The organism is Streptomyces sp. NPDC126499 (assembly GCF_040302485.1).
Taxonomy (GTDB): Bacteria; Actinomycetota; Actinomycetes; order Streptomycetales; family Streptomycetaceae; genus Streptomyces.
On record NZ_JBEOUO010000008.1, the window covers coordinates 224,444 to 337,197 of the forward strand.

At 72.4% G+C, this 112,754-nt stretch carries 103 protein-coding genes and 1 tRNA gene (2 of these 104 running past the window's edge); 45 read left to right on the plus strand and 59 right to left on the minus strand.

The features are described 5' to 3' along the window. Window positions 1-749 carry the 3' portion of an amino acid deaminase/aldolase gene (locus ABTZ91_RS14560; protein WP_352077470.1) on the plus strand. It extends 454 nt beyond the left edge of the window, so 749 of the gene's 1,203 nt are visible here — the last part of the coding sequence; its start codon lies beyond the left edge, outside the window; its stop codon occupies window positions 747-749. A gap of 3 nt (window positions 750-752) precedes the next feature. On the opposite strand, the gene ABTZ91_RS14565 is transcribed toward ABTZ91_RS14560, so the two are convergent. The 4 genes from ABTZ91_RS14565 to ABTZ91_RS14580 form a co-directional block, all read right to left on the minus strand. After that, window positions 753-2,027: a haloacid dehalogenase-like hydrolase gene (locus ABTZ91_RS14565; protein ID WP_352077471.1), complete on the minus strand. Its 1,275-nt coding sequence runs from the start codon at window positions 2,025-2,027 to the stop codon at window positions 753-755. A gap of 153 nt (window positions 2,028-2,180) precedes the next feature. Further along, window positions 2,181-2,966, minus strand: coding sequence for a 3-oxoacyl-ACP reductase (locus tag ABTZ91_RS14570; protein WP_352077472.1), 786 nt, complete (start codon window positions 2,964-2,966; stop codon window positions 2,181-2,183). A 6-nt stretch (window positions 2,967-2,972) separates the two neighbouring features. Beyond that, the gene (locus ABTZ91_RS14575; RefSeq protein WP_352077473.1) at window positions 2,973-4,361 is read right to left on the minus strand and encodes an aldehyde dehydrogenase family protein; all 1,389 of its coding nucleotides are present in this window, start codon (window positions 4,359-4,361) and stop codon (window positions 2,973-2,975) included. A 10-nt stretch (window positions 4,362-4,371) separates the two neighbouring features. Continuing rightward, the gene (locus ABTZ91_RS14580) at window positions 4,372-5,736 is read right to left on the minus strand and encodes a glutamine synthetase family protein (RefSeq protein ID WP_352077474.1); all 1,365 of its coding nucleotides are present in this window, start codon (window positions 5,734-5,736) and stop codon (window positions 4,372-4,374) included. 78 nt (window positions 5,737-5,814) lie between these two features. On the opposite strand from ABTZ91_RS14580, the gene ABTZ91_RS14585 reads away from it, so the two are divergent. From ABTZ91_RS14585 to ABTZ91_RS14595, 3 genes are all read left to right on the plus strand, one after another. Continuing rightward, window positions 5,815-6,543 (plus strand): FCD domain-containing protein, encoded by a 729-nt coding sequence (locus ABTZ91_RS14585; RefSeq protein WP_352077475.1) that lies wholly within the window; start codon window positions 5,815-5,817, stop codon window positions 6,541-6,543. 116 nt (window positions 6,544-6,659) lie between these two features. Then, complete coding sequence (gene eat, locus ABTZ91_RS14590) at window positions 6,660-8,108, plus strand: ethanolamine permease (RefSeq protein WP_352077476.1); 1,449 nt, start codon at window positions 6,660-6,662, stop codon at window positions 8,106-8,108. 31 nt (window positions 8,109-8,139) lie between these two features. Next, window positions 8,140-8,820: a gamma-glutamyl-gamma-aminobutyrate hydrolase family protein gene (locus ABTZ91_RS14595; protein ID WP_352077477.1), complete on the plus strand. Its 681-nt coding sequence runs from the start codon at window positions 8,140-8,142 to the stop codon at window positions 8,818-8,820. Here the strand turns inward: ABTZ91_RS14595 and ABTZ91_RS14600 are convergent. Next, the gene (locus tag ABTZ91_RS14600) at window positions 8,810-10,231 is read right to left on the minus strand and encodes a cytosine permease (RefSeq protein WP_352077478.1); all 1,422 of its coding nucleotides are present in this window, start codon (window positions 10,229-10,231) and stop codon (window positions 8,810-8,812) included. The genes ABTZ91_RS14595 and ABTZ91_RS14600 overlap by 11 nt on opposite strands. Before the next feature lie 70 nt (window positions 10,232-10,301). Here ABTZ91_RS14600 and ABTZ91_RS14605 point away from each other — a divergent pair, with 70 nt between their 5' ends. Together ABTZ91_RS14605 and ABTZ91_RS14610 are read left to right on the plus strand one after the other, a co-directional pair. Further along, entirely contained in the window at window positions 10,302-10,961 is a 660-nt protein-coding gene (locus tag ABTZ91_RS14605) for a TetR family transcriptional regulator (protein WP_352077479.1), read from the plus strand. 314 nt (window positions 10,962-11,275) lie between these two features. Then, complete coding sequence (locus tag ABTZ91_RS14610) at window positions 11,276-12,910, plus strand: amidohydrolase (RefSeq protein ID WP_352077480.1); 1,635 nt, start codon at window positions 11,276-11,278, stop codon at window positions 12,908-12,910. Between the two features lie 150 nt (window positions 12,911-13,060). Here the strand turns inward: ABTZ91_RS14610 and ABTZ91_RS14615 are convergent, their stop codons facing one another. Beyond that, complete coding sequence (locus tag ABTZ91_RS14615; protein WP_352077578.1) at window positions 13,061-13,960, minus strand: LysR family transcriptional regulator; 900 nt, start codon at window positions 13,958-13,960, stop codon at window positions 13,061-13,063. A gap of 202 nt (window positions 13,961-14,162) precedes the next feature. On the opposite strand from ABTZ91_RS14615, the gene ABTZ91_RS14620 reads away from it, so the two are divergent. Continuing rightward, a complete protein-coding gene (locus tag ABTZ91_RS14620; protein WP_352077481.1) occupies window positions 14,163-15,299 on the plus strand; it encodes a TDT family transporter in 1,137 nt (378 codons plus the stop codon). Here ABTZ91_RS14620 and ABTZ91_RS14625 read toward each other — a convergent pair. The 4 genes from ABTZ91_RS14625 to ABTZ91_RS14640 form a co-directional block, all read right to left on the minus strand. Then, window positions 15,250-15,975 (minus strand): helical backbone metal receptor, encoded by a 726-nt coding sequence (locus ABTZ91_RS14625; RefSeq protein WP_352077482.1) that lies wholly within the window; start codon window positions 15,973-15,975, stop codon window positions 15,250-15,252. The two genes, ABTZ91_RS14620 and ABTZ91_RS14625, sit on opposite strands and share 50 nt — an antisense overlap. A 59-nt stretch (window positions 15,976-16,034) precedes the next feature. Next, the gene (locus ABTZ91_RS14630; RefSeq protein WP_352077483.1) at window positions 16,035-16,586 is read right to left on the minus strand and encodes an XRE family transcriptional regulator; all 552 of its coding nucleotides are present in this window, start codon (window positions 16,584-16,586) and stop codon (window positions 16,035-16,037) included. 142 nt (window positions 16,587-16,728) lie between these two features. Further along, the gene (locus tag ABTZ91_RS14635; protein WP_352077484.1) at window positions 16,729-18,531 is read right to left on the minus strand and encodes an ABC transporter permease/substrate binding protein; all 1,803 of its coding nucleotides are present in this window, start codon (window positions 18,529-18,531) and stop codon (window positions 16,729-16,731) included. Continuing rightward, entirely contained in the window at window positions 18,524-19,816 is a 1,293-nt protein-coding gene (locus ABTZ91_RS14640) for a glycine betaine/L-proline ABC transporter ATP-binding protein (RefSeq protein ID WP_352077485.1), read from the minus strand. Before ABTZ91_RS14640 ends, ABTZ91_RS14635 begins: the two co-directional genes overlap by 8 nt. A 414-nt stretch (window positions 19,817-20,230) precedes the next feature. Here ABTZ91_RS14640 and ABTZ91_RS14645 point away from each other — a divergent pair, with 414 nt between their 5' ends. Continuing rightward, window positions 20,231-21,136, plus strand: coding sequence for a 5'-3' exonuclease (locus tag ABTZ91_RS14645; RefSeq protein WP_352077579.1), 906 nt, complete (start codon window positions 20,231-20,233; stop codon window positions 21,134-21,136). Between the two features lie 90 nt (window positions 21,137-21,226). Continuing rightward, complete coding sequence (locus ABTZ91_RS14650; RefSeq protein WP_352077486.1) at window positions 21,227-22,063, plus strand: siderophore-interacting protein; 837 nt, start codon at window positions 21,227-21,229, stop codon at window positions 22,061-22,063. Window positions 22,064-22,747: 684 nt separating this feature from the next. On the opposite strand, the gene ABTZ91_RS14655 is transcribed toward ABTZ91_RS14650, so the two are convergent. Continuing rightward, a complete protein-coding gene (locus ABTZ91_RS14655) occupies window positions 22,748-23,389 on the minus strand; it encodes a MerR family transcriptional regulator (RefSeq protein ID WP_352077487.1) in 642 nt (213 codons plus the stop codon). Window positions 23,390-23,520: 131 nt separating this feature from the next. On the opposite strand from ABTZ91_RS14655, the gene ABTZ91_RS14660 reads away from it, so the two are divergent. Genes ABTZ91_RS14660 through ABTZ91_RS14670 form a run of 3 tightly spaced genes read left to right on the plus strand, consistent with a single transcriptional unit; the run spans window position 23,521 to window position 25,911 of the window. Beyond that, on the plus strand, window positions 23,521-24,528 hold the full coding sequence (locus tag ABTZ91_RS14660; RefSeq protein WP_352077488.1) for a hypothetical protein: 1,008 nt from the start codon (window positions 23,521-23,523) through the stop codon (window positions 24,526-24,528). Next, window positions 24,525-24,980 carry an ABA4-like family protein gene (locus ABTZ91_RS14665; RefSeq protein WP_352077489.1) on the plus strand — a complete coding sequence of 152 codons (456 nt, stop codon included), beginning with the start codon at window positions 24,525-24,527 and terminating at the stop codon, window positions 24,978-24,980. Before ABTZ91_RS14660 ends, ABTZ91_RS14665 begins: the two co-directional genes overlap by 4 nt. 4 nt (window positions 24,981-24,984) lie before the next feature. After that, window positions 24,985-25,911 carry an ADP-ribosylglycohydrolase family protein gene (locus ABTZ91_RS14670; RefSeq protein ID WP_352077490.1) on the plus strand — a complete coding sequence of 309 codons (927 nt, stop codon included), beginning with the start codon at window positions 24,985-24,987 and terminating at the stop codon, window positions 25,909-25,911. 133 nt (window positions 25,912-26,044) lie between these two features. Here ABTZ91_RS14670 and ABTZ91_RS14675 read toward each other — a convergent pair whose 3' ends face one another. The 13 genes from ABTZ91_RS14675 to ABTZ91_RS14735 form a co-directional block, all read right to left on the minus strand. After that, window positions 26,045-27,436 carry a cytochrome P450 gene (locus ABTZ91_RS14675; protein ID WP_352077491.1) on the minus strand — a complete coding sequence of 464 codons (1,392 nt, stop codon included), beginning with the start codon at window positions 27,434-27,436 and terminating at the stop codon, window positions 26,045-26,047. Between the two features lie 113 nt (window positions 27,437-27,549). Next, the gene (locus tag ABTZ91_RS14680; RefSeq protein WP_352077492.1) at window positions 27,550-30,378 is read right to left on the minus strand and encodes a DEAD/DEAH box helicase; all 2,829 of its coding nucleotides are present in this window, start codon (window positions 30,376-30,378) and stop codon (window positions 27,550-27,552) included. 44 nt (window positions 30,379-30,422) lie between these two features. Next, a complete protein-coding gene (locus ABTZ91_RS14685; RefSeq protein WP_352077493.1) occupies window positions 30,423-31,442 on the minus strand; it encodes a diacylglycerol kinase family protein in 1,020 nt (339 codons plus the stop codon). A 41-nt stretch (window positions 31,443-31,483) separates the two neighbouring features. Then, a complete protein-coding gene (gene tatC, locus ABTZ91_RS14690) occupies window positions 31,484-32,389 on the minus strand; it encodes a twin-arginine translocase subunit TatC (RefSeq protein ID WP_352077580.1) in 906 nt (301 codons plus the stop codon). Window positions 32,390-32,493: 104 nt separating this feature from the next. Beyond that, complete coding sequence (gene tatA, locus ABTZ91_RS14695) at window positions 32,494-32,778, minus strand: Sec-independent protein translocase subunit TatA (RefSeq protein ID WP_352077494.1); 285 nt, start codon at window positions 32,776-32,778, stop codon at window positions 32,494-32,496. A 187-nt stretch (window positions 32,779-32,965) separates the two neighbouring features. Then, window positions 32,966-33,163: a hypothetical protein gene (locus ABTZ91_RS14700; RefSeq protein WP_352077495.1), complete on the minus strand. Its 198-nt coding sequence runs from the start codon at window positions 33,161-33,163 to the stop codon at window positions 32,966-32,968. Between the two features lie 34 nt (window positions 33,164-33,197). After that, the gene (locus ABTZ91_RS14705; protein WP_352077581.1) at window positions 33,198-33,443 is read right to left on the minus strand and encodes a hypothetical protein; all 246 of its coding nucleotides are present in this window, start codon (window positions 33,441-33,443) and stop codon (window positions 33,198-33,200) included. A gap of 173 nt (window positions 33,444-33,616) precedes the next feature. Beyond that, window positions 33,617-34,567: a WYL domain-containing protein gene (locus ABTZ91_RS14710; protein ID WP_352077496.1), complete on the minus strand. Its 951-nt coding sequence runs from the start codon at window positions 34,565-34,567 to the stop codon at window positions 33,617-33,619. 15 nt (window positions 34,568-34,582) lie between these two features. After that, on the minus strand, window positions 34,583-35,539 hold the full coding sequence (locus tag ABTZ91_RS14715) for a WYL domain-containing protein (protein WP_352077497.1): 957 nt from the start codon (window positions 35,537-35,539) through the stop codon (window positions 34,583-34,585). Window positions 35,540-35,719: 180 nt separating this feature from the next. Next, window positions 35,720-36,100 (minus strand): FKBP-type peptidyl-prolyl cis-trans isomerase, encoded by a 381-nt coding sequence (locus tag ABTZ91_RS14720; RefSeq protein ID WP_352077498.1) that lies wholly within the window; start codon window positions 36,098-36,100, stop codon window positions 35,720-35,722. 64 nt (window positions 36,101-36,164) lie between these two features. After that, window positions 36,165-37,103 (minus strand): FKBP-type peptidyl-prolyl cis-trans isomerase, encoded by a 939-nt coding sequence (locus ABTZ91_RS14725; RefSeq protein WP_352077499.1) that lies wholly within the window; start codon window positions 37,101-37,103, stop codon window positions 36,165-36,167. Between the two features lie 138 nt (window positions 37,104-37,241). Beyond that, window positions 37,242-38,603, minus strand: coding sequence for a Pup--protein ligase (gene pafA, locus ABTZ91_RS14730; protein ID WP_352077500.1), 1,362 nt, complete (start codon window positions 38,601-38,603; stop codon window positions 37,242-37,244). Between the two features lie 9 nt (window positions 38,604-38,612). Beyond that, a complete protein-coding gene (locus ABTZ91_RS14735) occupies window positions 38,613-39,944 on the minus strand; it encodes an MFS transporter (RefSeq protein ID WP_352077501.1) in 1,332 nt (443 codons plus the stop codon). Window positions 39,945-40,077: 133 nt separating this feature from the next. Between ABTZ91_RS14735 and ABTZ91_RS14740 the strand changes: the two genes are divergently transcribed. After that, a complete protein-coding gene (locus ABTZ91_RS14740; RefSeq protein WP_352077502.1) occupies window positions 40,078-41,094 on the plus strand; it encodes a LacI family DNA-binding transcriptional regulator in 1,017 nt (338 codons plus the stop codon). A 111-nt stretch (window positions 41,095-41,205) separates the two neighbouring features. Here ABTZ91_RS14740 and prcA read toward each other — a convergent pair whose 3' ends face one another. From prcA to arc, 5 genes are all read right to left on the minus strand, one after another. Further along, window positions 41,206-41,958 carry a proteasome subunit alpha gene (prcA, locus tag ABTZ91_RS14745; RefSeq protein ID WP_352077503.1) on the minus strand — a complete coding sequence of 251 codons (753 nt, stop codon included), beginning with the start codon at window positions 41,956-41,958 and terminating at the stop codon, window positions 41,206-41,208. Between the two features lie 53 nt (window positions 41,959-42,011). After that, window positions 42,012-42,851 carry a proteasome subunit beta gene (prcB, locus tag ABTZ91_RS14750; RefSeq protein WP_352077504.1) on the minus strand — a complete coding sequence of 280 codons (840 nt, stop codon included), beginning with the start codon at window positions 42,849-42,851 and terminating at the stop codon, window positions 42,012-42,014. A gap of 160 nt (window positions 42,852-43,011) precedes the next feature. Continuing rightward, window positions 43,012-43,224 (minus strand): ubiquitin-like protein Pup, encoded by a 213-nt coding sequence (locus ABTZ91_RS14755; protein ID WP_015032443.1) that lies wholly within the window; start codon window positions 43,222-43,224, stop codon window positions 43,012-43,014. 135 nt (window positions 43,225-43,359) lie between these two features. After that, window positions 43,360-44,880: a depupylase/deamidase Dop gene (gene dop, locus ABTZ91_RS14760; protein ID WP_352077505.1), complete on the minus strand. Its 1,521-nt coding sequence runs from the start codon at window positions 44,878-44,880 to the stop codon at window positions 43,360-43,362. A 166-nt stretch (window positions 44,881-45,046) separates the two neighbouring features. After that, complete coding sequence (gene arc, locus ABTZ91_RS14765; RefSeq protein ID WP_352077506.1) at window positions 45,047-46,813, minus strand: proteasome ATPase; 1,767 nt, start codon at window positions 46,811-46,813, stop codon at window positions 45,047-45,049. 242 nt (window positions 46,814-47,055) lie between these two features. Here arc and ABTZ91_RS14770 point away from each other — a divergent pair, with 242 nt between their 5' ends. Beyond that, entirely contained in the window at window positions 47,056-47,367 is a 312-nt protein-coding gene (locus ABTZ91_RS14770; RefSeq protein WP_352077507.1) for a ferredoxin, read from the plus strand. A 33-nt stretch (window positions 47,368-47,400) separates the two neighbouring features. Here ABTZ91_RS14770 and ABTZ91_RS14775 read toward each other — a convergent pair whose 3' ends face one another. From ABTZ91_RS14775 to ABTZ91_RS14785, 3 genes are all read right to left on the minus strand, one after another. Beyond that, the gene (locus ABTZ91_RS14775; protein ID WP_352077508.1) at window positions 47,401-47,961 is read right to left on the minus strand and encodes a hypothetical protein; all 561 of its coding nucleotides are present in this window, start codon (window positions 47,959-47,961) and stop codon (window positions 47,401-47,403) included. A 239-nt stretch (window positions 47,962-48,200) separates the two neighbouring features. Next, on the minus strand, window positions 48,201-49,088 hold the full coding sequence (locus ABTZ91_RS14780; protein WP_352077509.1) for a tRNA (adenine-N1)-methyltransferase: 888 nt from the start codon (window positions 49,086-49,088) through the stop codon (window positions 48,201-48,203). An 18-nt stretch (window positions 49,089-49,106) separates the two neighbouring features. After that, complete coding sequence (locus tag ABTZ91_RS14785; RefSeq protein WP_352077582.1) at window positions 49,107-50,240, minus strand: site-2 protease family protein; 1,134 nt, start codon at window positions 50,238-50,240, stop codon at window positions 49,107-49,109. A 182-nt stretch (window positions 50,241-50,422) separates the two neighbouring features. Between ABTZ91_RS14785 and ABTZ91_RS14790 the strand changes: the two genes are divergently transcribed. Continuing rightward, complete coding sequence (locus ABTZ91_RS14790) at window positions 50,423-51,370, plus strand: RecB family exonuclease (protein ID WP_407077958.1); 948 nt, start codon at window positions 50,423-50,425, stop codon at window positions 51,368-51,370. A 105-nt stretch (window positions 51,371-51,475) separates the two neighbouring features. Next, a complete protein-coding gene (locus tag ABTZ91_RS14795) occupies window positions 51,476-52,147 on the plus strand; it encodes a response regulator transcription factor (RefSeq protein ID WP_352077511.1) in 672 nt (223 codons plus the stop codon). Window positions 52,148-52,321: 174 nt separating this feature from the next. On the opposite strand, the gene ABTZ91_RS14800 is transcribed toward ABTZ91_RS14795, so the two are convergent. The 4 genes from ABTZ91_RS14800 to metH all read right to left on the minus strand — a co-directional run bounded on the left by ABTZ91_RS14800 (window position 52,322) and on the right by metH (window position 60,381). Continuing rightward, window positions 52,322-53,905, minus strand: a complete 1,584-nt coding sequence (locus ABTZ91_RS14800) for an ABC transporter substrate-binding protein (RefSeq protein ID WP_352077512.1) — start codon at window positions 53,903-53,905, stop codon at window positions 52,322-52,324. Between the two features lie 69 nt (window positions 53,906-53,974). Then, window positions 53,975-55,564, minus strand: a complete 1,590-nt coding sequence (locus tag ABTZ91_RS14805; RefSeq protein WP_352077513.1) for an ABC transporter substrate-binding protein — start codon at window positions 55,562-55,564, stop codon at window positions 53,975-53,977. 458 nt (window positions 55,565-56,022) lie between these two features. Further along, the gene (locus ABTZ91_RS14810) at window positions 56,023-56,730 is read right to left on the minus strand and encodes an HAD family phosphatase (protein WP_352077514.1); all 708 of its coding nucleotides are present in this window, start codon (window positions 56,728-56,730) and stop codon (window positions 56,023-56,025) included. A gap of 132 nt (window positions 56,731-56,862) precedes the next feature. Then, entirely contained in the window at window positions 56,863-60,381 is a 3,519-nt protein-coding gene (metH, locus tag ABTZ91_RS14815) for a methionine synthase (RefSeq protein WP_352077515.1), read from the minus strand. Window positions 60,382-60,623: 242 nt separating this feature from the next. Here metH and ABTZ91_RS14820 point away from each other — a divergent pair, with 242 nt between their 5' ends. From ABTZ91_RS14820 to ABTZ91_RS14840, 5 genes are all read left to right on the plus strand, one after another. Further along, the gene (locus ABTZ91_RS14820; RefSeq protein WP_352077583.1) at window positions 60,624-61,388 is read left to right on the plus strand and encodes an IclR family transcriptional regulator; all 765 of its coding nucleotides are present in this window, start codon (window positions 60,624-60,626) and stop codon (window positions 61,386-61,388) included. Window positions 61,389-61,653: 265 nt separating this feature from the next. Beyond that, window positions 61,654-62,439: an MIP/aquaporin family protein gene (locus tag ABTZ91_RS14825; protein ID WP_352077516.1), complete on the plus strand. Its 786-nt coding sequence runs from the start codon at window positions 61,654-61,656 to the stop codon at window positions 62,437-62,439. A 35-nt stretch (window positions 62,440-62,474) separates the two neighbouring features. Further along, window positions 62,475-64,025 (plus strand): glycerol kinase GlpK, encoded by a 1,551-nt coding sequence (gene glpK, locus ABTZ91_RS14830; protein ID WP_352077517.1) that lies wholly within the window; start codon window positions 62,475-62,477, stop codon window positions 64,023-64,025. Between the two features lie 16 nt (window positions 64,026-64,041). After that, window positions 64,042-65,646 carry a glycerol-3-phosphate dehydrogenase/oxidase gene (locus ABTZ91_RS14835; RefSeq protein ID WP_352077518.1) on the plus strand — a complete coding sequence of 535 codons (1,605 nt, stop codon included), beginning with the start codon at window positions 64,042-64,044 and terminating at the stop codon, window positions 65,644-65,646. A gap of 308 nt (window positions 65,647-65,954) precedes the next feature. Beyond that, entirely contained in the window at window positions 65,955-67,250 is a 1,296-nt protein-coding gene (locus tag ABTZ91_RS14840; protein ID WP_352077519.1) for a PAC2 family protein, read from the plus strand. Window positions 67,251-67,375: 125 nt separating this feature from the next. Here the strand turns inward: ABTZ91_RS14840 and mshC are convergent, their stop codons facing one another. The 4 genes from mshC to ABTZ91_RS14860 all read right to left on the minus strand — a co-directional run bounded on the left by mshC (window position 67,376) and on the right by ABTZ91_RS14860 (window position 70,952). Further along, the gene (mshC, locus tag ABTZ91_RS14845) at window positions 67,376-68,605 is read right to left on the minus strand and encodes a cysteine--1-D-myo-inosityl 2-amino-2-deoxy-alpha-D-glucopyranoside ligase (RefSeq protein ID WP_352077520.1); all 1,230 of its coding nucleotides are present in this window, start codon (window positions 68,603-68,605) and stop codon (window positions 67,376-67,378) included. A 178-nt stretch (window positions 68,606-68,783) separates the two neighbouring features. Beyond that, window positions 68,784-69,584, minus strand: a complete 801-nt coding sequence (locus ABTZ91_RS14850) for an SCO1664 family protein (RefSeq protein ID WP_352077521.1) — start codon at window positions 69,582-69,584, stop codon at window positions 68,784-68,786. After that, window positions 69,581-70,171 (minus strand): DUF3090 domain-containing protein, encoded by a 591-nt coding sequence (locus ABTZ91_RS14855; RefSeq protein ID WP_352077522.1) that lies wholly within the window; start codon window positions 70,169-70,171, stop codon window positions 69,581-69,583. Before ABTZ91_RS14855 ends, ABTZ91_RS14850 begins: the two co-directional genes overlap by 4 nt. Window positions 70,172-70,262: 91 nt before the next feature. After that, the gene (locus tag ABTZ91_RS14860) at window positions 70,263-70,952 is read right to left on the minus strand and encodes a histidine phosphatase family protein (protein ID WP_352077523.1); all 690 of its coding nucleotides are present in this window, start codon (window positions 70,950-70,952) and stop codon (window positions 70,263-70,265) included. 63 nt (window positions 70,953-71,015) lie between these two features. Between ABTZ91_RS14860 and ABTZ91_RS14865 the strand changes: the two genes are divergently transcribed. Next, the gene (locus ABTZ91_RS14865) at window positions 71,016-72,014 is read left to right on the plus strand and encodes a magnesium and cobalt transport protein CorA (protein WP_352077584.1); all 999 of its coding nucleotides are present in this window, start codon (window positions 71,016-71,018) and stop codon (window positions 72,012-72,014) included. A 64-nt stretch (window positions 72,015-72,078) separates the two neighbouring features. On the opposite strand, the gene ABTZ91_RS14870 is transcribed toward ABTZ91_RS14865, so the two are convergent. Continuing rightward, window positions 72,079-72,864, minus strand: coding sequence for a ferritin-like domain-containing protein (locus ABTZ91_RS14870; RefSeq protein ID WP_352077524.1), 786 nt, complete (start codon window positions 72,862-72,864; stop codon window positions 72,079-72,081). A gap of 298 nt (window positions 72,865-73,162) precedes the next feature. Beyond that, window positions 73,163-74,212 carry an LLM class F420-dependent oxidoreductase gene (locus ABTZ91_RS14875; protein ID WP_352077525.1) on the minus strand — a complete coding sequence of 350 codons (1,050 nt, stop codon included), beginning with the start codon at window positions 74,210-74,212 and terminating at the stop codon, window positions 73,163-73,165. Window positions 74,213-74,357: 145 nt separating this feature from the next. Here ABTZ91_RS14875 and ABTZ91_RS14880 point away from each other — a divergent pair, with 145 nt between their 5' ends. Both ABTZ91_RS14880 and ABTZ91_RS14885 read left to right on the plus strand, forming a co-directional pair. After that, window positions 74,358-75,344, plus strand: coding sequence for an aldo/keto reductase (locus ABTZ91_RS14880; protein WP_352077526.1), 987 nt, complete (start codon window positions 74,358-74,360; stop codon window positions 75,342-75,344). A 251-nt stretch (window positions 75,345-75,595) separates the two neighbouring features. After that, window positions 75,596-77,803 (plus strand): helix-hairpin-helix domain-containing protein, encoded by a 2,208-nt coding sequence (locus ABTZ91_RS14885; RefSeq protein WP_407077960.1) that lies wholly within the window; start codon window positions 75,596-75,598, stop codon window positions 77,801-77,803. A 129-nt stretch (window positions 77,804-77,932) separates the two neighbouring features. On the opposite strand, the gene ABTZ91_RS14890 is transcribed toward ABTZ91_RS14885, so the two are convergent. Beyond that, window positions 77,933-78,562 carry a hypothetical protein gene (locus ABTZ91_RS14890; RefSeq protein ID WP_352077528.1) on the minus strand — a complete coding sequence of 210 codons (630 nt, stop codon included), beginning with the start codon at window positions 78,560-78,562 and terminating at the stop codon, window positions 77,933-77,935. Window positions 78,563-78,609: 47 nt separating this feature from the next. Between ABTZ91_RS14890 and ABTZ91_RS14895 the strand changes: the two genes are divergently transcribed. After that, the gene (locus ABTZ91_RS14895; RefSeq protein ID WP_125749393.1) at window positions 78,610-78,798 is read left to right on the plus strand and encodes a DUF5703 family protein; all 189 of its coding nucleotides are present in this window, start codon (window positions 78,610-78,612) and stop codon (window positions 78,796-78,798) included. Between the two features lie 60 nt (window positions 78,799-78,858). Here ABTZ91_RS14895 and ABTZ91_RS14900 read toward each other — a convergent pair whose 3' ends face one another. From ABTZ91_RS14900 to ABTZ91_RS14910, 3 genes are all read right to left on the minus strand, one after another. After that, complete coding sequence (locus ABTZ91_RS14900; RefSeq protein WP_352077529.1) at window positions 78,859-79,635, minus strand: chaplin; 777 nt, start codon at window positions 79,633-79,635, stop codon at window positions 78,859-78,861. 111 nt (window positions 79,636-79,746) lie between these two features. Next, a complete protein-coding gene (locus tag ABTZ91_RS14905) occupies window positions 79,747-79,980 on the minus strand; it encodes a chaplin (RefSeq protein ID WP_352077530.1) in 234 nt (77 codons plus the stop codon). A 149-nt stretch (window positions 79,981-80,129) separates the two neighbouring features. Further along, a complete protein-coding gene (locus tag ABTZ91_RS14910) occupies window positions 80,130-81,455 on the minus strand; it encodes a M20/M25/M40 family metallo-hydrolase (protein ID WP_352077531.1) in 1,326 nt (441 codons plus the stop codon). A 210-nt stretch (window positions 81,456-81,665) separates the two neighbouring features. On the opposite strand from ABTZ91_RS14910, the gene ABTZ91_RS14915 reads away from it, so the two are divergent. After that, window positions 81,666-81,753, plus strand: a tRNA-Leu gene (locus tag ABTZ91_RS14915). Window positions 81,754-81,857: 104 nt separating this feature from the next. Further along, entirely contained in the window at window positions 81,858-82,787 is a 930-nt protein-coding gene (locus tag ABTZ91_RS14920) for an RluA family pseudouridine synthase (RefSeq protein ID WP_352077532.1), read from the plus strand. On the opposite strand, the gene ABTZ91_RS14925 is transcribed toward ABTZ91_RS14920, so the two are convergent. The 4 genes from ABTZ91_RS14925 to ABTZ91_RS14940 all read right to left on the minus strand — a co-directional run bounded on the left by ABTZ91_RS14925 (window position 82,771) and on the right by ABTZ91_RS14940 (window position 87,090). Further along, entirely contained in the window at window positions 82,771-83,400 is a 630-nt protein-coding gene (locus ABTZ91_RS14925; RefSeq protein WP_352077533.1) for an MBL fold metallo-hydrolase, read from the minus strand. The two genes, ABTZ91_RS14920 and ABTZ91_RS14925, sit on opposite strands and share 17 nt — an antisense overlap. After that, the gene (locus tag ABTZ91_RS14930; RefSeq protein ID WP_352077534.1) at window positions 83,400-84,485 is read right to left on the minus strand and encodes an S-(hydroxymethyl)mycothiol dehydrogenase; all 1,086 of its coding nucleotides are present in this window, start codon (window positions 84,483-84,485) and stop codon (window positions 83,400-83,402) included. The genes ABTZ91_RS14925 and ABTZ91_RS14930 overlap by 1 nt, the downstream gene beginning before the upstream one ends. 152 nt (window positions 84,486-84,637) lie before the next feature. Beyond that, on the minus strand, window positions 84,638-86,107 hold the full coding sequence (locus tag ABTZ91_RS14935) for an amino acid permease (RefSeq protein ID WP_352077535.1): 1,470 nt from the start codon (window positions 86,105-86,107) through the stop codon (window positions 84,638-84,640). A gap of 281 nt (window positions 86,108-86,388) precedes the next feature. After that, window positions 86,389-87,090 (minus strand): FCD domain-containing protein, encoded by a 702-nt coding sequence (locus tag ABTZ91_RS14940; protein ID WP_352077536.1) that lies wholly within the window; start codon window positions 87,088-87,090, stop codon window positions 86,389-86,391. A 156-nt stretch (window positions 87,091-87,246) separates the two neighbouring features. On the opposite strand from ABTZ91_RS14940, the gene ABTZ91_RS14945 reads away from it, so the two are divergent. Both ABTZ91_RS14945 and ABTZ91_RS14950 read left to right on the plus strand, forming a co-directional pair. After that, window positions 87,247-87,783: a gluconokinase gene (locus ABTZ91_RS14945; RefSeq protein ID WP_352077537.1), complete on the plus strand. Its 537-nt coding sequence runs from the start codon at window positions 87,247-87,249 to the stop codon at window positions 87,781-87,783. 57 nt (window positions 87,784-87,840) lie between these two features. After that, window positions 87,841-89,238: a gluconate:H+ symporter gene (locus ABTZ91_RS14950; protein ID WP_352077538.1), complete on the plus strand. Its 1,398-nt coding sequence runs from the start codon at window positions 87,841-87,843 to the stop codon at window positions 89,236-89,238. Window positions 89,239-89,379: 141 nt separating this feature from the next. Here the strand turns inward: ABTZ91_RS14950 and ABTZ91_RS14955 are convergent, their stop codons facing one another. Beyond that, window positions 89,380-91,044 carry an FAD-binding dehydrogenase gene (locus tag ABTZ91_RS14955; RefSeq protein WP_352077539.1) on the minus strand — a complete coding sequence of 555 codons (1,665 nt, stop codon included), beginning with the start codon at window positions 91,042-91,044 and terminating at the stop codon, window positions 89,380-89,382. Window positions 91,045-91,150: 106 nt separating this feature from the next. Between ABTZ91_RS14955 and ABTZ91_RS14960 the strand changes: the two genes are divergently transcribed. From ABTZ91_RS14960 to ABTZ91_RS14990, 7 genes are all read left to right on the plus strand, one after another. Continuing rightward, window positions 91,151-91,780, plus strand: coding sequence for a TetR family transcriptional regulator (locus tag ABTZ91_RS14960; RefSeq protein WP_352077540.1), 630 nt, complete (start codon window positions 91,151-91,153; stop codon window positions 91,778-91,780). Window positions 91,781-91,879: 99 nt separating this feature from the next. After that, entirely contained in the window at window positions 91,880-92,644 is a 765-nt protein-coding gene (locus tag ABTZ91_RS14965; RefSeq protein ID WP_352077541.1) for a glucose 1-dehydrogenase, read from the plus strand. 30 nt (window positions 92,645-92,674) lie between these two features. Beyond that, window positions 92,675-93,190, plus strand: a complete 516-nt coding sequence (locus ABTZ91_RS14970) for an NUDIX domain-containing protein (protein ID WP_352077542.1) — start codon at window positions 92,675-92,677, stop codon at window positions 93,188-93,190. 30 nt (window positions 93,191-93,220) lie between these two features. Next, window positions 93,221-93,616 carry a DUF202 domain-containing protein gene (locus ABTZ91_RS14975; protein ID WP_345489961.1) on the plus strand — a complete coding sequence of 132 codons (396 nt, stop codon included), beginning with the start codon at window positions 93,221-93,223 and terminating at the stop codon, window positions 93,614-93,616. Continuing rightward, window positions 93,613-93,939: a DUF202 domain-containing protein gene (locus ABTZ91_RS14980; protein WP_352077543.1), complete on the plus strand. Its 327-nt coding sequence runs from the start codon at window positions 93,613-93,615 to the stop codon at window positions 93,937-93,939. The genes ABTZ91_RS14975 and ABTZ91_RS14980 overlap by 4 nt, the downstream gene beginning before the upstream one ends. A 131-nt stretch (window positions 93,940-94,070) precedes the next feature. Further along, complete coding sequence (locus ABTZ91_RS14985) at window positions 94,071-94,370, plus strand: hypothetical protein (RefSeq protein ID WP_352077544.1); 300 nt, start codon at window positions 94,071-94,073, stop codon at window positions 94,368-94,370. Window positions 94,371-94,451: 81 nt separating this feature from the next. Then, complete coding sequence (locus ABTZ91_RS14990) at window positions 94,452-95,363, plus strand: MBL fold metallo-hydrolase (RefSeq protein ID WP_352077545.1); 912 nt, start codon at window positions 94,452-94,454, stop codon at window positions 95,361-95,363. Between the two features lie 149 nt (window positions 95,364-95,512). On the opposite strand, the gene ABTZ91_RS14995 is transcribed toward ABTZ91_RS14990, so the two are convergent. Further along, on the minus strand, window positions 95,513-96,796 hold the full coding sequence (locus tag ABTZ91_RS14995; protein WP_352077546.1) for an enolase C-terminal domain-like protein: 1,284 nt from the start codon (window positions 96,794-96,796) through the stop codon (window positions 95,513-95,515). 129 nt (window positions 96,797-96,925) lie between these two features. Between ABTZ91_RS14995 and ABTZ91_RS15000 the strand changes: the two genes are divergently transcribed. Continuing rightward, window positions 96,926-97,978: a phosphotransferase family protein gene (locus tag ABTZ91_RS15000; protein ID WP_352077547.1), complete on the plus strand. Its 1,053-nt coding sequence runs from the start codon at window positions 96,926-96,928 to the stop codon at window positions 97,976-97,978. A gap of 6 nt (window positions 97,979-97,984) precedes the next feature. Beyond that, entirely contained in the window at window positions 97,985-99,208 is a 1,224-nt protein-coding gene (locus ABTZ91_RS15005) for an acyl-CoA dehydrogenase family protein (RefSeq protein WP_352077548.1), read from the plus strand. 63 nt (window positions 99,209-99,271) lie between these two features. Here the strand turns inward: ABTZ91_RS15005 and ABTZ91_RS15010 are convergent, their stop codons facing one another. The 3 genes from ABTZ91_RS15010 to ABTZ91_RS15020 form a co-directional block, all read right to left on the minus strand. Then, window positions 99,272-99,865, minus strand: a complete 594-nt coding sequence (locus tag ABTZ91_RS15010; RefSeq protein ID WP_352077549.1) for a TetR/AcrR family transcriptional regulator — start codon at window positions 99,863-99,865, stop codon at window positions 99,272-99,274. 29 nt (window positions 99,866-99,894) lie between these two features. Next, a complete protein-coding gene (locus ABTZ91_RS15015) occupies window positions 99,895-101,598 on the minus strand; it encodes an AMP-binding protein (protein WP_407077961.1) in 1,704 nt (567 codons plus the stop codon). Window positions 101,599-101,921: 323 nt separating this feature from the next. Beyond that, window positions 101,922-102,686, minus strand: a complete 765-nt coding sequence (locus tag ABTZ91_RS15020) for an SDR family oxidoreductase (RefSeq protein ID WP_352077550.1) — start codon at window positions 102,684-102,686, stop codon at window positions 101,922-101,924. A gap of 150 nt (window positions 102,687-102,836) precedes the next feature. Here ABTZ91_RS15020 and ABTZ91_RS15025 point away from each other — a divergent pair, with 150 nt between their 5' ends. From ABTZ91_RS15025 to ABTZ91_RS15050, 6 genes are all read left to right on the plus strand, one after another. Further along, window positions 102,837-104,105, plus strand: a complete 1,269-nt coding sequence (locus tag ABTZ91_RS15025) for a DUF1343 domain-containing protein (protein ID WP_352077551.1) — start codon at window positions 102,837-102,839, stop codon at window positions 104,103-104,105. A gap of 84 nt (window positions 104,106-104,189) precedes the next feature. Continuing rightward, window positions 104,190-105,548 carry an erythromycin esterase family protein gene (locus ABTZ91_RS15030; protein WP_352077552.1) on the plus strand — a complete coding sequence of 453 codons (1,359 nt, stop codon included), beginning with the start codon at window positions 104,190-104,192 and terminating at the stop codon, window positions 105,546-105,548. 78 nt (window positions 105,549-105,626) lie between these two features. Continuing rightward, a complete protein-coding gene (locus ABTZ91_RS15035) occupies window positions 105,627-106,880 on the plus strand; it encodes a serine-threonine protein kinase (RefSeq protein ID WP_352077553.1) in 1,254 nt (417 codons plus the stop codon). A gap of 140 nt (window positions 106,881-107,020) precedes the next feature. Then, window positions 107,021-107,632, plus strand: a complete 612-nt coding sequence (locus ABTZ91_RS15040) for a hypothetical protein (RefSeq protein WP_352077554.1) — start codon at window positions 107,021-107,023, stop codon at window positions 107,630-107,632. Then, window positions 107,632-108,345 carry a 3-keto-5-aminohexanoate cleavage protein gene (locus tag ABTZ91_RS15045; RefSeq protein WP_352077555.1) on the plus strand — a complete coding sequence of 238 codons (714 nt, stop codon included), beginning with the start codon at window positions 107,632-107,634 and terminating at the stop codon, window positions 108,343-108,345. Before ABTZ91_RS15040 ends, ABTZ91_RS15045 begins: the two co-directional genes overlap by 1 nt. 120 nt (window positions 108,346-108,465) lie before the next feature. Continuing rightward, a complete protein-coding gene (locus ABTZ91_RS15050; RefSeq protein WP_352077556.1) occupies window positions 108,466-109,539 on the plus strand; it encodes an RNA ligase (ATP) in 1,074 nt (357 codons plus the stop codon). A 65-nt stretch (window positions 109,540-109,604) separates the two neighbouring features. Here ABTZ91_RS15050 and soxR read toward each other — a convergent pair whose 3' ends face one another. Then, complete coding sequence (gene soxR, locus ABTZ91_RS15055; protein WP_352077557.1) at window positions 109,605-110,069, minus strand: redox-sensitive transcriptional activator SoxR; 465 nt, start codon at window positions 110,067-110,069, stop codon at window positions 109,605-109,607. Window positions 110,070-110,173: 104 nt separating this feature from the next. Between soxR and ABTZ91_RS15060 the strand changes: the two genes are divergently transcribed. After that, entirely contained in the window at window positions 110,174-110,635 is a 462-nt protein-coding gene (locus ABTZ91_RS15060) for a MaoC family dehydratase (RefSeq protein ID WP_352077558.1), read from the plus strand. Here ABTZ91_RS15060 and ABTZ91_RS15065 read toward each other — a convergent pair. The 3 genes from ABTZ91_RS15065 to ABTZ91_RS15075 all read right to left on the minus strand — a co-directional run. Next, on the minus strand, window positions 110,623-111,252 hold the full coding sequence (locus ABTZ91_RS15065) for a TetR/AcrR family transcriptional regulator (RefSeq protein ID WP_352077559.1): 630 nt from the start codon (window positions 111,250-111,252) through the stop codon (window positions 110,623-110,625). The two genes, ABTZ91_RS15060 and ABTZ91_RS15065, sit on opposite strands and share 13 nt — an antisense overlap. A 106-nt stretch (window positions 111,253-111,358) precedes the next feature. Further along, window positions 111,359-111,646, minus strand: coding sequence for a YiaA/YiaB family inner membrane protein (locus ABTZ91_RS15070; protein ID WP_345489924.1), 288 nt, complete (start codon window positions 111,644-111,646; stop codon window positions 111,359-111,361). A gap of 73 nt (window positions 111,647-111,719) precedes the next feature. Then, window positions 111,720-112,754, minus strand: partial view of an acyl-CoA dehydrogenase family protein gene (locus tag ABTZ91_RS15075; RefSeq protein ID WP_352077560.1) — the 3' portion only. It continues 117 nt past the right edge of the window; only the last 1,035 of its 1,152 coding nucleotides appear in the window; its start codon lies off the right edge, out of view; its stop codon occupies window positions 111,720-111,722.

A 112,754-nucleotide genomic window follows, 5' to 3' on the forward strand; every position in this document is an offset into this window, starting at 1 on the left:
TCGGCGGCCGGGTGCGGATCGGGGCCCGGCGCTCGCCGCTGCGGGAGCCCGCGCAGCTGGCCGAGCTGGCCCGGTCGGTCGCGCGCCGGCCCGGTTTCCGGCTGGTGGGGCTGATGGCGTACGAGGGTCATGTGGCGGGCGTCGGGGACGCGGTCGCGGGCCGGCCGCTGCGCTCGCGCGCGGTCCGGCTGATGCAGTCGGCGGCGCGCAGGGAGCTGGCGGCGCGCCGGGCGGCGGTGGTCAGGGCGGTGCGGGCGGTGGCGCCGGACCTGGAGTTCGTCAACGGCGGCGGGACCGGCAGCGTGCAGCACACGGCGGCCGAGGACGCGGTGACGGAGATCGCGGCGGGTTCGGGGCTGTTCGTGCCGCGGCTGTTCGACCACTACACGTCCTTCACGGGCCGCCCGGCGGCGCTGTTCGCGCAGCCGGTGGTGCGCCGCCCGGGCGTGGGCGTGGTGACGGTGCTGGGCGGCGGCTACCCCGCCTCGGGCGTCGCCGGCCGGGACCGGCTCCCGGTCCCGTATCTGCCGGAGGGTCTGCGCTACGACCCGCGGGAGGGCCCGGGCGAGGTCCAGACGCCGCTGCTCGGCTCCCCGGCCGACGACCTGCGCATCGGCGACAAGGTGTGGTTCCGGCACGCGAAGGCCGGGGAGCTGTGCGAGCGCTTCGACACCCTGCACCTGGTGGAGGGCGACCGGGTCACGGCCGCCGTGCCGACGTACCGGGGCGAGGGCCGGACGTTCCTCTAGGGGTCAGGGGGCTCCGTACACGGTGTCCGTCCGGTCCGGTACGACGCTGCCGTCGTCGCGCCGGACCGGCCCCGGGGTGCCGTCGGCGGCGGTGTAGCCGGTGGTGGCGCAGGGGTACGGGTCCGGCTTGCGCTTCTTCGGCTCGATGAACATGGGGTTGACGATCCAGCGGCCGTCGGCGTCGTCGTACGCCCGGCACATGAGCTCGTTCTTGTTGCGGTTGACGACGAGCCGCAGGCCGGTGGCGTCGCGGAGGAAGGAGACGTCCGTGTCGGAGTCGCCGGCGGCGAACACCTGGCGGCGGTGGGCGGGCTGGACGCGTTCGGCGGCGGGGCCGTGGACGCCGAGGATCTCCTGGTTGATCCAGCAGCGTTTGCCGTCGATGTAGGTGATCATCCGGTCCTCGCCGTCCGCCACCGTGCCGCAGCCCTTGAGGTGGGAGGTGAGGCGGCCGTGTTCGGTGGTGTTGCGGATGCCGATCGCGCGGGAGGCGGGGATGCCGATGCCCTCGGCCCACACGTCGACGACGGGCTCGGGTGAGGCGGAGACGATCCACACGTCGAAACCGGCGTCCTTCAGGGCCCGGATCAGGTCGCGCTGCTGGTCGTAGTGGCGGATCCAGCCGGTGACCCGGGAGCTGCCGGCCTGCTGGGTGGCGCCCTGCGGGGCAGCGAGGTTCTCGGCGCGGGCGGCGGCGGCGAAGGCCCGGACCTGGCCGGGGGTCCAGCCGTGCAGGAGCTGGGCGAGCCACGCGTACTGGGGTTCCATGCGGCGGTGGTCGTAGCCGGCGAAGGCCGCCGCGCCGCCGGTGGTGGCGCCCGTCCCGTACACGGCGAGGAGTTCGTCGGCGCAGCGCGTGTCGGTGGCGGTGGGCAGTGTGCGGACGCCCGTGGGGCAGGCGCCCCGCAGCGCCGTGGCCGCCTCGGGGGTGAGGTGGCGGCTGGTGGTGGTCCAGTCGCCGTCCTTCGGCGGTCGGACGCGGTCGTTGCGCAGCAGCCAGGAGAAGGTGGCGTCGCCGACGTCGTTCTTGATGACGGTGTTGTCCCAGTCGAAGACGGCGAGGGGCTTGGCGCCCTTCACCGTCTTCTTTCGGCAGTGGTCGGCGATCAGGCGGTCGAGGCGGGCCTTGTTGTCGCCGTACCAGCCCTGGGCGACGGTGAGGGTGGGGCAGGCGGCGGGCCGGTGGGGTGCGGCCTGTGTGCTCGCCGTGGGCAGGAGTGCGGTCGCGGCGAGGGCGAGGGCGGCCACGGCGGCCCCGGCCCGGAAGGTGTCGTGCACGGGCGTTCTCCTGTTCCGTACGCGGCGCAGCCGGGCGCCTTGCGACGCCCGGCTGCGCGGGTGGGGGTGGGAAGGGGGGGGGACGGGGATGGGGATGGGTGGCGGCGGTGGCGAGGCCCGGACCGGGGTCCGGAGGGAGGGCCTGGAGGAGGTCTAGAGGGGGGTCACGTACGCGCCGGAGATGCCGCCGTCGACGAGGAAGTCGGTGGCGTTGACGAACGAGGAGTCGTCGCTGGCGAGGAAGGCGACCGCGGCGGCGATCTCCTCGGCCTCGGCGAACCGGCCGACCGGGATGTGCACCAGGCGGCGCGCGGCCCGCTCGGGGTCCTTGGCGAACAGCTCCTGGAGCAGCGGGGTGTTGACCGGGCCCGGGCAGAGGGCGTTGACGCGGATGCCCTCGCGGGCGAACTGGACGCCGAGCTCGCGGGACATGGCGAGCACGCCGCCCTTGGAGGCGGTGTAGGAGATCTGGCTGGTGGCGGCGCCCATGACGGCGACGAAGGAGGCGGTGTTGATGATGGAGCCCCTGCCCTGGCGGCGCATGTACGGCAGGGCGGCCTTGCAGCACAGGTAGACGGAGGTCAGGTTGACGTCCTGGACGCGCTTCCAGGCCTCCAGGCCGGTCTCCAGGATGGAGTCGTCGTCGGGGGGCGAGATGCCGGCGTTGTTGAAGGCGATGTCGACGGAGCCGTAGGTGTCGAAGGCGACCTTGAAGAGGTTCTCGACCTCCTCGGGGTCGGTGACGTCGACCTTGACGAAGGTGCCGCCGACCTCTTCGGCGGCGGCCTTGCCGGCCTGCTCGTCGATGTCGCCGCAGACGACGTTCGCGCCTTCGGAGGCGAGGCGGCGGGCGGCGGCGAGGCCGATGCCGCTGCCGGCGCCGGTGATGACGGCGGTGCGGCCGACCAGCCGGCGGCAGACGATCTGGGTGTCGGTCATGGTTGCTCAGGCCTCCGTGCTGATGAAGACGTTCTTGGTTTCGGTGAAGGCGGTCAGGGCGTCGGGGCCCAGCTCGCGGCCGAGGCCGGACTGGCCGAAGCCGCCGAAGGGGGTCCAGTAGCGGACGCTGGAGTGGGAGTTGACGGAGAGGTTGCCGGCCCGGACGGCGCGGGAGGCGCGCAGGGCGCGGCCGACGTCCCGGGTCCAGAGGGAGCCGGACAGGCCGTACGGGGTGGCGTTGGCGAGGCGGACGGCGTCGGCCTCGTCCTCGAAGGTCAGGACGACGGCGACGGGGCCGAAGACCTCCTCGACGGCGCAGGGCGCGTCCTCGGGGAGGCCGGTGAGGAGGGTGGGCGGGAACCAGAAGCCGGGGCCTTCGGGTGCCTTGCCGCGGACGGCCTCGGCGCCCGGGGTGTCGGTGGCGCCCGTGACGTAGGAGCGGACGCGGTCGAGCTGGGCGCGGGAGATGAGGGGGCCCATCTGGGTGCGCTCGTCGAGGGGGTCGCCGACGACGATCTCCTCGATGGCGGGGACGAGGAGTTCCAGGAAGCGGTCGTAGACCTCGCGCTGGACGAGGATGCGGGTGCGGGCGCAGCAGTCCTGGCCGCTGTTGTCGAGGAAGGCCATGGGGGCGGCGGCCGCGGCGGCGGCCAGGTCGGCGTCGGCGAAGACGATGTTGGGGCTCTTGCCGCCGAGTTCGAGGGTGACGCGCTTCACCTGCCCGGCGGCCTTGGCCATGATCTGCTTGCCGACTTCGGTGGAGCCGGTGAAGACGATCTTGGCGATGCCGGGGTGTTCGACGAGGGCGTTCCCGGCGATCGGGCCCTCGCCGGGGAGGACCTGGAAGAGGTGCTCGGGCAGGCCCGCTTCCAGGGCGAGTTCGGCGAGGCGGAGCGCGGTGAGCGGGGTGGTCTCGGCGGGCTTGAGGAGGACGGCGTTGCCGGCGGCGAGGGCGGGGGCGGTGGCCCATGCGGCGATCGGCATGGGGAAGTTCCAGGGGGCGATGACGCCGACGACGCCGAGGGGTTCGAGGAGGGTGATGTCGAGGCCGCCGGGGACCGGGATCTGGCGGCCGTTGAGGCGCTCCACTCCCCCGGCCGCGTAGTCGAGCAGGTCGCGGACGTTGCCGGCTTCCCAGCGGGCGTTGCCGAGGGTGTGGCCGGCCTCGCGGACCTCCAGGAGGGCGAGCTCCTCGACGTGGGCGTCGACGACGGCGGCGAAGCGGCGCAGTGCGCGGGCGCGGTCGGCGGGTGCGGCGGCGGCCCAGGCGCGCTGGGCCTCGGTGGCCCGGGCGACGGCGGCGTCGACGTCGGCGGGGGTGGCGGCGGGGACGGTGGCGACGAGCTCCTCGGTCGCCGGGTTCAGGACGTGCAGTTCGTGCAGTTCGTGCGGCAAGGGTCGTTCCTCACATGCGTTCGAAGGAGCGGCGCAGTTCCCAGTCGGTGACGGCGGCGTCGTACGCGTCGAGTTCGACGCGGGCCATGTTGCGGTAGTGGGCGACGACCTCGGGGCCGAAGGCGGCCTTGGCGATCTCGCTGTTCTCCCAGAGTTCGGCGGCGTCGCGCAGGGTGGTGGGCACGTGCTCGTATTCGCCGGTGTACGCGTTGCCGGTGCAGGGGGGCGGGAGTTCGAGGCCCTGTTCGATGCCGTGGAGGCCGGCGGCGACGAGGGCGGCGACGGCGAGGTAGGGGTTGACGTCGCCGCCGGGGAGGCGGTTCTCGAAGCGGGTGGAGCGGCCGTGGCCGACGATCCGCAGGGCGCAGGTCCGGTTGTCGTGGCCCCAGGCGACGGCGGTCGGGGCGAAGGAGCCGGGCTGGAACCGCTTGTAGGAGTTGATGTTGGGGGCGTAGAGCAGGGAGAAGTCGCGCAGGGCGGCGAGCTGTCCGGCGAGGAAGTGCCGCATGACGTCGGACATGCCGTCGGGTCCGTCGCCGGCCATCACGTTCCTGCCGTCGGCGTCCTGCAGCGACAGGTGGATGTGGCAGGAGTTGCCCTCGCGCTCGTTGTACTTGGCCATGAAGGTGAGCGAGCAGCCCTCCTGGGCGGCGATCTCCTTGGCTCCGGTCTTGTAGACGGCGTGCTGGTCGCAGGTGACGAGGGCCTCGTCGTATTTGAAGGCGATCTCGTGCTGGCCCGGGTTGCACTCGCCCTTGGCGGACTCGACGGTGAGTCCGGCGCCGGTCATCTCGTTGCGGATGCGGCGCAGCAGCGGCTCGACGCGGCCGGTTCCGAGGACGGAGTAGTCGATGTTGTACTGGTTGGCGGGGGTCAGGCCGCGGTAGTTGGCGTCCCAGGCCGCCTCGTAGGTGTCCTTGAAGACGATGAACTCGAGCTCGGTGCCGACGTGGGCGGTGAAGCCGTGGGCGGCGAGCCGGTCGAGCTGGTGGCGGAGGATCTGGCGGGGGGCGGCGACGACGGGGCTGCCGTCGCTCCAGGCGAGGTCGGCCATGACCATGGCGGTGGCCTCGTTCCACGGGACGCGGCGCAGGGTGGAGAGGTCGGGGCGCATGGCGAAGTCGCCGTAGCCGCGGTCCCAGGAGGACATCTCGTAGCCGTCGACGGTGTTCATCTCGGCGTCGACGGCCAGAAGATAGTTGCAGCCCTCGGTGCCGTGGTCGAGTACGTCGCTCAGGAAGAACGGTGCGGCGAACCGCTTGCCCTGGAGCCGCCCCTGCATGTCGGGGAAGGCCAGGACGACGGTGTCGATCTCGCCGCTCGCGACGAGCGAGCGGAGCTCGTCGACGGCGAGCGGGGGTGTGCGGTCTGCCACGGGATGACTCCTCCTTCGGCCTGCCGGGAGCCATAAGGTATTGCTCAGAACCATTGCTTGGGAAGGGGAAACGGCGAGGTGGCCAGTACGAGTGAACCGGCGGACCGGCTGACGCCCGTGCTGCGGCCGGTGCGGGCGGGGAACGGTTTCGAGGAGGCCCTGGAGCAGATCCTGCAGGTCGTGCGCCTGGGGCTGGTGCCGGGCGGGGAGCGGCTGCCGGCCGAGCGGGAGCTCGCGGACCGGATGGGAATCAGCCGGGTCACCCTGCGCGAGGTCCTGAAAGTGCTCCAGGAGCAGGGCCTGGTGGAGAGCCGGCGCGGCCGGTACGGCGGAACGTTCGTGCTGCGGCGGGAGCGGACCGCCGACGAGGCGGAGCTGCGCCGCCGGATCGCCGCCGTCGACATGGAGGACACGCTGCGCTTCCGGGAGGTCCTGGAGGTGGGCGCGGCCGGCCTGTGCGCGGCGCACGGCCTGGACGAGGAGGGCGCCGAGCGGCTGCGCCGGGCCCTCGCGGCGACCCATGACGCGCCGCTCGGCGACTACCGACGGCAGGACACGCTGCTGCACCTCACCCTCGCCGAGCTGTCCGGTTCGCCGACGCTGACCGCGCAGTACGCGGCGGTCCGGGCGACCGTCAACGACCTGCTCGACTGCATCCCGCTGCTCGTGCGCAACCTGGAGCACTCGCAGCACCAGCACACGGCGCTGGTGGAGGCGGTGCTCGACGGGGACGCGGACGCGGCGCGCGAGGTGATGCGGGAGCACTGCGCGGGGACGGCGGCGCTGCTGCGCGGCTTCCTGACGTGAGGGGTGCCCCGTCCGCGTAACCGGAACGTAACGCACGGGTCTTGCGCCGCCCACCCTGACGACGCAAAGGTATGGCACCAATCCATTGGGCCCGTTCCGGGGAGCTGACCGCCGCCATGACGCTGGAAGACACCTCAGGCACCACAGGAAACAAGGCCGCGCCGGACGACTACCTGCAGCGCCGCACGCTGCGCCGCGGCAGCGCGGGCTGGCTGCTGCTGACCGGTCTCGGGGTGGCGTACGTCGTCTCGGGCGACTTCTCCGGGTGGAACATCGGACTGTCCAAGGGCGGCTTCGGCGGTCTCGCCGTCGCGACCGTCCTCATGGGCGTGATGTACGCGTGTCTCGTGTTCTCGCTCGCCGAGCTGTCCGCGATCCTGCCGACGGCGGGCGGCGGCTACGGCTTCGCCCGGCGGGCGCTCGGCACCTGGGGCGGCTTCCTCACCGGAACGGCGATCCTCATCGAGTACGTCCTCGCGCCCGCCGCCATCTCGATCTTCATCGGCGACTACGTCGAGTCCCTCGGGCTGTTCGGTCTGGAGTCCGGCTGGCCGGTCTACCTGGTCTGCTTCGCCCTCTTCATCGGCATCCACCTGTGGGGCGTGGGCGAGGCGCTGCGTTTCAGCCTGATCGTCACCGCCGTCGCGGTGGCCGCACTCCTCGTCTTCGCGCTCGGCGCGCTGAGCGACTTCCACGTGTCCGGCCTGAACGACATCCCGGCGGACCCGGAGGCGACCGGCTCCAGCTCCTGGCTGCCGTTCGGTCTGCTCGGCATCTGGGCCGCGTTCCCGTTCGGCATGTGGTTCTTCCTGGGGGTCGAGGGCGTGCCGCTGGCCGCCGAGGAGGCCAAGGACCCGGTGCGTTCGATGCCGAGGGCGCTCGCCCTGTCGATGGGCGTCCTGGTGGTCCTCGCGCTGGTCACCTTCCTCGCGGCGACCGGGGCCCGGGGCTCGGCCGCCATTCAGGAGGCGGGCAATCCGCTGGTGGTGGCGCTCCAGGGCGACGGCGAGCCGACCGCGCTCAGCCGTTTCGTCAACTACGCGGGGCTCGCGGGCCTGGTCGCGTCCTTCTTCTCCCTCATCTACGCGGGCTCCCGCCAGCTGTTCGCCCTGTCCCGGGCCGGCTATCTGCCCCGCTTCCTCTCCCTCACCAGCCGCCGCAAGGCGCCCTATCTGGGGCTGCTGATCCCCGGTGCGCTGGGCTTCGCGCTCGCCGCGGGGACCGGGGACGGCGCGCGGATGCTGAACATCGCGGTGTTCGGCGCCACCATCTCGTACGCCCTGATGGCGCTCTCCCACATCGTGCTGCGCCGTCGCGAGCCCGGCCTGCACCGCCCGTACCGCACCCCCGGGGGTGTGCTGACCTCCTCGGTGGCCTTCGTGCTCGCGCTGTCCGCCCTGGTGGCGACCTTCCTGGTCGACAAGGACGCGGCGTTCATCGCGCTCGCCGTGTACGTGATCGCCCTCGCCTACTTCGCGTTCTACAGTCGCCACCACCTGGTGGCGAAGGCGCCCGAGGAGGAGTTCGCGGCGCTCGCCGCGGCCGAGGCCGAACTCGAACGCTGACCGACGCACGATCCTTCGAAGGAGTCCTTTCGTGTCCAAGCCGCTCATCGGCGTGACCACCTATCTCGACCAGGCCCGCTGGGGCGTGTGGGACCTGCCGGCGGCGCTGCTCCCGGCCGCGTATCCCGGCCTGATCCAGCGGAGCGGCGGGCTCGCGGCGATGCTTCCGCCGGACGATCCGTCCGCGGCGGCGCAGACGGTGGCCCGCCTGGACGCGCTGGTGGTCGCGGGCGGCGCGGACGTGGAACCGGTGCGGTACGGTGCCGAGCCCGACCCCCGTACGGGTCCGCCCGCGCGGGCCCGGGACGGCTGGGAACTGGCCCTGATCGACGCGGCCCTGGCCGCCGGCACCCCGCTGCTCGGCATCTGCCGGGGCATGCAGCTGCTCAACGTGGCCCTCGGCGGCACCCTGGTGCAGCACCTGGACGGCCACACGGAGGCGGTCGGCGTGATCGGCCGCCACCCGGTCGCGCCGGTCCCGGGCACCCGCTACGCCGCCCTGGTGCCGGAACGGACCACCGTCCCGACCTACCACCACCAGTGCGTGGACGTCCTGGGGAAGAACCTGATCGCCTCGGCCCACGCCGAGGACGGCACGGTCGAGGCGATCGAGCTGCCCTGGCCCGCCTGGGCGCTCGGCGTCCAGTGGCATCCGGAGATGGGCGAGGACCTGCGGGTGATGCGGGGGCTCGTGGCGGCGGCTAGCGGCTGATCCGCCCGCGCATGAGGAGCGCGTACAGCAGTCCGGCGACTCCCATCCCGACCGGCAGGGCGAGGTCGACGCCGCCGAGGACGCGGGCGATCGGCCCGGTGTACGCGGTGTTCACGCACAACGCCGCGACCGCGGCCCCACCGAGCACCCCGGCCGCACCCGCCGGGTTGACACCGCCCGCGTACCAGAAGGCACCGGCCCGGCTCTCGTCCATCAGGGCGGGCCCGTCGTACCGGTTGCGGCGCAGCAGGATGTCGACCGCGTACACGGTCATGGCCGGGCCCAGCAGGACGACGGTCAGCTGCAGCACGTTGCTGACGGTGTCCAGGAAGTTGGAGACGAGCAGCGCGTACAGGGTGAGGGCGACCGCCACCGCGCCGTCGACCAGGACGCTGCGGGAGCGGCGGATGCGCAGGCCCACGGCCTGGAGGGCGAGCCCGGCGCTGTAGGCGGTCATGGCGTTGATGGCGATGGTGCCGAGCACGAGGGCGAGCAGGAAGACGGGAGCGAACCAGCCGGGCAGCAGGGATTCCAGGGCGGCCTGAGGGTCGGTCATGTCGACGACGGTGGCGGCGAGGGCGCCGAGCGCGCACACCGCGACACTCGGCAGGAAACCTCCGAGCGCGGTCCACCCCATGACCGCCTTCGCCGAGGAGTTCCTCGGCAGATAGCGGGAGAAGTCCGCGCTGGTGGTGTACGAGAGCGGGCCGGCGGCGATGAGGGTGACCCCGGCGATCAGCGTGGCCCACAGGTCGGCGCCGCTCAGCGGGGCGTCCGGCACGTAGCCGAAGTCGGCGTGCAGCAGGACCACGTAGGCGACGATCCCGAAGACGGTCGCGAGGGCGAGGGTGATCGGCAGGTAGAGCCGGACGATCAGCCCGTGCCCGTACACGCCGATGGTCAGCGTGACCCCGGCGATCAGGAGGACCACCACGATCTTGACGCCCGTGGAGGCACCGATCCCGGCCTTGCCCACCAGGGCGAACGCGGCACCGGCGGCCGCGGCCAGGTTGAGCGCGAAGTAGCAGACGGAGATGGCCCAGCCGGTCACGGCGTTGTTCACGCGGTTGCCGCGCACGCCGTACACGGCCCGGGTGATGACCTCGCTGGGCGCTCCGGCGGCGGGTCCCGAGATCGCGAGCACGCCGGTGAGCAGCCAGAACAGGTTGCCGACGACGATCACCACGAGCGCCTGGGCCAGGCTGAGGCCCATCAGGACGAGGGCGCCGCCGACCACGAGGCTCAGGTAGTTGACGTTGGCTGCGGCCCAGACGGCGAAGAGCTCGCCGGGCCGTCCGTGCCGCTCGCCGTCGGGGATGTGATCGATGCCGTGGGACTCGATCCGAGTGGCGCGATCGGTGGCGGGAGCCTCGGTGGACCGGGGGCTCGGATCGGGAAACGTGGCAGCCATACGGCCCTCCGGGGAGCGTGTCGTGCGCACCTGGTTGCTTATTGGTCGCACACTCAATAGCATCGCCGGTATGTCGTCAAGCGTCCAGCGCAAACGAGTTCGCAAGTCCCCCGAGGCCCGGCGCGCGGAGATCGTCGACGCGGCCGCGGCCGTCGCCCTCGCCGAGGGCCTGGAGTGCGTGACCCTGCGCCGGATCGCCGAGGAGCTCGATGTGCGCCCCGGCCTGATCAGCCACTACTTCCCCTCCGCGGAGGAGCTGGTGGCCGAGGCCTTCGCCGTCGCCGCCACGAGTGAGCTCGACTCACTGCTCCCCGCCGACCGGCCGGACGGCACGCCCACGCAGTACCTCGCCCGCTACTTCGCCCTCTCCTCCGGCGAGGCCTACGACGCCATCAGCCGCCTCTGGATCAACGCCCGCCACCTCAGCCGCTACCGGCCGGTCCTGCGCGACCGGGTCCGCGCGATGGAGCTCGCCTCGGACGACCGCCTCGAAGGCGTCATCCGCGACGGCGTCGCCCGCGGGGAGTTCCGCACGGAGGACCCCCATGCGACGGCGATCATGATCCTGGTCGTCCTGGACGGCCTCGCCGCCCACGCCAACACCGACCGGAGCTACCGCCCGGAGGCGGTGCTGCGGATGGCCGTCACCACCACGGAACGCGAACTCGGCCTGGCGCCGGGCACGCTGACCCGCGAGGCGGACGCGCTGCCCGCGGAGCTTCCCGGCTGAGCCCAGCCGCCGGCCTCCGCCACCGGCCGCGTCGCCTGCCGCCGCTGTCCTCAGCCGCCCGCCTCCGCCGCCGACCGCCCGTCGGCCACCACCTCACCGACCCCGCCGCCCGCCTCCGCGTTGCCCCCGCCGCCCGTCACCCTGCTGCCCGCCTCCGCGTGCCTCGCCGCCCGCCGCCCTGCTGCCCGCCTCCGCGTGCCTCGCCGCCCGTCACCCTGCTGCCCGCCTCCGCGTTGCCCCCGCCGCCCGCCGCCCGTCACCCTGCTGCCCGCCCTCTCCACTGGTCCCCGCCTCTCCCTCGTCCTGGAGCCCTTGTGCGCACCCGTCTCGTCCTGTCCTCCGCCCGGCTGCTCGACCCCGGCACCGGCTCCTTCCTGCCGCAGACCGCGCTCGCCGTGTCCGAGAGCGGACGGATCGCCGCGCTCGGCGACGACCGGGAGATGCGTGCCCTCGCGGACCCGGCCACGGAGGTCGTCGACCTGAAGGGAGCGGTGGTCACCGCGGGCCTGGTCGACGGCCACCTCCACCCCGTGACGGGCGCCGACCTCACCCACGGACTCGACCTGTCGCAGTGCGCCGACCTGGCGGACGTACGGGACGCGCTGTCCCGCGAAGTCGGCCGACTCCGCCGTGGGGACTGGCTCTTCGCCTGGGGTCTCGACCCGAACGTCTTCGGCGACGCACCCGTCGGCATCGCCCCCTTCGACACCGTCCTCGCCGGCGTGCCCGCCTTCCTCCTCCTCTTCGACGCCCACTCCGCCCTCGCCAGCCGCCGCGCCCTCGAACTCGCCGGCGTCGACGGGCCGCGCACCTTCGACCAGGCGTCCGCGGAGGTCGTCTGCGACGAGCACGGCCGGCCGACCGGACTGCTCCAGGAGGACGCGGCCTGCGAACTGGTCGAACGGGTCGCTCCCCGGCCCACCCACGCCGAGCGCCGCGACCGCCTCGCGGCCGCCCTCCGCTCGATGGCGGCGGCGGGCCTGACCGGCGGCCACGTCATGGACGCCAACGGCGACAGCCTGGCCCTCCTCGCCGAACTCGACGCGGCCGGTGAACTCCCCCTCCGCCTGCGGGTCGCCCCCTGGTGCCAGCCCGGCACCGATGCCGACGGCGTACGCGAACTGATCGCCCTGCAGGGCTCGGGCGGCGCGCTCTGGCGCGTGGACGGCGTGAAGCTCTTCATGGACGGCACGATCGACAACGGCACCGCGTGGCTGGAACGCCCCGACTGCCACGGCGAGTCGACACACGCCTTCTGGCCCGATCCGGCCGCCTACACCGCCATCATCGGCGAGCTGCACCGCGCCGGGATCCCCACCGCCACCCACGCCATCGGCGACGCCGCCGTACGCCACGCCCTCGACGCCGTACAGAAGGCGCAGGCCGACGGCAAGGGCAGCGCTGTCCGCCATCGCGTCGAACACATCGAGACCGTCCCGGACGACACCCTCCACCGCTTCGCCGAGCTGGGCGTCGTCGCCTCGATGCAGCCCACCCACTGCTGCGACTTCACCCGGGCCGACCACACCGACAACTGGTCCCGGCGGCTGGGCGAGGAGCGCGCGTCCCGGGCCTGGCGCTGCCGCGACCTGTGGGACTCGGGGGCGACGGTCGTGCTGGGCTCCGACTGGCCGATCGCTCCGTTCCCGCCGCTCACCGTCATGGCGGGCGCCCGCCACCGCCGCCCGACCCGTGACCTGAGCCTGCCCCCGCACGGTCCGGAGCAGGCGCTGACGGCGCTGGAGGCCCTGCGCGGCATGACGGTGAACGCCGCCTTCGCCGCCCACGAGGAGCACGAGGCGGGCCGCATCGCCCCGGGCCACCGCGCCGACCTGACGGTCCTGGCGGACGACCCGCTGACGACCCCGGCAGCCGACCTCCCCCACCTCAACGTCGTCCTGACCACCGTCGACGGCCAGGTGACCTTCCGCAGCCCGACCACCGGCTGAGCGGGCGGACCACGGACGGGAGCGGGGGTCGTGCACACCCACCACCCCACCGACCCACCCGTCCGGTCACCCCCCCCCGCCTGGTCAGCCACACGCCGGGTCAGCCCACCGACCGGGTCACCCCACCCGCCGGGTCAGCCCACCGCCGGGTCAGTCCACCCGCCGCGTCAGCGACAGCAGATCCCGCGCCGGCCCGGTCGGCCGGTGCCCCACGGGCCACACCGCCCGCAGGTCCCGCCGCAGCAGCACGCCGGCCACGGGGACGGCGACCAGCCGCCGTGAGCCGAGTTCCTCGGCGACGGCGAGTTCGCTCAGGACGGCGGGGCCGGCCCCGCTGACCGCCGCCGCCTTCACGGCCGTCGTGGAGGCGAGTTCGAGGAGCGGCTGCGCCAGCCCGCCGTACCCGGCGAGGGCCGCGTCGAGCACCTGGCGCGTCCCCGATCCCCGTTCGCGCAGGACGAGCGGTGTGGCGGCCAGCTCCGCCGGATCGAGCGCGGCGCGGCGCCGCGCCCACGGGTGCGAGGGCGCGGTGACGACGGCGAGCCGGTCGTGGGCGACGACCGCGCCGTCGAGCCCCTCCGGCACGGCGAGCCCCTCGACGAATCCCAGATCGGCCTCCCCGCCGAGCAGCCGTTCGGCGACGGCCGCGGAGTTGCCGGCCATGAGGGAGACGGCCGTGTCGGGCCGCTCGTTGCGCAGCGCGATGAGCCAGCCGGGCAGCAGGTACTCGGCGATGGTCATGGAGGCCGCGACCCGCAGCCGCGAGTCCCGCCGCCCGCGCAGCGCCTGCACCCCGGCGTCGAAGGCCTCGGCGGCCTCCACGATCCGCCGCGCCCAGTCGGTGACGAGCGCGCCGGCGTCGGTGAGCCGGGAGCCGCGCGGCGAGCGGTCGACGAGGGCGACGCCGAGCTGCCGCTCCATGGAGCGGATGCGGCTGCTGGCGGCGGGCTGGGTGATGCCGACCTCGCGGGCGGCACGGCCGAGGCTGCCGTGCCGGGCGACGGCGAGGAGCAGTTCGAGCGCGCCGAGGTCGGGGACGCGGTGGGACAGAAGGTGGACGACGTCCCTGGGCTCACTGAGGTCACTGCGGCCACTGCGATCACTGCGGTCACTGGGGTCACTGGGGCCATTGCGATCACTGGGGTCCCTGCGATCGCTCCCGGCACTACGCTCCCTGCTCATAAGATCAGCTTATGCCCTCATAGCCGGGAAGTCCCTGGTCGGGGCGGTGCCCGGCCGAAAAGATCGAGCCATGGCAACCCTCGTTCCTTCCCGTCCGGTCCCCGTCGCCACCACCCCCGGCGTGCGGTGGGCCGCGGTCCGTCACCTCGGCCCCAACTGGTACGCCTCCGTGATGGGCACCGCCATCGTCGCCAACGCGGGGGCGACACTGCCGGTCGACGTGCCCGGCCTGCGGACCGTCTGTACGGCGGTCTGGGCGCTGTCGCTGGCCATGCTGCTGACGCTGCTCACCGCCCGCGCCCTGCACTGGACGCATCACCGCGACCAGGCCCGCGCCCATCTCCTCGACCCGGCGATGGCTCCGTTCTACGGGTGTCTGGCCATGGCGCTGCTCGCGGTGGGCGGCGGCACGGTGATCGTCGGCAGGAACTGGATCGGCCTGCCCGCCGCCGTCGCCGTCGACGCCGTCCTCTTCACGACGGGCACGGTGATCGGCCTGGCGGCCGCGGTGGCCGTCCCGTATCTGATGGTGACGCGCCACCGGATCGAGGGGGCCTCTCCGGTGTGGCTGCTGCCGGTGGTCGCCCCGATGGTGTCGGCGGCCCTCGGCCCGCTGCTGCTCCCCCATCTGCCGGCCGGCCAGGCGCAGCAGACGTTTCTCCTCGCCTGTCACGCGATGTTCGGCATCAGTCTGCTGGCGACCCTGGTGATGCTGCCCCTGGTGTTCGGGCGGCTGGTGACCGCCGGGCCCCTGCCGCTCGCCCTGACCCCCACCCTGTTCCTGGTGCTCGGTCCGCTGGGCCAGTCGACGACCGCGGCGAACAAGTTCGCCGACGCCGCGGCCACCGGGGTGCTCCCGGCCCCGTACGCGCACGCCTTCTCCGCCTTCGCCGTGCTCTACGGCGTCCCGGTGACGGGCTTCGCGCTGCTGTGGCTGGTTCTGGCCGGGGCGCTGGTGCTGCGGGCCCGCCGCCGGGGCATGGGGTTCGCGATGACGTTCTGGGCGTTCACCTTCCCGGTGGGCACCTGTGTGACGGGCGCGGAGGGCCTGGCCGAGCACACCGGGCTCGTCGCGTTCCGGTGGCTGGCGATCGGGCTTTACGTGTGCCTCGTCGCGGCCTGGCTGATGGCGGGCACCCACACCGTACGCGGGCTGTTCAGCGGTGCGCTGCTCGCAGGGCCGCGGCCAGTGACCGCGGGGCGGTGACCAGCGAGGGCCCGTACCAGGTGAGATGGCGTCCGTCGACGAGCGCGGCGGCGGCCCCGGGGAACGCCTCGGGGCCGTCGTCGGCGGTGAAGCGGTAGGGCTCGTCGGGCAGCACGACCAGATCCGGCGCGGCGGCGTTGAGTTCCTCGAGCGGCACGCGCGGATAGCGTTCCGGGTGGTCGCCGTAGAGGTTGCGGACGCCGAGCCGGGCGAGCAGGTCGCCGGCGAAGGTGTCGCGCCCGAGGACCATCCAGGGCCGCCGCCAGATCGGTACGACGGCGGTGCGGGGCGGGTCGTACGGCTCCACGGCGGCGCCCACCGAGGCCCAGGCGGCCTCCGCCTCGTCCAGCCAGCGCGGCCGGGCGTGCACCCCACAGGCGTCGAGGACCCGGGCGAGCTCGGCGAAGGCCTGGTCGAGGGTGCGGATCTCGGTGACGAGGACGTTCAGCCCGGCGGCCCGCAGGGCGTCCAGGTCCGGCTGCCGGTTCTCCTCCTCGTTGGCGATCACCAGGTCGGGCCGGAGGGCGGTGACGGCGGCGAGGTCGGGGTTCTTGGTGCCGCCGACACGTGCCGCGCCGCCCAGGTCCGCGGGGTGGGTGCACCAGTCGGTGACGCCGACGAGGACTCCGGGCGCGGAGACGGCGACGGCCTCGGTGAGGGACGGGACGAGGGACACGACCCTGGGGCCCGGCCGGCTTGGGGGGCTGGTCCGACCGCGCTCGTGGCTCCGACGGCTCACGCCTCCGCTGCCTCGATGTGGTCGGCGACGGAGACGAAGACGAGCCGGGTGCCGGGCGCGGTGGCCCGCCAGCGGTGGCGCACCCCACCGGAGAGGTAGAGGGTGTCGCCGCGTTCCAGGCGGTAGGCGCGGCCCTCGGCCTCGACCTCGGCGGAGCCGTCGGCGACGTACAGCAACTCGTCGTTGCGGTGGAGGAATTCCCGGCCGGCGTCCTGTTCGCCGGTGCACTCCAGGGCCTGCAGCTGGTGCCGGCCGCGGACCAGGGGCCGTACGCCGGGAGGCATGTCCCACAGCTCCTCGTCGGACCGCACGACGTCGACGGTGCGGGCGGCCTCGGCGGCGGCGAGCAGTTCGGCGGCGGTGGTCTCCAGGGCTTGGGCGACGAGCTGGAGGGAGCGGTCGCTGGGGCGGGCCCGCTCGTTCTCGACCTGGCTGAGGAAGGGCACGGACAGCCCGCTGCGCTGGGCGACGACGGCCAGGGTGAGCTGGAGCGCCCGGCGGCGCCTCTTGACGGCCGCGCCCACGCGCAGCGACTCCTTGTCGTCCATGTCGGCCCCCTCCCTCGTGCGTCGGTGTACCGGTCGGTTACCTGCACCTTACGCAGCTTTGGGGCGGGGTTTCGCGTCGTGGCGAAAAGGGGTGGTCGCCGAACACGTTCGGCGACCACCCCTTTCCGCAGCGCGTCCGGATCTACTGCGGGGCGAGCCGCTCCGCGACGCCCGGATTCCGGTCGAGCCAGGTGCGGACGCCTTCCTGCTCCTTGCCCTTGCCGGTCTCCTGGATGACCGCTTCGAGGCCGGTGAGTTCCTTCTCGCTCAGCTTGAAGTTCTTCAGCCAGGCGCCGACCTCGGGGTTGTCCTCGGTGAAGCCCTTGCGGGCGAGGGTGTGGACGCCGTCGCCCTTGCCCCAGCTGCCGCGGGGGTCCCGGAGCTTCTTGAGGTCGTAGGTGGAGTAGGCCCAATGCGGCGACCAGAGGGTGACGACGACCGGTTCCTTCTTGTCGTACGCGCGCTTGAGCTCGGCCAGCATGCCGGGGGTGGAGCCGTCGACGACCTTGTACTCGCCCTCGAGGCCGTAGTCCTTCAGGACCTTGTCCTTGAGGATGCCCATCATTCCGGCGCTCGGCTCGATGCCGACGATGCGGCCCTTGAACGTCCCGGCCTTGCCCTTGAGGTCGGCGAGCGTGTTCACGTCCTTCATGTACGAGGGGACGGTGAGCTCCAGGGAGGTGGGGCCGTACCAGGAGCCGAGGTCTTCGAGCTTGTTGCGGTACTTCTCCCAGTACTGGGCGTGGGTGACGGGCAGCCAGGCGTCGGTCTGGAAGTCGATCTGGCCGCCGGCGAGGCCGGTGTAGAGGGCGCCTGCCTCCAGCTGCCTGGTGTCGACCTCGTAGCCACGGCGTTCGAGGAGTTCCTTCCAGAGGAAGGTGGAGGCGATGCCCTCGTCCCACGGGATGTAGCCGAGGCTGATCTTCTTGCCCTGGCCGGTGCCGCCGCCCGAGGCGGTGGTGGAGGCGCCGCCGCCGAGGAAACCCATGCCTCCGGCGACGAGCGCGAGGACGACGACGCCGACGAGGGCGGTGACGGGCTGCGGGCGGTGGCTCCAGATCTTCGCGCCGGCGCGGGCGGCGGTCGCGGCGCGGGCCTTGGCGGCGGCGCGGCGGCCGAGCGGGGAGACCTGGCGGCCGAGGGCTCCGGTCATCCGGTCGAGGTACATGGCGAGGATGACGATGGAGATGCCGGCCTCGAAACCGAGGCCGATGTCGACGTTGCCGATGGCGCGGTAGACGGCGCCGCCGAGTCCGCCGCCGCCGACCATGCCGGCGATGACGACCATGGACAGGCCGAGCATGATCACCTGGTTGACGCCGGCCATGATCGTGGGCAGGGCGAGCGGCAGCTGGACGCGCAGCAGGGTGTTGCGCGGGGTGGTGCCGAAGGCCTCGGCGGCCTCGACGAGTTCGCCGTCGACCTGGCGGATGCCGAGTTCGGTCATGCGCACGCCGGGCGGCAGGGCGAAGACGATGGTGGCGATGATGCCGGGGACCACGCCGACGCCGAAGAAGATGATGCCGGGGATGAGGTAGACCATCGCCGGCATGGTCTGCATGAAGTCCAGGACCGGGCGCAGCACGGCGCTGACGGTCTTGGAGCGGGCCGCCCAGATGCCGAGCGGTACGGCGATCACCAGGGTGACGAGGGTGGCGACGAGGACGAGCGAGAGGGTCGACATGGCGTCGTCCCACAACTCGATGGAGTCCACGAGGGCGAAGCCAGCGAAGGCGAGGACACCGGCGGTGAGGCCGCGCAGCCACCAGGCGACGATCGCGAGGATGCCGGCGAAGAGCAGCGGGTGGGGTGCGGACAGGACGGCGTCGATGCCGTCGTAGAGGCCGGTGACGACGGTGGTGACGGCGTCGAAGAGCCAGGACAGCTGCGCCTGGAGCCAGTCGACGGTGCTGTCGACCCACTGGCCGAGGGGGAGCCTAGGCATCGGCGGTCACCTCCTTCGTATCGGGGTCGGTATCGCCGCCGTCGGTGTCACGGCCATGGGTATCGGTGGGGGCGGGGGCCGTGGCCCGCGTGGTGCGGGCTGTGGCCTGGGCGGGGATGTGTGAGCCGTCGGGGCGGGCGGCGCGCGCGTCCTCGGCGGCGCGGGTGTCCCCGGCGGCGCTCGTGTCCCGGGCGGCGCTTGTGCCCCGGGGCGCGCTCGTGTCGCGCCCCGGGTGGACGTCGGTGTCGAGGCCGCCCATGACGCCGAGGAGACGGTCCTGGGCGACGACGCCGAGGAGCACGCCGTCGGCGTTCTCGACGGGCACGGGGTGCAGGGAGCGCGCGGAGACGGTGCACAGCTCGGCGAGGGGCGTCTCCGGGGCGACCGGCCGGCAGCCGCAGCCGGGCGGGCAGTCCTCCGGGGCGACGGTGCCGTCGGTCATGACGGAGGCCGCGGTGAGCACCCGGGTGCGGTCCACGTCCTGGATGAAGGAGGCGACGTAGTCGTCGGCGGGGCGGACCAGGATGTCCTCGGCGGTGCCGAGCTGGACGATCCGGCCGTCGCGCATGACGGCGACGCGGTCGCCGAGGCGCATGGCCTCGTTGAGGTCGTGGGTGATGAAGACGATGGTCTTCTTCAGCTTCCGCTGCAGCACGAGCAGCTGGTCCTGCATGTCGCGGCGGATCAGCGGGTCGAGGGCGCTGAAGGACTCGTCCATGAGGAGCAGGTCGGCGTCGGTGGCGAGGGCGCGGGCGAGGCCCACGCGCTGCTGCATGCCGCCGGACAGCTCGTCGGGCCAGGACTTCTCCCAGCCGGCGAGTCCGCACAGCTCCAGGGCCTCGGTGGCGCGCCGCCGGCGCTCGGCGCGCGGGACGCCCTGGACCTCCAGGCCGTAGGCGGCGTTCTCGAGGACGCTGCGGTGCGGGAAGAGCGCGAAGTGCTGGAAGACCATGCTGATCTTCTTCGACCGGACCTCGCGCAGCTCGCGGGGGGAGAGCGCGGTGAGGTCGCGGCCGTCGTGGAGGACGCGGCCCGCGGTGGGGGCGAGCAGGCCGTTGAGCATGCGCAGCAGGGTGGACTTGCCCGAGCCGGACAGACCCATGACGACGAAGATCTGGCCGGGTTCGACGACGAAGGAGGCGTCGATCACGGCCGCCGTGGTGCCGTCGGCGCGCAGGGCGTCGCGGTCGGCCGCGGTCGCGTCGGTGGCGGCGAGCTTACGGACGGCTTCGTCGGGTCGTCTGCCGAACACCTTGTACAGGTGGTCGGCCTGGAGCCTGGACACATACACCTCACGGGTAGCAACGAGAACGGCCCTTCCCCTTGAGGAGTTCGTCCTGCTCGAGGACTTCGTCCTGGCGGGACCCCCGTCCCCCACACAGCCGGGCCGTGGAGCGGGGCGGGATCTGCCCGCGCAACCCGTCGCGTACGGCGATTCTCGTTCGGCTCGAATCGTTGAATCCCGTACCGGGCCCACTCCGGGCGCGCGCCTGCCCCCGGTCTCCTGGGGGAAACGCAAAGGTGACCGGTGTCACCCGCGGCGCCGGAGGTGACGGGTGCGGTCGATGGGCAGGCGTTGGAGATGGGCGGGCGTCCGCGGTGGGTGGGCGTTGTCGGCGCCTTGTCGGTGGGCGGGCGCTGTCGGTGGGCAGGCGTTGTCGGTGGGGTGCGGCATGATCGGGGTGTGACGCGACGCCTGATGCTCCTCGACACCGCCAGCCTCTACTTCCGCGCGTATTTCGGCGTGCCGGACACGGTCCGGGCGCCTGACGGGACACCGGTGAACGCCGTGCGCGGCCTCCTCGACTTCATCGCCCGGCTGGTCCAGGACCACCGTCCGGACGATCTGGTGGCGTGCTGGGACGACGACTGGCGCCCGCAGTGGCGGGTGGACCTCATCCCCTCGTACAAGGCGCACCGCGTGGCCGAGGAGACGCCGACCGGCCCGGACATGGAGGAGGTGCCGGACACGCTGGCGCCGCAGGTGCCGGTGATCGTGGAGGTGCTCGACGCGCTCGGGATCGCCCGGGTCGGGGCGCCCGGTTTTGAAGCGGACGACGTGATCGGCACGCTGACGGAGCGGGCGGAGGGGCCGGTGGACATCGTCACCGGCGACCGGGACCTCTTCCAGCTCGTGGACGACGAGCGCGGGGTGCGGGTGCTGTACCCGCGCAAGGGCGTGGGCGACTGCGATCTGGTGGACGACGAGCTGATCCGTACGAAGTACGGGGTGCGGCCGGACCAGTACGCGGACATGGCGGCGCTGCGCGGGGACACCAGCGACGGGCTGCCGGGGGTCAAGGGCATCGGCGAGAAGACGGCGGCGCAGCTCATCACGGAGTACGGGGATCTGGCGGGGGTCCGGGCGGCGGCGCTCGACCGGACGTCGCGCCTGACCCCGGCGAAGCGGCGGGGCATCGTGGAGGCGGCGGCCTATCTGGACGTGGCGCCGGCGGTGGTCCGGGTGGCGCGCGACGTGCCTCTGCCGGAGTTCTCGGCCGCCCTGCCCAAGGCGCCCCGGGATCCGGCCGCTCTGGCGGGCCTGGTGGAGCGGTGGGGGCTCGGCGGGGCGGTCGGCCGACTGCTGCCGGTCCTGGAGCGCTGAGAAGCCAGGGACCGGCGCCGCGCTGGGCGCTCCTGCCCCGGGATGCTAACTTAGGCTCACCTAAGTACTCACCCGGAACGGGAGACCGTCGTGGCAGAAGCGCCCGCACGCAAGGCACCCAGGGCCCATGAGGCCCAGGTGGTGCGCACGGAGCGGATCACCCCGCACATGGTGCGCCTCGTGCTCGGCGGCCCGGGGCTGCACGCCTTCGAGGTCGGCGAGTTCACCGACCACTATGTGAAGCTGCTGTTCGCGCCGGAGGGCGTGAGCTATCCGGAACCGTTCGACATGGAGCGGATCCGTGCCGAGTTCCCGCGCGAGCAGTGGCCAACGACCCGGACGTACACGGTACGGGCCTGGGACCCGGTCCACCGCGAGCTGACGGTGGACTTCGTGGTCCACGGCGACGAGGGCCTGGCCGGCCCGTGGGCGGCGCGGGCCCAGCCGGGCGACACGGTGCGCCTCCTCGGCCCGGGCGGCGGCTACGCCCCGGACGAGGCCGCCGACTGGCACCTCCTGGTCGGCGACGAGAGCGCGCTTCCGGCCATCGCGGTCGCGCTGGAGCGACTGCCGGAGGGTGCGACCGTGCACGCCTTCGTGGAGGTCGCCGACGCCTCCGAGGAGCAGAAGTTCGCGACCGCGGCGGGCGTCGAGGTCACCTGGCTGCACCGCGGCTCCCGCCCCACGGGCGAGGCCCTGATCGAGGCCGTCCGCTCCCTGGACTTCCCGGCCGGCGACGTCCACGCCTTCGTCCACGGCGAGGCCGGCTTCGTGAAGGACCTCCGCCGCCACCTCCGCCTCGACCGCCAGATCCCCCGCGAGCGGCTCTCCATCTCGGGCTACTGGCGCCTCGGCAAGACCGACGAGGCGTGGCGCGCGATCAAGCGCGAATGGAACGAGCAGGTGGAACGCGAGCAGGAACACTGACCCGCACCGCACACCCGCACGCGTGACGCCCGAGGGGGCGGGAGCCAACAGCTCCCGCCCCCTCGGGCGTTGGGGTGGGCCGACAGGGGGCCTGGCTCCCGGGGCGGGGGCGCAGGGGCGGGACTACGGGGGCTCGGCGCCGGGGGCCCTGGTGCCACTGGCCCGGAGGCCGAACCAGTCACCCAGATGCCCTGAGCGAAACAGTCCAGACGGTGGCCTGCCGTACCTCCGCCCTTGCAAGGGTTACGCGGGGCGTCCGGGCCGCCGCAGGCAGGGCGGGTCCTCGAAGGGAGGGCCCGGCAGACCAGGGCGGGCCCTCGTAGGGAGGGCCCCTCAGAGCAAGGCGGTGGGCCCTCGTAGGACCCCGCAGACCAGTAGCAGGGCCCACGTACAGCCGTACTGCCGATCGCGCGGACACGTCGCCCGCGGCATCGGGCGACCATCGCCGGGGGATCGCTCTGGGGTATCGCCCGGGGGGAATGAGGACCACCCCTGGCCCAGGTCGAACACCGCCCGCACGAGACCACCGCGGCGGCCGCATGCGCAGCAGAGCCGAGCCCGGCCTCGCAGCGAAGGGCCTGGGAAGCGCCCGGGAAGGGCCTGGTTCGGCCCGGGGAGAGGCGGGGGCCGTCGGTCGCCGGTTCGCCGACCGTCCACGCGGGCCGCCACTCCCGGCTCATCCCCTCAGCGGTCCGCGCCGAAGACGCGGTCCGAGGCGTCGATGTGGGCGAGGCGGCGGAGGGCGGCGAGCATCGCATCGCCGAGGACCGTGCCGATGACGACGCTCTCGACGAGCTCGCCGCGGTCGACGTTGCGGGCCACGTAGTCGAGGTCCGCGCGGGCCACGCGCTCGGCGGCGTCGGCGTAGTCGTCCAGGACCTCGGCGAAGCCGCCGTGACCGGCGTCGTCGAGGGCGGCAAGGGCGACCGCGAGGGCCTCGGCCGCCGGAGCCCCGGGGTGGGCGCGCCAGCCGCGGCGGGCGATCAGGTCGGCGACCGCCGCGCGGGCGGCGGTGAGGGAGTCCTCCGAGTCGTCCCCGCGCTCCCCCAAGCGCGGCGTCACGAGGTTCGCCGCCGTACCGAGCATCTTGTGCACGGGGCGTTCCGGGTCGTCGACCGCCGCGATGACCTCGCGGACGCCGGCGACGGACAGGCCGCCCACGTCGAGAAGGGCGCGGATCAGGCGGAGCCGTCGTACGTGCGCCTCCTCGTACGAGGCCTGGTTCGGGCTCGTCAGGCGGCCGGCCGGCAGCAGTCCTTCCCGTACGTAGTACTTGATCGTCGGCACGGACACTCCGGTCCTGCGACTCAACTCTCCGATGCGCACCGCGCGTTCACCTTCCCGGTCGTGCTCCGGCCTTGCCGACCGGCACCCCCATCATAGATAGTGGCGCTATCAGATAGCGGTAAGCGCCGCTATCCATTCTGCGCTCATGCGCCTTCCACGGGGGGATAGCCATGTCCTCAGCACCACAGCTCCGCACACTCCACCGGCCCCTGGTCTGGTTCGCCGCCTCGATGGCCGTCCTCGCGGTCGTGTCCGTCGGCGGACTCGTCCTCGACGACCGTGTCCTGGTCGGCGCGCCGATCTGGGCCAAGCCCTTCAAGTTCTCGGTCTCGTTCCTCGCCTACGCGCTCACCCTGGCCTGGATGCTCTCCCTTCTCCCCGGCGCCCGCGCCCGGCGCGTCGGCTGGTGGGCGGGGACGGTCGTCAGCGCCACCAGCCTCGGGGAGATGGTGCTGATCACCACTCAGGTCGTCCGCGGCAAGCAGAGCCACTTCAACAACGCGACGCCCTTCGACGCCGCCCTCTTCCAGGCCATGGGCATCACCGTCGTCCTTTTGTGGCTGGCCGCCCTCGTCATCGCGGTCCTGCTGCTGCGCGCCCGCATCCTGGACCGCGCCACCGCCTGGGCCGTGCGGCTCTCCTCGTTCATCGCCCTGGCCGGCGCCGCCGTCGGCTTCCTCATGGTCCAGCCGACGCCGGAGCAGCTCGCGCAGGACGACCCGGCGATCGTCGGCGCACACAGCGTCGGCGTCCCGGACGGCGGGCCCGGCATGCCCCTCACCGGCTGGTCCACCACCGGCGGCGACCTGCGCATAGCCCACTTCTTCGGCATGCACGCGCTCCAGCTGGTTCCGCTGGTCCTGCTGGTGCTCTCCGCCCTCGCCCCGCGCTTCATCCGGCTCGCCGACGACCGGATCCGGCTGCGCATGGCCCTGATCGCGTCCGCCTCGTACGCCGCGACATTCGTGCTGCTCACCTGGCAGGCGCTGCGCGGCCTGCCGCTCCTCTCCCCCGACGGCCTCACCCTCGCCGCGGCCGTCGCGGTCGCCCTCCTCACCGCCGCGGCCGCCGCCCTGGCCCTCCGCTGGGGCCCCTCCCCCTCCCCCACCCCTCCCTCCCCGCCTTCCCTCGCCCCCGCCTCCCCCACCGCCGCCGTTCGTCAGGAGCTCGGGGCATGACCGGCCTTCTCTTCGAGCTCTCCTTCCTGCTGGCGGCGCCGGTTTGGCTGCTGATGATCCTCGCGCCGGGCCGCCGGCTCACGGACCGGATCGCGGCCTCGCCGCTCACCGTCCTGCCGGTCCTGGCCGTCTACCTGGTCCTCGCCCTGCCCGTACTCCCCGAGCTCTGGGCAGCGGTCAGCAGCCCCGACATCGACACCTTCCGGGAGCTGACCGCCCTCGCGAACGGCGCCGGCGCGATCTGGGCGCAGGTCATCGCCTGGGACCTCCTCCTCGGCCAGTGGATGTACCGCGAGGGCCGCCGCCTCGGCCTCTCCCCCTTTCTGATGGGCCCGCTACTTCTCCTCACCATCCTGCTCTCGCCGTTCGCGCTCCCCCTCTTCCTCCTGATCCGGGCCCTGCGCCGCACCGGAAAACCCGTGCCCGACCGGCCGGTCCGGCCCCTACCCTGACGCCATGCGATACGAGGACCGGGCCGTGGGGGCCATGCTGGGCTCCGCCGTGGGGGACGCCCTGGGCGCTCCTTTCGAGTTCGGGCTCCCCGGGGTGTTCCGGGAGCGGTTCGCGGGCGGGGCCGGTGAGATGTGCGGGGGCGGCGGCTGGGAGCCCGGGGAGGCCACCGACGACACGCAGATGGCCGTGCTCGTCGGGGAGTCGCTCCTCGAACGGGGCGGGCTGGATCCGGCGGACGTCTTCGACCGGTTCCGCCGCTGGGCCCTTTCCGAGCCGAAGGACATCGGGCTGCAGACCGAGGCCGTGCTGCTCGGCGGCGACCCCTGGGACACCGCCGCCGCCCTGCACTTCCAGCTGAACGGCCGGGGCGCGGGCAACGGTTCGCTGATGCGGGCCGCCACCTCCGCCGTGTACTTCGCCTCCGCCGGCCGCGCCGCCACCATGGCCGCGGCCCGGCGGATCGCGGCCCTCACCCACGGGGATACCTCCGCCTGGGAGGGCACCGCCGTGCTCCACGAGCTGGTGCGCGTGGCCCTGCTCGGCGAGGACCCCCTGGCGGTGGTGTCCGACGTCCTCGACGAGGTGGACGAACGCCACCGGGCGCGGTGGGCGGTCGTTCTCGGACCCGGCTGGCGGCCCGAGGACGCCACGGAGTTCAACGGAGCCGTCTGGCCCTGCCTCGGCTCCGCGCTCTGGGCGCTGCGCACCACCGCCTCGTACGCGTCCGCCGTCGCCGCGGCGATCGACCTGGGCGGCGACACCGACACCGTCGCCGCCGTGACCGGCATGCTCGCCGGTGCCGTTCACGGCCCGGAGGGCATCCCGGCCCGCTGGACGAATGCTCTGCACGTCCCCCTTCCGGGGTTCGGCGAGCGGGTCCTGCGCGCCGGTGACCTCCGCGAGCTGGCACTCGCCCTGGCCCTGACCTGACGGGCCGGGCCCGCCGCCCGCCGCCCGCCGGTGACCTGGCCGCCCGCCGAGACCCGCCACCCCCGAGCGGGGCGCGCCGCCGCCTCACCGCTGCCCGACCGGCGGGTCCGCGTCCACGTCCGGCAGGTACCCGCTACCGCGCCCGCACCGTCGCCCTCACCTCCCGGTCCGGCTGCAGCGTCAGCGACGGCACCGGGCGTATCTCCCCGCCGTCGACATCGAGGCGGAAGCGGCGGCCCAGTACGGCCAGGACGAGGACGGCCTCCACCATGGCGAAGCGGGTGCCGAGGCAGACCCGGGGTCCGCCGCCGAACGGGAACCAGGCGTACTCCGGTATCTCCTCCGCCTCCCCGTCCCCACCGTCGGCGGCGCTCACCCACCGCTCGGGCCGGAACTCCAGCGGGTCCCGGTACCACCGCCCGTCCCGGTGGGTGGCCCACTGGCTGCTCCAGACCCGGGTGCCGGGCGGGACCGGGGTGCCGCCCAGGGTGGCGCCCTCCTTGGCGAGGCCGGTGATCAGCCAGATCGTGGGGTAGAGCCGCAGGGTCTCCTTCACCACGGCCTGGGTGTAGGTGAGTTGCGCGTAGTCGTCGAAGCCGGGGTCGCGGTCGCCGAGCACCCGGTCGAGCTCGGCGCCGAGCGCCTCCTGGACGCGTGGGTTGCGGGAGAGGAGATACCAGGCCCAGACGAGGGTGGAGCTGGTGGTCTCGTGCCCGCCGATGTAGAGGGTGACGGTCTCGTCGCGGATCTCCCGGTCGGAGAGGTGGGCGCCGGTCTCGTCCTGGGCGGCGAGGAGCCGGCTGAGCAAGTCGGGCCGTTCGCCGTCGCCGTCGCGGTGGCGGGCGACGACCCGGGACACCTCGGCGTCGATGACGGCCGTGGCCCGTCGGACCCGGGCGCGGCCGGGGGTGGGGACCCAGTCGGGCAGGAGCGCCCCGATGCCGCTGAACTCGGCGCCGATCTCCTGCTGGGCGATGTCCATGGCGCGGCCGATGGATTCGGCGTCGGCGGCGGTGTCGACGCCGAAGATGGTGCGGACGGCGATGAGTTGGGTGAGGGCGGCCATCTCCCGCTTGATGTCGATCCGCTGTCCGTCGGTCCACCGTTCGGCGAGGTCGACGGCGCACTCGGCCATGGTGGCGGCGTAGGACTTGACCTGGCGGGGCCGGACGGAGGGCTGGACGAGGGAGCGTTTGCGCCGCCAGTCGGCGCCTTTGGAGACGACGACTCCGTCGCCGAGCAGGGTGCGGAAGGCGATGCCGAGGTCGGGCTGGTCGAAGGTCCGCTCCACCTCGGTGAGGAGCTCGCCGACGGTTTCGGGGTGGGCGATGAACAGCGCGGGGGTGCGGCCGAAGCGCCAGTGGACGAAGTCGCCGCGCTCACGCAGCCGTTCGAAGAAGGCGAGCGGGTCCTTGCCGAACTCCGGCAGGTTTCCCAGTACGGGGACGCCTCGGGGTCCTCGTACGGTCTTCCGCCCGTCCGCCGTCGTGGTGACGACGGCGGACGGACCGGCTTGCGTGGTCACGTGCGTGTCCTTCCGGAGAAGTTGCCCCAACTCTCGTTCCTGCGTACGAGTTCATGGAAGCGGAAGGAAGCAGCACCGCGCCACCCTTGTGGATAACTCCTGTCAGTTCACCGTCAGCCGACGGAGCTGTAGGCGACGACGCCCCTGAGCAGGCTGTCCACGGCCTTGCGCGCGTTCTTCGCCACCGTGCTGTTCTCGCGGGGCGCGGCGGCCGCGATCTGGCCGAGGACGTCGATGACCTGCTTGCACCAGCGGACGAAGTCGCCGGCGGGCATCTCGGCCTCGCGGAGCACTTCGTCGAGCCCCTTGTCGGAGGCCCACTGGTAGGCGGCCCAGGCGAAGCCGAGGTCGGGCTCGCGCTGTCCGACTCCCTCCGCCTGGTGGAGCTTGAACTCCTCCTCCAGGGCGTCGAGGCGGCCCCAGATCCGCACCATCTCGGCGAGTGCCGCCTTGGCCCTGCCGGTCGGCAGCTTGGGTGCGACGGCGTCGTCGGCCTGCCGGGCCTCGAAGACGAGGGCGGAGACGCAGGCGGCCAGCTCGGCCGGGTTCAGGCCCTCCCAGACGCCCTCGCGCAGGCATTCGCTGGCGAGCAGGTCGAGTTCGCCGTAGAGCCGGGCGAGCCGCTTGCCGTCGTCGGTGACCTGGTCGTCGCGCAGGTAGTCGAGCTCGGTGAGGAGCGCGACGATGCGGTCGAAGGTGCGGGCGATGGTGTTGGTGCGGCCCTCGATGCGCCGCTCCAGCTGCCGGGTGTCGCGCTGCAGCCGGTAGTAGCGCTCGGCCCAGCGGGCGTGGTCCTCGCGTTCGTCGCAGCCGTGGCAGGGGTGTGCGCGGATCTCGGTGCGCAGCCGGGCGATCTCGCGGTCGTCGGCGGCGGCCGCGCGCTGCTTGCGGTGCCGTTCGGGGTTGATGTGTCCGGCCTTGCTGCGCAGCGCGGAGGCGAGGTCGCGGCGGGACTGGGGCGACCGCGGGTTGAAGGACCGGGGGATGCGCATGCGCTCCAGCGGCTCGACGGGGACCGGGAAGTCGATCGAGGCGAGTCGCTTGACCTGCCGCTCGGCGGTGAGGACGAGCGGGCGGGGTCCGTCGTGGTGCTCGAAGCCGCGGTGCCCGTTGGTGCGGCCGGCGGGGACGCCCGGGTCGAGGACCAGGGCGAGGCCGGCGAACTTGCCGGTGGGGACGTGGATGACGTCGCCGGGCTTGAGCCGCTCCAGGGAGGCGGCGGCCTGGGCGCGGCGCTGGGCGGCGCCCTGCTTGGCCAGTTCGGTCTCGCGGTCCTTGAGCTCGCGGCGGAGCCGCGCGTATTCCTCGAAGTCGCCGAGGTGGCAGGTCATGCCCTCCCGGTAGCCCTGGAGGCCCTCCTCGTTCTTCTGGACCTGCCGGGAGATCCCGACGACGGAGCGGTCGGCCTGGAACTGGGCGAAGGAGGTCTCGAGCAGTTCGCGGGAGCGGTGCCGGCCGAACTGGTCGACCAGGTTGACCGCCATGTTGTAGGACGGCTTGAAGCTGGAGCGCAGCGGGTAGGTGCGGGTGCCGGCGAGGCCGGCGAGGTGGCCGGGGTCCATGCCGCGCTGCCAGAGGACCACGGCGTGGCCCTCGACGTCGATGCCGCGGCGGCCGGCCCGGCCGGTGAGCTGGGTGTACTCGCCGGGGGTGATGTCGGCGTGCTGTTCCCCGTTCCACTTGACGAGCTTTTCGAGGATGACCGTGCGGGCGGGCATGTTGATGCCGAGCGCCAGGGTCTCGGTGGCGAAGACGGCCTTGACGAAGCCGCGGACGAAGAGCTCCTCGACGACCTCCTTGAAGGTGGGGAGCATACCGGCGTGGTGGGCGGCGATGCCGCGCTCCAGTCCTTCGAGCCACTCGTAGTAGCCGAGGACGTGGAGGTCCTCGCGGGGGATGGAGGCGGTGCGCTCCTCGACGATCTCGCGGACGCGGCGGCGCGCCTCGTCGTCGTTGAGCCGGAGGCCGGCGTAGAGGCACTGCTGGACGGCGGACTCGCAGCCCGCGCGGCTGAAGATGAAGGTGATGGCGGGCAGCAGCCCCTCGGCGTCGAGCCGTTCGATGACCTCGGGCCGTCCGGGGGTCCAGATGCGGGAACGGGCGCGCCGTTCGCGCTCGCGGTCGGCCTCGCGGACCATCTTGCCGCGGCGCCGGTCGCGCGGGTTGTACGTGCGGGAGTTCTCGGTGCGGGCCAGGCGCAGCAGGTCGGGGTTGACCTCGCGGCGCGAGGCGCCGCGGCCGCCGTGGTCGGTCTCCTCCTCGAAGAGGTCGTACATCCGGCGGCCGGCCAGGACGTGCTGCCACAGCGGCACGGGGCGGCTCTCGGAGACGATGACCTCGGTGTCGCCGCGGACGGTGTCGAGCCAGTCGCCGAACTCCTCGGCGTTGGAGACGGTCGCGGAGAGCGACACCAGGGTCACGGACTCGGGGAGGTGGATGATCACTTCCTCCCAGACGGCGCCGCGGAAGCGGTCGGAGAGGTAGTGCACCTCGTCCATGACGACGTAGCCGAGGCCGGAGAGCGCCTGGGACCCCGCGTAGAGCATGTTGCGGAGGACCTCGGTGGTCATCACGATGATCGGCGCGTCGCCGTTGACGCTGTTGTCGCCGGTGAGCAGGCCGACCTTGGCGTGGCCGTACCGCTTGACGAGGTCGGCGTACTTCTGGTTGGAGAGCGCCTTGATGGGCGTGGTGTAGAAGCACTTGCGGCCCTGGCGCAGGGCGAGGTGGACGGCGAACTCGCCGACGATGGTCTTGCCGGAGCCCGTGGGGGCGGCGACGAGCACGCCCTTGCCCGCTTCGAGGGCCTGGCATGCCTCGATCTGGAAGGGGTCCAGACCGAAGTCGTACATCTCGCGGAAGGGGGCCAGCGCGGTGGCCTGCTCCGCGTTGCGGGCGCGGGCAGCCGCGTACGCCTCGGCTGGTGTGAGGTCCTCTGTCATCTTGTTGTCGAGCCTACCCGCCCCCTCTGACAGTGACGCGATCTTTATCGTGCGGCTTCGTCCCGGGCGGTCGGCGGGGTGAGGACACGCAGGGCGCCGGGGACGCAACGGGCGGTGAGGGGCAGTGGGCCGGCCGGCTCGCCGTCGGCGTAGCCGGTGGTGCCGGGGGCGTCGAGGGCGATCGAGCGGACCCGGTGGACGGTGACCTTGGGGTGGTCGAGGTGGGTTCCCCGGTAGACGCGCGGGAAGACCTTGATCAGTTCGGCGCGCCCGCAGTCCCCGACGACGGTGACGTCGAGCAGTCCGTCGTCCAGGGCGGCCCCGGCGCAGATGCGCATGCCGCCTCCGTAGGAGGTGCCGTTGCCGACGGCGACGAGGGTGGCCTCGATCTCGATCTCGGTGGTGTCGTCGAGGACGAGCCGGTACGGGACGGGGCGGAAGGCGGCGAGTTCGGCGAGGATCGCGAGGTCGTAGGTGAAGCGTCCGGCGCGCAGCCGCATCCGGTTGCCGCGGTCGTTGACGCGGGAGTCGAAGCCGGAGGCGAGGACGGTGCCGAACCAGCGCCCGCCGCGCTCCCCGGTGCCGGTGCCGGTGCCGGTGCCGAACCAGCGCCCGCCGCGCTCCCCGGTGCCGGTGGCGCTCAGCTCTTCCTCCCTGCCGGCACCCCGCTGGATCCGGCCGAGGTCGACGGTGCGTCCGCCGCCGCCCTTGAGGGCCTCGGCGGCGGCGCGGCCGGCCGCGGCGGGGTCGCGCAGGGGCAGTCCGAGGCAGCGGGCGAAGTCGTTTCCGGTGCCGACGGCGATCACGCCGAGGGGGGTGCTCGTGCCTGCGACGGCCTGGAGGGCGAGCGAGACGATGCCGTCGCCGCCGACCGCGACGAGGGCTCCGGTGCCGCTCTCGACGGCCTCGCGGGCGCGCCGCAGCGCGTCGTCGGCGTCGTGGCCGAGGACGGTGCGGACGGAGAATCCGGCGTCCCGGAGCGCGCGAGCGGCCGGCTGCGCGGCGTGCGCGCCGCGGCCGCGGCCGGCGGTGGGATTGACGAAGAGGGTGATCTCGCTGGTCATTGGGGGTCCCCCCGGGTGGAGTCTGGGGGGACCCTACAAGATCAGGTGATGTCGTCGTAACCGTTCAGCCGGTGCTGCCGACTGCCGTCCGGCTCCCCGGTGGCCTGCTCGGGAAGGGCCGCCCGGGCGGCGGACACGGGCTCGATCGCGCCGACCGCCTCGGGGGTCAGGTCGAGCACGGACGCCTCGTCGTCGTCGAGCTCGGCGTCGGGGTTGTTGCGGCGGCGGCGCCTGTCGTTGAGGAGCGAGAAGCCGACGGCCGCCCCGTACAGGACGGTGATGGGTCCGGCCAGGGCGAGCATGCCGACGGGGTCGGTGGTGGGGGTGATGATGGCGCCGAAGACGAAGACGCCCATGATCACGCCGCGCCACCAGCCGGCCATGCGCTTGCCGGTGAGGACGCCGGTGAGGTTCAGCATCACCAGGACGAGCGGGAGCTCGAAGGCGAGGCCGAAGACGAGCACCATGCGCAGGGTGAAGTCGAGGACGTCGCCGAGGGACAGGATGTTGGCGGAGCCGCCGGGCGTGAGGCTGATGAGCACCTTCACGCTGATGGGGAGGATGAGGTACGCGAGGTAGGCGCCGGCGGTGAAGAGCGGGACGGCGGCGCCGACGAAGGCGTACGTGTACTTCTTCTCGTGCTTGTGCAGTCCGGGCGCGACGAAGGCCCAGAGCTGGTACAGCCAGACGGGGCTCGCGACGACGAGGCCCGTCGTCAGGGACAGCTGGATCGTCGTGCTGAAGGGGGCCATCAGCGTGTTGAAGGAGACGATCGCGCAGTTGCCGCCGTCGCTGGTGACGCCGGGTCCGCACTTGGGCACCGACTTCGTCAGGAACTGCATCAGGTCCTCGCTGTACACGAGGGCCACGACGGTCACCGCGGCGATGGCCAGCAGGCCCTTCGCGAGGCGGTTGCGAAGTTCACGCAGGTGTTCCACGAGGGGCATGCGGCCCTCGGGATCCTTCTCCTGCTTGCGGGCAGACTTGAGCAACCCACGTCCTCATCTCGTGCGGCAGCCGCCGCCCTGAGCGGCGGCCGCGGCGGACCGGGTCAGCGCTTGGTGGTGTCGGTGGGCTCGCTCACGGGACGCGAGCTGGTCACGTCTCCGGGGGCGGCCTGGATGGTGCGCGGCGCGGGCTGGTCCGGGGAGCCGGCGTGGGGCGGGTCGGCGGGGGCGCTCTGCTGGTCGTCGGACTTCATCGCCTTGGCCTCGCTCTTCAGGATGCGGGCGGACTTGCCCAGCGAACGGGCCATGTCCGGCAGCTTCTTGGCACCGAACAGCAGGATGATCACGACGAGGATCAGAATGATCTCGGTGGGGCCGAGCCTACCCATAGCTGTTTACCTTCTTCACCGAGGCGACATTGGAGTGCGTGCCCGGCCGGTCGGACATGCGTCCGGCCACCCGCGCTGCAAGCGATCGTAACCCGCAGGAGTAAACGGGCGGCAATGCCTGTGCATACGTGCGATTGCGTCCCCCGCGCGCGTGCGGGGCGAAAACCGCCCGCTGTACTGCACGAATTCAGCGCAGTGTCTCGCCCGTTCGCGCCAGGTCGACGGCGGCTTGTTCGAGGTCTTCCGCGGCCTGGTTGATGCGCTGTGTGGTGCGGGCCACTTGACGGCCGAGGCGCTGGGCCTCCAGGAAGACCTTGATGCCGAGGACGCCGAGGACGGCGATGCCGAGGAAGCCGAGGGCGATGGCGAGCATGGGCCAGAACATGGGGCGAGCCTAGACGCTTCGGGCGGGGGCGGGCTCAGCCGGTGGTGTGCAGGCGCAGGGTGCGTACGCCGCCGCCGGTGAGCAGTTCCACGATCCGCTCCCCCGCGGGTTTGCGGACGGCGCTGCCGCATTCGGGGCAGGTGAAGGAGTAGAAGGTGGTGCGGCGGCTGGCGCCGATGGCGAGCCGCAGGGCGCCGGCGGAGAGTTCGAAGCGGGAGCGGCAGTCGGGGCAGGCGGCCTTGAAGTGGACCGGGGCGGTCGGCACCGACATGCCGGACATTGTTGACGTTGCGGACATTTCCCTCAACTCTCCCCACTGTGCTACGGCTACGCGTCTCACTGGGAACAGCGTCCGGTCCCCCCGGAACGTCACGTTCCCCCCTGCTGCCCCGGCGCTCACCGCCCCGGGCCGGCCTCCGCCCTCGTCGCCGGCCTCAGCCGTCGTCGGCGGCCTCAGCCCTCGTACGCGGCCAGCGCCGCCGCGGCGGCCTCGCGCGCGCTGTCCGCCAGCTCCTGCGGGGCGACGATCCGGCCGTCGCTGCCGAGCCGCAGCGCGAGCCGCCGCAGCGAGGCCGGCGCCGGGGTCCGCAGGGTGATCCGCAGCCCTCCGTCGGGCAGCTCCTCGGCGCGGTCGTGCGGGTAGTACTCGGCGACCCAGCGGCCCCCGGGCCCGACCTCCACCACGACCTCCGGGTCCTCGGCGGACGGCTGCACGAGCCCCTCCGACAGGTCCCTCAGTTCGAGCTCGGGCGGCGCGGCGGGCGCGTCAAGGATCCGGATCTCGGCGACCCGGTCCAGGCGGAAGGTGCGGCGCGCCTCCGACAGGCGGCACCACGCCTCCATGTACGTGTGGCCCACGGCGAAGAGCCGGATCGGGTCCACCTCGCGCTCGGTGAGCTCGTCGCGGGCCGGCGAGTAGTAGCGCAGCCACAGCCGCCGCCGCTCGGAGATCGCCCGGTCCACCTCGGCGAACACCCCGCCCTCGGACTCGAAGGTCACGGAGAGCCGGGAGCTGGCACCGGCCGCCTCGCCGGCCGCCGCCTCCAGCTTGGCGGTGGCGCGCAGCAGCGCCTCGCGGTCGCCCTCGCGCAGGCCGGGCAGGGTCGCGACCGCGCGCGCCGCCACCAGCAGGGCGGTCGCCTCGTCGGCGGCCAGCCGCAGCGGGGCAGCGACGTCGTCGGGGTTGTGCCACCAGATCCGGTCGCCGTCGGTGTCGATGTCGAGGAGGTCGCCGCCGCGGAAGCTGGTGCCGCACATCGGCAGGACGTCGAGGTCCGAGATCAGCTCGTCCTCGGTGATCCCGAAGGCGCGGGCGACGTCGGCGACGTGCGCTCCGGGGCGCTCGCGGAGGTAGGTGACGAGGGACAGCATCCGCCTCGTCTGGTCGATGGCGTTCGTGGCCATGGTCGTTCCTCTCCCTCAGCCCTTGGCCACGGCGCGCAGCCGGTCCACGACGTCGGCCCGCAGGTCCGCGGGCTCCAGCACGACCACGTCCGGGCCGAACTCCACGAGCCAGGCGTCCAGGCCGTGCCCGTAGGGGATCTCCAGCTCGTCCCAGCCGTCCGTGCCCTCGGTCACGGACTGGGCGCGGGCGCGCAGCGGATAGCCGCAGCCGGCCCGCAGCCGGATCCGGGCCGAGCGGGTGGCGGTCTCGCCCGCCCAGCTCTCGACGGTCTCGCGGACGGTGACGACGTCGGGCACCGGGGCGGTGAAGGCACCGGACCGGGAGCGCACCTTGCCGGTGATACGGGACAGCCGGAAGACCCGCTCGGCGCCGCGGTCGCGGTCCCAGCCCGCGAGGTACCAGTGGCCGCGCCAGCACTCCAGGGTCCACGGCTCGACGTGCCGGGTCTCGGGGCGGGCGGCGTTGGCCTTGCGGTAGTCGAAGACGACCGGGCGGCGGTCGCGGCAGGCCAGCATCAGCGGCTCGAAGGCGGCCTCGTGGACCGGGATGCGCGGCTCCAGGGCACTGGCCTGGGCGTCGTACGCGTCCTCCGCCTCCGGCATCCCGGCGGCCCGCAGCTTCTGCAGGGCGCCGCTCGCGGCGCCGGCGAGCCGGGCCTGCTGCCAGACCTTGGCGGCCAGGCCCAGGGCGGCGGCCTCCTCGGCGTCCAGGGTGATGGGCGGCAGGCGGTTGGAGTCGCGGCGGGCGAGATAGCCGGTCTCGCCGTCCAGGTTCTCGACGGTCTCGATGACCAGGCCGAGCTCGCGCAGGTCGTCCTTGTCCCGCTCGAACATCCGGTTGAAGGCGTCCTCGCCGGTCGCCTCCATGTAGGCCTCGATGGAGGCGCGGAGCTCCCTCTTGCTCAGCGGCCGGCGGGTCCCCAGCAGGCACAGCGCAAGATTCATCAGCCGCTCGGCCTTGGCAATCGCCATCGACGCCCCGCACCCTCTTCTGCCGGATTGACTTGGTGAGACGTCCGACGGTACCGCCCCGGGGTGTCCAGACAAAAGCCGGGACGGGAGCGCGGGCGGACGTGCGGACGGGAGCGCGGACACACGCCGAGGGCCCCCGCCGTTCAGGCGGGGGCCCTCGCCGGAGACCCGGTGGTCGGGTCAGCGCTTGGTGACGCCCACGAGGTCGCAGACGAAGATCAGCGTCTCGCCGGGGCCGATCTTGCCGCCGGCGCCGCGGTCGCCGTACGCCAGGTGCGGCGGGATGACCAGCTGGCGGCGGCCGCCGACCTTCATGCCCTGGACGCCCTGGTCCCAGCCGGCGATGACCATGCCGGCGCCGAGCGGGAAGTCCAGCGGGGTGCCGCGGTTCCAGGAGGCGTCGAACTCCTCGCCGGAGTCGAAGGACACACCCACGTAGTGGACCTTGACGAGGTCGCCGGCCTCGGCGACCTCTCCGTCGCCCTCCCAGATGTCCTTGATCTCCAGATCGGCCGGCGGCTCGCCGCCCGGGAAGTCGACCTCGGGCTTGTCGATGCTCACTGCAGTGTGCTCCTTCAAAAACCTGTGAACCGCGCAGACGACGATCTGCGCGACCGGGACAGTCTTACATCTTCGCCAGGATGTCGACGGCGAACACCAGCGTGGAGTTCTTCGGGATGCCCTGCTTCTCCTGGTCGCCGAAGGCCTCGGACGGCGGGGCGACGATGAGGACCCGGCTGCCGACCTTCTTGCCGGCGATGCCGTCCTTCAGACCCTTCAGGGTCAGCTGGTCCAGCGGGAAGTTGGCCGGCTTGCCGGTGGTGTAGGTCGAGTCGAAGACCTTGCCGTCCTTCCACAGGGCGGCGACGTAGTTCACGACGACCGTGTCGGTGGCCTTGACGACCTCGCCCTTGGACTCGATCACGTAGTTGGAGACCAGCTTGGTGGGCGCGGCCGACTTCGGGACGGTCAGCGAGGGCTGCTTGCCGTCGGTGTTGGTGCCGACCTTGGGCAGGTCCTTGTTCTCCTGGGCGACCTCGGTGCCGGAGGCGGCCTTCGGGATGGTCACCGCCTTGAGGATGTCGACCACGAACACCAGGGTCGCGTTGGGCTTGATGTCGCCCTGGCCGCTCGCGCCGTAACCGAGCTCCGGCGGGATGCCGATCTCGACGCGGCTGCCGACCTTCTGGCCTTCGAGGCCCTGGTCCCAGCCCTTGATGACCTGGCCGGCGCCCAGGGTCAGCTCGAAGGGCTGCTTCCGGTCGAAGCTGTTGTCGAAGGGGGTGGTGGAGTCCCAGGCCTGCCCCAGGTAGTTCACCTGGAGGGCGTCGCCCTTCTTGGTGACCGCGCCCTTGCCCTCGCTGATGACGTTGACCTTGAGGGATTTCACGGGGTCGCCCACGCCCTTGGCCAGGGTGGGCTTCTCCCCGAACTTCTCGCCCGCGGTGATGGCGGGAAGCCCGTTCTTCATCGAACCGGAATCGGAGCCCTTGTCGTCGCTGCCGCAGGCCGCTGTGGTGAGCAGCAGCAGGGGGACGACGAGCAGGCCGGCAAGTCGGCGCACTAGTTCCTCAGATCTCAGACGGCACAGTAGTTGTCCGGACACTCTAGGGGACCGCCCTGTGATGCCGTCGGCCCCGCACGTGAGACGTGCGGGGCCGAGGGTCCGTGCCGCTGGATCCGAACCGTTCCTTTACCGCGCCTACATTCCGGCGATCAGCTTTTCCACCCGGTCGTCGACCGAACGGAACGGGTCCTTGCACAGGACCGTGCGCTGTGCCTGGTCGTTGAGCTTGAGGTGCACCCAGTCGACGGTGAAGTCCCGGCGCTGCTCCTGGGCGCGGCGGATGAAGTCGCCGCGGAGCCGGGCGCGGGTGGTCTGCGGGGGCACCGACTTGCCCTCGAAGATCTTCAGGTCGTTGCACACCCGCGCCGCCTGGCCGTTCTTCTGGAGCAGGTAGTAGAGGCCGCGGCGGCGGTGGATGTCGTGGTACGCGAGGTCTATCTGGGCGACCCGGGGGTGCGACATGGTCATGTTGTGCTTGGCCCGGTACCGCTCGATGAGCTTGTACTTCATGACCCAGTCGATCTCGGTCTCGATGCGGTCGAGCTGCTCCTGCTCGATGGCGTCGAGCGTACGGCCCCACAGCTCCAGGACCTGGGCGACGGTGCCGCTGCGGATGCCGCGGCGGTCGACGAAGTCGGCCGCCTTCTCGTAGTACTCCCGCTGGACCTCCAGGGCGGAGGCCTCGCGGCCGCTGGCGAGCCGTACCTTGCGCTGGCCGGTGATGTCGTGGCTGACCTCGCGGATGGCCCGGATCGGGTTCTCCAGGGTCAGGTCGCGCATCACGGTGCCGGCCTCGATCATGCGCAGCACGAGGTCGGTGGCGCCGACCTTGAGGAGCATGGTCGTCTCGGACATGTTCGAGTCGCCGACGATGACGTGGAGCCGGCGGTAGCGCTCGGCGTCGGCGTGCGGCTCGTCGCGGGTGTTGATGATGGGGCGCGAGCGGGTGGTGGCGGAGCTGACGCCCTCCCAGATGTGCTCGGCGCGCTGGGAGACGCAGTAGACGGCGCCGCGCGGGGTCTGCAGCACCTTTCCCGCCCCGCAGATCAGCTGGCGGGTGACGAGGAACGGAATGAGGATGTCCGCGAGCCGGGAGAACTCCCCGTGCCGGGCCACCAGATAGTTCTCGTGGCAGCCGTAGGAGTTTCCGGCGGAGTCGGTGTTGTTCTTGAAGAGATAGACGTCGCCCGCGATTCCCTCCTCGTGCAGGCGGCGTTCCGCGTCGACGAGCAGCCCTTCGAGAATGCGCTCGCCCGCCTTGTCGTGGGTGACCAGTTCGACCACGTTGTCGCATTCGGGAGTTGCGTATTCCGGATGCGAACCCACGTCCAGGTACAGGCGGGCGCCGTTCCGCAGGAAGACATTGCTGCTGCGGCCCCATGACACGACACGGCGGAAGAGGTAGCGCGCCACTTCGTCAGGAGACAGTCGGCGCTGTCCCCTGAACGTGCACGTGACGCCGTACTCGTTCTCCAGCCCGAAAATGCGGCGGTCCATGTCTGAACATTACGCCTGAGAGCCTGCGCTGAAACCGGGTTCGACGGCCCCGTTTCGATCATTTTCCGATGAGTGCGTGTTCTTTTCGGTCCGCCCGGTGGCGGCGCCGCCGCTTCCCGTGCCCCCGCTGACGGCGTGTCGCGGGGCCACGGGCGGCCCGAGCACCCGGCCGGTGGCAAGGAGCACGAGGAAGGCGACGAAGCCCCCGGCGCCGGCCACGGCGAAACCGGCCGGGGTCCCGGCGAGTTCGACGGCGGGTCCGGAGACGGCCGAGCCGAGGGCCGCGCCCACGCCGAAGGTGGTGACGAGCCAGGAGAACGCCTCGGTCACGGTGCCGCGGGGGGCGTGGCGGTCGACGACGATGAAGGCGCAGGCGATGGCGGGGGCCAGGAACACGCCGGAGAGGGCGGCGAGCACGGTCATGGCGACCGGGCCGGGGACGAGCACCAGCGGCAGGTAGAAGACGGCGAGCAGCAGGACCAGGGCCCTCAGGCGCCGCTCGGGTGCCCCGGCCCACTGGCGGGCCCCGTAGGCGACGCCGCCGACGAGGGCGCCGAGCCCCAGGGCGGCCATCAGCCAGCCGTACACGGCCTCGTCGCCACGGTCGTCCGCGTAGGCGACCGCGGCGACGGTGATCGAGCCGAGGGCGAGCCCGACGAAGAAGAAGCAGGCCAGCAGGGCGAGCAGCCCGGGCGAGCGGAGGGCGCCCAGCCAGTGGGCCTCGCGGGGCGCGGACCGCCAGGCGCGCGAGGGCTTGGAGAGCACCACGGACAGGGCGCCGAGGACGCCGAGGAGGTTGATGACCAGGAGCGCGGAGGCGGGTGACCAGAGGGCCACCAGGAGGGTCAGCAGCAGGGGTCCGACGGTGAACATGACCTCCTGGGCGACGGCGTCCAGGGCATAGGCGCGGTGGACCCGGTCCTCGCGGCCGAGGACGCTCGGCCACAGGGCCCGCAGGCCGCCTTCGAGGGGCGGCGTGAAGAGGCCCGCGACGAGGACGGCGGCGTAGGCGAGGAACAGGTTGCCGATGCCGGCGACGGCCAGGGCGGTCATGCCGAGGGCCGAGATCACGGCGGCGGGCAGCTGGACGCGCGGCTGGCCCTTGAGGTCGACGGCGCGGCCGAGGAGCGGCTGGCCGACGGCGGTGGCGAGGCCGTACGCGGCGATGAGGCCGCCGGCCAGGCTGTAGCTGCCGCCCTCGGCGCGGGTGAAGACGGTGATGGCGATGGGCCCGGTGCCGTGGGGGAGCCGGCCGACGAGGGTGCCGGTCAGCAGGCGTGCCGCGTGGGGCGCGCGCAGGATGTCGAGATAGCCGCCGTTCGCCGTGGCCTCGGTGGCCATGTCGTCTCCCTCCCGGGGCATCCGCCCGAGGTTTTACGTATAACGTGACGGAGTCATACGTACCATGGCCGCAAGGCGCCGGTCCACCCCGCGCACGGGACGGGACCGGCGGAGAGCCGCCGCGGAGGTACGAGTGCACAGTCCGGAACCCACCGGCGCGGGCCGCCCCACCAGCCGGGACGTCGCCCGCGCCGCCGGGGTCTCCCAGGCCACCGTCTCCCTGGTGCTCGGCGACAAGTGGCGCGGACGCGTCTCCGAGCGCACCGCCGCCGCCGTACGCGCCGCCGCCGGCGAGCTCGGCTACCGGCCCAACCTCGCCGCCCGCAACCTGCGCCTCGGCCGCACCCGCACGGCCCTGCTGATCGTCCCGGCCCTCACCAACGAGTTCTTCGCGCACGTCTACACCGGCGCCGCCGCCGTGGCCGCCCGCCACGGCTTCGGCGTCGTGCTCTACCCCTCACCCGACGGCATCGGCCCGGCCAGGGATCCCTTCGCCTCCGCCTCGGCCGCCCTCGACGGCGTCCTCGCCTCCTCCATGGCCACGGACGCCCTGAAGGCCTTCCAGGGCACCGACCTGCCGCTCGTCATGCTCGACAGCGCCCCCGACGGCCCCGGCGCCGCCGCGCACGTCAACCTGGACGTCGCCGACGGCATGCGGCACGTCACCGGCCACCTGCTCGGCCTCGGCCACCGCCGCTTCCTCCACCTGGCCTCCGCCGTCCCCTCCTGGACCTTCGACGTCCGCGCCGCCGCGCTCGCCGACGCCCTCGGGGGCGCGGAGCTGCGCACCGAACGGGCCCCTCTGGACGTCGCCGGCGCCACCGAGGCCGCCGCGCGGGCGCTCGCCGCGCCCGGTCCCCGCCCCACGGCCGTGATCTGCGACGACGACATCATCGCGGCCGGCGTCTGCAAGGCCGCCCGGCGCCTCGGACTGCGCGTCCCGGAGGACCTGTCCGTCACCGGCTTCGACGACATGGCCCTCGCCACCGCCGTCGAGCCCGAACTCACCACCGTCCGGCTGCCCGCCGAGGACTTCGGCCGACGCGGCATGGAGGCGCTGCTCGCCGTCCTCGCCGGCGAACGGCCCGCCCCGGCCGAGCTGCCCGTCGAGCTGGTCATCCGGGGCTCCTCCGGCCCCGCCCCGGCCTGACCCGTCCCCTCCTCCGGGCACGCGGAAGGGCCCCGGAACCGCGCCTGCGGCTCCGGGGCCCTGCTCGTAGCGTGCGTCGGACGTCGGGGACGGACTTCCGTCCCCTACGGACTACTCGTCCGCGACCTCGTCGGACGGGTCGTCCGTCTTCGCGACCGCCGCGTCGTCCGCTTCCAGGAGCCGCTTCAGCTGCCGGCCGACGATCCGCTTGAACTTCCGCTGCTGCGGGCGGGTGCGGTCCAGGACCGCGACCTCCAGGCGCTCCGCGGGGATCTCCCGCTCGCTGCCGTTGGTGTCCCGCGACAGCGCCTGCACCGCCAGCTTCAGCGCCTCCGCCAGCGACATCCCGTCACGGTGCCGCTGGTCCAGGAAGGAGCTGATCTGCTCCGCGTTGCCGCCGACCGCGACCGAGCCGTGCTCGTCCACGATCGACCCGTCGTGCGGCAGCCGGTAGATCTGGTCGCCCTCCGGCTCGTCGCCGACCTCGGCGACGACCAGCTCCACCTCGTAGGGCTTCTCCCCCGCGCTGGAGAAGATCGTGCCGAGGGTCTGCGCGTACACGTTGGCCAGGCCACGGGCCGTGACGTCGTCACGGTCGTAGGTGTAGCCGCGCAGGTCGGCGTAGCGCACGCCGCCGATCCGCAGGTTCTCGTACTCGTTGTACTTGCCGGCGGCCGCGAAGCCGATCCGGTCGTAGATCTCGCTGAACTTGTGCAGTGCGCGGGACGGGTTCTCGCCGACGAAGACGATGCCGTCGGCGTACTGGAGGACCACCAGGCTGCGGCCGCGGGCGATGCCCTTGCGGGCGTACTCCGCCCGGTCGGCCATGGCCTGCTGCGGTGAGACATAGAACGGCGTAGACACCGGCTATCCGTCCCTTTCTTCCGGTCTGAAGGGCTTCTACGGGCGACGAGCGGTCAGAGCAGCGCGGCGCGCGGGCCGTCGGGCTGTTCGAGCCGCCGCTCGGTGACGGACCTCGCCAGCTCGGAGGACTCCGGCTCGCTGAGCCGGCGGAAGCCCTCCTCGGTGATGACGGTGACGATCGGGAAGATCCTGCGGGCCAGGTCGGGCCCGCCGGTCGCCGAGTCGTCGTCCGCCGCGTCGTACAGCGCCTGGACGACGAGCGTGGTGGCCTGCTGCTCGGTCAGGTCGTCCCGGTAGAGCTTCTTCATCGACCCGCGGGCGAAGATCGAACCCGAGCCCGTGGCCGCGTAACCGTGCTCCTCGGAGCGGCCGCCGGTCACGTCGTACGAGAAGATCCGGCCCTTCTCCTTGCCCTCGTCCCAGCCCGCGAAGAGCGGGACGACGGCCAGGCCCTGCATGGCCATGCCGAGGTTGCTGCGGATCATCGTGGACAGGCGGTTGGCCTTGCCCTCCAGGGAGAGCGTCGTGCCCTCCACCTTCTCGAAGTGCTCCAGCTCCAGCTGGAACAGCTTGACCATCTCCACGGCCAGGCCGGCCGTACCGGCGATGCCCACCGCGGAGTACTCGTCGGCCGGGAACACCTTCTCGATGTCCCGCTGCGCGATCATGTTCCCCATGGTGGCCCGCCGGTCGCCGGCGAGCACGACGCCGCCGGGGAAGGTCGCGGCGACGATGGTCGTCCCGTGCGGTGCCTCCACGATCCCCTCGGGGAGCTTCCGGTTCCCCGGGAGCATCTCGGGCGAGTGGTCGGCAAGGAAGTCCATGAACGAGGACGAGCCCGGCGTCAGGAAGGCCGCCGGCAGACGCCCGATGCTACGAGGGTTCGCTTCCACGCGATTCCTTCCGATGGGAACGACGGCCCGCCGTGGGACGCACGGGCCGATCTTGCGTACTGTGCACGGACCTTACCCGTGCCACCGCCTGTCATCCGTCCCCGGGCCCACGGCTTTTCCGGGGCTCCGGGGACGGAGGGCGACAGGCTCGCCGGGGCGGCTACTCGCCGCCCTTCTGCACGAAGGACCGCACGAAGTCCTCGGCGTTCTCCTCGAGCACGTCGTCGATCTCGTCCAGGACGGAGTCGACGTCGTCGCTCAGCTTCTCCTGGCGTTCCTTGAGGTCGGAGCTCGCCTCCGTGGTGGTCTCCTCGACCTCCTCCGTGGAACGCGTCGCCTTCTGCTGTCCGCCGCCGGTGTCCTTGGTCGCCATATCCTCACCCCGCTCGAATCGGCCCGCTCGGTTGGGTCTGTACAAGATCAGACCCTACAAGCCGGGACTGACATCGGCCCCGTAGTTTCGATAACGTCCGGGCACTGCTTCCATGATTCCCAGTGCCCGGCCATTTCAGCCGCTTCCGCCGCCGGAAAGGACACGGACCAGTTCTTCCGCGGTCCTGCACCGGTCGAGGAGCTCCTTGACGTGGTTCCGAGTACCCCGCAGGGGTTCCAGGGTCGGCACCCGCTGGAGCGAGTCCCGGCCGGGCAGGTCGAAGATGACCGAGTCCCAGGAGGCGGCGGCCACGTCGTCCGCGTACTGCTCCAGGCAGCGGCCGCGGAAATAGGCCCTGGTGTCCTCAGGAGGGCTCGTCTCGGCCCGTTCCACCGCGCTCTCGTCCAGGAGCCGCTTCATGCGCCCGCGGGCCGCCAGACGGTTGTACAGGCCCTTGTCGGGCCGCACGTCCGCGTACTGGAGGTCCACCAGGTGCAGCCGGGCGGCGTCCCAGTCCAGGTCGTCGCGGCGGCGGTAGCCCTCCATGAGCTCCCGCTTGGCGATCCAGTCGAGCTCGCCGGCCAGGCTCATCGGATCGTTCTCCAGCCGGTTCAGGGTGTCCTCCCAGCGGCTGAGGACGTCCTTGGTCTGCTCGTCGGCGTCCGTGCCGTAGCGCTCGTCCACGTACTTCCTGGCCAGCTCGAAGTACTCCATCTGGAGCTGCACCGCGGTCAGTGTCCGGCCGCTGCGGAGCGTGATCAGGTACTGGAGATCCGGGTCGTGGGAGACCTGGTGCAGAGTGCGTACGGGCTGGTCGACGGCGAGGTCGACGGTGATGAAGGCGTCCTCGATCATCGACAGGACGAGCGCGGTGGTGCCCAGCTTGAGGTAGGTGGAGATCTCGGAGAGGTTGGCGTCCCCGATGATCACGTGCAGCCGGCGGTACTTCTCGGCGTCGGCGTGCGGCTCGTCGCGGGTGTTGATGATGGGGCGCTTGAGGGTGGTCTCCAGGCCTACCTCGACCTCGAAGTAGTCGGCGCGCTGGCTGATCTGGAAGCCGTGCTCCCGGCCGTCCTGGCCGATGCCGACGCGGCCCGCACCCGTGACCACCTGGCGGGAGACGAAGAAGGGCGTGAGGTGGCGCACGATGTCCGAGAAGGGGGTCTCCCGCTTCATCAGGTAGTTCTCGTGGGTGCCGTAGGACGCGCCCTTGTTGTCGGTGTTGTTCTTGTACAGATGGATGGGCTGGGCGCCGGGGAGCTGGGCGGCCCGCTCGGCGGCCTCGGCCATGATCCGCTCGCCGGCCTTGTCCCACAGGACGGCGTCGCGGGGGTTGGTGACCTCGGGCGCGCTGTATTCGGGGTGGGCGTGGTCCACGTAGAGCCGCGCGCCGTTGGTGAGGATGACGTTGGCGAGGCCGATGTCCTCGTCGGTGAGCTGGCTGGAGTCGGCGGCCTCGCGGGCGAGGTCGAAGCCGCGGGCGTCCCGCAGCGGATTCTCCTCCTCGAAGTCCCAGCGGGCGCGGCGCGCCCGGTGCATCGCCGCCGCGTAGGCGTTGACGATCTGGGACGAGGTGAGCATGGCATTGGCGTTGGGGTGCCCCGGGACGGAGATCCCGTACTCCGTCTCGATGCCCATTACTCGCCGTACGGTCATGCGGCCCTCCTTGCCCGGCGCCGCTCCCCGCACAGTGCGTGGTGCGGCGGTACCCACGAGCCTAGAGCGGTCGCGGGGCGTACGGGGAGATCAGAAGCGGATCTTTGAGTGGAAAGCGACGGCTGCGGATGCCCGTTCTCCGGACATCCGCAGCCGGTCCGCGTCCCTACAGGTACTGACCGGTGTTGGCCACCGTGTCGATGGAGCGACCGGTGTCCGCGCCCTGCTTTCCGGTGACGAGGGTGCGGATGAAGACGATCCGCTCGCCCTTCTTTCCGGAGATGCGGGCCCAGTCGTCGGGGTTGGTGGTGTTGGGCAGGTCCTCGTTCTCCTTGAACTCGTCCACGCAGGCCTGGAGGAGGTGGGAGACGCGAATGCCCTTCTGGTCGTGGTCGAGGAATGCCTTGATGGCCATTTTCTTCGCCCGGTCCACGATGTTCTGGATCATGGCGCCGGAGTTGAAGTCCTTGAAGTAGAGGACTTCCTTGTCGCCGTTGGCGTACGTGACCTCGAGGAAGCGGTTCTCCTCGGATTCGGCGTACATCTGCTCGACCACGGACTGGATCATCGCGTGGGCGGCGGCTTCCTTCGATCCGCTGTGCTCGGCGAGGTCGTCGGCGTGCAGCGGGAGCGAGGGTGTCAGGTACTTGGCGAAGATGTCCTTGGCCGCCTCGGCGTCCGGACGCTCGATCTTGATCTTGACGTCGAGCCGGCCGGGCCGCAGGATCGCGGGGTCGATCATGTCCTCGCGGTTGGAGGCGCCGATGACGATGACGTTCTCCAGGCCCTCCACGCCGTCGATCTCGGCGAGCAGCTGCGGGACGATGGTGTTCTCCACGTCCGAGCTGACTCCGGATCCGCGGGTGCGGAAGAGGGATTCCATCTCGTCGAAGAAGACGATGACGGGGGTGCCCTCGCTCGCCTTCTCCCGGGCACGCTGGAAGACCAGGCGGATGTGCCGCTCGGTCTCGCCGACGTACTTGTTGAGGAGCTCGGGGCCCTTGATGTTCAGGAAGTAGGACTTCCCGGCGGGCTGGCCGGTCACCTCGGCGACCTTCTTGGCAAGGGAGTTGGCGACGGCCTTCGCGATCAGCGTCTTGCCGCAGCCGGGCGGGCCGTAGAGCAGGATGCCCTTCGGCGGTCGCAGTTCGTGCTCCTTGAAGAGGTCCGGGTAGAGGTAGGGGAGCTCGACCGCGTCGCGGATCAGCTCGATCTGGTTGCCCAGACCGCCGATCTTGTCGTAGTCGACGTCCGGGACCTCTTCGAGGACGAGCTCTTCGACCTCGCTCTTGGGGACCACTTCGTAGACGTAGCCGGACCTGGGCTCGAGGAGCAGGGCGTCGCCGGGACGGATGGTGATGTCCAGCAGGGGCTCGGCGAGCCGCACCACCCGTTCCTCGTCGGTGTGCCCGATCACCAGGGCGCGCTCGCCGTCCTCGAGGATCTCCTTGAGGGTGACGATGTCCCCGGCGCGCTCGAACTCCATGGCCTCGACCACGTTGAGCGCCTCGTTGAGCATGACTTCCTGGCCCCGCTTGAGCTCGTCGAGCTCGACGCTGGGGCTGACGTTCACCCGGAGCTTGCGGCCCCCGGTGAAGATGTCGCACGTGCCGTCCTCGTTGGCCTGCAGAAAGACACCGAAGCCGGCCGGCGGCTGGGCGAGCCGGTCGACCTCCTCCTTGAGGGCCACGATCTGGTCGCGGGCCTCACGGAGGGTATTGGCGAGCCGCTCGTTCTGTGCGGACACACCGGCCAGGTTCGTCTGCAGCTCGACGATCCGCTCCTCGAGAATCCTCGTGTGACGCGGAGAGTCGGCGAGCTTGCGGCGCAGGACGGCGATTTCCTGCTCGAGATAGGCAACCTGGCCGGCGGGGTCCTCAGACCCCCGCCCCGGCCGGATGCCGCGGTTGATGTCGTCGTCGTGGGCTGCCACGGTCCTCACCTCCTCCAAGGGGAGCTGGACGCTTCCTGACCCTACCTGGGTGGGTGGTGATTGAAACCCCTAGATCAAAAAGACTCCGAGGTGTGTCCGATCTTCACCCTTGCGCTTCCCCTCACGCCAGGGAAATACCCACCGGCGGTCATTGCAAAAGCGGCCGGCTGTATCGTCATGAGTGGTCAACACCCGTCAGGCTTGGCCCGACTTGTCCGCGCGACGCAGAAACGGCAGGAGATATGACCGTGCAGAACGAGGCCCCGGCAGCGGGCGCCGAGGAGGCGCTGGAGGTCTGGATCGACCAGGACCTGTGCACCGGGGACGGCATCTGCGTGCAGTACGCGCCGGAGGTCTTCGAGCTCGACATCGACGGGCTCGCTTATGTGAAGAGCGCGGACGACGAGCTGCTCCAGGAGCCGGGGGCGACGACGCCGGTGCCGCTGCCGCTGCTGCGTGACGTGGTGGATTCCGCGAAGGAGTGCCCGGGCGACTGCATCCACGTACGCCGGGTCGGTGACGGCGTCGAGGTGTACGGTCCCGACGCCGAGTGACGGCCCGGTGACGGGCGCCCGGGGCCCGGCGGGTCAGGCCGCGCGGGCCTCGGCCTGGGCGCTGCGGACGAAGGTTCCGCCCTTCCACTGCCACATGACCTGCTCTTTCCGGTCGGGGCAGCAGCTGGGGACGTCCGGGGAGGAGTAGCCGAGCAGCGTGGCGCGCACGGCTCCGTCACGTACGGCGAAGCCGCTGACGGTCATCAGCTGGGAGGGCTCCACGAGGGTGGCCACGACCCGTGCGGCGGGGGTGACGCCGCCCTTGCCGTGGGTGAGGACGTAGATGCCGCTGGGCGGTGTTCCCGAGCCGGCTTCGCAGTGTACGACTGCGACGGTCTCGGGGTTCCCGTCGCCGTCCAGGTCCCCTGTGGCGCGCTGGGCGATCGTGCTGGGCCCTCCCCCGCACTCCAGCGGATAGCGGACGGTGGCGGCGTCGGGCGCGGGCAGCGGGGCGGGGGCGGCGGTGGCGCCGGCGGGGCCCGGCTGCAGCAGGCCCGCGAGGGCGACGACTCCGGCCATCGCGGTGGCGGTGGCCAGCCAGTGCACCGGCCGGGCGCGGGTGTGCGCCAGGTCCGTGACGGCGGAGGTCTGCACGCGAGAAGTCTCCTGTGGGGTGGTGCGGAAGGAGTTGCGGGCATCGTGCCACACGTCACAGGACGGCGGAACAGGCGGGGGTGGGGTTCTCCCCGGGGTCTGTTGAACATGAGGGTGCCGCCGTCGACTTCCGCGCCATGGGCGGGAACTCGACGGCGGCACCGTTGCGTTGTCGGAGCGTCAGCCCCTGAGGCGGAGGCCCAGAGGCGGAGGCCACGAGGGCCGGCCCTGAGGGCGGCTCAGCCCTTGTTGGGACCCTCGTAGTCCTCGCCGTAGGCGCCCTTGGCGGGGCGGCGGCGGCGCATCGGGGGCTCCACGCCGTCGGCGAGGCGACGGGCGGTGACGAGGAAGCCGGTGTGGCCGATCATCCGGTGGTCCGGGCGCACGGCCAGGCCCTCGACGTGCCAGTTGCGGATCATGGACTCCCACGGCTGCGGCTCGGCGTAGCAGCCGAACTCGCGGATGGACTCCACGGTCCGCGCGAGCTGCGTGGTGGTGGCCACGTAGCAGCACAGGATGCCGCCGGGGACGAGCGCCTTGGAGACGGCCTCCAGGCACTCCCAGGGCGCGAGCATGTCGAGGATGACACGGTCGACGTCGGTGTCGGACAGATTGTCCTGGAGGTCGCCGACGGTCAGCTGCCACGCGGGGTGCGGGCCGCCGAAGTAGCGCTCGACGTTGCCCTTGGCGATCTCGGCGAAGTCCTCGCGGCGCTCGTAGGAGTGCAGCATGCCGTTGTCGCCGATGGCGCGCAGCAGGAAGGCGCTGAGCGAGCCGGAGCCGACGCCGGCCTCGACGACGCGGGCGCCGGGGAAGATGTCGGCGAAGGCCAGGATCTGCCCCGCGTCCTTGGGGTAGACCACGGCGGCACCGCGGGGCATGGACAGGACGTAGTCGGGGAGCAGGGGGCGCAGCGCGAGGTAGGCGACGTTTCCCGTGGTACGGACAACACTGCCCTCGGGAGCACCGATCAGCTCGTCGTGGGGGAAGGAACCCTTGTGGGTGTGGAAGTTCTTCCCGGCCTCGAGCGTGAACGTGTAGTGGCGTCCCTTGGGGTCGGTGAGCTGGACCTGGTCCCCGACCTTGAAGGGCCCGCGACGGCGGGCGGCACCGGTCGGTTCGGACATGTGAACAGGGTACCGGTGTTACGAGGAGGGTCGCGCCATGGCCTTCACGAAGGCCTTCTCCACGTCGGCGGTGGACAGCACGCCGTAGATCTCGCCGGTGTCCTCGACGACCAGGTACTCGGTGGCGGGGCTGGCCCTGAGGTGGTCGAGGAGGGGCTGGCCGGTGAGGTCGGCGGGGACCTTCATGCCGTCGACCAGGTCCTGGCTGAGGGCGCTGACCGCGACCCAGGGGCGGCGGTGCTGGGGGACGTGGGCGATGGCGGTCTCGCGGACGATGCCGGTGGGGACGCCGTGGCCGTCGACGACGACGAGGGCGCGGGCGCCGGCCTCGTTGGCGCGGCGCAGGGCCTCGGACAGGGGGGTGGCGGACTCGACGGGGATGGCGCGGCGGGTGAGGGTGCGGGCGCGGAGCTCGGGGAGGTGTTCGCGCAGCCGGGCCATGCGGAGGCTGTTGCCGGCGCCGGTCCAGATGATCGCGGCGAGGATGGCGGCGAGCAGGGCGTCGGTGACGGTGGTGAAGCCGTCGATGTCGTCGGTGGAGTTGCCGAGGAGTCCGGTGCGGGTGAGCAGCGGGAGTCCGATGAGGACGGCGACGGCGAGCGCGCGGCCGACCCAGGCGGCGGCGACGGTGCCGGTCATGGGGCTGCCGGTGATCTTCCACACGACGGCGCGGAGCATGCGGCCGCCGTCGAGGGGCAGGCCGGGCAGCAGGTTGAAGATCGCCACGATGAGGTTGGAGATCATCAGGCCGCCGAGCAGGACACCGGGCACGGTGCCGGGCTCGACGGCGTACAGGGTGAGGTAGAAGAGCCCGGCGAGGACCAGGGAGAGCAGGGGGCCGACGAAGGCGAGCACGAATTCGCGGCCGGGGGTCTCGGTCTCCTTGTCGATCTCGGAGACGCCGCCGAAGAACTGGAGCTGGATGCGGCGCACGGGGAGCTCGAAGCGGAGGGCCGCGAGGGTGTGGGCCAGTTCGTGGACGAGCACGGAGGCGTAGAAGGCGATCGCGAAGAAGAGCGAGACGAGGTAGCGGGCGGCGCCGAGCTCGGGCAGGACGCGTTCGATCTGGTCGCCGAAGACCCAGGTGATGAGGGCGGCGACGAGGAACCAGCTGGGTGCGACGTAGACGGGCACGCCGAAGGGCCGTCCCATGAGGATGCCACCGCCCGGCTCCTCGGTCCGCTGCGGCTTGGACTCGTCCTGGTTCACGGGTTCCTTTCGTCGCCGAGCTGCTCGGTCCGCGCACTCGGTCACGGTTCGATCATGCAGTGCGACGGGGTCCTGCGTCGATGGTATTCCGCTCGCTGTCGGTGGCGGGCCGTAGGGTCTGTGTCATGAGTACGAGTGAGCAGCCGCCGGCGGAGCCCGGGTCGCCCCTTGCGGACGCGCCGGCCGCCGACGCGTCCGTGCCGCGGACGCCCACGTCGTTGTCGCCGTCGCGGGCGAGCGACTTCATGCAGTGTCCGCTGCTGTACCGGTTCCGGGTGATCGACCGGCTGCCGGAGAAGCCGAGCGCGGCGGCGACGCGGGGGACGCTGGTGCACGCGGTGCTGGAGCGGCTGTTCGACGCGCCGGCGGTGGAGCGGACGGCGCCGCGGGCGAAGGCGCTGATCCCGGGCCAGTGGGACCGGTTGCTCGCCTCCCGTCCGGAGCTGGGGGAGCTCTTCCCCGAGGAGGCGGAGAGTGAGCGGGGCGAGCGGCTCGCGCAGTGGCTGGCGGAGGCGGAGGCGCTGGTCGAGCGGTGGTTCACGCTGGAGGATCCGACGCGTCTGGAGCCCGCGGAGCGGGAGCTGTTCGTGGAGACGGAGCTTCCGTCGGGGCTGCGGCTGCGGGGGGTGATCGACCGGGTCGACGTGGCGCCGACGGGCGAGGTGCGGATCGTCGACTACAAGACGGGCAAGGCGCCCCGGCCCGAGTACAGCGAGGGCGCGCTGTTCCAGATGAAGTTCTACGCGCTGGTGGTGTGGCGGCTGCGGAACGTGGTGCCGCGCCGGCTGCAGCTGGTGTATCTGGGCAGCGGTGACGTGCTGACGTACGACCCCGTGGAGGCGGATCTGCTGCGGGTGGAGCGCAAGCTGCACGCACTGTGGGAGGCGATCCGCCAGGCGACACAGACGGGTGACTGGCGGCCGCGGCCGACGAAGCTGTGCGGCTGGTGCGACCACCGGGCGGTGTGTCCGGAGTTCGGAGGCACTCCCCCGGTGTATCCGCTGCCGGTGGTGCCGGTGCGCCCGTCGGAGCCGGGCGGTGAGGGCGTGGCGATCGGGTCGGGTCCGGCCTGATCGGGAGGGCGCGGGCCGGCAGGGCAGAATGGGTCCGGCCCCGGCCGCCCGGTGGCACCCGCAGCACCCGTACCGCCCCGTAGCACGCCGTAGAAGGAGTCATCCGTGACTGTCCGCGTCCTCCTGGTCGACGACCAGCCCCTGCTGCGCACCGGTTTCCGGATGATCCTGGAGGCCGAGCAGGACATCGCGGTGGTGGGTGAGGCCGGGGACGGTCTCCAGGCGCTCGACCAGGTGCGGGCGCTGCAGCCCGACGTGGTGCTGATGGACATCCGGATGCCGCGGATGGACGGGGTGGAGGCCACCCGGCAGATCACCGGTCCGGGCCGGGACGGGCCGGCGAAGGTGCTGGTGCTGACCACATTCGACCTCGACGAGTACGTGGTGGAGGCGCTGCGGGCGGGGGCGAGCGGTTTCCTGCTGAAGGACGCGCCGGCCCACGAGCTGGTGCAGGCGATCCGTGTGGTGGCGGCGGGCGAGGCGATGCTGGCGCCGTCGATCACGCGCCGGCTGCTGGACAAGTACTCGGCGCATCTGCCCTCGGGCGAGGAGCAGGTGCCGGACACCCTGAACACGCTGACGGACCGCGAGGTCGAGGTGCTGAAGCTGGTGGCGCGGGGCCTGTCGAACGCGGAGATCGCGGCCGACCTGTTCGTGAGCGAGACGACGGTGAAGACCCATGTCGGCCACGTGCTGACGAAGCTGGGGCTGCGCGACCGGGTGCAGGCGGCGGTGTACGCGTACGAGAGCGGTCTGGTGCGTCCCGGCGCGCAGTGAGCCCGCGGGGCGCGGTGGGCCCGCGCGGTGAGTATGGACGCGGTGGGCCCGCGGGCGCGGTGAGCCCGCGCGGGCGGTGACCAGGCGAGCCATGGGCACGCGGGCTTTCGGGCCTCACGGGAAGGGCCCGGCACACGGCGCGTGTGCCGGGCCCTTGCCGTACCGGGGCCGGTGTCAGCCCTTCTTGATCTCCCAGAAGCGGAAGACGGTGGAGGCGTCGAGGGTCCACTCCAGGCCGGTGACGTTGTCACGGGCGACGGCGTACTGCTTGCCCTGCCACAGGGGCAGCAGCGGGAGCTCCTCGGCGACGAGGTCCTGGACCTTGTTGTACGTGGAGCCGGTCGAGGACCGGTCGGGGGACGCGGCGACGGCCGGCAGCAGCTCGCCGGTGATCAGCGCGTTCTCGTAGCGGTTGCCGAGGACGTTGTCGTCCCCGAAGAACGGGGTGGTGAAGTTGTCGGCGTCCGGGTAGTCGGGGACCCAGCCCTTGATGTAGACGCCGTACTTGCCGGCGGCGATGTCCTTCTCGTACTGCTCGTACTCGACGGACTTGACGTCGGCGTCGAACAGGCCGCTGGCGTTGAGCTGCGCGGCTATCGCCTTGACCTCCTGGTCGGTGGAGGGGCCGTAGCGGCTGGGCGTGGACCAGAGGGTGAGCTTGACCTTGCCGGTGATGCCGGCGGAGCGCAGGGCCTTCTTGGCCTTCTCCTTGTCCGGGCTGCCGTAGGTGTCGAAGAAGGCGGTGTTGTGTCCCGCGATCCCGGCCGGGACGATCGAGTAGAGCGGGGTGGCGGTCGACTTGTGGACGTTCTGGACGAGCGCCTCGCGGTCGACGAGGTGGGCGATGGCCTTGCGGACGCCGAGCTTGCCGACGACCGGGTCCTTGACGTTGAAGACGAGGTGCTGGACCTCGGCGCTGCTGCCCTGGACGACCTCGATGCCCTTGTCGTCGGTGCTCGTGGAGGCTTCGAGGGCGGCGATGTCGTCGGCGGACAGGCCACGGTAGGCGACGTCGACCTCGTTGGCGGACAGCGCCTTGGCGAGGGCCTCGCGGTCGCCGCGGTAGAGCTTGAGGGTGACGCGGTCGTTCTTGCGCTTGGCCGAGCCCTGGTACTCGGGGTTGGCGGAGAAGACGGCCTCGGTGTCGCTGATGGAGTCGAGCTTGTACGGGCCGGAGCCGACGGCCTTGCCGTCGGTGCGCAGCGCGTCGGCGGCGTACTCGCGGTGGTCGACGATGGAGCCGGCGCCGGAGGCGATCTTGCTCGGGAAGGTGGCGTCGGGGACCTTGAGCTTGAAGACGACGGTCTTGTCGTCGGGCGTCTCGATGGCGGCGATGTCGGACAGCAGCGGGGTCGGCCCGGAGGGGTCGGCGATCTTCAGCGCGCGCTCGAAGGAGAACTTGACGTCCTTGGAGGTGAGCGGGTTGCCGTTGGAGAACTTGAGGCCCTCGCGGAGGGTGCAGGTGTAGACCCGGCTGCCGGCCGAGAAGCCGCACGTGTCGGCGGCCTCGGGCTCAGGCTCGGAGCCGCCCTTGGGGAAGGCGAGCAGGGACTGGAAGACGTTGTTGAACAGCAGCCAGGAGCCGGGGTCGTAACCGGCGGCCGGGTCGGTCGCCATGATCTCGTCCGACATGCCGACGCGGACGGTCGCGCCGGCGTCGCCGGAGTCGCCGCCCTGCTCGGTGCCGCAGCCGCTGAGCATGGCGGCCGCCAGGCCCGCTGCGAGCGGGGCCGTCAGCCACTTGTTGTGTGCCTTCACAGAACTTGCCTCGTGATCTCGTGCCAGGCCGGCCGCGCAACGGCTGCGCGGCCGGTACGAACGAAGGGGTCAGGCGGTACCGCGTCCGAGCTCCCACAGCAGGAGGTCGGAGGAGGTGTTCAGCGCCCACTCGACGCCGGTGACGTCGTCGCGCGCGGCGACGTACTGCTTGCCCTGCCACAGCGGCAGGACCGGCACGTCCTTGGCGACGATCTTCTGGATCCGCTCGAAGACGGGAGCCGCGGCGGTGCGGTCGGCCTGGCGGCGCGACTGCGGGATCAGCTCGTCCCGGACGGACTGGTTGACGTAGGGGGTGTTGAGGAAGTTGTCCGCGTCGAGGAACGGGGCGACGTAGTTGTCCGGGTCCGGGTAGTCGGGGAACCAGCCGAGGCCGTAGACGGCGTAGTCGCCGCGCTTCTGCGCGGGGCGGAACTTGGACCACTCGGTGCCCTGGATCTGGACGTCGAAGAGCCGGGTGGCGTTGAGCTGGCCGCGCAGGGCCTGGAACTCCTTCGCCGTCTCGGCGCCGTAGTGGTCGGTGGTGTAGTGCAGGGTGATCTTGACGGGGGTCTTCACGCCGGCGTCGCGCAGGATCTTGGCGGCCTTGGGCGTGTTCGGCTCGCCGTAGGTGTCGATGAACGAGGTGGCGTGGCCTGCGACGCTGGCGGGGATCAGCGAGTAGAGCGGCTGGGCGGTGGGGCCGTAGACCTCGTCGACGAGCGCGCCGCGGTCGACGACGGCGGCCATGGCCTGCCGGACGGCCTTGTCCTGGACGGCGGGGGCCTTGGTGTTGAAGCCGAGGTAGCGGATCTCCAGGCCGGGGACCTCGGTGAGCTCGATGCCCTCCTGGGGCTTGTCGGTGAGCTCCCGGATCTGCTTCTGGGACATGGCGCGCGCCGCCATGTCGATGTCGTCGCCGCGCAGCGCCTTGTCCATGCCGTCGGCGTCGTCGAAGGTGCGCAGTTCGACCCGGTCGTTGCGCAGGGTGATGTCGCCCTTGTACTTCGGGTTCTTGGTGAAGACGAACTTCGTCACCTTGTCGCCGGCGGTCTCGGCCTTCATCGTGTACGGGCCGGAGCCGTCGACCGCGAAGCCCTCGCGCAGCGCCTTGGCGTCGTAGGTGTCCTTGCTGAGGATGCCGGCGACGGGGGTGGAGAGCTTGTACGGGAAGGTGGCGTCGGGCGTCTTCAGGTGGAAGACGATCTCGCGCTCGCCCTTGGTCTCGACGGTGTCGATGTTGGACAGGAGCGCGGCGGTGCCGTTGTCCGACTTGATGGCGAGGACCCGCTCGACGGAGAACTTGACGTCCTCGGCGGTGATCGGCGTGCCGTCGGCGAAGGTGAGGCCCGCGCGGAGTTCGCAGCGGTAGCTCTCGCTCTCCTTGTCGGAGAAGGCGCAGCTCTCGGCGGCCTCGGGGACGGGCCGGCCGCCGCCGCGCGGAACGTGCATGAGGGTCTGGACGGTCTGCCGCAGGATGTTCCAGGCGCCGGTGTCGTAGGCGAAGGCCGGGTCGAGCGGGGCGGGGGCGTCCTCGGTGGCGACGAACTGGTCCGTGGTGCCGACGACGATCGCTCTGCCCTCGTCCCCTCCACCGCAGGCGGCGAGCAGGGGGGTGAGCAGCGCGGCCACAGCCGGCAGCACCAGGGTCTTGCGGTTCATCAGGGACGTTCTCCTCATCCGGCGCGGGGTGACGGCCGGCAGTGGTACAGCGGCTTCGGTCACTCCGCCGGCCGCCCGGTCGGGGCGGCGGGCGATCGGGCCGTGAAGGGGTGCGATCGGTCCTGTGTACACGGCGACTTGGGTGGGCGCCGGGGCACGCGGGGGTGCGGCGGAGTACTCGGATGAGATTAGTGGGCTACACCAGTGCCGCCGTACGGCAAAGGCCGCCACGACGGTCCCTGGGCGATCATGAATACAGCGCGTTCGATAGTCATGCGCGGGAATGATTCGTACGGGCGGGAGCGAATCGGGACACATGGGCGGGTCGTAAACGTCATGTTCCGGACACCGCACGCAGACAGGCCACCCATCGGCCGGTACTCTGCGTGAGCAAGCTCACTCAGGGTTCTTCGGCGACGGATGGCCCGATCGTTTCCGGCTGCGAAGCCGGGGTGGCTTCAGTCGTGGTGCGGGGTGGAGATGAGGGTGCGCAGGAAGGGGACGTCGACCTCTTCGAGGGAGCGCACGACGACCCGGCCGGCCGAGGGCGCGATGGGCGCGACGGAGGGGACGGCGACCACCCGGCAGCCCGCCGCCTCGGCGGCCGCGACCCCGGTCGCGGTGTCCTCGATGACGGCGCACAGGGCCGGGTCGGCGCCCACCCCGCGCGCGGCGGTCAGATACGGCTCGGGGTGCGGCTTGGTCCGGACGACCTCGTCGCCCGCCACGGTCAGGGTGAAGCGGTCGCGGCCGAGCGAGGCCAGCACCCGGTCGATGATCCTGCGGTGCGAGGCGGAGACCAGGGCGGTCGGGATGTCGTGCCGGGCCAGCTCGGCGAGCAGCCGCTCGGCGCCCGGCATCATGGGCACGCCCCGGTCGATGCGCTGCTCGAACTTCTCGTTGAGCAGCACGGTGAGCTCGTCGAGGGTGATGTCGGCGCCGGTCGCCTCGATGAGGTAGCCGGCGCTGCGGGTCATGGGGCCGCCCACGACGACGTCCCGCCACGCCTCGTCGAGCCGGTGTCCGAGGTCCGCGAAGGCCTCCACCTCCGCGTCCCACCAGAAGCCCTCGGTGTCGACCAGGGTGCCGTCCATGTCGAGGAAGACCGCCTGCAGGGCGGAGCTCCCGTTGGCACGGGACAAGGACGCGGGGACCGTACTGGTCATCCGGCACACCTCCATCGAGGGACGAGAAGGCCGGTCACCCTCCCCGGTACGGGGTGGGGGCGACCGGCCTGCACTGGACCGACCAGTGTACGTCCCGATCACTCGATGCGCAGGTATTTAGCCCTGTAGTGATTACCGAGCGTTGAAGTACTTCGCCTCGGGGTGGTGGATGACGATGGCGTCGGTGGACTGCTCGGGGTGGAGCTGGAACTCCTCCGAGAGGTGGACGCCGATCCGCTCCGGCTGGAGCAGCTCGGCGATCTTCGCGCGGTCCTCCAGGTCGGGGCAGGCGCCGTAGCCGAGGGAGAAGCGCGCGCCGCGGTACTTGAGCGCGAACATGTCCTCGACGTTCTCCGGGTCCTCGCCGCCGAAGCCGAGTTCGGCGCGCACTCGGGCGTGCCAGTACTCGGCGAGGGCTTCGGCGAGCTGCACGGACAGGCCGTGGAGCTCCAGGTAGTCGCGGTAGGAGTCGGACTCGAAGAGCTTGGCGGTGGCCTCGCCGATCCGGGAGCCGACGGTGACGACCTGGAGGCCGACGACGTCGGTCTCGCCGGACTCCTCCGGGCGGAAGAAGTCCGCGAGGCACAGGCGCCGGCCACGCCGCTGGCGCGGGAAGGTGAAGCGGGTGCGCTCGTTGCCGGCGTCGTCGAGGATGATCAGGTCGTCGCCCTTGGAGACGCAGGGGAAGTAGCCGTGGACGACGGCCGCCTCCAGGAGGTTCTCCGTGTGCAGGCGCTCCAGCCAGCCGCGCAGGCGCGGCCGGCCCTCGCTCTCCACCAGCTCCTCGTACGAGGGTCCGTCGCCGGCCCGGTTCTGCTTGAGGCCCCACTGGCCCTTGAACAGGGCGCCCTCGTCCAGCCAGGACGCGTACTCCTTGAGCTGGATGCCCTTGACGACCCGGGTGCCCCAGAACGGCGGGGTGGGGATCGGGTTGTCGGTGGCGACGTCCGAGCGGCCGCCGGGCTCCGGCTCGTCGATCTGGAGGGCGGCGGTGCCCTTGGCGACCCGGCGCTGCTTCAGCTCGGGCAGGGTGGCGCCGGGGACGCCGCGCTTGACGGCGATCAGCGCGTCCATCAGGCGCAGGCCCTCGAAGGCGTCGCGGGCGTAGCGGACCTCGCCCTGGTAGATCTCGTGGAGGTCCTGTTCGACGTAGGCGCGGGTGAGGGCGGCGCCGCCGAGGATCACGGGGTACTTGGCGGCAAGGCCCCGGCCGTTGAGCTCCTCCAGGTTCTCCTTCATGATCACGGTCGACTTCACCAGGAGACCGGACATGCCGATCACATCGGCCTGGTGCTCCTCGGCTGCTTCCAGGATCGCGGAGACGGGCTGCTTGATCCCGATGTTGACCACGTTGTAGCCGTTGTTGGAGAGGATGATGTCGACGAGGTTCTTGCCAATGTCGTGGACGTCGCCTCGGACGGTCGCGAGCACGATGGTGCCCTTACCCTCGGCGTCCGATTTCTCCATGTGGGGTTCGAGGTAGGCCACCGCCGTCTTCATGACCTCCGCGGACTGGAGGACGAAGGGCAGCTGCATCTGGCCCGAGCCGAACAGCTCACCGACGACCTTCATGCCGTCCAGCAGCGTGTTGTTGACGATGTCGAGGGCCGGCGTGGTCGTCAGGGCCTCGTCGAGATCGGCCTCCAGGCCGTTCTTCTCGCCGTCGATGATCCGCCGCTTCAGCCGCTCCTCCAGCGGCAGCGCGGCCAGCTCCTCCGCCTTGCCCGCCTTCAGCGACTTCGTCGTCGCGCCCTCGAACAGGGCCATCAGCTTCTGCAACGGGTCGTAACCCTCCCGCCGCCGGTCATAGATCAGGTCCAGCGCCGTCTGCACCTGCTCCTCGTCGAACCGCGCGATCGGCAGGATCTTCGACGCGTGCACGATCGCCGAATCCAGACCCGCCTTCACGCACTCGTCGAGGAAGACCGAGTTCAGCAGGATGCGGGCGGCCGGGTTCAGCCCGAAGGAGATGTTCGACAACCCCAGGGTCGTCTGCACGTCGGGGTGGCGGCGCTTCAGCTCACGGATCGCCTCGATCGTCGCGATACCGTCCTTGCGCGACTCCTCCTGACCCGTACAGATCGTGAAGGTGAGGGTGTCGATGAGGATGTCGGACTCGCGGATGCCCCAGTTGCCGGTCAGATCGGCGATCAGCCGCTCGGCGATCGCGACCTTCGTCTCGACCGTGCGGGCCTGGCCCTCCTCGTCGATCGTCAGGGCGATCAGCGCGGCGCCGTGCTCTTTCGCCAGCGCTGTGACCTTCGCGAACCGCGACTCCGGCCCGTCACCGTCCTCGTAGTTGACCGAGTTGATGACCGCCCGGCCCCCCAGCTTCTCCAGACCGGCCCGGATGACCTCGACCTCGGTCGAGTCCAGCACGATCGGCAGCGTCGAGGCGGTGGCGAACCGGCCGGCGAGCTCCGCCATGTCCGCGACACCGTCACGGCCGACGTAGTCGACGCACAGGTCCAGCATGTGCGCGCCCTCGCGGATCTGGTCGCGGGCCATCTCCACGCAGTCGTCCCAGCGGCCCTCCAGCATCGCCTCACGGAACTTCTTCGACCCGTTCGCGTTCGTCCGCTCACCGATCGCCATGTACGAGGTGTCCTGCCGGAACGGGACCGTCTGGTACAGCGACGCCGCACCCGGCTCCGGACGCGGATCCCGCACCGGCGGCACCAGCCCCCGCACCCGCTCCACCACCTGCCGCAGATGCTCCGGCGTCGTACCACAACAGCCACCGACGAGGCTGAGGCCGTAGTCGGCGACGAAGCTCTGGTGGGCGTCGGCGAGCTCCTCGGCCGACAGCGGGTAGTGGGCGCCGTCCTTGGTGAGGACGGGCAGGCCGGCGTTGGGCATGCAGGACAGCGCGACGCCGGCGTGGCGGGCAAGGTAGCGCAGGTGCTCGCTCATCTCGGCCGGGCCGGTGGCGCAGTTCATGCCGATCATGTCGATGCCCAGCGGCTCAAGCGCCGTCAGCGCCGCACCGATCTCCGAGCCGAGCAGCATCGTGCCGGTCGTCTCCACCGTCACCGAGGTGATCAGGGGGACGGTGTAGCCGGCGACCTCCATGGCGCGGTGGGCCGCGATGATCGCGGCCTTCGTCTGGAGGAGGTCCTGGGTGGTCTCGACGAGCAGGGCGTCGGCGCCGCCGGCCAGGAGGCCCTCGGCGTTCTGCTGGTAGGCGTCGCGGAGGGTGACGTAGTCGACGTGGCCGAGGGTGGGCAGCTTGGTGCCGGGGCCCATGGAGCCGAGCACCCAGCGTTGCTGCCCGGTCGTGCGCGTGAACTCGTCGGCGGCCTCGCGGGCGATGCGGGCACCGGCCTCGGAGAGCTCGTGGATGCGGTGGGCGATGTCGTACTCGCCGAGCGCGGAGAAGTTGCAGTTGAAGGTGTTGGTGCCGACGCAGTCGGTGCCGACCGAGAGATAGGCGTCGTGGACCGAGCGGACGATGTCCGGGCGGGAGACGTTCAGGATCTCGTTGCAGCCTTCGAGCTGCTGGAAGTCGTCCAGGGAGGGGTCCTGCGCCTGGAGCATGGTGCCCATGGCGCCGTCGGAGACGACGACCCGGGAGGCGAAGGCCTCGCGGAGGGCGTCGGCCCGCTGGGCGGGGGTCGCGGGGGCGGCGGAAGGGGTCGGCGACGAGGCCATGGATTGAGCTCCCTGGGATGCGACGGCTGTCGGCTTTGCACGCTCGGAAGAGGGTGCACGGGCCCAGACTAGCCGTGCGGGTGCGGGGCTGGACATGGGGTTCCAGCTGGTGGACGGCATCCTGTGTGCGGGGACTCCCGGTCCGACCCGTTCGTGGACGACACTGTCAGGTGTGACACAAGGTCGGCATCGACCGATAGTGTTCAGCATTGTCGAACAGCGTGAAGGAGAAGGGCCGGGCGATGGCGAAGAACATCCAGTCGCTTGAACGAGCGGCGGCGATGCTGCGACTGCTCGCGGGCGGCGAGCGCCGGCTCGGCCTGTCCGACATCGCCTCTTCCCTGGGCCTCGCCAAGGGAACGGCGCACGGCATCCTGCGCACGCTCCAGGCCGAGGGCTTCGTGGAGCAGGACGCCGCCTCCGGCCGCTACCAGCTGGGCGCGGAGCTGCTGCGGCTCGGCAACAGCTACCTGGACGTGCACGAACTGCGCGCGCGGGCGCTGGTGTGGACGGACGACCTGGCCCGCTCCAGCGGGGAGAGCGTCCACCTCGGCGTGCTGCACCAGCAGGGCGTGCTGATCGTCCACCACGTCTTCCGGCCCGACGACAGCCGGCAGGTCCTGGAGGTGGGGGCCATGCAGCCGCTGCACTCCACGGCCCTGGGCAAGGTGCTCTCGGCGTACGACCCGGTGGCGCACAGCGAGGCGGTCGAGGTCGAGCGGGAGCCGTTCACGCCCCGTACGGTCACGGGGCTCGCGGACTTCGAGGCGCTGCTGGACATGACCCGGGCGCGCGGCTGGGCCGCGGACGTGGAGGAGACCTGGGAGGGCGTGGCCTCGGTGGCCGCGCCCATCCACGACCGGCGCAGGATGCCGGTGGGGGCCGTGGCCATCACGGGCGCGGTGGAGCGGGTCTGCTCCGGGGGCGAGCTGCGCTCGGAGCTCGTGGCGGCGGTGCGCGACTGCGCCCGCGCGGTCTCGCGGGACCTGGGGGCGGGCCGCTTCTGAAGCGTTTTCCGGCTACCCCTGAGCAGGTCCCAACCCGTCGGTAACGATCGCGTTATCGGCGGGTTTTTCGCGCCCGCGACCCTTGACGCGCTGTTCACCGTGGCGCAAAACTTCCGTTCATCGGTCGGCATTGTCGAACAGCTACCGGCAATACACGCTAAGGTGTGACAGTGCCAAGGGCCGTACCGCCCTCACCCCGAGGGCGCGGACCACCGGAGGGACCCGGGGTTCGCCTTCCCCTGGACGAAGGACAAAGGAGTCGCGGGTGTCCAGCTCCGACATCTTCCTCGGCGAGACCATCGGTACCGCCGTACTCATCCTGCTCGGCGGTGGTGTCTGCGCCGCCGTCACGCTCAAGAGCTCCAAGGCCCGCGGCGCGGGCTGGCTCGCGATCACCTTCGGGTGGGGCTTCGCCGTCATGACGGCGGTCTACATGACCGCTTCCCTCTCCGGCGCCCATCTGAACCCCGCCGTGACGATCGGTATAGCGATCAAGGACGGGGCGTGGGGCGACGTACCGGTCTACGTCGCCGGTCAGATGCTGGGCGCGATGATCGGCGCGGCGCTGGTCTGGGTGGCCTACTACGGGCAGTTCCGGGCGCACCTCACGGACGAGTCGATCATCTCGGTGGCGCGCGAGGAGGGCATGGTCGACCAGAAGGCCGCCCCCGCGGCCGGTCCGGTGCTCGGCGTCTTCTCCACCGGCCCCGAGATCCGCAACACCTGGCAGAACCTGGCCACCGAGATCATCGGCACCGTGGTGCTGGTGCTCGCCGTGCTCACGCAGGGCCTCAACGACAGCGGCAAGGGACTCGGCGTCATCGGCGCCCTGATCACCGCCTTCGTCGTCGTCTCCATCGGCCTCTCGCTCGGCGGTCCGACCGGCTACGCGATCAACCCCGCCCGCGACCTGGGCCCGCGCATCGTGCACGCCCTCCTCCCGCTGCCGAACAAGGGCGGCTCCGACTGGAGCTACGCCTGGATCCCGGTCGCCGGTCCGCTGATCGGCGGAGCCATCGCCGCGGGTATCTACAACATCGCGTTCGCCTGAGCCGTCCTTCTCCCAGACCTCCCTTGGAGCACACCGTGACCGACGCACACACCCCCGGCACCGCCTCGCACGGCGCCGGCCCCTTCATCGCGGCCATCGACCAGGGCACCACCTCGTCCCGCTGCATCGTCTTCGACAAGGACGGCCGGATCGTCTCCGTCGACCAGAAGGAGCACGAGCAGATCTTCCCGAAGCCGGGCTGGGTCGAGCACGACGCCACCGAGATCTGGACCAACGTCCAGGAGGTCGTCGCCGGAGCCATCGCCAAGGCCGGGATCACCGCCGCCGACGTCAAGGCGATCGGCATCACCAACCAGCGCGAGACGACGCTGCTGTGGGACAAGAACACCGGTGAACCCGTCCACAACGCGCTCGTGTGGCAGGACACCCGCACCGACGCCCTGTGCAAGGAGCTCGGCCGCAACGTCGGCCAGGACCGCTTCCGCCGCGAGACCGGTCTCCCCCTCGCCTCGTACTTCGCCGGCCCGAAGGTCCGCTGGCTGCTCGACAACGTCGAGGGCCTGCGCGAGCGCGCCGAGCGCGGCGACATCCTCTTCGGCACCATGGACTCCTGGGTCATCTGGAACCTGACGGGCGGTGTGGACGGCGGTCACCACGTCACCGACGTCACCAACGCCTCCCGCACCATGCTGATGAACCTCCACACCATGCAGTGGGACCAGCGGATCCTGGACTCCATGGAGGTCCCGGCGGCCGTGCTGCCGGAGATCCGCTCCTCCGCCGAGGTGTACGGCACGGTCAAGGGCGGCGTCCTCGACGGCGTCCCGGTCGCCTCCGCGCTCGGCGACCAGCAGGCCGCCCTGTTCGGCCAGACGTGTTTCGCCGAGGGCGAGGCCAAGTCCACGTACGGCACCGGAACGTTCATGCTGATGAACACCGGCGACAAGATCATCAACTCCTACAGCGGCCTGCTGACCACGGTCGGCTACCAGATCGGCGACCAGAAGCCGGTCTACGCCCTGGAGGGCTCCATCGCCGTCACCGGCTCGCTCGTCCAGTGGATGCGCGACCAGATGGGCCTGATCAAGTCCGCCGCCGAGATCGAGACCCTCGCCTCCTCCGTCGAGGACAACGGCGGCGCCTACTTCGTGCCGGCCTTCTCCGGCCTGTTCGCCCCGTACTGGCGCTCCGACGCCCGCGGCGTGATCGCCGGCCTCACCCGCTACGTCACCAAGGCGCACATCGCCCGCGCCGTCCTCGAGGCCACCGCCTGGCAGACCCGCGAGATCACCGACGCCATGACCAAGGACTCGGGCGTCGAGCTGACGGCCCTCAAGGTCGACGGCGGCATGACCTCCAACAACCTGCTGATGCAGACCCTCTCGGACTTCCTGGACGCCCCCGTCGTGCGCCCGATGGTCGCCGAGACCACCTGCCTCGGCGCCGCCTACGCCGCCGGCCTGGCCGTCGGCTTCTGGCCCGACACCGACGCCCTGCGCGCCAACTGGCGCCGGGCCGCCGAATGGACCCCTCGCATGGACGCCGACAAGCGCGACAGCGAGTACAAGAACTGGCTCAAGGCCGTAGAGCGCTCCATGGGCTGGCTCGAAGCAGAAGAGAACTGACGAGGAGTAATTCGCGATGACCACCCTGCAGAGCCTCCCCTCCCTGGGGATGCACCCGGCCGCCGGTTCCCTGCCGACCCGCGCCGAGACCAGAGAGCAGCTGTCCAAGGCGACGTACGACCTCCTGGTGATCGGCGGCGGCATCCTGGGCATCTCCACCGCCTGGCACGCCGCGCAGTCCGGACTGCGGGTGGCCCTGGTGGACGCCGGCGACTTCGCCGGCGCCACCTCCTCCGCCTCCTCCAAGCTGCTCCACGGCGGCCTGCGCTACCTGCAGACCGGCGCGGTCAAGCTGGTCGCGGAGAACCACTTCGAGCGGCGCGCGGTCTCCCGCCAGGTCGCCCCCCACCTGTCCAACCCGCTCACCTTCTACCTGCCCGTCTACAAGGGCGGCCCGCACGGCGCGGCCAAGCTGGGCGCCGGTGTCTTCGCGTACAGCGCGCTGTCCGCCTTCGGCGACGGCGTCGGCCACCTGCTGAGCCCCGCCAAGGCCGCCCAGGACGTGCCGGAGCTGCGCACGGACAACCTGAAGGCCGTCGCCGTCTACGGCGACGACCAGATGAACGACGCCCGGATGGCGCTGATGACGGTCCGCGCCGCCGTCGACGCCGGCGCCGTCGTCCTCAACCACGCCGAGGTCACGGGCCTGCGCTTCACCAACGGCCGCGTCACCGGCGCCGAGCTGAAGGACCGTCTCGACGGCGCGGAGTTCGGCGTCGGCGCCCGCCTGGTCCTCAACGCCACCGGACCGTGGGTCGACCACCTGCGCCGGATGGAGGACCCCAACGCGGCCCCCTCGATCCGCCTGTCCAAGGGCGCGCACCTGGTCCTCAAGCGCACCTCCCCCTGGAAGGCCGCGCTCGCCACCCCGATCGACAAGTACCGGATCACCTTCGCCCTCCCCTGGGAGGACATGCTGCTGCTCGGCACCACCGACGAGGAGTACGAGGGCGACCCGGGCGAGGTCGCGGTCAACGACAAGGACATCGCCCAGATCCTGGACGAGGCCGCCTTCTCCATCCGCGACCAGCAGCTCGACCGCTCCCTGATCACCTACGCCTTCGCGGGTCTGCGGGTGCTGCCCGGCGGTCCCGGCGACACCTCCAAGGCCAAGCGCGAGACGGTCGTCACCGAGGGCCGCGGCGGCATGCTGTCGGTGGCCGGCGGCAAGTGGACCACCTTCCGCCACATCGGCCGCACCATCATGAAGAAGCTGGAGTCGCTGCCGGGCCACCCCCTCGGCGAGGACTACGAGCCGGTCGCCACGCTGCCGAAGCGGCTGCCGCTGCCCGGCATAGCCAACCCCAACGCGGTCGCCCACCGGCTGCTCGTGGACGGCCCGGCGCCCGGCCCGCGGATGGCCGCCGACACCGCCAAGCACCTGGCGACGCACTACGGTTCGCTCTCCTTCGACATCGCCCGCATGGCGAACGAGAACCCCGAGCTCGCCGAGCGCATCCACCCCGACGCGCCGGAGATCTGGGCCCAGGTCGCCTACGCCCGCGACCACGAGTGGGCCGAGACGGCGGACGACGTGCTGCGCCGCCGCACCACGCTGACCATCCGCGGACTCGCCACGGACGAGATCCGCGGCAAGGTCGAGGACATGCTGCGCAAGTAGCCGCCGAGCGGCGGGGATTGGTATGGGGCGGTCTCAAGAGAGACCGCCCCTTACGCGTTCCCGCCGAGGACGACGCCACGCTCGCCGTGGACCGAGGAAGGCGTCGACGGGAGGGCGCGTTCCGTCCCGCGCCGCGGAACGTGACCGCCCCGCGGCGGGAGTGACGCCGCTACGCGTGCGGACGGGAGTTCCTGGGTAGTCGATCAAGGCCGCGTCGGCTCTCGGGCGACTCCGAGGGCGGCGGGCGGGCCGCCGGAAAGGCATAAGGTTGGTCCGTACGACTGGAACTTCGACGAAGGAGGCGCTGGGTGATCGAGCTCGAGGGGGTGCCCGAGCTGATCGACCCGGTCATGGTGGCCGCGTTCGAGGGGTGGAACGACGCCGGTGACGCCGCCTCCGCGGCGGTCGCCCATCTGGACCGGGAGTGGAAGGGCGAGGTGTTCGCGGCGCTCGACGCCGAGGACTACTACGACTTCCAGGTCAACCGGCCCACCGTGTGGCTGGACGGCGGCGTCCGGAAGATCACCTGGCCGACGACCCGGCTCTCGGTGGTACGGATCGGCGGCGAGAAGCCCCGGGACCTGGTCCTGGTGCGCGGGATCGAACCGTCGATGCGCTGGCGCTCATTCTGCAACGAACTGCTCGGCTTCGCGCACGAACTGGGTGTGGAGATGGTCGTGATCCTGGGCGCGCTGCTCGGTGACACCCCGCACACCCGTCCGGTACCGGTCAGCGGGGTCACCTCCGACCCCGACCTGGCGCGGACGATGGAGCTGGAGGAGACGCGCTACGAGGGGCCCACCGGCATCGTCGGCATCCTCCAGGAGGCGTGCACGCACGCGGGGGTCCCCGCGGTGAGCCTGTGGGCGGCCGTCCCGCACTACGTGTCGCAGCCGCCGAACCCGAAGGCGACGCTGGCGCTGCTCAACCGCCTCGAGGACCTGATCGGTCTGCACATCCCGCTGGGCGAGCTGCCCGAGGACGCGCGGGCGTGGCAGCTGGGCGTGGACCAGCTGGCCGCCGAGGACAGCGAGGTGGCCGAGTACGTGCAGACGCTGGAGGAGGCGCGGGACACCGCTGAGCTTCCGGAGGCCTCCGGCGAGGCCATCGCCCGCGAGTTCGAGCGCTATCTGCGGCGCCGCGACCCGGGTTCGGGCCCGGGCTCCGGTCCGGGCGCGGGCCCGGGAGTGGCGACGGAGGGCGGCGACACCTCGTACCTGCGGGACGGCACGAGCGAGCGCACCCGGCCGCCGAAGCCGCAGCAGCCCGGCCCCGAGGCGGTACCGGGAGCGGAGCCGGAGCAGCCGGAGCAGCGCACCGCCGAAGAGGGTCCGGAGCAGCACACCGCCGAAGAGGGTCCGGAGCAGCACACCGCCGAAGAGGGTCCGGAGCGGCACACCGCGGACGAGAGCCCGGAGCAGGGCCCCGAGCGGGGCTCGGCCGAGCCGGGTCCAGCCGAGGGCGAGCGCCGCGGGAAGGGCCCGGAGCGGCGCGCGGCCGAGCCGGGTCCAGCCGAGGCCGAGGGCGAGGGCCGCGGGAAGGGCCCGGAGCGGCGCGCGGCCGAGGGCGAGCGGAGACAGGACGGCGAGGACGCCGGCGAGTGACCGATACGGGAGGGGTGGCGCGGCCGCCCCTCCCGTAGCCGTTTCCGCCGGGCACACAGCACGCGGGCCGCTCCCGGGACCCGAGGTCCAGGCGAGCGGCCCGCCGGTGCAAAGGCGCGGGTGCGCTACAGGGCGACGCCGAGCAGTGCGTCGACCGCGCGGGAGACGAGGCCGGGGGCGGACTCGTCGGTGCCGCCCTCGGCGGTCTGGCGCGCGACCCAGCGGTCGACCGCGGCGAGCGCGGCCGGGGCGTCCAGGTCGTCGGCGAGCGCCTCGCGGATCTCCTCGACGAGGGCGTCGGCGGAGGGGCCGTCGGGGCGGGAGACGGCGGCGCGCCAGCGGCCGAGGCGGTCGACCGCGTCCTTCAGGACCTGGTCGGTCCACTCCCAGTCGTCCCGGTAGTGGTGCGAGAGCAGGGCGAGCCGGATGGCGACCGGGTCGACGCCGTCCCGGCGCAGCTTGGAGACGAAGACCAGGTTGCCCTTGGACTTGGACATCTTCTCGCCGTTGAGGGCGACCATGCCGGCGTGGACGTACGCCTTGGCCATGGGGAACTCGCCGGTCAGGGCCTGGGCGTGGGAGGCGCCCATCTCGTGGTGCGGGAAGATCAGGTCGGAGCCGCCGCCCTGGACGTCGAAGCCCATGCCGAGGTGGTCGAGGGCGATGGCGACGCACTCGATGTGCCAGCCGGGGCGGCCGGGACCGAGGCTGGCGCCGTCCCAGCGGGGCTCGCCCTCGCGGGCGGCCATCCACAGCATCGGGTCGAGGGGGTTCTTCTTGCCCGGGCGGTCCGGGTCGCCGCCGCGCTCGGCGGACAGGTGGCGCATCAGTTCGGTGTCGTAGTTCGACACCTGGCCGAAGTGCGGGTCGGCCTCGACGGAGAAGTAGATGTCGCCGTCGAGCTCGTAGGCGGCGCCGGAGTCCCGCAGCCGCTCGACGAGGGGGACGATGCCCGGTATGGCCTCGACCGCGCCGATGTACTGCTGCGGGGGCAGCATGCGCAGGGCGGTCATGTCCTCGCGGAAGAGTGCGGTCTCGCGCTCGGCGAGGCCGACCCAGTCGATGCCGTCGCGGTGGGCCCGCTCGAGGAGCGGATCGTCCACGTCGGTGACGTTCTGGACGTAGTGAACCTGCCGCTTGGTGTCGAGCCACACGCGCTGAACGAGGTCGAACGCGTTGTAGGTCGCCGCGTGTCCCATGTGGGTCGCGTCGTACGGCGTGATGCCGCAGACGTAGATGCGGGCGACGGGGCCGGGGGCGAGGGTCACTCGTCCACCGGTCGCGGTGTCGTGAATCCGGAGGTCGCGGCCCTTGCCGGGCAGGGCGGGGACCTCAGAAGCGGGCCAGGCATGCATGTCCTGAGCGTAACCGGACAGCTGTTCCGGATACGAACCGCGTGCGGGATCTTGTCCGATCTCACGGTCTTGCGGGACGGCGCCGTCCATGCATACCCCCGGGGGGTCTTGCTAGTCCGCCATGAATTGGCCGAAAAGCATCGGTCGAGGCGACGGGCCGCAGCTCAGGCGCCGGTGCTCACACGGGCGGCCAGGGGATCGCCGGCCACTCACCGGACGGTACGGGGTGGCGCCCGGTCCTGCGCAGCAGGGCCACCCGCGCCCGCAGGGCGTCCACCTCGGCGGCCGTCAGGAGCCCGGCGAGCCGTTCGGCCAGTGGAGTGCCCGGCGCGAGCCGCGCGTCGAGCGTCGCCAGCACGGCTACGGCCTCCTCGGTCATCTCCTCCCCCGCCCAGCCCCACAGCAGGGTGCGCAGCTTGTCGTCCACGTGGAAGGAGACCCCGTGGTCGATCCCGTAGAGCCGCCCGTCCGGCGCCGGCAGCAGGTGACCGCCCTTGCGGTCGCCGTTGTTGATCACGGCGTCGAGGACGGCGAGCCGGCGCAGCTCCGGCAGGTCGGCGTGGACGAGGAGAGCCGTGCGGTCCTCCGCGATCCGGGCGGGCCCGACGGCCTTCCACCCTTCGCCCGGCTCCTCGTCCTCGACGAGGGCGAGCAGGGTCGCCTCCGGGTCGGCCTCCACCCACAGCTGGACCATGCCCTCGCCGTACGGCCCGTCGCGCAGCACGGTCGGCGGGACCAGGCCCCAGCCGGTCGCCTCGGACAGCTCGTAGGCGGCGACCTCGCGCTGGGCGGCGCCGTCGGGGAAGTCCCACAGCGGGCGCTCCCCGGCGACCGGCTTGTAGACGCAGGCCGCCTCCTCGCCCTCGTACGCGACGGAGCAGAACAGCACGGCGTTGGAGGCCTCACGGACCTGGCCGCGGACGGTCAGCTCCCCCCGGGCGAGCAGGTCGACCGCCGCGAGGGCCTGGTGACTGCTCATGCGCCGCGACGGTATCCGTTCTGGCGCGGGCAGACGTGGCCCTCCGGGTCGAGCGGCAGGCTGCACAGCGGGCACGGCGGGCGGCCGGCGTTGACCACCTCCAGGGCCCGCTTGGCGAAGGCCCTGGCCTGGGCGCCGGTCAGCCGGACCCGCAGCATCGGCGGGCCGTTCTCCTCGTCCTGGAGGAGCCGCTCCTCGGCCTCGGCGAGGTCCTCCTCGGAGTCCGCGTCGAGCTCGACGAGCGCCTGCGCCTCGACGATCATGCGCTGCTCCTCGCCGTCCCAGGCGAGGGCCATGGTGCCGACCCGGAACTCCTCCTCGATGGGAGTGTCCAGCGGGGCGGTGTCGGTGGTGTCCGGCGGGGCGACCGCGGGCACGGGGGCGTTGCCGCCGGTGCGGCGCACGACCTCGTCGAGGAGTTCGTCGATCCGCTCGGCGAGGGCCGCGACCTGGGTCTTCTCCAGGGCGACGCTGGTGACCCGGCCGCCCGCGGACGCCTGCAGGAAGAACGTACGACGGCCAGGCAGCCCGACCGTGCCGGCCACGAAACGCTCCGGTGGGTCGTAGAGGAACACCTGACGGGACACGTTCCCGACTCCCTTGGGTCTCGACTGTGGTGCTGGGGACTGGTCTTGCGACGGCTTTACAGCGGCGCGTCCACCCTACTGCGCGGATGGATCACGGTGCGCCCGCACCGCCTCCGACCTCCGCTGCACCGCCGTCGGCGGGGGTCTCGCGGGGGGCGAGCGCGGCGAGGTCGCCGGTGTCGCCGAGGCGGACGAGGAAGGGCCGCAGGCGGGTGTAGCGGATGACGGTGAGCGAGCAGGGGTCGACGTGGACGCGCTGGAAGAGGTCGAGGTGGAGGCCGAGGGCGTCGGCGACGAGGGACTTGATGATGTCGCCGTGCGAGCACATCACGTAGACGGCGTCCTCGCCGTGCTCGGCCTCGATGCGCTCGTTCCAGTCCCGCACCGCGTCCACGGCCCGCGCCTGCATGGCGCGCAGGGACTCGCCTCCGGGGAAGACGGCGGCGGAGGGGTGGGACTGGACGACCTGCATCAGCGGCTCGTCCATGAGCTCGGCGAGCTTGCGGCCGGACCAGTCCCCGTAGTCGCACTCGTTGATCCGCTCCTCGGTGTGCAGCGGAAGTCCGGGGCGGGCGTCGAGCAGCGGCCGCACGGTCTCGCGGCAGCGCTGGAGCGGGCTGGAGACGACGGCTGCGAGCGGCACCCCGGCGAGGCGGCCGGGCAGTGCGGCGGCCTGCGCGGCACCGCGTTCGTCGAGCGCCACGCCGGGCGTCCGCCCGGCGAGCACTCCGGAGGTGTTGGCGGTGGAGCGTCCGTGCCGGACGAGGAGGAGCGTGGCCATGTCCGTCAGCCTAGGGGGTAGGCGGGGGGCGTGCGGGTGCGTGACGGGAGAGGGAAGGGGAGAATACGGGCCGTGATCGTGGACTCAGCCCTGTACCGGGACGGGCGCAGGACGGACGACCCCGGGGATCTGTCGGACGCGCTGGCGCAGGCGCGGGCGTCCGGCGACGCGTTTCTGTGGGTGGGTCTGCACGAGCCGACGGCGGCCGAGTTCGACCACGTCACGGCGGAGTTCTCGCTGCACCCGCTGGCCGTCGAGGACGCCCTGAAGGCGCATCAGCGGCCGAAGCTGGAGGTGTACGACGACTCGCTGTTCGCGGTGCTGAAGCCGGTGGTGTACGAGCCGGAGAGCGACCGGGTCTCGTCGGGCGAGCTGATGGTCTTCATCGGCGACTCGTTCGTGGTGACGGTGCGGCACGGCGAGGGGGCTCCGCTGGCGGCGGTGCGCAGGCGCCTGGAGGCCGACCCGGAGGTGCTGAAGCACGGGCCGACGTCGGTGCTGTACGCGATCAGCGACGCGGTGGTGGACCACTACCTGGAGGTGGCGGCCGAGCTCCAGGTCGACCTGGAGGAGCTGGAGGCGGACGTCTTCGCGCCGTCGTCGTCCGGCACCGGGCCGGGGCGGACGGCGGAGCGGATCTACACGGCGAAGCGGCAGGTCCTGGAGTTCCGCCGGGCGAGCAGCCCGCTGGCCGGGCCGATGGCCCGGCTGGCGTCGGGGGCCGTGCCCTTCGTGCGCGAGCGGTCGAAGCCGTTCTTCCGGGACGTGCAGGACCATCTGCTGCGGGCGACGGAGCAGGTCGAGGGCCTGGACCGGCTGCTGTCGGACGTGCTGTCGGCGCATCTGGCGCAGATGGGCGTGCGGCAGAACGACGACATGCGCAAGATCTCGGCGTGGGCGGCGATGGCCGCGGTTCCCACGATGGTCGCGGGGATCTACGGCATGAACTTCGACCACATGCCGGAACTGCGCTGGACGTGGTCGTATCCGGCGGTGGTGCTGCTGATGGCCGGGGCGGTCGCGGGCCTGTACCGGCTGTTCAAGCGGCGCGGCTGGATGTGAGCCGCGCCGGGGGAGCCAGGAGCCGGAGCCCGGATGTGCGAGCCGGGTCCGGACGGAGACGGGCTCAGAAGGCGGGGGCGGGGGTCATGGGCCCTCCCAGCGCGTTGCGGCGCTCGGGCATCCGCAGGTCCACCATCCGGTGCCAGCCGGCGGCCCGCTCGTACGCGTACAGGGCGTGGATGCCGGTGACGAGGGCGGCGGACTTGGCGCGGGGCCAACGCAGGATGCGGCCCATGTGGCGCATCACGGCGAGGCTGACGTCGCGGTAGACCTGGATCTCGGTGAGCGCGGACTCGCGCAGGGTGCGCTGGATGAGCCGGCCGTGCCCCTCGTAGTTGAGGCGCAGCAGTTCCTCGTGGCAGTAGGCGAGGTGGTTGGACTCGTCGTCGTCGATCATGTGGATGGCCTTGCCCAGCTCGGGGTGCTGCCCGAAGTGCTTGACGAGCATGTCCATCTGGTCGGCGGCGCGCTGCTCGGTGACCCGGCTGTGGCTGAGGTAGACGACGATGTCCCGCTCCGTGAGGGGCTCGTCCCGGCGGAGCTTGTCGTGGGCCAGGCCGATCCCGCGCCGTTCGAGCAGCATCGTGTAGTCCGTCTCGGGCGGTACGGGGACGGGTTCGAGGCCCCGCTTCCTCAGCAGCGCGTTGAAGATCCGGCCGTGCTTGTCCTCGTCGGCGCCGTGCCGGGCGATCTTCGGGGCCATGTCCCGCATGCCGGACGGGACGAGGGCGGCGATCCGGCCGTTCTCCCAGCCTCCCTGCGCCTCGCCGCTGGCGGCGATGGAGCAGAAGAGCTGGAAGGACTCGTCGTCGTCGATGATTTCCTGGAACAGGCTCTTGGCCGAAAGCATGGGTGCCACCTCCATGCGGACGTCCGTACGCCGCACGCCCGCGGAGTACGAGTCAAATGCGGCCCTGGCCAGCGGGCAACAGGAGGGCTGCGGGGGCTGAGCCGAACGGGGTACGGGCACGGCCGCGGAGGAGACGCCGAGGAGTCGCGAAGGAGCCGCGGAGGAAGTGCCGCGGGGCGCGTAACCCCGGGCTCGCTCGCGCGTTGAGCTGCGTGACGGCCGTGGCGGGGAAGACCCCCGAGCCCCCACCACGGCCGCAGGCTTCCTCCTCGGCTCCTGACCCCCGTACGTCCGGCGGTCAGGCGAGTCCGGCCCGCTCCAGGGCCTCCACGCCCGCGCGGAGGGCGGCGATCCGCTCGTCCAGCGTGAAGCCGGCCGGGGCGAGGGTCAGGGTGGTGACCCCGGCCGCCGCGTAGGCCTTCATGCGGTCGGCGATCCGGTCGACGGAGCCGAGCAGGGTGGTCTGGTCGATCAGCTGCCTCGGTACGGCCGCGGCGGCGCCCTCCTTGTCCCCCGCCAGGTACTTGTCCTGGATCTCGGCGGCGGCCTGCTCGTAGCCCATGCGCCGGGCGAGCTGGTTGTAGAAGTTCTGCTTGCGGCTGCCCATGCCGCCGACGTAGAGCGCCGTGTACGGCCGGAAGACGTCGGCCAGGGCGTCGATGTCGTCCCCGAGGGCGAGCGGCAGGGTCGGGTGGACGTCGAAGCCCTCCATCGTCAGCCCGGCCTTCTCGCGGCCCGCGCGGAGGTGGCGCAGGGCGGTCTCCTCCAGGTGCTCGGCGGACGGGAAGATCAGCAGCGCGCCGTCGGCGATCTCCCCGGTCTGCTCCAGGTTCTTGGGACCGATGGCGGCGATGTAGAGCGGGATGTGCGGGCGGGTCGGGTGGACCGTGAGCTTGATCGGCTTGCCGGGGCCGTCCGGCAGCGGCAGCGTCCAGTGCTCGCCCTGGTAGGTGAGGCGCTCGCGGGACATGGCCTTGCGGACGATCTCGACGTACTCGCGGGTGCGGGCCAGCGGCTTGTCGAACGTGACGCCGTACCAGCCCTCGGAGACCTGGGGGCCGGAGACGCCGAGGCCGAGGCGGAAGCGGCCTCCGGAGAGCGAGTCGAGGGTGGCGGCGGTCATCGCCGTCATCGCGGGCTGCCGGGCCGGGATCTGCATGATCGCCGAACCGACGTCGATCCGCTCGGTCTTGGCGGCGACCCAGGAGAGCACCGTGGGGGCGTCGGAGCCGTACGCCTCCGCCGCCCAGCACACGTCGTAGCCGAGGCGGTCCGCCTCCTGCGCCACGGCGAGGTTGTCGCCGTCCATGCCCGCGCCCCAGTAGCCGAGGTTGATGCCGAGCCGCATGCCACGTACCCCTTACCCATCGGTAACGTCCTGTGGGCGGGACTCTAGCGTGCGGGCCGCGCGTCGGACAGGAGCCGGACGGGCCTGTGGACAGGTTGTCCACAGGCTCTCTCCGCGTGGTGCCGTGGCCAGTAATCTCGCGGCCATGGAGCAGAGGCATCTCGGACGTACCGGCCTGCGCGTGTCCCGGCTCGGGCTCGGCACCCTCACGTGGGGCCGGGACACCGACGAGCACGACGCCGCCGAGCAGTTGAAGGCGTTCTGGGACGCGGGCGGCACGCTCGTGGACACGGCCGACGTGTACGGCGGTGGCGAGGCGGAGTATCTGCTCGGGCGGCTCATGGACGACCGGTCGGGTCTCGTGCCGCGCCGGGACCTGGTGATCTCGACCAAGGCGGGCAGTGTCCCCGACCCCGACCGGCGCACCGACGGCTCGCGCGGTCATCTGCTGGCCGCGCTCGACGCCTCGCTCGCCCGGCTCGGCACGGACTACGTGGACCTGTGGCTGCTGCACGCCTACGACCCGCACACTCCGCTGGAGGAGTCGCTGCAGGCCCTCGACATCGCCGTGCGCAGCGGCCGGGCCCGCTACGCCGGTGTGTCGAACTTCTGCGGCTGGCAGCTGGCCAAGGCCGGGACGTGGCAGCTCGGCGGCGACCGGACCCGGCTCGCCGGGACGCAGATGGAGTACTCGCTGCTCCAGCGCGGTGTCGAGCGGGAGGTGCTGCCGGCCGCGATGGACCTCGGCATAGGGCTGTTGCCCTCCTCCCCGCTCGGGCGCGGGGTGCTCACGGGGAAGTACCGGCACGGCACGCCGACGGACTCGCGCGGCGGCTCGGAGGCCCTGGCCCCCTTCGTCGAGCCGTACTTGGACGAGGCGGCCGCCCGGATCGTGGACGCGGTCAGCACGGCCGCCGACGGACTCGCCACCACCCCGCTGCAGGTCGCCCTCGCCTGGGTCCGCGACCGCCCCGGCGTGACCGCCCCGATCATCGGCGCGCGCAACGCGCAGCAGCTCAGAGCCGCGCTGTCAGTGGAGAGCCTTAGTCTTCCTGACGAGATCTGCCGGGCCCTCGACGATGTGTCGGCGCCCGTGCACCGCTATCCGGATCACGACTGGAGCACCTTGTGACCGAGCCTTCCGGGGAGAACACGCCCGAGGCCGCCGACGCCCTGACGGACCGGCCCGCCACCGGGCCGGCCGACGAGGCCACCGCCGACACGCAGGCCACGGGCCCGGCCGGCCCGGCCAGCAACCCGGCCGCCGAGGAAGGCCCGGGGGGCGGCGACGGACTGAGGGACGGAGACGGGTCGGCGGACGCGGACGGACCGGCGGACACGGACGGACCGGCGGACGCGGACGGACCGGCGGACGGCGACGGACTGAGAGACACGGACGGACCGGCGGACGCGGACGGTGCCGCGCGCTCGGAGGACGGCGCGGAAACCCGAGAGGACGCGCCGGAGGCTGGGGGCGCCGTTCAGGAGAACCGCGATGCGCCCGGGCCCGCCCCGGCCGCGCACGCGGACGCAGCCGGTGACGCCGAGACCGGCGCCGGGGCCGGGGCCGGGGCCGCAGTCGGCGCCGAGACCGGCACCGAGACCGCGGTCGGTGCCGACGCCCCGGGGAGCGACGCCGCGGCCCGCGAGCTGTCCGAGGCGGAGGCGGAGCTCGCCGCGCAGCGGGAGCTGCGGGCCAGGATCGAGCAGCGGAAGGCGGAGCGGGGCGGGCCCGTCGAGGCGGGCGCGAAGTTGAGCGGGACGGCCGCCGATCTCCTCGCGGCGGTACGGGCCGTGGAGAGCGGCGCCAGGCCGGTCGCGGTCCCCCGGCTTGAGACGCCCGCGCCGGCGCGGCCCGTGGCGGCCGCGGCACCGGAGACGACCGTGCGTCCGCCGGCGCCCGAGGCACCGGTGGTGACCGAGGAGACGACGGCAGCCGTGCGGCAGGTCCTCGGGCGCGGCGGGGCCCCCGAGGCGCTCGCCGGGCAGGTGGCCGCCGTGCTCGGCGAAGGCGCGGCGCGGGCCCTGGAGGAGGATCCGTGGCAGCTGCTCGCCGTGCCCGGCGTGCGGCCGGAGCAGGCGGACGGCTTCGCGCGGGCGCTCCTCGGCCCCGAGTGCGGTCCCGCCGATCCGCGTCGGGCCGTGGCGCTCGCGGCCTGGCTCCTGGAGCGGGCAGCGCTGAAGGGGCACACGGCCCTGGAGATCGGAGCCGTACGGGACGGCCTTGCCAGGCTGGCGGTGCCCGAGCCCGACAAGGCCGTCGACCTGGCGGTGTCGGAGGCCGCGGTCCTCGTCTTCCAGGAGGAGGACGAGGAGGAGCCGGATGGGCAGGAGGAGCCGGCGGAGGGCGGTGCGGGCGAGCCGCGCCGCGAGGTGCCGGTGCTGCTCGGCCTTGAGCGGTACGCGCTCGCGGAGGAGAGCCTCGCCGACGGCGTCGCCCGCCTGATCCGTACGGTCCGGGCCGAGCAGTGGGACGGCTCCGAGCTGGCCCGCGCCGCCGGGGAGCACGGTCTCGTGCTGCACACCGGGGGCGAGGCCGCCCGCGCCGAGCCGGTCGCGCTGGCCGAGGAGGCCCGTGGGCGCGGGCTGCGGGTGGCCGTGGCGGCCCACACCGCCCGCGACGGCGCCCTGACCGTGGCGGGACTGCTGTCCGGCGCGGCGGGGCCCGGCCGGGACGCGGAGGGCGCCCTCGCGCTCGACCTGCTGGTGGTGCTCGACGCGCCGCAGCTCGACGTGGAGAGCGCCGCCGCGCTGGTGGAGGCGCTGCCCGACGGCTGCCGCCTGGTGCTCAGCGGCGACCCGCACGTGCTGGGGTCGGCGGGGCCGGGCCGGGTGTTCGCCGACCTGCTCGCGGCCCGCGTCGCCCCCCAGATCGCCTCCCGCACCCCTGATCCGGGTCCGATCGGCGAGCTGGTGTCGGGCATCGGCATCGGCGAGCTGACCCAGGTGGACGCCCCCGGCAAGGAGGTCGTGATCGTCCCGGTCCGGGACGCCGGAGAGGCGGTGCACCGCACGGTGCAGCTGGTCGCCGACTCCATCCCGCGGGCGCTCGGGGTGCCGGCCGGGCAGACCCAGGTGATCACGGTCGGGCACGGCGGCTCGGCCGGCACCCGCGCGCTCAACGCGGCCCTCAAGCAGCGGCTCAACCCCGGCCCCGGCCGCTTCGGAGGCTATGACCCGGGCGACCGGGTGGCCCATTCCCCCGCTCCGGGCCGCACGGTCACCGGCACGGTCGTCTCGGCCGACGCCGAGGGCCTGCACCTGGACTGCGGGGGCGAGCGGGTCGTCGTACCGAAGGAGCGCGTCGAGTCGTCGCTGCGGCACGGCTGGGCGCTGACCGCGCACCAGGCGGTCGGGGCGCGCTGGCCGGCGGCGGTCGTGGTGCTGCCCGGCGACGCGGCCGCGGGCCTCAGCAGGGCCTGGGTGTACACGGCGTTCGGGCGGGCCGAACGCCATCTCTCGGTCGTCCACGGCGTCGACCAGGCGCTGCCGCGCGCGGTGGCGGAGGGCCGGACCCCGGAGCGCACGACCCGGCTGCGCCCGCTCCTGGAGACGCTGCTCCACGAGGAGGAGGCACAGGGCGCTCCATGAGAAGGAGGCGTAGGGCGCCACGGACGCGTGAAGCGCGACGGGCGCCCTCCCCGCTCTCGCGGTGAGGGCGCCCGTGGTCCGGTGGTTCCGGGGATGTCCGGGTGCCGTGGTGACGTGGTCGCGGACGGCTCAGGCCGGGCGGACCCGGTCCTCCAGGTCCTCGTCCGGCTCGTCGTCGAAGACGGCGCTGATGTCGAAGCGGCAGACGATCCGCTCGGGGTCGGCCTGCTCGAAGGGGGCGTGCAGCCACTCCCCCGGTTCGGGCAGTTCCTCGGCGGCCTCGACCCAGAGCGTGGAGTCGCCCTCCTCCAGGCCGAACTCCTTGTGGCGGGAGGCGATTTCGTCAGGTTCGTATTCGCCGAAGAGGACGCCGAGCGCCGCGTGGGTCGTCGCCGCGACCTCGTCCCGGTCGGGGTCGATCACCCGGCGGGCCTGGGCGATGAGCCGTTGCGGCTCCACCACGGCGTAGTCGCGGCGGATCAGCACGCTGAGGGCGTGCGGCTCCTCCGGCCCCGCGTAGGGCGGCAGGGAGTCGTCGGCGCCGGGGATCTCGAAGGGGGTGACCTCGTCGTACCGGTCGTAGAGGGCCTCGTCGTACGCCTCCGCCGCCGCCGCGAGCGCGTTGAAGGCCTCGTAGACGGCCGGGTCGTCGTCCCCGGTGCGGCCCTCGACCGCCGCGAGGTGACGGTCCAGTGCGGCTTTGACCGCCTCGGCGGCGGCGCGTACCTCGGCAGCGGTGGGCTGCGCAGCATCAGACATAGGACAGACGCTATCCGTACCGGGCCCTTGGCCGCACAATAGATGCGATGCCGGAATACGAATTTGTCGACGTGTACGTGCCGCGCGGCGTCTCCCGCAAGGAGGCGACGCGGCTTTTGACCGACCATGCCGAGTACGGACACTGGGAGTTGGACCGACTGAGCCTGCACCGCGACGGCAGCCGCCGGGTGCGGCTGCGGCGGCGCATCATCCGTCAGATCCGCGCCACCTGGTGAGACGAGCAGGGCCCCGCGAGATCGCGGGGCCCTCTCCGTTCGCCGTGCCGTCCGGCGGGACTACGCGCTGCGGCGGGCCCGGCGGTAGATCACGGAGCCGGCGGCCAGCAGGCCCGCGCCGACCGGTGCGGCGATCCCGAGCATCCCCGCGCCGGTGTGCGCGAGCTCCTCGGTGGGCCGGTCCTGCCCCTGCGCGCCGGGGTTGTTCGGCCCCTGCTCCCCGCCCGGAGTGCCGGGGGTGCCGGGCGTGCCCGGGTTCTCCGGGTGCTCACCCCCGTCGTCACCGGGCCCGCCGGGGTTCTGGGGGTTGCCGGGGTTCTGCGGGTTTCCGGGGTTCTGCGGGTTTCCGGGATTGCCCGGCTGCCCCGGCTCTCCGGGGTGTCCGGGAGGCGTGGGCTCGATGCCGTAGCCGCAGTCGTTGCCGCCGACGGCGTTGCCGAGGCCGACGCCCGTGACGTTGTTGCCGCAGACGTTCACCGGGGCCTCGACCGGCACCTGGACGTTGTTGCCGGAGCCGACGCCCGGCGAGTCGGAGGTGTGACCGCCGGCGGAGGAACCGCCGTCGTCGCCGTAGCCGCCCGGCCCGCTCTGGTTGGCGCAGGAGTTGCCGTACGCCGGGTTCAGCAGCCCGACGACGTTGACGGTGTTGCCGCAGACGTTGACGGGAGCGTGGATCGGGGCCTGGACGTTGTTGCCGGACGCGATGCCCGGCGAGTCGGACGCCGTGCCGCTCGCGCCGGAGCCGGCCTGCGCGTGGCCGCCGCCGAGGGCGATCATGCCGCCCGCCGCCGCGACGACCAGGATGCTCTTGCGGGTGATGCGTGTGACCTGTCGCATTGCTGGTTACCTGCTTCTCTGCTCGTGACGGAACAACCACCGGCCCCGGAGTGCATGGCACGCACTCCGGGGCCGGCCTTGGCTCAGACCCTCAGGGGTCGAGACACGCCGTCAGGCGTTGATGCAGGTGTTGCCGAAGGTGGGGTTCAGCAGCCCGATGATGGTGACCGTGTTCCCGCACACGTTGATCGGAACGTGGATCGGCACCTGGACGTTGTTGCCCGAGATGACACCGGGGGAACCGACGGCCGCACCCTGGGCACCCGCGTCGGCAACGGCCATGCCCGCACCCGCGAGAACCAGACCGCCGGTGGCAGCCGCAGCAGCGACGACCTTCTTGATCATTATTCCTCCTTGTAGGCAATGCGGTCCCAGCCGCGGACCGCAACACCTGTAACGAGGGGGAACCAGGGTGGCTACGAGGCTCCTCGGGCATTCACTCTTTCCGGGCACCCCTGCACGCGCGAGCGATTTCCCGCGCGCAGGGGCGGTCGTCAGGAGGCGTCGATGAACCGGTCGAGGACCCGCACGCCGAACTTCAGCCCGTCCACCGGGACCCGCTCGTCGACCCCGTGGAACATGCCGGCGAAGTCGAGCTCCGGCGGCAGCTGGAGCGGGGCGAAGCCGAAGCAGCGGATGCCGAGGTCGTCGAAGGACTTGGCGTCGGTGCCGCCGGAGAGCATGTACGGCACGGCGCGGGCGATCGGGTCCTCGGCGCGCAGGGCCAGCTGCATGGCGTCGACCAGGTCGCCGTCGAAGCTGGTCTCCAGGGCCTTGTCGCCGTGCACGTCCTCGCGCTTCACGCGCGGGCCGAGGATGCGGTCGAGGTCGGCCAGGAACTCCTCCTCGTAACCGGGCAGGAAGCGGCCGTCGACGTGCGCGGTGGCCTGGCCGGGGATGACGTTCACCTTGTAGCCGGCGCCGAGCATGGTCGGGGCGGCGGAGTTGCGCAGGGTGGCGCCGATCATCTTGGCGATGCCGCCGAGCTTGGCGAGCGTGGCGTCCATGTCCTCGGGGTCGAGGGGGGTGCCGAGGGCGTCGGAGAGCTCGTCGAGGAAGGACCGTACGGTCTTGGTGACGCGCACCGGCCACTGGTGGCGGCCGAGCCGGCCCACCGCCTCGCACAGCTCGGTGATGGCGTTGTCGTTGTTCGTCATGGACCCGTGGCCTGCGGTGCCCTCGACGGTCAGCCGCATCCAGTGCATGCCCTTCTGGGCGGTCTCGACGAGGTAGAGGCGGAGGTTCTCGTTCACGGTGAAGGAGAAGCCGCCCACCTCGCCGATCGCCTCGGTGACCCCGTCGAAGAGGTCGCGGTGCTTGTCGACCAGGTGGCGGGCGCCGTAGGTGCCGCCGGCCTCCTCGTCGGCGAGGAAGGCGAGCACGATGTCGCGCGGCGGCTTGCGGCCGCTGCGCAGCCGGTCGCGGACGACCGCCAGGGTCATCGCGTCCATGTCCTTCATGTCGACGGCGCCGCGGCCCCAGACGCAGCCGTCGGCGACCTCGCCGGAGAAGGGGTGGTGGGTCCAGTCCTCGGCGTTGGCCGGGACGACGTCGGTGTGCCCGTGGATGAGGAGGGCCGGCCGCGACGGGTCCTCGCCCTCGATCCGGGCGACGGTGGAGGCCCGTCCCTTGTGGGACTCGATGATCTTCGGCTCGAGACCGACCTCGGCGAGCTTCTCGGCGACGTACTCGGCCGCGGCCCGCTCCCCCGGCCCTGAGTGGTCGCCGTAGTTGCTGGTGTCGATGCGGATCAGGTCACGGCACAGGTCGACGACCTCGTCCTCGCCCGTGACGCCCCTGCCGGTGTTCGACTCGCTCACGCTGCTTCCTCCCACTACGTGCCCCACGTGATGACTGGTGGTCGCCCCCATCCTCCCGTGCGGGACCCGCGGGCCCCAAGGCCGTCCACCCGCCGACATGCTCGCGTCACATGCCGAGACCGCCGAGGGGGTGGTGATCGGCCACCTCGAATGTTTGCTATGGTTTTCCTCGTCGGAACGGCCCAGCGGGGCCGGGAGGACGAGACACCTGTCCGGGTGGCGGAATGGCAGACGCGCTAGCTTGAGGTGCTAGTGCCCTTTATCGGGCGTGGGGGTTCAAGTCCCCCCTCGGACACCAGCGAAGGACCCCACAGCTTGTGGGGTCCTTCTCGTTGTGGCCCGATGACGGCCCGCAGGGCCGGTCATGGCCTGATCGCGGCCTTGTGGACGACGGGAGGACCGGTGCGACGCAGGACAAAGGCCCCCGCCTCCCCGCTCCCCCAGCGGGACGGGATCGACGCGGTGCGGGTGCGGCTGCCCGAGGATCCCGGCGGGGTGTGGGCGACCGTCGGGGAGCATCTGCGGGACCGGTACGCGGGGGCGGTCGGGGCCGGGCGGGTCGAGCGGATGCTGCGGGACGGGTGTTTCGTCGGGGCGGACGGGCGGCCGGCCGGGGGTGACGATCCGTACACGCCGGGGCGCTTTCTGTGGTTCCACCGGGAGTTCCCGGTGGAGGAGCGGGTGCCGTTCGAGGTCGGGGTGGTGTACCGGGACGAGCGGATCGTGGTCGCGGACAAGCCGCACTTCCTGGCGACGATGCCGCGCGGCCGGCATGTGACCCAGACGGCGCTCGCGCGCCTGCGGCGGGAGCTCGGGCTGCCCGCGTTGCAGCCGGCGCACCGGCTCGACCGGCTGACGGCGGGGCTCGTGCTGTTCGTCGTACGGCCGGAGGACCGGGGCGCGTACCAGACCCTGTTCCGGGACCGGAGGGTGCGCAAGGAGTACGAGGCGGTGGCACCGTACGACCCCGGGGTGGCGCTGCCGGTGACGGTGCGCAGCCGGATCGAGAAGGAGCGTGGTGTCCAGGCCGCCCGGGAGGTGCCGGGCGAGCCGAACGCCGAGAGCCGGGTGGAGCTCCTCGCGCGGGCGGGCGGTCTGGCCCGCTACCGGCTGGTGCCGGTGACCGGGCGGACCCATCAGCTGCGGGTGCACATGAATGCGCTGGGGCTGCCGATCCTGAACGATCCGCTGTACCCGGTGGTGCGGGAGGACGGGCCGGAGGACTTCGGGCGGCCGCTGGCGTTGCTGGCGCGGACGCTGGAGTTCACCGACCCGTTCTCGGGCGTGGAGAGGCGTTTCGAGAGCCGGCTGCGGCTCAGTGGCCCCGAGTGATCCATTCTTCGAGGTGCGGGGCCTCGGCGCCGATCGTGGTGGGGTCGCCGTGGCCGGTGCGGACCACGGTCCGCGGGGGCAGGGTGAGGAGTCTGTCCCTGATCGAGTCGATGATGGTCGGGAAGTCGGAGTAGGACCGGCCGGTGGCGCCGGGGCCGCCCTGGAAGAGGGTGTCGCCGGTGAAGACGGTGCCGAGGTCGGGGGCGTGGAGGCAGACGGCTCCGGGTGCGTGGCCGGGGGTGTGCAGGACGTGGAGGTCGGTCCCGGCGATGGTGAGGACCTGGCCGTCGGCGAGGTCGCCGTCGGGGGTGTGGTCGGGGTGGGTCAGCTTCCACAGCGGCTGGTCGGCGGGGTGGAGCAGGATCCGGGCGCCGGTGGCGGCGGCGAGGGCGGGGGCCGCGCCGATGTGGTCGTCGTGGGCGTGGGTGCAGACGATGGCGCGCAGGGTGCGGCCGTCGAGGGCGGCGAGGATCGCGCCGGCGTCGTGGGCGGCGTCGATGACGATCGCCTCGGTGTCGTCGCCGACGATCCAGACGTTGTTGTCGACCTCCCAGGTGCCGCCGTCGAGGCTGAAGGTGCCGGAGGTGACGAGGTGGTCGATGCGGGCGGCCATCAGAGGACCACCACCGAGCGCAGGACGTCGCCCTCGTGCATGCGGGCGAAGGCCTTCTCGACGTCGCCGAGCCCGATGGTCTCGGTGACGAAGGCGCCGAGGTCGATGCGGCCCTGCTGGTGCAGGTCGATGAGCATGGGGAAGTCGCGGGAGGGCAGGCAGTCGCCGTACCAGGAGGACTTGAGCGCGCCGCCGCGGCCGAAGACGTCGAGGAGCGGCAGTTCGAGCTTCATCTCGGGGGTGGGGACGCCGACGAGGACGACGGTGCCGGCGAGGTCGCGGGCGTAGAAGGCCTGCTCGTAGGTTTCCGGGCGGCCGACGGCCTCGATGACGACGTCGGCGCCGAAGCCGCCGGTGAGTTCTCTGACGGCTTCGACGGGGTCGGTGGTGCGGGAGTTCACGGTGTGGGTGGCGCCCATCCGGCGGGCCACGTCCAGCTTGCGGTCGTCGATGTCGACGGCGATGATCCTGGCGGCTCCGGCGAGGCGGGAGCCGACGATCGCCGCGTCGCCGACGCCGCCGCAGCCGATGACGGCGACGCTGTCGCCGCGGCCGACGCCGCCGGTGTTGATCGCGGCGCCGATGCCGGCCATGACGCCGCAGCCGAGGAGTCCCGCGACCTCGGGGGCGACGGCGGGGTCGACCTTGGTGCACTGGCCGGCGGCGACGAGGGTCTTCTCGGCGAAGGCGCCGATGCCGAGGGCCGGGGAGAGTTCCCGGCCGTCCGTCAGGGTCATCTTCTGCCGCGCGTTGTGGGTGGCGAAGCAGTACCAGGGGCGGCCGCGCAGACAGGCCCGGCACCGGCCGCAGACGGCGCGCCAGTTGAGGACGACGAAGTCGCCGGGGGCGACGTCGGTGACGCCGGCGCCGACGGACTCGACGACTCCGGCGGCCTCGTGGCCGAGGAGGAAGGGGAAGTCGTCGTTGATGCCGCCCTGCTTGTAGTGGAGGTCGGTGTGGCAGACCCCGCAGGCCTGGATCCGCACCACGGCCTCGCCGGGTCCGGGGTCGGGGATGACGATCGTCTCGACCCGTACGGGTTGGTTCCTGCCGGGGGCGATGACCCCTCGGACCTGCTGCGGCATGGCGAGCTTCCCTTCTCCGACGGTGTCTGGGCGGTCAGGCTCTGTAAGGATCTTGCGTACCACCGTCTCCTGGACAAACGCGAGACCCCCGCGGTTCGTGCCTGCGGGGGCCTGCGGGGGTCTCGCTCTTCCCGTGGGGGGAAGCGGAGGGGTCAGTTCTTGCGGGCGTCCTCGGTGGCGCGTACCCGGCCGCGGACCAGGAACCATCCGCCGACGAGGGCGGCGGCGATCAGCGGGAGGCAGTTGACGGTGGTGCGGCCGACCCCGCCGTCCAGCCACATGAGGACGACGACGGAGGCGAGGAAGACCAGCGTCACGATCTGGGTGTACGGGGCCCAGGGCAGCCGGTAGGCGGGCCGGCTGAGCCTGCCCTCCTTGGAGCGGCGGACGAAGAGCAGCGAGCACACCATGATCATGGCCCAGGTGCCGATGATGCCGATGGAGGCGAAGTTGAGGACCAGCTCGAAGGCGTCCTCGGGCATCACGTAGTTGAGGAAGACGCCGGCGACGCCGAAGCCCGCGGTGAGCAGGATGCCGCCGTAGGGGACGCCGCCCTTGTTCATGACGCCGGTGAACTTGGGCGCGGAGCCGGACAGCGACATGGAGCGCAGGATGCGGCCGGTGGAGTAGAGGCCGGAGTTGAGGCTGGAGAGGGCGGCGGTGAGGACGACGAGGTTCATCACGCCGGCGGCGCCGGGGACGCCGAGCTTGTCGAAGACGGTGACGAAGGGGCTCTGGTCGCCGGAGTAGGCGGTGTACGGGAGGATCAGGGCGAGCAGGACGACGGAGCCGACGTAGAACAGGCCGACGCGCCACATGATCGAGTTGATCGCCTTGGGCATGATCTTCTCGGGGTTCTCGGTCTCGCCGGCGGCGACGCCGCAGAGCTCGACGGAGGCGTAGGCGAAGACGACGCCCTGGATCAGCAGCAGCATCGGCATGACGCCGTTGGGGAAGATGCCGCCGTTGTCGGTGATGTTGGCGAGGCCCGGGGTGTGGCCGCCGACGTCGTGGGAGGTCACGACGAGGAAGATGCCGACGATCATGAAGGCGACGAGCGCGGCGACCTTGATGATCGCGAACCAGAACTCCATCTCGCCGAAGTACTTCACGGAGATGAGGTTGGCGGCGAGGACGACCGCGAGGGCGATCAGGGCGAGGATCCACTGCGGGACGTCGCTGAACATCGCCCAGAAGTGGGCGTAGGTGGCGGCCGCGGTGATGTCGGCGACGGCGGTGGTCGACCAGTTGAGGAAGTACAGCCAGCCGGCCGTGTAGGCGCCCTTCTCGCCCATGAACTCACGGGCGTAGGAGACGAAGGCGCCGGAGGAGGGGCGGTAGAGCACGAGCTCGCCGAGGGCCCGGACGACGAAGAAGGCGAAGACGCCGCAGACCGCGTACGCGATGAAGAGCGAGGGTCCGGCGTTGGCCATGCGACCGCCGGCACCGAGGAAGAGGCCGGTGCCGATGGCGCCGCCGATGGCGATCATGTTGATGTGCCGGGACTTGAGGTCCTTGCGGTATCCGGCGTCACCGGCGTCGACGTGGGCGGAAGCCTGCGACGCCGCGGGCGCCGCCTGCGTGGCGGACAGCGGGTCGGCCGCAGTGATGCGGTCACTCATGGAGTTGTTCGCCTTCGTGAGGGGGGAGGGTCTGTGCGGTACCCGGCCGTGCCCTTGTGGGGCTCCCGGCACGGCCAGCGGACATCCTCACGGCAAGACCCGGTCGCTGACTGTGGCCGATGTCACTGAACGCCCGGATTTGAGCTAGTTCAGAGGTTACGCAGCGGTATCCCGCGCGTGTACGGGCGGCCTACCGGGCGTCCGGCCGCCCCGCGGACCGGGCGGGCGGTGCCCCGCGGGCCGGGCGGGCGGCCGCTTCAGGGCGCAGGCGCGCGGCCGCTTCAGGGCGCGAGGACGTCGAGCTCCTTGAGGGCGCCGACGGCGATCTCGCGGGTCAGCGCCTCCGCTCGGGCCGCGTCCTTCTCCCGTACGGCCTCGGCGACCTGGACGTGGAGGGTGACGGCGGCCGGGTCGGGGTCCTCGAACATCACCTGGTGGCGCGTGCGTCCGGTGAGGACCTCGGCGACCACGTCCCCGAGGCGGGCGAACATCTCGTTGCCGGAGGCGTTGAGGACGACCCGGTGGAAGGCGATGTCGTGCACCAGGTACTCCTCCAGGCGGCGGCCGCGCGAGGTGGCGACCATGCCGAGGGCCTGTTCGGTGAGCTCGCGGCACTGCTCGGGGGTGGCGTGCAGGGCGGCGAGGCCGGCGGCGACCGGTTCGACGGCGGAGCGCAGCACGGTGAGCGAGCGGAGCTGACGGGGGCGGTCGGTGCCGGCCAGGCGCCAGCGGATGACCTGGGGGTCGTAGACGTTCCAGCGCTCGGTCGGCAGCACGATGACGCCGACGCGGCGGCGGGACTCGACGAGGTGCATGGACTCCAGGACGCGGACGACCTCGCGGACCACGGTGCGGGAGACGTCGAAGCGTTCGGCGAGCTCGTCGGTGCGCAGCACGCTGCCGGGCGGGTACTCCCCCGCGGTGATCGCGAGGCCCAGGGTGGTCAGGACGTGCGGATGGAGCCCCTGGGCCGGTGTCGTCATGGTGGCCAGCCTATGCGTGATCACACAGGTGATCACATCGGGAAGAAAAAGTACGACTTATTTGTCACAGGCTCTTGAATACGTCGTACCCAATAGGTTTCATGAGCGCGACGGATCGATGTCGGAGATGTCGAAGAAGACAGCGAGGCACCCCCCATGAGCACCACCCGCAAGCCCGGCACGGCGGACCGCCCCCAGGTCGTCGTCGTGATGGGCGTCGCCGGCACCGGCAAGACCACGATCGGCCCGCTGGTGGCCGAGGCGCTCGGCGTCCCCTATGCGGAGGGCGACGACTTCCACCCGCCGGCCAACGTGGCCAAGATGTCCGCCGGTGTCCCGCTCGACGACGCGGACCGCGCGCCCTGGCTCGACGCCATCGGGCGCTGGGCGCACGACCGGGCCGGCCTCGGCGGCGTGGTGAGCAGCTCCGCGCTGAAGCGCGGCTACCGGGACCGGCTGCGTGCGGCCGCCCCCGGCGTGGTCTTCCTCCATCTCACCGGCGACCGCGCGCTCATCGAGCGGCGGATGGCCGCCCGCAAGGGCCACTTCATGCCGACCGCGCTCCTCGACTCCCAGTTCGCCACCCTGCAGCCGCTGCAGGAGGACGAGGCCGGCGTCGCCGTCGACGTCTCCGGCACCCCCGAGGAGATCACCGCCCGGGCCGTCGCCGCGCTGCGCCGGCTCGCCGTCTGACCCCGCACCCACCCCCTGCCCCTCTCCCCCGCCCTCCTCACTTCCAAGGGACCCACCGTGACCAGTCTCAGCGTCGAGATCCTGGCAGCGGACGCCGCCGAACCGATCACCTCGGCGGGCAACGCCCAGCTCGGCATAGCCGTCCTCGCCGGCATCGCCGTCATCGTCCTGCTCATCACCCGGTTCAAGCTGCACGCGTTCCTCGCGCTGACCATCGGCTCGCTGGCGCTCGGCGCCTTCGCCGGTGCGCCGCTCGCGGACGCCATCAAGTCCTTCACCACCGGCCTCGGCAGCACCGTGGCGGGCGTCGGCGTGCTCATCGCGCTCGGCGCGATCCTGGGCAAGCTGCTCGCCGACTCGGGCGGCGCCGACCAGATCGTCGACACGATCCTCGCGAAGGCGAGCGGCCGGGCCATGCCGTGGGCGATGGTCCTGATCGCCTCCGTGATCGGTCTGCCGCTGTTCTTCGAGGTCGGCATCGTGCTGCTGATCCCGGTGGTGCTGATGGTCGCCAAGCGCGGCAACTACTCGCTGATGCGGATCGGCGTCCCGGCCCTCGCCGGACTGTCCGTGATGCACGGCCTGATCCCGCCGCACCCGGGACCGCTCGTGGCGATCGACGCGCTCGGCGCCAACCTGGGCGTCACCCTCGCCCTCGGCCTCCTCGTCGCGATCCCGACCGTGATCATCGCCGGCCCGGTCTTCTCCCGCTGGGCCGCCCGCTGGGTCGACGTCCCGGCCCCCGAGCACATGATCCCCTCCCGCCCCTCGGAGGACCTGGAGAAGCGGCCCGGCTTCGGCATCACCGTCGCCACCGTGCTGCTGCCGGTCGTCCTGATGCTGGTGAAGGCGCTCGTCGACATCGTCGTCGACGACCCGGACAACGGTCTGCAGAAGGTCACCGACGTCATCGGTTCGCCGCTGATCGCCCTGCTCGCCGCCGTCCTCGTCGGCCTGTTCACCCTGGGCCGGGCAGCCGGGTTCACCAAGGAGCGGCTGTCCTCCACCGTGGAGAAGTCGCTGGCCCCGATCGCGGGCGTGCTGCTGATCGTCGGCGCGGGCGGCGGCTTCAAGCAGACGCTGATCGACATCGGCGTCGGGCAGATGATCCTCGACTTCTCCGAGAACTGGTCGATCCCGGCCCTGCTGCTCGCCTGGCTGATCGCCGTCGCGATCCGCCTCGCGACCGGCTCGGCCACGGTGGCCACCATCTCGGCGGCCGGCCTGGTGGCCCCGCTCGCCGAGGGCATGTCGACGGGCGAGGTCTCCCTCCTGGTCCTCGCGATCGGTGCCGGTTCGCTCTTCTTCAGCCACGTGAACGACGCCGGGTTCTGGCTGGTGAAGGAGTACTTCGGGATGAACGTCGGCCAGACGATCAAGACCTGGTCGGTGATGGAGACGATCATCTCGGTGGTGGGGATCGTGTTCGTGCTGCTGCTGTCGCTGGTGCTGTAGCGCGGTCGGTACGACGCCGCTCGAGCGGCTCGGCGAGGACCCGGCGTGCGGAGATCCGTACGGCCGGGTCCTCGTCGTTCCCGGCGCGCCGCTCAGCCCACCGCCTCAGCCCACCGTCAGCCCACCGCTCGGGCCACCACCTCAGCCCACCGCCTCCGCCGCCGCGCGCCCCGCCGCGCGCCCCGAGAAGAGGCAGCCGCCGAGGAAGGTGCCTTCGAGGGAGCGGTAGCCGTGGACTCCGCCGCCGCCGAAGCCGGCCGCCTCGCCCGCCGCGTACAGGCCGGGCAGCGGCTCGCCGGACGGGGTGAGGACGCGGGAGGAGAGGTCGGTCTGAAGGCCGCCGAGGGACTTGCGGGTGAGGACGCTGAGGCGGACGGCGATCAGCGGGCCGGCCTCGGGGTCGAGGATGCGGTGGGGGGCGGCCGTGCGGACGAGTCGGTCGCCGAGGTAGCGGCGGGCGCCGCGGATCGCCGTGATCTGGAGGTCCTTGGTGAAGGGGTTGGCGATCTCGCGGTCGCGGGCGGTGATCTCCCGGCGCAGCGCGGTCTCGTCGATCAGGTCCTCGCCGGTGATCCGGTTCATGCCGCGGACGAGGGCGGCGAGGTCCCGCTCGACGACGAAGTCGGCGCCCTTGTCCATGAAGGCCCTCACCGGGCCGGGGACGTCGGCGCGGGCGCGGACGAGGACGTCGCGGACGGACCTGCCGGTGAGGTCGGGGTTCTGTTCGGAGCCGGAGAGGGCGAACTCCTTGCCGATGATCTTCTGGTCGAGCACGAACCAGGTGTGGTCGTGGCCGGTCCGCATGATGTGTTCGAGGGTGCCGAGGGTGTCGAAGCCGGGGAAGAGCGGTACGGGCAGCCGCCTGCCGGTCGCGTCGAGCCAGAGGGAGGACGGGCCGGGCAGGATGCGGATGCCGTGGCGGGCCCAGATCGGGTTCCAGTTCTCGATGCCCTCGGTGTAGTGCCACATCCGGTCGCGGTTGACGTGGTGGGCGCCGGCGTCCTCGGCGATGCCGAGCATCAGGCCGTCGACATGGGCGGGGACGCCGGACAGCATGCGGGCGGGCGGGGTGCCGAGGCGGGCCGGCCACTGCGCGCGCACCAGGTCGTGGTTGCCGCCGATGCCGCCGGAGGCGACGATCACGGCCTGCGCCCGGTACGAGAAGGTGCCGGCGGCCTCGCGGCCGCTGGCCGTGCCGCGCGGGACGTCGGAGGGGGCCAGGATCTCGCCGTCGACGGTGTCGAGCGCGCCGGCGGTGCGGGCGAGGCCGGTCACCCGGTGGCGGAAGCGGAAGCGGACCAGGCCCCGCGCGACGCCTTCGCGCACCCGGCGCTCGAAGGGGGCGACGAGACCGGGGCCGGTGCCCCAGGTGATGTGGAAGCGGGGTACGGAGTTGCCGTGCCCGTTGGCGCCGTAACCGCCGCGCTCGGCCCAGCCGACGACCGGGAAGAAGCGGACGCCCATGCCGTGCAGCCAGGCGCGCTTCTCGCCGGCCGCGAAGTCGACGTACGCCTCGGCCCACCGCCGCGGCCAGGCGTCCTCCGGCCGGTCGAAGCCGGCGGTGCCGAGCCAGTCCTGGAGGGCGAGGGCGTGGCTGTCGCGGATGCGCATCCGGCGCTGCTCGGGCGAGTCGACGAGGAACAGGCCGCCGAAGGACCAGTGGGCCTGCCCGCCGATCGACTGCTCGGGTTCCTGGTCGAGCAGGATGACCGACCGGCCCGCGTCGACCAGTTCGGCGGTGGCGACGAGACCGGCGAGGCCGGCCCCGATCACGATGGCATCGGCGTCGTACGACTCATGAGGCATGGTCCGCATCTTGGATACACCGATGTATCGAGTCAATGGCCGGGGGGCGCGGGAGGGCCGGTCGTACCCGTTCCGTTTTCTAATGCCGAGCATTAATGTGACTGGCATGGCAAGGACCTCAGGACCCGGGACCCGGGAGAAGCTGATCCGCGCGGCCGAGGAGGTCTTCGCCGCCCAGGGCGTCCACGGCGCCCAGCTGCGGGACGTCGTGGCCCTCGCCGGGCAGGCCAACCCCTCCGCCGTGCAGTACCACTTCGGCTCCCGGGCCGGGCTGCTCGACGCCGTCATGGCCGCGCGGCAGCTGCGCACCGAGCAGGTCCTCGCCCCGCTCCTCGACGCCGCCCCCGACGACACCCACGCCCTGATCGGCGCCCTCGTCGCGGCCGAGGCGAGCGAGCTGCGCACCGACCGGGGGCGGCGCTGCCTGCGCATCTCCGCCCAGCTCAGCCACGAGAGCGGGATCCGCTCCCGCACCCCGCACCCCACCCTCGCCGGCACCCGCTCCTGGCGGCTGATCGAACGCGTCGAGGCCTGCCTGGCCGCCGACGGGCTGCCCGGACCGCTGCGCCTGGAACGGCTCGACCTGGCGCTGACCGTCGTCGGCGCGGCGCTGGCCGACCGGGCCCGGCAGTACCTGGACGGCGAGGAACCGCTCACGAGCGAGCCGCTGTTCCTCGCCGACCTGGTCGGGACGACCACCGCGCTGCTCCGGGCGGCGCCGCCCCGGAGCCTCTGACCACCTCCGACCACCACCTCCGACCGTCGCCTCTGGACATCCCGAACGCACCCCGCCCTCCCCCTCCCGTGCCCGAGAAGGCCCCCGAAAGGACCCTCCATGAACGACCTCACCGGCAAGACCGTCCTGATCACCGGCGGCGCCCGCGGACTGGGCGCCGAAGCCGCCCGCCAGGCGGTGGCCGCCGGCGCGAACGTCGTCGTCACCGACGTCCTCGACCAGGAGGGCAAGGCGACCGCGGCCGAGCTCGGCGAACGGGCCCGCTTCCTCCACCACGACGTGACCTCGCAGGAGGAGTGGGCCGCGGCCGTCGCGTACGCGACCGCGGAGTTCGGCGGGCTGCACGGACTGGTGAACAACGCCGGCATCGCGACCGGCGCCTTCCTGGAGACGGAGTCCGTCGAGCACTTCCGCAGGGTCCTCGACGTCAACCTCACGGGCGTCTTCATCGGGATGAAGACCGCCATACCCGCCATGAAGGAGGCCGGCGGCGGGTCGATCGTCAACATCTCCTCCGCCGCCGGCCTGATGGGCCTGGCGCTGACCGCCGGTTACGGCGCCTCCAAGTGGGGCGTGCGCGGCCTGACGAAGATCGGCGCGGTGGAGCTCGGCGCCTCCCGGATCCGCGTCAACTCCGTCCACCCCGGCATGACGTACACCCCGATGACCGCCTCCGTCGGCATCGAGAAGGGCGAGGGGAAGTACCCCAACACCCCGATGGGCCGGGTCGGCGAGGCCCACGAGATCGCGGGCGCGGTCGTCTTCCTGCTCTCCGACGCCGCCTCGTACGTGACGGGCGCGGAGCTGGCGGTGGACGGCGGCTGGACCACCGGCCCGACGGTGAAGTACGTCATGGGGCAGTGAGCTCATGGGGGAACCTGCTTGGATGGCGGCATGAGCGCCGCTGACGAACTGATCGACGTCGTCGACGAGGACGACCGGGTGACCGGACGGCTCCCGCGCGGTGAGGTGTACGCGCGGGGCCTGATCCACCGCTGCGTCTTCGTCCAGGTGCGCGACGCCCAGGGGCGGATCTTCGTCCACCGCAGGACGCCCACGAAGCTGGTCTACCCCTCCCTGTACGACATGTTCGTCGGCGGGGTGGTCGGCGCGGGCGAGTCCTACGACGAGGCCGCGCTGCGGGAGGCCGAGGAGGAGCTGGGCGTGTCCGGGCTGCCCCGGCCGGTGCCGCTGCTGAAGTTCCTGTACGACTCCGGGGGCGTGGCCGGGAAGTGGTGGTCGGCCGTGTACGAGGTGCGCTGCGACCTGCCCGTGAACCCGCAGGTGGAGGAGGTGGCCTGGCACGCCTTCCTGCCGGAGGAGGAGCTGGCGGCCCGGCTCGCCGAGTGGGAGTGGGTGCCCGACGGCCTCGCCGCGTACGAGCGGCTGCGCGCGCGCCGGGGCCGCTGAGGTGCCCGCCGGGGCCGTTAAGGTGCCCGGGTGAGCGACTTCGTACAGAGCCTGCGGCTGTGGTTCGCGCCGCAGCGCCTCCGGGAGGAGGGCGAGACCCCCGACTACCGCTTCTCCCTGGCCAACGAGCGGACCTTCCTGGCCTGGATCCGGACCGCGCTCGCGCTGATCGGCGGCGGTTTCGCCGTGGACCAGTTCCTGCCGGACCTGCGCTGGGGCGTCCGGGTCGGGCTCGCGCTCGCGCTGCTCGCGGCCGGTGTGCTGTGCGCGCTGCGCGCGGTGAACCACTGGGTGCGCTGCGAGCGGGCCATGCGGCGCGGCGAGGACCTGCCCGTCTCGCGTTTCCCGACGGTGCTGAGCCTGGCGGTGGCGGTGGTCGCGCTCGCGATGGTGGTGGTCGTGGTCTTCGGCTGGACCGGGCGGTGAGCGAGACCGGAGCCGCGGCGGGCCGGGACCCGGGGCTCCAGCCGGAGCGGACCCGGCTCGCCTGGCGGCGGACGACCCTGTCGTGCACGGTGGTGGCCGTCCTCGCCGGCAAGCAGGCCATCCACGACGGGGTGACGGCGACCGGCCTCGTGGCCGCGGGCCTGTCGGTCCTGGCGTGGATCGGGTTCCTGGCGGTCGCGCACCGCCGGATCCAGACGCTCGGCGCCGCCGTCCGGCCGCTGCCGCTCTCGCACCGGGGCGCCCTGCTCGCGGCGGTGTGCACGGTGGCGTTCGCGGGCTGCGCGGTCGCGGTCGTGCTCTGAGGGCCACGCCCGTCGGCCCGTGCCTCCCGGCCCTCTCCCCGCCTCCTCACGGCCCGTGGCCCACCACCCTGAAGAAACGGGTATTCCGGACTAGCCTGGAACGGTCACCCTCCCTTCCCCGAGGTGATGTCATGACCGTCCCGCACCACGAGCACCCCACTTCCCACGCGCACTCCCACGGCCCGTCCTGCGGCCACACCGCCGTTCCGCACCGGGACCACGTCGACTACGCCCACGACGGCCATCTGCACCGCGAGCACGCCGGGCACTGGGACGAGTGCGAGCCCACCTCGCACGTCGCGCACACCCACCCGGACCACACGCACGGGCCGGACTGCGGACACCCCGCCGTCCCGCACGGCGACCACGTCGACTACGCGCACGACGGGCACCGGCACGCGGCGCACGACAACCACTGGGACGACCACTGACGGGACGGCGAACTTCCCCCGGGCGTCGGCCGACTGGCACTCTTCCCCTGTCACGTCGGCCTCTCGTCCGGGGGATCACCTGTGCCAGCCACCGAGCCCTATGTGGTCGCGCTCGCGCCGCACGTCCATGCCTTCGTCCAGCCGGACGGCGGCTGGTGCCTGAACAACGCCGGGTTCGTCGGGGACGGCGCCGAGAGCCTGCTCATCGACACCGCCGCCACCGAACGCCGGGCCCTGCTGCTGCGGGAGGCGGTGCGCGACGCGGGGCTCGCGCCGCCCCGGACGATCGTCTCCACCCACCACCACGGCGACCACACGTACGGCAACGGGGTGTTCCGGCCCGAGGCCCATATCGTGGGCCACGAGAACTGCCGGACCGAGCAGCTGGCCGCCGGTCACCAGCTCCATCTGCTGTGGCCGCGGACCGACTTCGGCCGGGTCGAGATCACCCCGCCGCACCTGACCTACCGGGACCGGCTGACGCTCCACGTCGGCGAGACCGAGGTACGGGTGATCCACCCGGGACCGGCGCACACGACGGGTGACTCGATCGTCCATCTCCCGGCCGAGGGCGTGGTGTTCACCGGCGACCTGATCTTCCACGGCGGCACGCCGTTCCTGCCGATGGGTTCGCTGGCCGGCTCGCTGCGCGCGCTCGACCTGCTGCGTTCGCTCGACGCGCCCACGGTGGTGCCGGGCCACGGCCCGGTCACCGACCCCTCCGCGTACGACGCGACCGAACGCTATCTGCGCTGGGTGCGGGAGCTCGCCGCCGAGGGCCACGCCAAGGGGGCGACTCCCCTGGAGACCGCCCGCGGGGCGGACCTGGGCGAGTTCGCCGCGTGGCGGGAGAGCGAGCGACTGGTCGCCAACCTGCACCGGGCGTACGCGGAGCTGGACGGCCTGCCGGAGGGGCATCCGCTGGACCCGGTGGCGGTGTTCGGGGACATGGCCGCGATGAACGGCGGGGTGCCGGTGGCCTGTCACGCGTAGGGCGGCTGCCACGGGCAGGGCCCGCATAGGGCCCGCCTGCACGAACAGGTCCCGCCTCGGGCCCGGCTGCCCCGCGTCGGCCCGCCCGCCACGGGCAGGGCCCGCGTTGGGCCCCTGCCCCACGTAGGGCCGCCCGCCCGCCCCTCCCGCTACCAGCGCCCCTGCGTCCATCCCGGATCCACGGCCCGCATCGCCGCCGCGTCGTCGCGGTCGCGCATCCGGCCGTCGTCCTCGGCCCACCGGCGGTGGAGGTCGGCGAGCCGGTCGCGGTCGAGGGTGACGCCGAGGCCGGGCGCGTCGGAGACGGCGAGGCGGCCGGAGCGGAAGGGCGGGGCGGTGGTGACGACGTCCTCGGTCTGCCACGGGTAGTGGGTGTCGCAGGCGTGGTCGAGCCGGGGCAGGGTCGCGGCGACCTGGGTCATGGCGGCGAGGCTGATGCCCAGGTGGGTGTTGGAGTGCATGGAGAGCCCGATGCCGTACGCGCCGCACAGCGCGGCGAGTTCGCGGGTGCGGTGCAGCCCGCCCCAGTAGTGGTGGTCGCAGAGCACGATCCGTACCGCACTCCGGGCGAAGGCCTCCGGCACCTCCTCGAAGGCGGTCACGCACATGTTGGTGGCGAGCGGCACCGGGGTGCCGGCGGCGACCTCCGCCATCGCGGCCGTCCCGGTCGCCGGGTCCTCCAGGTACTCCAGGACGTCGCCGAGTTCGCGGGCGACGGCGAGGGAGGTGGCCACCGACCAGGCGCCGTTGGGGTCGAGGCGCAGCGGGCGGCCCGGGAACTCCTTCGCGAGGGCGCGGATCGCGGTGATCTCCTCCTCGGGCGGGAAGACCCCGCCCTTGAGCTTGAAGGAGCCGAAGCCGTGGCGGCGGTCGAAGCGGCGGGCCTGCTCGACGACGCCGGCCGGGTCGAGGGCCTCGCCCCACGCGTCGGGAGCGGCGGCGGGGTGGGCGCCCCACTTGTAGAAGAGGTAGCCGCTGTACTCGACCTCGTCGCGGACCTTGCCGCCGAGCAGGGCGTGGACGGGCAGGCCGAGGCTCTTGCCGAGGGCGTCCAGGCAGGCGGTCTCGAAGGCGGAGACGACGGAGAGGCGGAGCTTGTCGGCCGTCTGGGCACCGCGCAGGCCGCCGGCGTCGACCCGGTCGTCCACCCTTCCGGTCATGTCCGAAGCGGTGACCTCGGCGGCCAGCCGGAACAGGCCGTTCACATGCGTGACCGGATGGCCGGGCAGCGCCTCGGCCAGCGGACGGGCCAGGTCGAGGTAGCGCGTGTCGCCGTAGGTCTCGCCGAGGCCGGTCACGCCACCCCGGGTGACGACCTCCACCACGAGCCGGGGCGTGAAGGGCTGGTGGACGCCCTGAGTGTTGAGGAGCGGTGGGTCGGCGATGAGGATCGGGGTCAGCCGGACGTCGTCGATGCACAGCGCTGAATCCATATGTGAACCCTATTCATGCGCGCGGACGGGACACCAGGGGCGCGCACCGGGTTTCCCGCCTCCCCCTGGACGACATACCGACTGGTCGGTCATCATGAACGCCGAAGCCGACCCCGGAGGTACGCCCGTATGAGTTCCGCCCCTCCCCCGCAGTCCCCGACGCGGGAGGTGCCCCCTCCCGGTCTCGACCCCGAGCGGCTGCGCCGTTTCCTCGACCGCGAGCGGCCCGGTCTCGTCTCCGGTCCGCTCACCGCCCGGCTGATCGAGGGCGGCCGCTCCAACCTGACGTACGTCGTGACCGACGGGGCCGGCCGCTGGGTCGTGCGCCGTCCTCCGCTCGGCCACGTCCTCGCCACCGCCCACGACATGAAGCGCGAGCACCGGGTCATCAGCGCCCTGCACCCCACCGCCGTGCCGGTGCCGGAGACGGTCGTGCTGTGCGAGGACGAGTCGGTGCTCGGCGCGCCCTTCTACGTCATGGAGTTCGTCGACGGCACCCCGTACCGCTCCGCCGGCGAACTCGCCGCGCTGGGCCCGGAGCGCACCCGTCAGGCGGTCCTCGGTCTGGTCGACACCCTCGTCGACCTGCACGCCGTCGACCCGGCCGGTGTCGGCCTCGCGGACTTCGGGCGGCCCGAGGGCTTCCTCGACCGGCAGCTGCGCCGCTGGGGCAAGCAGCTCGCCGCCTCCCGCGGCCGCGACCTGGCCGGCATCGACGAACTGCACGCGGCCCTCGGCCGCGGCCTGCCGGTCTCCCCCGTGCCCGCCGTGATCCACGGCGACTACCGCCTGGACAACGTCCTCATCGGCGCCGACGACCGGATCAGGGCCGTGCTCGACTGGGAGATGTCCACCCTCGGCGACCCGCTCACCGACCTCGGCCTGCTGGTCATGTACAGCACGCCGCTCGACCTGCCGGGCTCGCCGATCTCCACCACCGCCTCCGCCGCCGGCCACCCCACCGCCGCCGAGCTGACCGAGCGGTACGCCGCGCGCTCCGGCCGCGACACCGGCGCCCTGTCCTGGTACACGGCCTTCGCCTGGTTCAAGCTCGCCGTGATCCTGGAGGGCATCCACTACCGCTACACCCTCGGCCAGACCGTCGGCGCCGGATTCGACCGCATCGGCGAACTCGTCCCCGTCTTCATCGAGCACGGCCTCACCACCCTCCAGGAAGGCTGATCCGCCATGGACTTCGCGTTCGACGCCCGTACCGAGGAGCTCCGGGCGAGACTCCTCGCCTTCATGGACGAGCACGTCTACCCGGCCGAGGCCGTCGCCCACGAGCAGCGCGCCCGGCTCGCCTCGCCCTGGGACACCCCGGCGGTGGTGGAGGACCTGAAGGCGGAGGCCAAGCGCCAGGGGCTGTGGAACCTCTTCCTTCCCGACGAGGAGTACGGGGCCGGGCTCACCAACCTCCAGTACGCGCCGCTCGCCGAGATCACCGGCCGCAGCCCCGAGCTCGCCCCCACCGCCCTCAACTGCGCGGCCCCGGACACCGGGAACATGGAGGTGCTCGCCCAGTTCGGTGACGAGCGGCAGAAGAAGCAGTGGCTGGAGCCGCTGCTCGCGGGCGAGATCCGCTCGGCCTTCGCGATGACCGAGCCCGAGGTGGCCTCCTCCGACGCCACCAACATCGAGACCAGCATCCGGCGAGCCTCCGACGGTTCCGACGCGTATGTGATCGACGGGCGCAAGTGGTACATCTCCGGGGCGATGAACCCGAACTGCCGGATCTTCATCGTCATGGGCAAGACGGACCCCGACGGCACCGACCCGCGCCGCCAGCAGTCGATGATCCTCGTCCCGCGCGACACCCCCGGCGTCGAGGTGCGGCGGGCGATGCGGGTGTACGGCTACGAGGACCACTCCCACGGCGGCCACGCCGAGGTGGTCTTCGACGGCGTCCGCGTGCCCGCGTCGAACCTGATCGGCGAGGAGGGCGGCGGCTTCGCCATCGCCCAGGCCCGCCTCGGGCCGGGCCGCATCCACCACTGCATGCGGCTGATCGGCATGGCCGAGCGGGCCGTGGAGCTGATGTGCCGGCGCGCGGTGTCCCGTACCGCCTTCGGCAAGACGCTCGCCCAGCAGGGCGTCGTCCAGAACTGGATCGCGGACGCCCGGGTGACCATCGAACAGCTGCGGCTGCTCGTCCTGAAGACGGCCTGGCTGATGGACACCGTCGGGAACAGGGGCGCCCACACCGAGATCCAGGCGATCAAGATCGCCACCCCGAGGGCGGTGGTCGACATCCTCGACAAGGCGGTCCAGGTGCACGGCGCGGGCGGCGTCTCGCAGGACTTCCCGCTCGCCGAGCTGTGGGCCTCCGCCCGCACCCTGAAGCTCGCGGACGGGCCCGACGAGGTGCACCAGCGCTCGCTGGCCCGCCGGGAGCTGAAGAAGTACCTGTAGGGAAGAGCGGCAGGGCCCGGGGCGCGTGGCACCCCGGGCCCTGCCGTCCGCCCGCAGGCCGCTCTACGGGCGCAGGGCCCGCAGCAGCAGGTCGGCCAGGTGGTCGGCGACCTGCTGCGGGGTGAGCGGGCCGTCGGGGCGGTACCAGGTCGACAGGTGGTGGACCGAGCCGAAGTGGTAGTCGACCACCAGGTCGGCGGGGGTCGAGGCGGAGAACACGCCGGACCGCTGGCCCTCCTCGATCAGCGCGCGGAACCGCTCGTGGTAGCGCCGCCGCTCGGCCCGTACCTGCTTGTTCTTCTCCGGGCTCAGGTGGTGCATCGAGCGGAAGAAGATCGCCGCGTCGTCCAGGTTCTCGATGGTGGTGACGACCACGTCGGCGGCGGCGTCCCGCAGCCGCTCCTCCACCGGCGCGTCGGCGTCGGCGAAGCCGTCGAGCCGCTCCTGCTGGAGCCTGAGCACCCGGGAGTAGACCTCCTGGAGGAGGTCCTCCTTGGAGCCGAAGTAGTGGTAGAGGGCACCCTTGGTGACGCCCGCCGCCTCGACGATCTCCTGGACGGAGGTCCGGTCGTAACCCTGCTCGGCGAAGAGCCGGGTGGCGGCGGCGAGGAGCCTCTGGGGGACGGGCGTGCCGTTCCCGTCCGTCGTCCTGGCCATGCTGCGCCGCCTTTCGTTCATCCTGGTGCTCACTTCCGGGACCGCAGGTCCCGCCTGAGGATCTTCCCACTAGTCGTCTTGGGCAGCTCCGGCAGGATCTCGACCTGGCGCGGATACTTGTACGCGGCGAGCCGCCGCTCGCAGTAGGCGGACAGCTCGGCGGGCTCCGCGTGGGCGCCCGGGCGCAGGCTCACGTACGCCTTGACGCTCTCCCCGCGGTAGGCGTCGGGGACGCCGACGACGGCGGCCTCGCGGACGGCCGGGTGGGTGTAGAGGACGTCCTCGACCTCGCGCGGCCAGACCTTGAACCCGGAGGCGTTGATCATGTCCTTCTTGCGGTCGACGACGTAGAGCCAGCCGTCCTCGTCCACGAAGCCGATGTCGCCGGTGCGCAGTTCGCCGTCGGGGAAGGCGGCGGCGGTGGCCTCGGGCTGCCGCCAGTAGCCGGGGACGACCTGGGGGCCCCGGACGGCGATCTCGCCGTGCTCGCCGAAGGGCACCTCGGCGCCGTTCTCGTCGAGGATCCGGACCACGGTGTCGGCGCCGGGCACGCCGACGGACAGGGTGCCGGAGACGGGGTCGACGGGGGCCTCGTGCTGCGGCGGCACGGCGGCGCAGGGGGCGGTGCACTCGGTGAGGCCGTAGCCGTTGCGGAGGTACGGGCCGAAGCGGGCGCGGAACGTCTCGACCAGGGCGGGCGGGACGGGGGCTCCGCCGGAGGAGACGACCAGGAAGGAGGAGAAGTGGTCGGGGGTGGCGGCCGGGTGGGCGGCGAGCGCCATGAAGGCGGTGGAGGGGCCGACGGTGAAGGCGGGGCGGTGTTCCAGGAAGGCGTCGAGGACGACACCGGGTTCGAAACGGTAGGCGAGGGCGAGGGTGCCGCCGTTTGCGAAGCACGCTGCCAACTCGCAGACCAGGCCGGTGATGTGGAACAGCGGGGCGAGGACGAAGTAGACGGCTCCCGGCGGCACGGGATGGCCGGTGCGCTGGCGTTCGGCGTTGTGGACGATGCCCCGGTGGAGGTTGAGGGCGCCCTTGGGGGTGCCGCTGGTGCCGGAGGTGTAGCTGATCAGGGCGATGTCGTCGGTCGTGGGCTCACGGCCTTCGGGCGCCGGGTGGCCGGCGCGGGCGACGGCGAGGAGGTCGTCGACCTCGGTGGGGACGGGGTCGAAGGCGAGGACGCGGGGGTCGTCACGGGTCTGCAGCCCGCGCTCGTCGGCGGTGAGGGCGACGGGGACGCCGGTCTCGGCGGCGGTGGCGCGGACGTGGCCGTCCCAGGCCCGGTCGGAGCAGATCACCGCGCGGGCGCCGGAGTCCCGCAGGGCGTGGCCGACCTCGGCCGCCTTGTACATGGGGTTGAGCGGGACGACGGTGGCGCCCGCCTTCCACGCGCCGAGCAGGGCGAGGACGAAGTGCGGGCTGTTCTGGAGCATGACCGCGACCCGGTCCCCGCGCTCGACGCCCCGGGCGGCGAGGTGTCCGGCGACGGAGTCCGACAGGGCGTCGGTGTCGCGGTACGAGAGACGGTGGTCGAAGTACGCGAGGGCGGGGTGGTCGGGGGTGCGGGCGGCGGCGTCCCGAAAGGCGTGCAGCGCGGTGGGCGGCGGGTCGATCGGGCCCCGCTGTGCCTCGCTGAGCAGGCCGAGCCAGGGCCGGGCGGCGTAGATCGAAGCCGTGGCACCGCCGGCGCCGCCGGTGGCGGCGGTCGGGGCGGTGGCCGCGCCGCTGGGGATGTTGCCACCCGGGGCGGCGGCCGGTAGGACGTGATCGCGGCCGGTGACGGCGGTCGGGGCGGCCGGGGCGGCGGCCGCCTGGCTGGGGTCGTCGCCGCCCGGGGAGGCCGGGGCAGCGGCCGGTCCGACGTGGTCGCCGCCGGTGGCAGCGGTCGGGGTGGCCGTCTGCCTGGCGTCTCCCCCGGCGGTGGCGGCCGATCCGCCGGTCGTGCCGCCCGAAGTGGCCGGGGCGGCGGCCGGGCCGCCGGTCGCACCGCCCGGGGTGGCCGGGGCGGCGGCCGGGCCGCCCTGGGCGCCGCCCGTCTCCCTCGCCTCTCCCCCCGTCACGCGCCCGCTCCTTCCCACTTCCGCTGGATGTGGTTCATGTTGCCGAGCCACCGCTCGGGGTCGGTCGCGCGGGCCCGGTAGTAGCCGGCGACCTCGGGGTGGGGCAGGACGAGGAAGCGGTCGGTGTCGATGGCGTCGAAGAGGGCGTCGGCGACGTCCTCGGGCTCGATGGCGGTGGGGGCGAGCACGAGCTCGCCGGCCGAACCGGCGGCGGTCAGCATGTCCGTGCGCACGCCCTGCGGGCAGATGGCGTGGACCTTCAGCCCGCGGTGGCGGTAGGTGAGCGAGAGCCATTCGGCGAAGGCGTACGCGCCGTGCTTGGAGACGCTGTACGGGGCGGCGCCGACCATCGTGAGCAGGCCGGCGGCGGAGACGGTGGAGACGAAGCGCCCGGTGCCGCGCTCCAGCCAGTCGGGCAGCAGGGCGCGGGCCGCCCGTACATGGGCCATCACGTTGACGTCCCAGGCGGCGGCCCAGACCTCCTCGTCGGCGAAGGCGTCGCCGGGCGAGGCCAGTCCGGCGTTGGCGCACCAGACGTCCACGGCGCCGCCGAGGGCGTCCCGGGCCTCCTCGACGACGGCGGAGGCGTCACCGGGGACGGGGATGCCGCCGATCTCGTCGGCGACGGCCTTGGTGCGGCCGGGGTCGAGGTCGTTGACGACGACCCGCGCCCCTTCCGCGGCGAACCGGCGGGCGAGCGCGGCACCGATGCCGCCTCCCGCGCCCGTGACGACCACTCCAGCGCCCTGCACCGTACTCATCGGCCCACCTCTCCGTCGCGGTTGTGCGGGCAGACTAACCGGTCGGTATGCGGACGGGGAAGAGTCCGGCGGTACGCCTCGTTCCGTGCGGGCCCGCCGGGCGCTAGCGTGCGTGGCCATGTCAGGGAAGGCGATCAGGGAGGTTTCCGCATGAGCCTGTCCAGACGAGGCCTGCTGGCCGCGGGCGGTGCGCTCGCGGCCGGGACGGCCACGACGGCCGCGACCGCCGGTGCGGCACCGGCCGCCGCCGACGCCCCGGCCGGCCGTGGCCGCCGGGTGCGCACCGGCTTCGAGCGGCTCGCCGCCGACGGGTACGCGGTGCTCGCCGGGCAGCGGGTCGGCGTGGTCACCAACCCGACCGGCGTCACCGCCGAGTCCCGGCACATCGTCGACGTCATGCACGCCGACGAGCGGGTCGACCTGATCGCCGTCTTCGGCCCCGAGCACGGCTTCCGGGGCACCGCCCAGGCGGGCGGCTCCGAAGGCCGTCACGACGACCCGGCCACCGGACTCCCCGTCTACGACACGTACCTGAAGAGCGGCCAGGCCCTCGCGGATGTCTTCACGGCCTCGGGCGTGGACACGGTGGTCTTCGACATCCAGGACGTGGGCGCCCGTTTCTACACGTACATCTGGACGCTCTACGACTGCATGGTGGCGGCCGCGCTCGCGGGCAAGCGCTTCGTCGTCCTCGACCGGCCGAACCCGGTGACCGGGCGGGCCGCGCTCGGCCCGGTCCTGGACCGGGCGTACGCGACCTTCGTCGGCCGGGAGCCGATCGCGCAGGCGCACGGGATGACGGTGGCGGAGCTGGCCCGGCTGTTCAACGGGGAGTTCCTGGCGACGCCCGTGCCGCTGGAGACGGTGGCGGTGTCCGGCTGGCGGCGCGCCGACTTCTTCGACGCGACCGGGCTGCCGTGGGTGCCGCCGAGTCCGAACATGCCGACGCCCGACACCGCGCTGGTCTACTCCGGCACCTGTCTCTTCGAGGGCACCAACCTCTCCGAGGGACGCGGCACCACCCGCCCGTTCGAGCTGCTCGGCGCGGAGGGGATCGACGGCCGGTGGGCGCGGGCGGCGAACGCGCTCGACCTGCCGGGCGTCCGGTTCCGCGAGGCGTACTTCGCGCCGACCTTCTCCAAGTTCCAGGGCAGGACGGTCGGCGGGGTGCAGCTGATGGTGCACGACCGCGCGGCCTTCGATCCGGTACGGACCGGAATCGCGCTCCTCGTCACCGCGCGGCGCACCTGGAGCGGCTTCGCGTGGCGGGCCGACCGCTGGATCGACAAGCTGACCGGTTCGAGCCGGGTGCGCACGCTGATCGACGCGGGCGCGTCGGCGGACGAGGTCGTCGGCGCCTGGGAGGAGGACCTGGCGGCGTTCCGCTCGGTGCGGAAGGAATACCTGATGTACCACTGAGAGCCGCCGAGGGGGGATTTCCCCCGTGCCGGTCGGGGGCGGGCGGGATGTCCCCGACCGCCCTCCGGCGCGGAGGCTGGGGTCATGAACACTTTCTTACGGCGTCGTCGCCGCCCTCTCGCCGCCCTGATCGCCGCCCTGTGCGTGGGCCTGCTCGCGCCCGCCGCCGTCGCGGCGGAGCGCCCGGCCGCCGATCCCGCCCGCGATCCGGCCCGTGAACTCGCCGTGACCGCCCGCCCGTTGACGGACGCCCGCGCGCTCGGGCGGATCGTCGGTTCGGCGAAGGTCGTCGGTCTCGGCGAGGCCACGCACAGTTCGGCCGAGTTCTTCGAGACCAAGCACCGCCTCTTCGAACGGCTCGTGGAGGAGCAGGGGTTCACCACCTTCGCCCTGGAGGCGAACTGGAGCACCGGCCTGCTGATCGACGACTACGTGCGCTTCGGCAAGGGCGACATCGGCGCGATCATGCGGGACGAGTTCCAGAACGCGTACGGCTTCTGGAACACCGAGGAGTACCTGGACCTGTTCACCTGGATGCGGCGGCACAATCTGCGCCATCCCGATCACCCGGTGCGGTTCATGGGCAACGACCTCGGCTACGCGGGCCCCGGCCTCTTCGACGAGGTCACCGGCTATGTGGCCCGAGCCCACCCCGACCTGCTCCCCCGTGTGCGGGACCTCTACCGGTCCTCGCGGCCGGCGGACGGTGTCGCGGTCGACGCCTGGATGAACGCCTATCTGGCCAGGCCGCTCGCCGAACGGCGGGCCATGGCCGCGGACGTGAACCGCGCCCTCGCCCTCCTGGAGCGGCGGAAACCGGCCGGGAAGGACCGCGCGGCGCGCGAGGCGCACGCGTGGGCGGTGCAGCACGCGCGGGCGATCGCCCAGGTCGGCACGGAGTACGCCCACGACCTGGACACGCCGGACGGTGTGGCCGCGGCGATGCTGTACCGCGACCGGGTCATGGCGGAGAACACCGTGTGGTGGCAGCGCAGGACGGGCGACCGGATGCTGCTGTCGGCGCACAACGGGCACATCGGCTACGAGACGACGATGCCGGCCCAGTACCCGCGGCTCCAGGGCGCCTTCCTCCGTGACGCGCTGGGCCGGGACTACGTGAGCGTCGGCGCCCTCTTCGGGCGGGGCTCGTTCAACGCGCACGACACCGGGGCGCCCGGCGAACCGGTGCGGGTCTTCACGGTCGGGCCGCTGGGGCCGGACAGCAACGACCACGTGCTCGACCGGGTCGCACGGCGCCCGTTCCTGCTGGACCTGCGCACGGCGACGCCGGCCGCGCGCGCGTGGCTGTCCGTGGCCCGGCCGACCCGGGCGATCGGCACCGCCTACCCGTGGCCGGGTGACGTGGCGCCGCTGCGGCTCGCGACCGCGTACGACGCGCTCGTGTACTTCCCCGAGGTCTCGGCGGCGCGCCTGCGCCACTGACGACTGGCCGTCCCTCCGCGTGGGCAGAATCCCGGGGCCGCCCGTGCGGCGGCGCACCTCGACGCGGAGGGACGGGCCATGACGGTGACGAGTGTCGATCCGTACCGCGAGATCGTCTTCGACAAGGACGGCGACGGCCCGCGCGGGCAGGCGGGCGCGCTCGCGGACCTCGCCCGGCGCGGCTGCACGGACCTGGTGCTCTTCTCGCACGGCTGGAACAACTCGCCGTCGGTCGCCTCCGGTCTCTTCTCCCGCTTCTTCGCGCCCTTCCCGCGCGTGGCCGCGCCGGGCGCGCGGCTCGGTTACGCGGGGCTCGTCTGGCCCTCGATGATGTTCTCCGACGAGCCGGTCCCCGACTACGCGGCGCTCGCCGCGACCGTGCCCGGCCGGGCGGCGGTGGTCGCCCGGCTCGCGGAGCTGATCGGGGAGGAGCCGGCCGAGGAGGCCGCGTTCACGGAGTTCGCGGCGCTGCTGCGGGACCTGGCGGACATCGGGCCGCAGGCGCCGGCCGAGGGCCCGGCCCCGGGGCCCGCGGAGGGCCGCGCCGAGGGGCCGGCCGCCGTGGCGGCGCCCGCCTTCCTGCTGGGGGATCCGCTGACGGTGTACGGGATGTTCGCCGACGCGGCATGGGAGGCCGCGGGCGTGCCGCCGGGCGCGCGGGAGGCGGAGCCGCTGCTCGGCGGGGACCGGGTGAAGCGCCTGTGGAAGGGCGCGAAGGAGGCGCTGCGGCAGGCCACGTACTACACGATGAAGCGCCGGGCCGGGGTGGTCGGCGAACGCGGCCTCGGCCCGTTGCTCGGCGAACTCGCCCGTACGGCTCCGGCGTTGCGCGTCCATCTCGTCGGGCACAGCTTCGGCGCCCGGCTCGTCGCCCACGCGCTGCGCGGGCTGCCCGCGGGCGCCCGCACGGTGAAGTCGGTGACGCTGCTCCAGGGCGCCTTCTCCCATTACGCCTTCGCCGCCCGCCTGCCCCATGAGCCGGGTCGCGGCGGCGCCCTGCGGGACCTCCAGAGGCGGGTCGACGGGCCGCTGGTGGCCTGCCACTCGCACCGCGACACGGCGCTGCGGGTCTTCTACCCGCTGGCGTCCCGGCTCGCCCGCGACGACGAGTCGCTGCTCGGCCGGGACGACCCGCGCTGGTGGGCGATCGGCTACGACGGTGTTCAGGCCGTACCGGGCACGGCCGCCCTGACGCTGGGCGCGGCACTGCGGGACGGGCTGCCCGCGACCGGGTGCGTGAGCGTGGACACGGCGCCGGTGGTGTCCGAGCACAGCGACATCTGCCACGAGGAACTGGCCCGGCTCGTGGCGCGGGCGGGCCGCTTCGGCTGAGACGGGGCCCGTCCGCCCGGCCGCCGAAGGGTCCGGTTCCGGCCATCCGGCGGCCGTGGTGGTGCGGTCGATGGAACAGGATCGCTCTCTCGTTCGTCCCTCTCATATCGCCGGAGTGCTAGCGACGGAGGTGGCAGACGATGGCCGGGTTCCGGAGTCTCGCGAGACAGGTACGCGACCCAGGGAGCGACACGGCGCTGCGGAGGTACTCGCTGCGCAAGTGCCTGGAGCGGTTCGCTCCTTACGGTCACCGGGCGACCTGGGACCACTTGTGCCGCAGGCACGGGTTCGGTCCCGAGGACCGGGAGGCCGATCCGCGGCGGCTGGTGGCCGCCCTGGACGAGCTGGAGGCGGCGCGGGCGGTGTGGCTCGCGTACGAGAAGGAGTTCGCCGAGCGGCGGCGGCGCGAGAAACACGGCGGGCTGCGCCGGCCGGGCGGCCTGGACGAATGGCACCGCAGGATCTGGGGAGGCAACGGGGTGGCCCGCTGCGACGACCCCGAGCACCACCCGAGCGCGCCGCTGCCCGAGGTGGTGGGCCGGCTGGTGGACGCGCTGCGGCGCGGGCCGGGCGAGCACTGCCCGGTGTGCGCGGGCCCGCGGATCGAGTGGCGCGCGGGCCGCAGGGACGATCCGTGGTTCGGTCCGGTGTGCGGGGACTGCGGGGTGCTGATACCGCGCGCGGTGCTGACGCCCCGTGCGCTGGCCAGGACCCGCGGCGAGAGATCGCCCCGGCTGGCGTCGGTGGCGTGATGCTCCAGGTCTGTCTCAACGGGGGCCGCCGGCCCGGGGGCACGGCGGCGGTGCCGATGACTCCGGTCGCGATGGCCGAGGCAGCGGCGGCGGCGGTCGCCGCCGGCGCGGTGGACGTGCACGTCCACCCCAAGACGCCCTGCGGGAGCGACACGCTCTCGCCGCGGGTGCTCGCCGACACGCTGACCGCGCTGCGCGCGGCCGTGGACGTGCCGGTCGGTGTGACGACGGGCGCCTGGGCGGAGCCCGATCCGGTCCGCCGCCTCGCCCGGGTGCGGTCCTGGACGGTGCTGCCGGACCGGGCGTCGGTCAACTGGCACGAGCCGGGCGCGGAGGCCCTCGCCTCGGCCCTGCTCGACCGGGGCGTCGCGGTCGAGGCGGTGCTGCGCACGGACACCGACGGCCCGGCCCGCTTCCTGCGCTCCTCGCCGGCCCCGCGGGTGCTGCGGGTCGTCGCGGAGGCCGGCTCGGAGTCCGCGGCCCTCCGCCTCCTCCGGGCCCTCGCCCGCTCCCCGCACGCCCGCCCGGTGCTGCTGCACGGCCGCGACGCCGCCGCCTGGCCGCTGCTGCGTCTCGCCCGCCGTCAGGGCCTCGCCGCCCGCATCGGCCTGGAGGACACGCTCCTCCTCCCGGACGGCACCCCGGCCCGGTCCAACGCCCAGCTGGTCTCGGCCGCGCTCGCACAGTCGCCGTCGGCGGCGGTCTCGGCGTAGGGAGCGACGCTACCAGCCAACAAACCGCTGGCCCACGGGATTTCGGCCCGGCACAGTGTGCGGCGATGAGAACGCGAACGAAACCGCGACCGCACCTCACCGAGCGACCGGAGTTCTGACATGTCGACGCTGCGCGTCACCGCCGAGACCCTGACCGTCCACGACCACCCGAACGCCGACGCGCTGGAGCTCGCGCAGGTCGGCCTCTATCGCGCGGTGGTCGCCAAGGGGATCTACCGGACCGGTGACGTGGCGCTCTACATCCCGGAGCAGGCGGTGCTGCCGCCCGCGCTGGTCGAGGAGCTGGGGCTCACCGGGCGGCTGGCCGGGAAGGCGTCGGACCGGGTGAAGGCGGTGCGGCTGCGGGGGGAGCTGTCGCAGGGGCTCGTGTGCCGGCCGAAGGCGCTCGACGGGGTGGATCTGAAGCAGGCCGCCGAAGACGGCACCGACTTCGCCCGGTTGCTCGGGATCACCAAGTGGGCGCCGCCGGTCCCGCCGACGATGAGCGGGGAGGTGGAGGCCGCGCCGGATCTGCTGCCGTGGGTGGACGTGGAGAACCTGCACCGCTTCCCGGACGTCTTCGAGCCGGGCGAGCCGGTCGTCCTGACCGAGAAGCTGCACGGGACGGCCTGTCTGGTCACCTACCTGGCCGACACGGGCCGGGTCCTCGTCTCCTCCAAGGGCTTCGGCGCCAGGAACCTGGCCCTCAAGGAGGACCCGCGCAACCTGTACTGGCGCGCGGTCCTCGGGCACGGCCTGCCCGCCGTCGCGGCCCGGCTCGCCGGGCGGCTGGGCGCGACCCGGGTCGGCCTGTTCGGTGAGGTGTACGGGGCGGGGGTGCAGGACCTGGCGTACGGGGCGAACGCCCGCGCCGAGGACGGCCTCGGCTACGCGCTGTTCGACCTGTCCGCCGAGATCGACGGCCAGGTCCGCTGGCTGGACCCGGCCGAGGTCCTTAAGCCGGGCGAGCTGCCGCTCGTGCCGCGCCTTCACACCGGCCCGTTCGACCTGGACACGGTCCTCGCGCTGGCGAGCGGTCGCGAGACGGTCTCGGGCCGTGAGCTGCATCTGCGCGAGGGGGTCGTGATCCGCCCGGTGACCGAGCGCCACAGCCCGGTCCTCGGTGGCCGCGCCATCGCGAAGGCGGTCAGCCCGGCGTATCTGACCCGCAAGGGCGGCACCGAGTACGAGTGACGTGCTCGCCGTGATCCGAGCAGGGGCCCGCCCACGGGGGTGGCGGGCCCCTGCTCCTTCTTCCGTCAGCTGCCTTTGCGCTCCGGCATCAGGCGCGAGCCGGTGAGGCGTTCGCCGAACACGTCGTCGGGGTTGGACAGCACGCAGTTCTCCAGGGACAGGCAGCCGCAGCCGATGCAGTCCGTCAGATGGTCGCGCAGCCGGCCGAGCTGCTTGATCCGCTCGTCGAGCTCGGTGCGCCAGGCGGCCGAGAGGCGCGCCCAGTCCTCGTTGGTGGGGGTGCGCTCCTCGGGGAGTTCGGCGAGGGCGTCGCGGATCGTGGCGAGGGGGATGCCGACCCGCTGGGCGGCGCGGATGAAGGCGACCCGGCGCAGGGTGTCGCGGCTGTAGCGGCGCTGGTTGCCGCTGGTGCGGCGGCTGCTGATCAGGCCCTTGGTCTCGTAGAAGTGCAGGGCCGAGACGGCCGCCCCGCTGCGCGCGGACAGCTGGCCGACGGTGAGCTCGTGGATCTTCTCGGGAATCTGCGGCACTCGCCCGAGCCTACGTCAGGACCGTTCCGGTCCGTTGACAGGAGGCTCCTCTCCCCACATGCTGAGCAAGCGCTTAGAAACTTCAGACGAGAGGGAGCGGGAACATGGCCGAGCCGAGGATCTTCACCTCCGCCGAGGAGCTCCGCGCGGGGGTCGGCGAGCAGCTGGGGTACAGCGACTGGCTGGAGATCGAGCAGAAGCGGATCGACCAGTTCGCCGAGGCCACCGGCGACCACCAGTGGATCCACGTCGACCCGGAGCGCGCGGCGGCCGGCCCGTTCGGGACGACGATCGCGCACGGCTACCTGACGCTGTCGCTGCTGCCGGTCCTGGTCCCGCAGATCATGCGCGTCGAGGGCATGAAGATGGGCATCAACTACGGCACCAACAAGGTCCGTTTCCCCTCGCCCGTGCCGGTCGGCTCGCGGCTGCGCGCCACGGCGGTGCTGACCGAGGTCACGGAGGCCGGCGGCGGGGTGCAGGTGACGGCGACGGTGACCGTGGAGCGCGAGGGCGGCGACAAGCCGGTCTGCGTCGCCGAGTCGGTCTCCCGCTACTTCTTCTGAGCGCCGACCATCCTGAGCACGAGGTCGGCGTAGAGGGCGCCGACCTCGTCGGGCGTGCGGCGGCCCTGGGTGTTGAACCACCGCGAGACGTCGATGCAGAGGGAGAGCACCGCGACCGTGGTGCCCGCGACGTCGGGGACGTCGAACTCCCCGGCCGCCACGCCCTCGTTGATGATCCGCCGCACGGTGGCGTCCGACTCGCGGCGCAGCGCCACGATCTCGGTGCGGTGCTCGGGGCCGAGGGCGTCGAGCTCGTACTGCACGACCCGGGCGGTGGTGTGCCGCTCGGCGTGCCAGCGGACGAAGGACCGTACGGCCTCGCCCAGCCGCTCGGCGGCCGTGCCCTCGCCGTCGGCGGCGGCCCGCAGGATCTCCAGGGCCCTGTCGTGCCCGATCCGGCTGATCCGGTGGAGCAGCTCTTCCTTGGTCTTGTAGTGGATGTAGAGCGCGGCCGGGCTCATGCCGGCCCGGCCCGCGATGTCCCGGGTGGTGGTGGCGTGGTAGCCGCGCTCGGCGAACGCCTCGACGGCCGCGACCAGCAGGCGCCGGGCGGCCTCGGGCGTGACCTCGCCCCACGGCATGTCCTCGCCGCCGGGCGTCTCCTCCGCCGCGCTCATCGCACACTCCTTCTCGGGCCGCCGTCAGGACGAACACCATACAACGAAGGTGAGCAAGCGCTTAGGGTCTGCGGTCCGGCGTCCCGGGCCCGCGCCGCTTTCGGCGTCAGAGCTTCTGGAAGGGGTCGTGCTCCGCGAGCAGCTTCTCCAGGCGGGCCTGGTCGACCCGGCTGACGATCTGCCCCGCCTCCTGCCGGTCGCGGACGACCTTGGCGAGGGTGAAGGCGGAGGTGGTGAGGTAGAGCACGGAGATGGCGAGGAAGGCGCGCACCCACGCGCTCGCGTCCAGCTGGAAGACGCCGATGCCGACGGCGAGGAGCGCGATGCCGAAGGAGATGACGGCCTGCGCGTAGTAGGCGGCGGTGTTCTGCTGCTTGACCGGTGTGTCACTCATGCCGGACAGCATCCGGCGGATGTGGCCCGCACCACATCCGCCCGCGTACTCACCCCCGTACGGGGGCCGGTACTCAGAAGGCCGAGACCCCGGTCAGGGCCCGTCCGATGATGAGCTTCTGGATCTGGCTGGTGCCCTCGTAGAGGGTCATCACGCGGGCGTCCCGCAGCAGCTTGCCGACCGGGTACTCGTCGATGTAGCCGTAGCCGCCGAAGACCTGCAGGGCGTTGTTCGCCGCGCGGACGGCGGCCTCGGAGGCGTACAGCTTGGCCTTGGACGCGGCCGTGGCGAACTCCTGGCCGCGGTCGATGAGATCGGCGACCCGCCAGGTGAGCAGCCGGGCGGCGTCGACGTCGACGGCGATGTCGCTGATGAGCTCCTGGACCAGCTGGTACGAGGCGATGGGCTTGCCGAACTGCTCGCGCTCGCCCGCGTAGCGCACGGCCGCGTCGAGCGCGGCCTGGGCGATGCCGACGCAGCCGGCGGCGACCGACATCCGGCCCTTGGCGAGGGCGGACATGGCGACGGAGAAGCCCTTGCCCTCGGGACCGATCATGGCCTCGGCGGGGACGCGGACGTCCTCCAGGACCAGTTCGGCGGTGGCCTGGCCGCGCAGGCCGAGTTTGCCGTGGATGGTGCGGCGGGTGAGGCCGGGGGCGTCGGCGGGGACGAGGAAGGCGGAGACGCCCCGGTGGCCGGGCGCGTCGCCGGTGCGGGCGAACAGCAGCACGACATCGGCCCAGGTGCCGTTGGTGATGAACATCTTACTGCCGTTGATCACGTACGCGTCGCCGTCGCGGACCGCGCGGGTGGCGAGGTTCCCGGCGTCGGAGCCGGTGCCCGGCTCGGTGAGGCCGAAGCAGCCGACGGCGTCGCCGGAGGCGAGCCGGGGCAGCCAGGTCCGCTTCTGCTCCTCGTCCCCCCAGGCGGCGACGGTCTTGGCGACCAGGCCGAGGGAGACGGAGACGATGCCGCGGACCGAGGAGTCGCCGCGGCCCAGCTCCTCCGTGACGAGGCAGTAGGAGAGGTGGTCGCCGCCGGAACCGCCGTACTCCTCGGGGATCGTCAGGCCGAGGAAGCCGACGGAGCCGAGCTTCTTCACGATCGC

Excerpts from the sequence above, each read along its gene's own strand:
- ABTZ91_RS14570 (WP_352077472.1), bottom strand. The coding sequence starts at position 2,966 with ATGACCGACACCCAGATCGTCTGCCGCCGGCTGGTCGGCCGCACCGCC.
- eat (WP_352077476.1), top strand. The coding sequence starts at position 6,660 with ATGACGCTGGAAGACACCTCAGGCACCACAGGAAACAAGGCCGCGCCG.
- ABTZ91_RS14600 (WP_352077478.1), bottom strand. The coding sequence starts at position 10,231 with ATGGCTGCCACGTTTCCCGATCCGAGCCCCCGGTCCACCGAGGCTCCC.
- ABTZ91_RS14605 (WP_352077479.1), top strand. The coding sequence starts at position 10,302 with ATGTCGTCAAGCGTCCAGCGCAAACGAGTTCGCAAGTCCCCCGAGGCC.
- ABTZ91_RS14620 (WP_352077481.1), top strand. The coding sequence starts at position 14,163 with ATGGCAACCCTCGTTCCTTCCCGTCCGGTCCCCGTCGCCACCACCCCC.
- ABTZ91_RS14630 (WP_352077483.1), bottom strand. The coding sequence starts at position 16,586 with ATGGACGACAAGGAGTCGCTGCGCGTGGGCGCGGCCGTCAAGAGGCGC.
- ABTZ91_RS14635 (WP_352077484.1), bottom strand. The coding sequence starts at position 18,531 with ATGCCTAGGCTCCCCCTCGGCCAGTGGGTCGACAGCACCGTCGACTGG.
- ABTZ91_RS14645 (WP_352077579.1), top strand. The coding sequence starts at position 20,231 with ATGCTCCTCGACACCGCCAGCCTCTACTTCCGCGCGTATTTCGGCGTG.
- ABTZ91_RS14660 (WP_352077488.1), top strand. The coding sequence starts at position 23,521 with ATGTCCTCAGCACCACAGCTCCGCACACTCCACCGGCCCCTGGTCTGG.
- ABTZ91_RS14665 (WP_352077489.1), top strand. The coding sequence starts at position 24,525 with ATGACCGGCCTTCTCTTCGAGCTCTCCTTCCTGCTGGCGGCGCCGGTT.
- ABTZ91_RS14670 (WP_352077490.1), top strand. The coding sequence starts at position 24,985 with ATGCGATACGAGGACCGGGCCGTGGGGGCCATGCTGGGCTCCGCCGTG.
- ABTZ91_RS14680 (WP_352077492.1), bottom strand. The coding sequence starts at position 30,378 with ATGACAGAGGACCTCACACCAGCCGAGGCGTACGCGGCTGCCCGCGCC.
- ABTZ91_RS14685 (WP_352077493.1), bottom strand. The coding sequence starts at position 31,442 with ATGACCAGCGAGATCACCCTCTTCGTCAATCCCACCGCCGGCCGCGGC.
- tatC (WP_352077580.1), bottom strand. The coding sequence starts at position 32,389 with ATGCCCCTCGTGGAACACCTGCGTGAACTTCGCAACCGCCTCGCGAAG.
- tatA (WP_352077494.1), bottom strand. The coding sequence starts at position 32,778 with ATGGGTAGGCTCGGCCCCACCGAGATCATTCTGATCCTCGTCGTGATC.
- ABTZ91_RS14700 (WP_352077495.1), bottom strand. The coding sequence starts at position 33,163 with ATGTTCTGGCCCATGCTCGCCATCGCCCTCGGCTTCCTCGGCATCGCC.
- ABTZ91_RS14705 (WP_352077581.1), bottom strand. The coding sequence starts at position 33,443 with ATGTCCGGCATGTCGGTGCCGACCGCCCCGGTCCACTTCAAGGCCGCC.
- ABTZ91_RS14710 (WP_352077496.1), bottom strand. The coding sequence starts at position 34,567 with ATGGCCACGAACGCCATCGACCAGACGAGGCGGATGCTGTCCCTCGTC.
- ABTZ91_RS14715 (WP_352077497.1), bottom strand. The coding sequence starts at position 35,539 with ATGGCGATTGCCAAGGCCGAGCGGCTGATGAATCTTGCGCTGTGCCTG.
- pafA (WP_352077500.1), bottom strand. The coding sequence starts at position 38,603 with ATGGACCGCCGCATTTTCGGGCTGGAGAACGAGTACGGCGTCACGTGC.
- ABTZ91_RS14735 (WP_352077501.1), bottom strand. The coding sequence starts at position 39,944 with ATGGCCACCGAGGCCACGGCGAACGGCGGCTATCTCGACATCCTGCGC.
- ABTZ91_RS14755 (WP_015032443.1), bottom strand. The coding sequence starts at position 43,224 with ATGGCGACCAAGGACACCGGCGGCGGACAGCAGAAGGCGACGCGTTCC.
- dop (WP_352077505.1), bottom strand. The coding sequence starts at position 44,880 with ATGACCGTACGGCGAGTAATGGGCATCGAGACGGAGTACGGGATCTCC.
- ABTZ91_RS14770 (WP_352077507.1), top strand. The coding sequence starts at position 47,056 with ATGACCGTGCAGAACGAGGCCCCGGCAGCGGGCGCCGAGGAGGCGCTG.
- ABTZ91_RS14780 (WP_352077509.1), bottom strand. The coding sequence starts at position 49,088 with ATGTCCGAACCGACCGGTGCCGCCCGCCGTCGCGGGCCCTTCAAGGTC.
- ABTZ91_RS14785 (WP_352077582.1), bottom strand. The coding sequence starts at position 50,240 with ATGGGACGGCCCTTCGGCGTGCCCGTCTACGTCGCACCCAGCTGGTTC.
- ABTZ91_RS14790 (WP_407077958.1), top strand. The coding sequence starts at position 50,423 with ATGAGTACGAGTGAGCAGCCGCCGGCGGAGCCCGGGTCGCCCCTTGCG.
- ABTZ91_RS14805 (WP_352077513.1), bottom strand. The coding sequence starts at position 55,564 with ATGAACCGCAAGACCCTGGTGCTGCCGGCTGTGGCCGCGCTGCTCACC.
- ABTZ91_RS14810 (WP_352077514.1), bottom strand. The coding sequence starts at position 56,730 with ATGACCAGTACGGTCCCCGCGTCCTTGTCCCGTGCCAACGGGAGCTCC.
- metH (WP_352077515.1), bottom strand. The coding sequence starts at position 60,381 with ATGGCCTCGTCGCCGACCCCTTCCGCCGCCCCCGCGACCCCCGCCCAG.
- ABTZ91_RS14820 (WP_352077583.1), top strand. The coding sequence starts at position 60,624 with ATGGCGAAGAACATCCAGTCGCTTGAACGAGCGGCGGCGATGCTGCGA.
- ABTZ91_RS14835 (WP_352077518.1), top strand. The coding sequence starts at position 64,042 with ATGACCACCCTGCAGAGCCTCCCCTCCCTGGGGATGCACCCGGCCGCC.
- mshC (WP_352077520.1), bottom strand. The coding sequence starts at position 68,605 with ATGCATGCCTGGCCCGCTTCTGAGGTCCCCGCCCTGCCCGGCAAGGGC.
- ABTZ91_RS14850 (WP_352077521.1), bottom strand. The coding sequence starts at position 69,584 with ATGAGCAGTCACCAGGCCCTCGCGGCGGTCGACCTGCTCGCCCGGGGG.
- ABTZ91_RS14860 (WP_352077523.1), bottom strand. The coding sequence starts at position 70,952 with ATGGCCACGCTCCTCCTCGTCCGGCACGGACGCTCCACCGCCAACACC.
- ABTZ91_RS14870 (WP_352077524.1), bottom strand. The coding sequence starts at position 72,864 with ATGCTTTCGGCCAAGAGCCTGTTCCAGGAAATCATCGACGACGACGAG.
- ABTZ91_RS14875 (WP_352077525.1), bottom strand. The coding sequence starts at position 74,212 with ATGCGGCTCGGCATCAACCTCGGCTACTGGGGCGCGGGCATGGACGGC.
- ABTZ91_RS14880 (WP_352077526.1), top strand. The coding sequence starts at position 74,358 with ATGGAGCAGAGGCATCTCGGACGTACCGGCCTGCGCGTGTCCCGGCTC.
- ABTZ91_RS14890 (WP_352077528.1), bottom strand. The coding sequence starts at position 78,562 with ATGTCTGATGCTGCGCAGCCCACCGCTGCCGAGGTACGCGCCGCCGCC.
- ABTZ91_RS14895 (WP_125749393.1), top strand. The coding sequence starts at position 78,610 with ATGCCGGAATACGAATTTGTCGACGTGTACGTGCCGCGCGGCGTCTCC.
- ABTZ91_RS14900 (WP_352077529.1), bottom strand. The coding sequence starts at position 79,635 with ATGCGACAGGTCACACGCATCACCCGCAAGAGCATCCTGGTCGTCGCG.
- ABTZ91_RS14905 (WP_352077530.1), bottom strand. The coding sequence starts at position 79,980 with ATGATCAAGAAGGTCGTCGCTGCTGCGGCTGCCACCGGCGGTCTGGTT.
- ABTZ91_RS14925 (WP_352077533.1), bottom strand. The coding sequence starts at position 83,400 with ATGGCCGCCCGCATCGACCACCTCGTCACCTCCGGCACCTTCAGCCTC.
- ABTZ91_RS14930 (WP_352077534.1), bottom strand. The coding sequence starts at position 84,485 with ATGCCGCAGCAGGTCCGAGGGGTCATCGCCCCCGGCAGGAACCAACCC.
- ABTZ91_RS14935 (WP_352077535.1), bottom strand. The coding sequence starts at position 86,107 with ATGAGTGACCGCATCACTGCGGCCGACCCGCTGTCCGCCACGCAGGCG.
- ABTZ91_RS14940 (WP_352077536.1), bottom strand. The coding sequence starts at position 87,090 with ATGACGACACCGGCCCAGGGGCTCCATCCGCACGTCCTGACCACCCTG.
- ABTZ91_RS14945 (WP_352077537.1), top strand. The coding sequence starts at position 87,247 with ATGAGCACCACCCGCAAGCCCGGCACGGCGGACCGCCCCCAGGTCGTC.
- ABTZ91_RS14955 (WP_352077539.1), bottom strand. The coding sequence starts at position 91,044 with ATGCCTCATGAGTCGTACGACGCCGATGCCATCGTGATCGGGGCCGGC.
- ABTZ91_RS14960 (WP_352077540.1), top strand. The coding sequence starts at position 91,151 with ATGGCAAGGACCTCAGGACCCGGGACCCGGGAGAAGCTGATCCGCGCG.
- ABTZ91_RS14965 (WP_352077541.1), top strand. The coding sequence starts at position 91,880 with ATGAACGACCTCACCGGCAAGACCGTCCTGATCACCGGCGGCGCCCGC.
- ABTZ91_RS14970 (WP_352077542.1), top strand. The coding sequence starts at position 92,675 with ATGAGCGCCGCTGACGAACTGATCGACGTCGTCGACGAGGACGACCGG.
- ABTZ91_RS14985 (WP_352077544.1), top strand. The coding sequence starts at position 94,071 with ATGACCGTCCCGCACCACGAGCACCCCACTTCCCACGCGCACTCCCAC.
- ABTZ91_RS14995 (WP_352077546.1), bottom strand. The coding sequence starts at position 96,796 with ATGGATTCAGCGCTGTGCATCGACGACGTCCGGCTGACCCCGATCCTC.
- ABTZ91_RS15000 (WP_352077547.1), top strand. The coding sequence starts at position 96,926 with ATGAGTTCCGCCCCTCCCCCGCAGTCCCCGACGCGGGAGGTGCCCCCT.
- ABTZ91_RS15005 (WP_352077548.1), top strand. The coding sequence starts at position 97,985 with ATGGACTTCGCGTTCGACGCCCGTACCGAGGAGCTCCGGGCGAGACTC.
- ABTZ91_RS15010 (WP_352077549.1), bottom strand. The coding sequence starts at position 99,865 with ATGGCCAGGACGACGGACGGGAACGGCACGCCCGTCCCCCAGAGGCTC.
- ABTZ91_RS15020 (WP_352077550.1), bottom strand. The coding sequence starts at position 102,686 with ATGAGTACGGTGCAGGGCGCTGGAGTGGTCGTCACGGGCGCGGGAGGC.
- ABTZ91_RS15025 (WP_352077551.1), top strand. The coding sequence starts at position 102,837 with ATGAGCCTGTCCAGACGAGGCCTGCTGGCCGCGGGCGGTGCGCTCGCG.
- ABTZ91_RS15030 (WP_352077552.1), top strand. The coding sequence starts at position 104,190 with ATGAACACTTTCTTACGGCGTCGTCGCCGCCCTCTCGCCGCCCTGATC.
- ABTZ91_RS15035 (WP_352077553.1), top strand. The coding sequence starts at position 105,627 with ATGACGGTGACGAGTGTCGATCCGTACCGCGAGATCGTCTTCGACAAG.
- ABTZ91_RS15040 (WP_352077554.1), top strand. The coding sequence starts at position 107,021 with ATGGCCGGGTTCCGGAGTCTCGCGAGACAGGTACGCGACCCAGGGAGC.
- ABTZ91_RS15045 (WP_352077555.1), top strand. The coding sequence starts at position 107,632 with ATGCTCCAGGTCTGTCTCAACGGGGGCCGCCGGCCCGGGGGCACGGCG.
- ABTZ91_RS15050 (WP_352077556.1), top strand. The coding sequence starts at position 108,466 with ATGTCGACGCTGCGCGTCACCGCCGAGACCCTGACCGTCCACGACCAC.
- ABTZ91_RS15060 (WP_352077558.1), top strand. The coding sequence starts at position 110,174 with ATGGCCGAGCCGAGGATCTTCACCTCCGCCGAGGAGCTCCGCGCGGGG.
- ABTZ91_RS15065 (WP_352077559.1), bottom strand. The coding sequence starts at position 111,252 with ATGAGCGCGGCGGAGGAGACGCCCGGCGGCGAGGACATGCCGTGGGGC.
- ABTZ91_RS15070 (WP_345489924.1), bottom strand. The coding sequence starts at position 111,646 with ATGAGTGACACACCGGTCAAGCAGCAGAACACCGCCGCCTACTACGCG.